Origin of the sequence: Promicromonospora sukumoe (assembly GCF_014137995.1) — a bacterium.
Taxonomy (GTDB): domain Bacteria; phylum Actinomycetota; class Actinomycetes; order Actinomycetales; family Cellulomonadaceae; genus Promicromonospora; species Promicromonospora sukumoe.
Genome location: NZ_JACGWV010000001.1, coordinates 3715843 through 3828222, shown reverse-complemented (window position 1 = coordinate 3828222; position 112380 = coordinate 3715843). Strand labels below are relative to the sequence as shown.

The window sequence follows — 112380 nt, the reverse complement described above, 5'->3', positions numbered from 1 at the left end:
CTGATGAAGGCCGTCTACGAGTTCCACCCGGACTTCGTGGGCTCGACGGTCTGGTGGGGAGACCCGGAGACCGACCACCAGCGCGCGACGCTGGAGGGCGGCGACGTCATGCCCGTGGGCAACGGCACGGTGCTGGTGGGCATGAGCGAGCGCACCTCGCGGCAGGCGATCACGCAGGTCGCCGCGGCCTTGTTCGCGGGCGGCGCGGCGCAGCAGGTGGTCGTCGCGGGCATGCCGAAGCTGCGCTCCGCGATGCACCTCGACACCGTCATGACGTTCGCCGACGTCGACACCGTGACCGTCTACCCGCGCATCGTGGAGGCGGTCCACGCGTTCGTGCTGCGCCCGGGGCGCGACGGCGAGGTCGCCGTGACGGACGAGGGCAGCACCCCGTTCCTCGACGTCGTCGGGCGCGAGACCGGGCTCGGCGAGCTGCGCGTGATCGAGACCGGCGGCGACGTCTACGAGTCCGAGCGCCAGCAGTGGGACAGCGGCAACAACGCCGTCGCGGTGGAGCCCGGCGTCGTGTACACCTATGACCGCAACACCACGACCAACGACCTGCTGCGCAAGGCCGGCGTCGAGGTGATCGAGATCAACGGCGCCGAGCTCGGGCGCGGCCGCGGCGGCGGGCACTGCATGACCTGCCCGATCATCCGCGAGCCCGCTTTCTGACCGGTTGGCTCGAACGGCCTCCCGGGTTCGCCCGGACCCTCGTGACCAGGCAGGATGTGGCCGGGCGGCATGTGGCCGGGCACGATACGGCCGGACCTGGTCTTTGACCATGGGGAGTTCAATCGTGGACGGGCCCCGTGCCTGGATATACGGTTCGGCTGCTGTATGCCGAGGTTGTTGACGGGTGCCGAAGAGGGAGTTGCGCATGGCCGGGCGGATTCTGGAGCTTGACGCGAAACAGTGGGCTGCCGTGACGGCCGAGGCGCGGGACGGCGGCGGGACCACCGCCGTGGGCACGGCCCTCGCCGAGCACCTCGGCGCGCCCGTGCGCGCGACCCTCGTCTCCACCTCCGGTTCGAGCGGCACCGTGACCCGGCTGACGATGGTCGGCGACAAGGTGCTCCTGGTCATCCAGGTGATCGCCGAGCGCGACGGCGAGACGTTCCTCGCGCCCGGCGCCGAGCTGCGGTTCGCCACGGTCGACGACCTGTGGCCCGCGCTGACCGCCGCGCTGCCGCCGTTCGAGGCGCTGCGGGCCCCGGCGTCGGCGGCCCGCGTGGCGCCGCAGGGGCAGCCGCAGACGGACGGCCCGGTGCTGGACCGCGCGGAGCTGGTGCGGCTGCTCGACGACGAGCAGGCGAACCTCCAGGTCAGCGTGGAGGCGTGGGGCACGTCCGCCGCGCCCCAGGTGGTCTGGCCCCGGCTCTGGTCCGTCGTCGACGGCAAGCTGCTGGACGTGCGGACCGACGACGGCGCGCTGGCGCCCGTCGAGCGGCCGGCCGGTTCGGTCGCCGCCGAGCTGCAGTGGGCCCTGGCCGGCGCCGTGGACGCCACCACGCCGTCGCCCGGCACTGACGGCACCACCGGCACCGAGGGTGAGGCCGGTCGGTGAGCGACACCATGCAGGGGCAGGACCCGGAGCAGGTACGGGCCCTCGCCCAGATGCTGGAGGACGGCGCGTCGCAGCTCGAGACCGTCAAGCAGATCACGTCCGTGGCGGTCTGGGGCTTCGACGGCGCGGGCCCCAACGTCGAGCAGATGCGCGGCGAGTGGGAGTCGCAGCACGCGCCCATGCTCGGCACCGTGGCCGAGTCGCTGACCACCTACGCGCAGCGGGCCAGGGCCAACGCCGACGCGCAGGACCAGACGTCGAGCACCTATGACGGCGCCGGCTTCCCCGGGGTCTCCACGCAGGGCTCCTCGAACAGCGGCGGGGACGACGACGGCGGCGTGCTCGACTGGCTGGGCGACCGGGCCGGCGACCTCTGGGACGCCGGCGGCGACGCCGTCGACTGGGTGGGCGACAAGGCCGGGGACGCCGCGGGCTGGCTCGGCGACCGCGCGACCGACCTCTGGAACGCGGGCGGCGACGCCGTCGGCTGGATCGGCGACAAGGGCTCCGACGCCCTCGGCTGGCTGGGCGACCGCGGCTCCGACGCGCTGGGCTGGCTCGGCGACCGCGCGAGCGCGATCGGCGGCGCGTTCGAGAACGTGGGCGACGCCGGACTGCAGCTCTGGGACGCGACGGGCGGAGCCATCCTGGACGGGGAGTGGCCGCGTACCACGGAGGTGATCGCGTCCCAGATCCGGCTCGCGGGCGCCGTGGTCGGTCTGGGCATCACGGCCGGCTCGTCCGGCATGCTCGACCCCAAGATCTTCGACGACGGCGACCCGTACGCCGACGCCCCGCGGCCGATCACGCAGGACGCCAAGGGACCGAACGGCGAACCGCCGCTGAGGGTGCCGTCGGACCTCGAGAACCTCACGCAGGGTGTGACCGACTCCTACGGCGCAGGGGACGGGAACGTCCGCGTCACCACGATCGACGGCCCGAACGGTCCCCGGGTGATCGTGAGCGTGCCCGGCACGGAGAGCTGGAACCCCTCGGCGGGCGACAACCCGATGGACCTCACCGGCAACCTCGTGACCGCGGGCGGCAGCCGGTCGACCATGAGCGCGGCGGTCGAGCTGGCGATGCAGAACGCCGACATCCCGCCCGGTGCGGAGGTCATGCTGGTCGGGCACTCGCAGGGCGGCATGACGGTGGCGGACCTGGCCTCCGACTCCGGCTTCGTCTCGCAGTACAACGTGACGAACGCCGTGACCTTCGGGTCGCCGATCGACAGCGCCCACATCGACCCCTCCGTGAGCGTCCTGGAGATGCAGCACCGGAGCGACGTCGTCCCCCGGCTGGACCTGGGGGACGCGCGGTTCAACCCGTTCTCGCCCAACCCGGTCCTGCCCGGCGGGCACAACGAGAGCGCCAACCACACGACCGTCACGATGGACAACCCGGGGTCCTGGTACGACGCCGGGGGCAACCACTCGCACGAGGCATACTCGGAAAGCATCAAGGGCAGCAGCGACCCGGGCCTGGCCGCGTACGAGCAGCAGCTCCGGGAGAGCGGATTCCTCACGAACGACCCGTCCAGCGTCACCGGACAGGACATCCACGTGGGCCGGAACAACTGACAGCAGGGGACGACGTGCGTACTTTTTGGACATTCCTGACGTCGACCGGTCTCGTGACCCTGGTCGTCCTGACTCTCGCGGCCTGCGGCACCGGTTCCGCACGCAAGTGCGAGGAGGCGCTGACCGCGGCCGCGACGTCCGTGCAGAACGTGGTCGGGGCCGAGTTCACCTGCAAGCGGTCCTTCGGCAACCCGAGCCAGAAGGGCTCGGTCACGATCGCGGGCAGCACGGAGACGGAGGTGTCCGCGGTCATGGAGGACGTGCTGCGGGCCTTCGCCGCTTCCCCCGACCTGGACGACGCCTCGGTGGTCTACGTGGACTTCGCCAACGAGGACGGGTCGATCTCGGTCATCGAACAGCTGGTCGGGTTCAACGGGACGCCGTCGATCGGCGACATCCGCGAGCACTACGGCATCACGCCGGGCTGACCCACCGCTGAACGAGCGAAACGCCGGTCGAGCGAAAACGCTGGTCGAGCTTGTCGAGACCCCGGGGTCTCGACAAGCTCGACCAGCGTTTTCGCTCGACCAGCGTTGTGCTGACCAGGTGGGTCAGCCGCGCAGCCAGACCGTCGTGTCCGACGGCAGCTCGCCCGAGGTGGCGTCGACCTCGCCCGAGGCGACCAGCACCTGCGACCCGGCGGGCAGCGGGAACACCGAGTCGCTCAGGTTGGCGACCACGACGACGTCCGCGATCCGGAAGGCGACGACGTCCGGGTGGTCGGCCAGGGAGTCGACCCAGGCCAGCGCGCCCGCGCCGAGGTTCTCGGCCCGGCGCAGCCCGAGCGCGGCGCGGTACATCTCGTAGGTCGAGCCCTTGACGCCGTACTGCTTGTCGGCGGCCAGCTCGGCGTAGACGTCCGGCTGCGGCAGCCAGGTCTTGCCCGTGGGGCCGAACCCGTTGCCCGGTGCGCCGCCGACCCACGGCAGCGGCACGCGGCAGCCGTCGCGGCCCGGCTCGGCGCCGTCCGTGCGGAAGAACGACGGGTCCTGGCGCACGTCGTCGGGCAGGGCGGTGTGGTCGGGCAGGCCGAGCTCCTCGCCCTGGTACATGTACGCGGAGCCGGGCAGGCCGAGCATGAGCAGGCTAGCGGCGCGGGCCCGGCGCAGGCCGAGCGCGGCGTCGGGCTGCGGGTCGTTCGCGCCGATGCCGTTGAGCTGGCGCCCGCCGATCTCCTCCAGGCCGAAGCGCGACGCGTGCCGCACGACGTCGTGGTTGGACAGCACCCAGGTGGTGGGCGCGCCCACGGCCTGCATGGTGCTCAGCGAGGCGTTGACCACGGTGCGCACGGTCGCGGCGTCCCACGGCGCGGTGAGGAACGAGAAGTTGAAGGCCTGGTGCATCTCGTCGGGGCGCACGTACCGGGCCAGCCGGCTCAGCGGCTCCACCCAGGCCTCGGCCACGAGGCAGCGGTCGCCGTCGTACTCGGCGAGCACCTTGTGCCAGGCGCGGTAGATGTCGTGCACGCCGTCCTGGTCGAACATCGGGCCGCGGTTGCCCGCGCCCGTGGAGCCGTCCTCGGGGGCGCCGGGGTCGGCCTCGGTGGCCTCCTCAACGGTGCCCTCGACCATCGCGACCTGGCCGTCCCAGTCGGGCAGGCCGGCGGCCTTGATCATGCCGTGCGCGACGTCGACGCGGAACCCGTCCACGCCCCGGTCGAGCCAGAACCGCAGCACGTCCTCGAACTCGGTGCGCACCTCGGGGTTGTCCCAGTTCAGGTCCGGCTGCGTGGAGTCGAACAGGTGCAGGTACCACTGCGGGCCCAGGGGACCGTCGTCCTCGCGAGGCGCGAGGCGCGTCCAGGCCGGGCCGCCGAAGATCGACTGCCAGTTGTTCGGCACCTCGTCGCCGGCCGGGCCGCGGCCGTCGCGGAACATGTACCGCTCGCGCTCGGCCGAGCCGGGGGCGGCGGCCAGCGCCTCCTGGAACCAGACGTGCTGGTCGGAGGAGTGGTTGGGCACCAGGTCGACGATGACCTTGAGGCCGCGCTCGTGGGCGCCGGCGAGCATCTCGTCGAAGTCGGCGAGCGTGCCGAACAGCGGGTCGATGTCGCGGTAGTCGGCCACGTCGTAGCCGGCGTCCTTCTGGGGCGAGCGGTAGAACGGGCTCAGCCACACGGCGTCGACGCCGAGCTGGGCCAGGTGGTCGAGCTTGGAGGTGACGCCCGGCAGGTCGCCGGTCCCGTCGCCGTCACCGTCCGCGAACGAGCGCGGGTAGACCTGGTAGATCACCGCGTCACGCCACCACTCGCCGTTGCCGGCGACGGTGTGGACGGGTGCTCCGGCGGTGAGGTCGGAGGTGGTGATCGGGGCAGTGCTTGTCACGTGTCGCGTCCTCGGGGGTCGGGAGAAAGGGGCTGTAACGCTTGCTGCAAGCGTACGGGAGGAATGGCCCCCGATCGGCCAGTGTGCTGCGTCAGACAGCCGTCAGGCGTCGTGGTGCGGCGCCGCCCCGGTCGAGCCGCGCACCACCAGCTCCGGCGTGAACAGCAGCTCCGAGCGCGGTGCGCGCTCCCCGTGGATCTCGGTGAGCAGGGCGCTGACGGCCGCGTGGGCCATGTCGGCGACCGGCTGGCGCACCGTCGTCAGCGGCGGGTCGGTGAACGCGACCAGGGGCGAGTCGTCGTAGCCGACGACGCTCACGTCGTCGGGCACGGACAGGCCGCGGGCGTGCGCCGCGCGCACGGCGCCGAGTGCCATCAGGTCGGAACCGCAGACGACGGCGGTGTGCCCGGCGTCGAACAGCTCGCCGGCCGCCGCCTGGCCGCCCTCCAGCGTGTAGAGCGTGAGGCTGACGTGCTTGCGGGCCTCCTCCTCGGTGGCCGCCAGGCCGTGCCGCAGGAGCTGGGCCACGAACGCCTCGATCTTGCGCTTGGCCGGTACGAACCGGTCCGGCCCGATGGCCATGCCGATGCTGCGGTGGCCCAGCGCCACCAGGTGCCGCACCGACAGCTCGATGCTGGCGCTGTCATCCGGCGACACGAACGGGGCGTCGATGCCCTCGGCATAGCCGTTGATCAGCACGATCGGCAGGCCGCGCCCGCGCAGCCGCTGGTAGCGCTCGGTCGAGGCGCGCGTGTCGGCGTGCTTGCCGGAGACGAACACGATGCCGTCCACGGCGTGGTCGATCAGCGTCTCGACGTACTCGTCCTCGGTGGTGCCGCCCGGCGACTGGGTGCACAGCAGCGGCGTGTAGCCGCGCGAGGCGAGCTGCGACTCGATGGCCTGCGCGAACGCGGGGAACACCGGGTTGGACAGCTCGGGGACCACCAGGCCGATGAGGCCGGCGGGCCGCGCGCGCAGCGCGGACGGCCGCTCGTAGCCGAGCACGTCGAGGGCGGCGAGCACCGCCTGGCGGGTCTCGCCGGCCACGCCGGGCTTGCCGTTGAGCACGCGCGACACGGTCGCGGTGGAGACCCCCGCCTGTTCGGCGAGGTCGGTCAGTCGGGTGCGCACGCCAGGCAGCCTAGGCGACATGCGGTTCCTTCGTCCTGGGTGTTTACCGGGTGTCGGATGCTGGCTTGCAAGCGATGCTGAAACTTTATCGCAACTTCTTGCACAATCGGCCGATGTGCCCGTACGGTTCGGGCATCGAAACCCAGGCCCGACGTCGGGCCGCGAACCATCGGGAGTGACGATGCGACGGAGCATCCTGACCGCCGCTGTCCTGACCACGACGCTGGCGCTGGCCGCCTGCGCGGGCGGCGCGGCGGAGCAAGCGGGCGGCGAGGAGTCGGCCGCACCGAACGGCGAGGGCGCGACCCTCACCGTGTGGGTCGACGAGACCCGCCAGGCCGCCGTGGAGGAGGCCGCTGTCGGCTTCGAGGAGACCACGGGCGCCGACGTCGAGGTGGTCCTGAAGAACTTCGAGGACATCCGCCCCGACTTCCTGGCGCAGGTGCCCACGGGCAAGGGCCCCGACATCACCGTCGGCGCGCACGACTGGCTGGGCGAGCTCACGACCAACGGCGTCGTGGCCCCGATCGAGCTCGGCGACACCGCCGGCGCCTTCGAGCCCGTCTCGGTCTCGGCGTTCACGCAGGACGGCCAGGTCTACGGCCTGCCCTACGCGGTGGAGAACATCGCGCTGATCCGTAACACGGAGCTCGCCCCGGAGGCCCCGGCCACCTGGGACGACGCCATCGCGGCCGGCAAGGACGCCGGCACCAAGTACCCGCTGCTGATCCAGACCTCCACCGAGGGTGACCCCTACACCTTCTATCCGCTGCAGACGTCGTTCGGCGCCCCGGTCTTCGAGCAGAACGAGGACGGCTCGTACAAGCCCGAGCTCGCTCTCGGCGGCGAGGGCGGCACCGCATTCGCGGAGTGGCTCGCGGAGCAGGGCGACGCCGGCAACCTGAGCACCGACGTCACCTACGACATCGCGCTGGCGGCCTTCGCCAAGGGCGAGTCGCCCTTCATCGTGGGCGGCCCGTGGATGCTGGAGTCGTTCGGCGACCTCGACCTGGCGATCGACCCGATCCCGAGCGCCGGCGGCGAGCCCGCCCAGCCGTTCGTGGGCGTGGCCGGCTTCTACGTGAGCGCGCAGAGCGAGAACGCGCTGCTCGCCAACGACTTCCTGGTCAACTACATGGCGACCCCCGAGGCGCAGCTCGCGCTGTACGAGGCGGGCGACCGCCCGCCGGCCCTCATCGAGGCCGCCGACACCGCCTCCGAGGACCCGATCACCGCGGGCTTCCGTGAGGTCGGCGCCGACGCCGTCCCGATGCCGTCGCTGCCCGAGATGGGTGCCGTGTGGGCGTACTGGGGCGTGACCGAGGCCGCGATCGTCTCCGGCAAGTCCGACCCGGCCAAGGCCTGGGACAAGATGGTCGACGACATCCAGGGCGAGATCGGTTGATGTACTCACCCGTGACCCGGGGCTCCGGCCGCACCGGCTGGAGCCCCGGGTTTCTCGTCAAGCTCGTCCTGATCGCCCTGGTCGACGCCCTCGGCGTGTACGCCGTGCTGGCCGCGTGGGGCGCGGAGTCCTGGGGCATCCTCGCCGCGATGGTGGCGCTGCTGATCGTCGCCAACTGGGCCTACTTCTCCAAGCGCGCGCTGCCGCTGAAGTACATCCTCCCCGGCCTGGCCTTCCTGCTCGTCTACCAGGTCTACGTGGTGGCCTACACCGGCTACGTCGCGTTCACCAACTACGGCGACGGGCACAACAGCACCAAGGAGCAGGCCATCGAGGCCCTGCTGGTGCAGAACGAGCGCCGCGTCGAGGGCTCGCCGTCCTCGCCCCTGACGGTCGTGTCCGACGGCGGCACGCTCGGCTTCGCCGTCGTCTCGCCCGACGGCGCGGTGCGGGCCGGGACGGCCGACCAGCCGCTGGAGCCCGTGGACGGCGCCTCCGTCGACGCCGGGCGGATCACCGCGCTGCCCGGGTACGACGTGCTGGAGTACGCCGCGGTCCTGGAGCGGCAGCAGGAGGTCACGAAGCTGCGCGTGCCCGTGTCCGACGACCCGAACGAGGGCTCGGTCCGCACGCAGGACGCCCGCACCGGTTACGTCTTCACGTCCACGCTGACCTACGACGAGGCGTCGGACACCATGACCGACACCGCCACGGGCGTGACGTACACGCCCAACGACGACGGCCAGTTCGAGGCCGCCGACGGCACCACCCTGCCCGTGGGCTGGCGCGTGCTGGTCGGGTTCGACAACTTCGTCACCGCGTTCGGCGACGAGCGGTACGCCGGTCCGTTCGGCAAGATCCTGGTGTGGACGTTCGCGTTCGCCGTGCTGTCGGTCGCGTCCACGTTCCTGCTCGGCCTGTTCCTGGCGATCGCGTTCAACGACGCGCGCCTGCGCGGCCGCCGGATCTACCGGACGCTCGTGATCCTGCCGTACGCGATCCCCGGGTTCCTCGCGGCCCTGCTGTGGTCGGGCATGCTGAACCGGTCCTACGGGTTCGTCAACGAGGTGCTGCTGGGCGGGGCGTCGATCCCGTGGCTCACCGACCCGGTGCTCGCCAAGCTGGCGGTGCTCGGCGTGAACCTGTGGCTCGGCTTCCCGTACATGTTCCTGATCTGCACGGGCGCGCTCCAGTCGCTGCCGACCGACGTGCTGGAGGCCGCGAAGATCGACGGCGCGGGCCGCTGGCGCACGTGGCGGTCCATCACGCTGCCGCTGCTGCTGGTCGCGACGGCGCCGCTGCTCATCTCGTCGTTCGCGTTCAACTTCAACAACTTCACGCTGATCTACATGCTCACGGGCGGCGGCCCGCGGTTCGACGACGCCTCGGTGCCGCTGGGGCACACCGACATCCTCATCTCGATGGTCTACTCGGTCTCCGGGCTCGACGGCACAGCGGCCAAGGACTACGGCCTGGCCAGCGCCCTGTCGATCGTCATCTTCGTGGTGGTCGCGACCATCTCCGCCCTCGCGTTCCGGCGCACCCGCTCGCTCGAGGAGATCGCCTGATGAGCCCGCGCACCGCACACGTCCCGCGCCGCCCCGGGCAGCGCGCCCGCTGGTTCTCCGAGATCGGCTGGCGGCACCTCGTCGGCGTCGTCGCCGTGGTCTACGCGGGCTTCCCGCTCGTCTACGTCGTCTCCGCCTCCCTGGCCGACGGCGGCACGCTGACCGGCTCGAACGACCTGTTCGCGTCGGTGTCGGGGGCCAACTACGCGGCGCTCGCCGACACGCGGTTCTGGACCTGGATGGCCAACACCCTGGTGGTGGCGGTCGCGACCGGCGTCGGCACCGTGCTCATGGGCGCCGCCGCGGCGTACGCCTTCTCGCGGTTCCGGTTCAGCGGGCGCCGGGTGGGGCTCACGGCCCTGCTGATCATCCAGATGTTCCCGCAGATGCTCGCCTTCGTGGCGATCTTCCTGCTGCTCATCTCGCTCGGCAACGTGGTGCCCGGCCTCGGCCTGGACTCCAAGCTCTCGCTGATCTGCGTGTACCTGGGCGGCGCGCTCGGCGTGAACACGTTCCTCATGTACGGGTTCTTCAACACCGTGCCGCGCGAGATCGACGAGGCCGCGAAGATCGACGGCGCCTCGCACGCCCAGATCTACTGGACCATCGTGCTGCGCCTGACCGCGCCGATCCTCGCCGTGGTGGGGCTGCTCAGCTTCATCAGCACGTTCGGCGAGTTCATCATCGCGCGGGTGCTGCTCCAGTCCGAGGACAACTGGACCCTCGCGGTGGGGCTCTACGGTTGGGTGTCGTCGCTGCAGGACGCCAACTGGGGCCTGTTCACGGCGGGCGCCGTCGTCTCGGCGGTGCCGGTGCTCGCGCTGTTCCTGTTCCTGCAGAAGTACATCGTGGGCGGGCTGACGGCGGGCTCCGTCAAGGGCTGAGCCCTCGCCTACGAGGCCGGTGTCACCAGGCGCCGGTGCAGGGCGATGGCGGACAGGTCGGTGAGCGAGGCGACCTGGTCCACCACCACGCGCAGGCGCGCGGCGTCGTCGGACGCCGCGCGCCAGTCCGCCGCGAGCGGCGGCTCCAGCTCGTCGGGTCCGCGGTCGGCCAGCACGCGCACCAGGTCGGTCAGGATCTCCCGCTCGCGCACGTAGCGGGGCTCCTGGCCGCGCGGCGCCATCACGTAGGCCACGGCGATGCCCTTGAGCGCGAGGATCTCGTGCTCGGTCTCGTCCGGCACCACGAGCCGGGCGGCGTACCGCGTCAGCGCGCCGTCGCCGTACTCGGCGCGCGTGGCGTCGATGGCCGCACCGATGAACCGGCCGATGAGCTGGCTCGTCATGTCCTTGAGCGAGGCCAGCGAGCCGCGGGAGCCGTCAAAGGCCCGCACCAGGTGGCCCTCGCCACGCAGGTACTCCTGCAGCCGGCCGATGGCGGAGTCGATCGCGTCGACCCGGTACCACTCGCCGTACCAGGACCGCACGTACTCGGCGACGCGCGCCCGCTCCTCGGGGTCCGCCATGAGGTCCAGGTCGATCCGGCCGGCCACCACGCCGTCCTCGACGTCGTGCACGGAGTAGCTGATGTCGTCGGCGAGGTCCATGACCTGCGCCTCCAGGCACTTCACGCCGTCGGGCGCGTCCTTGCGCAGCCACGTGAAGACGGGCACGTCGTCGGGGTAGACGCCGAACTTGCGGCTGGCCGTGCCGTCGGGCCGGGCAGGGCCCGCGCCGTAGGCCCAGGGGTACTTGACGCTCGCGTCGAGGCTGGCGCGCGTCAGGTTGAGGCCGGCGGGGACGCCGTCGAACCCGATCACCTTGGGCTCCAGGCGGGTCAGCAGGCGCAGGGTCTGGGCGTTGCCCTCGAAGCCGCCGATCGGCTCGGCGATCTCGGCCAGCGCCGTCTCGCCGTTGTGCCCGAAGGGCGGGTGCCCCAGGTCGTGCGTGAGGCAGGCGGTGTCGACGACGTCGGGGTCGCAGCCGAGCGAGCGGCCCATGCCGCGGCCCACCTGCGCCACCTCGAGGGAGTGCGTCAGGCGGGTGCGCACGAAGTCGTCGTGCCCCGCGCCGAGCACCTGGGTCTTGGCGCCGAGCCGGCGCAGCGCGGAGGAATGCACCACGCGCCCGCGGTCGCGCTCGAACGGGGTCCGGGCCTGCGACTTGGGCGGCTCTGTCACCCAGCGCTCGACGTCCTGCGCGCTGTACGACGGCGGGATGCTCTTCCCGGGGGCTTGCTCCACGCCCGCCACTCTAGTCACGCGGTCCGACATCCCGGAATCACGGGCGTCCCCGGCCCCCAGGGGCGGCCGTCGCCGGCGGAGGCAGGTGTCTGCCTCCGCCGCGCCGCGTCACTTGTTGTTGCTGTACCAGCTCAGGCCGCCGGGGAGGTTGATCGAGTGCTTCTTGGTCCTCGAGTTCCAGGTCCACGGACCGACCTTGAAGCTCATCGACGACAGGCCCTTCTGCGTGATGTTGAACTTGAGCGGCCCGAGCGACAGCCGCTTGCGATACCTGATTCCCATGGTGCCTTTGTTCCTCCCTGAGTCGGGCAAAGCGTACCGAACCGCGCTAGTCCGGCAAACCAAACCCAGGGCACGTGTCAGACCCACAGGTCCCTCGGGTGACCTGTACGTCTGACACGTCGTGCGCGCGTCAGTCGCGGGCGGACATCCAGGCGTCGCTGGCGCGCTGGACGTCGTCCGGGGTGACCGACTCGGCGACCGTCACGAAGTACCAGCGGTGGCCGAACGGGCAGCGCACCGCGGCCTGCCGGAAGCCCTCGAACCAGTCGGCCGGCTCGGCCAGGCTGCTCGCGCCCGCCCCGATCGCCCGCGCGTACGCGGCGTCGGTGTCCTCGACCGGGATCGTGAAGCTCGCGTGCGTGGGCCCGTCCGGCTCGGGCGCCACCGAGTCGGGCGGGAACGCGCCCGCGACCGTGAACGTGGACTCGCCCGCGGCGGACCGCAGGACCAGGTCGGAGTGGATGACGGCGTCGCCCGCGGTGATCACGTCGAGCGTCTCGGCGCCCAGCGCCGCCTCGTAGAACGCGATGGCGGCGCGGGCGTCGGCCACGGAGATGTTGGGGTGCAGTGCTGAGTTCCTCATGGACCGATGCTGGCGCGGCCCGGGTGTGCCAGTCTTGGAAGAATGCGACAGGTGTTCGACGGCGAGACCCCGGTGGCCCGGGCCGCGCGGGCCGCCCGGCCCGCTCCGGCTGCTCAGGCGAGCGCCCTGGAGAAGGGGCCCACGCTCGGCATCGTCGACCCCGTGGGCGCGCGCGACCGGTTCGCGCTGGCCCGCGTCGAGCCCGCGCCCGACCTCGCCGACCTCGTGGACTGGCACTGGGTCATCACCTGGGACCTGCCGCCCGGCACCGCGTTCACCCAGACCGTCATGCCGCACCCCGTGGGGCACGTCGTCGCCGAGGAGGAGGGCCTGCTCGCCTACGCCATGCCCGCCGGGCTCTTCCGGCGCACCCTGACCGGCGCGGGCGCCGTCGTCGGCACCAAGCTGCGCCCCGGCGGGTACCGCGCCCTGCTCGGCCGCGCCGACCCGGGCGAGCGCGGCGCCGTCGGGCCCTTTCTTGGCCCGACGGCGGCGCTCGCCAACGCGGAGGCCCTCGTCCAGGCGCGGGCCGGGGAGCCGGAGGCCGCCGTCCGGACCCTCACCCCGCTCCTGCGGGACGCCGCCGAACGGACCCGCACGCCGCGGTCCGCCGCGGCGCTCGCCGCGCTGGGGGAGGCCTTCGCCGTGATCGCCGACGCCGTGCCCGGCACCTCCGTCACGGCGCTCGCGGACCGGCTCGGCACCACGCCGCGGTCGCTCCAGCGGCTGTTCGCCGACTGGGTGGGCGTGAGCCCCAAGTGGGTGCTGCAGCGGCACCGGGTGCACGTGGCGGCCGAGCTGCTGGGCCGCGACCCGGGGCTGGACCTCGCGGGGCTGGCCGCCGCCGTCGGCTACTACGACCAGGCGCACTTCACGGGAGACTTCGTCCGCGCCGTCGGCGTGCCGCCGGGGGAGTACGCCCGGACGTGCGGCCGGGGTGTCGGACAGCGGGCATAGAATTCCGACGTGGCCGGGCTGATCAGACGCGAGGATGTGGACCAGGTCCGCGAGCGCGCGCGGATCGACGAGATCGTCTCGGCGCACGTGACGCTGAAGCCGGCCGGGGTGGGTGCGCTGGTGGGGCTGTGCCCCTTCCACGACGAGCGCAGCCCGAGCTTCAACGTGCGGCCCAGCGTGGGCCGGTACCACTGCTTCGGGTGCGGCGAGGGCGGCGACGTCATCGAGTTCGTCATGAAGATGGACGGGCTGAGCTTCACCGAGGCGATCGAGTACCTCGCGGGCAAGACCGGCGTGCAGCTGCGGTACGAGGAGGGCGGCAACGCCCGTCCGCGCGAGGAGCCGGGCAAGCGCCAGCGGCTCCTGGAGGCGCACCGCGTGGCCGCGGACTTCTACGCCGAGCAGCTCATGGGCCCCGACGCCACGGCGGCGCGCACGTTCCTCGCCGAGCGCAGCTTCGACCGGTCCGACGCCGAGCTGTTCGGCGTCGGGTTCGCGCCCAAGGGCTGGGACTCGCTGCAGCGCCATCTCCAGGGCCGGGGCTTCACGCAGGCGGAGCTCGTGGCCAGCGGCCTCATGTCGCAGGGCCAGCGCGGCATCTACGACCGGTTCCGCGGGCGGGTCATGTGGCCCATCCGGGACGTGACGGGCGCCGTGATCGGGTTCGGCGCGCGCCGCCTGTTCGAGGACGACCAGGGCCCCAAGTACCTGAACACCCCCGAGACCAGCCTCTACAAGAAGTCGCACGTCCTGTACGGGATCGACCTCGCCAAGCGCGACATCGCCAAGGGCAAGCGCGTGGTGGTGGTCGAGGGGTACACGGACGTCATGGCGGCGCACCTGTCGGGCGTGACGGCGGCGGTCGCGACCTGCGGCACGGCCTTCGGCGGCGACCACGCCAAGGTGGTGCGGCGCCTGCTCGGCGACACGACGGCGGGCGGCGGCATGCAGCTCGCCTCCGGCGGCACCGTGGGCGGCGAGATCATCTTCACGTTCGACGGCGACGCCGCCGGCCAGAAGGCCGCCGAGCGCGCGTACGGCGAGGACCAGCGGTTCTTCGCGCAGACGTACGTGGCCGTGGCCGACGACGGCATGGACCCCTGCGACCTGCGCATGGCCAAGGGGCCGGAGGCGGTGCGCGCGCTGGTCGACGGCCGCAAGCCGCTGTTCGCGTTCGTGATCCAGGCCAAGATCAAGCAGTTCGACCTGAACACGGTGGAGGGCCGGGTGTCCGCGGTGCGGGCCGCCGCGCCGGAGATCGTCGGCATCCGCGACCGCAGCCAGCGCGACGGGTACATGCGCCAGGTCGCGGGCTGGATCGGCACCGAGATCGACGAGGTGCGCCGCGAGGTGGCGCGCGCGGCGTCGACGCCGTCGCAGCGGAAGCCCTCCTCGTCCGACGGCGCGCGGCCGGCGTCCGGTGCCACGCCGGTGGCCGACGGCGGGCGTCCGGCGGGTGGCGCGGCGCGGCTGCCGGCTCCTGACCCGCGGGACCCCGTGGCCCGCGACGAGCGGCTCGCGCTCGTGGCGGTGCTCCAGTACCCGCAGCACGTGCCGGCCTCGTTCGACGAGCTGGGCGAGGACGCGTTCGCCGTCCCCGCGTGGCGCGCGGTGCACGCCGCGATCCGGGCCGCCGGGGGCGCGGCCGGGGGGCGTGAGCTGTCCGCGGCGCAGTGGGTCGCCGCCGTGCTGGAGCAGTCCCCCGAGTCGGTGGCGATCGTGGTCACGCAGCTCTCGGTCGCGTCCCTGCCCGAGGACCGGGAGGCCGCCGTCGCGGCGTTCGTCGAGGGCCTGGTGCGCCGTGTCATGGACCTGGGCCTCAAGCGCCGGATCGACGACGCCCGCAGCCGCCTCCAGCGCCTCGACCCCTCCGACGAGGGCGCCTACAACGCGGCGTTCGCCGACCTCCTGGCGATCGAGAGCGAGCGACGGGCGCTGCGCGAGAGCGCGTAAGGGCTGGGGCGCGGTGCTGGCCCCGGGGTCGGCACTCTCCTGGGTCCCTGATTCTGAGTTCGGCACTCTGTATGGAGATCGGTCCAACGCTGGACCGATCTCGATACAGAGTGCCGATCTGGCGGGTCCGGGCCAGGGGACTGCCGACCCGCAGACGGTCAGGCCGGCGTCGGCGTCGGGTGGTCCCTGCCCAGCAGGTCCGCGTCCAGGGATACCGCCGCGAGCTGGCCCGACGCCGCCGCCATGAGCACCGACGCCATCGGCCCCGGCATCGCCGCGGTGTGCGCCATGTCGCCGGCCGCGAACACGCCGGCCAGGCTGGTGCGGGCCATCGCGTCGACCTCGACGGCGCCCGACGGCAGCAGCGTCAGCCCGAGTTGCTCCGCGAACGGCGCCCGCTGACCGAACTCGGCGGCCACGAAGATGCCGCCCACTTCCTCGTCCGGCCCGTCCGCGAGAACGACGCGCGCGCCGTCGGCCGTGCGCACGAGCTCCTTGACGGGCTCGGGCCGCACGGGCACCCCGGCGTCGGCCAGGAGGGCGCGGGTGTCGGCGTCGAGGTCGCCGCCGTCGGCCAGGACGGTCAGGCGGCTGGCGATGCGCTCCAGCAGGAACGCGACCCGCGCCACGTGCGGCCCGTTGCCGAGCACCGCGACGGGCTTGCCGCTCAGCTCGTGCCCGTGGCAGTAGGGGCACACGGCCGCGACGGTGCCGAACAGCGGCTCCAGCCCGGGAATCGAGGGCAGGGTGTCCCGCAGCCCGGTCGCGAGCACGACGCCGCGCGTGCTCAGGTGCTCGCCGTCCACCTCGACGCGGAACCCGGCGCCGTCGGGCGCGACGGCGGTCGCGGAGCCCTCCCGGACCGTCACCGTCGCGTAGGCGGCGAGCTCGCTGCGGGCCACCGAGCGGAACTCGGCCGGGGCCCGGCCGTCGTTGGTCACCACGTTGTGCATGTGCTCGGCGGTGGCGTTGCGGTACTCGCCGGAGTCGAGCAGCAGCACGCGCCGGTGCATGCGGCCGAGCGTGAGGGCGGCCTGCAGGCCGGCGGGGCCGCCGCCGATCACGACGGCGTCGTAGGAGGTCAGAGGGGGTGTGGCGGACATGGCAGGGCTCCGTTTCCCGGGACGTCTTGCGGTACCACCCCAGGATGTGACTTCATGTTGACATGAAGTCAAGCGAGACCTGGTCGGTCGGCGAGACGGCCCGTCGGTTCGGGCTGGAGACCCACGTGCTGCGGTACTGGGAGGACGAGGACCTGCTGCGTCCGGCGCGCGACGGCGCCGGGCGGCGGCGCTACGGGCGCGACGACGTCGTGCGGGTGGGCGTCATCGTGCGCAGCAAGGCGGCGGGCATGAGCCTGGAGCAGGTGCGCGTCATGCTCGACGCCGGGGCGTACGACCGGCACCAGGTCCTGGAGGCGCACATCGCCGACCTGGACCGCCGGATGGCCGACATGGCGGCGTCCCGCGCGATGACGGAGCACGCGCTGCAGTGCCGCGCGCACGACATCGCGACCTGCCCCGGCTTCCGCAAGCACGTGCAGGACGTGCTCGACGGAGTCCGGGAGGGGTTCGCCGTCACGCCGACCGCGTAACCGTTACGCGGCCCGCGTCACCGTCACGCGGCCTGCGTGGCCTTCGGGTTGTCGCGGGGGAGCAGCAGCACCGTCACGATCATCACCGCGGCGCAGGCCACGACGCACCAGAAGACCAGGTGCATCGCGTTCGCGAGGCCGGCCCCCTCGGGCGTGCCGTCCGCGCCGACGACGGTCAGTGCGTTGACCACCGCGCCGAGCGCGGCGACGCCGACGGCCTGCCCGATCGACCGGGCGAACATGTTGGTCGCGGTCACGGCGCCGCGCTCGCCCCAGCCCACGCTGTGCTGGGCGGCGAGCAGGGTGGGCACGGCCACGAGGCCCATGCCGAGCCCGATGACGAACACGGCGGCGGAGATCTGCCACACGGCGGCGTCGGCGTCGAGCAGGAGGGTCATGAGCGCACCGGCCAGGACGACCACCGCACCGATGGTGCTGGTCCAGCGGAAGCCGATCGCCAGGTAGACCCGCCCCGACAGGGTGGCCGCGATGGGCCAGCCGAGCGTGAGTGCCGCCAGCGCGAACCCGGCCACCAGCGGCCCGACGCCGAGCACGCCCTGCGCGTAGATCGGGATGTAGGTGGACAGGCCGAGCGTGATGACGCCGACCATCAGCGACGCCGCCGTCGACGCGCCCACCACCCGGCGGCGCAGCAGCCGCAGGTCGAAGATCGGGTGCGCGTTGCGCCGCGCCGCCAGGCCGAACGCCACGAGCAGCGCCACCGCGGCGACGAAGATCGCGATGGACTGCGCGGAGGCCCAGCCCCAGGCGTGCCCGCCCTCCAGCAGGCCGAGCACCAGCAGCGTGCTGCCGCCGGTCAGCAGCACCGCGCCCAGGTAGTCGACGGGCTCGCGGGCGCCGTCGCGCTGCTTCTCGTGGAACTTGCGCCAGATCGCCAGCAGGGCGACGGCGCCGATCGGGATGTTGACCCAGAAGATCCAGCGCCAGCTCACGAACTGGCTGAACACGCCGCCCAGCGTCGGGCCGAGTACCGAGGAGATCGCCCACACGCTGGCCATGTAGCCCTGCGTCTTGGCGCGCTCGGCGAGCGTGTAGATGTCGCTGGTGATGGTCATCGACATCGGCAGGATCGCGCCGGCGCCCAGGCCCTGCAGCACCCGGAACCAGATCAGGGCCGGCATGCTCCAGGCCACGGCGCACAGGATCGAGCCGAGCACGAAGAGCGCGATGCCCACGAGGATGACGCGCTTGCGGCCGAACACGTCGGCCAGCCGCCCGTACAGCGGGACGGTCACCGCCTGCGCCAGCGTGTACGCGGAGAACAGCCACGGGACCTGCTCGAACGCGCCGAGCTCGCGCGCGATGGTGGTCGAGGCGGTGGCGAGGATCGTGGCGTCGAGCGCCACGAGCGCGGTGGCGAGCATGAGCGCGCCGAGGATCGGACCACGGTCGCCGCGCAGGCCGAGCCGCGTGTCGGGGGTGGCGGTGGACGTCGCGGTCATGCCTGGGGTTCCGGGGTGTGCTGCACGACACGTACAAGGTTGCCCGGGGCACCGCCTATTCCCGGCAGGCGGACGATTTATTCCCGGCGGTTGCCTGATTACCTGCGGCGGTTGCCGGGCCAGCCCTCCGGGAGGATGTCGCGCCCGCCGTCGGGCACGGAGTCGGCCAGGCGGCCGAGCGTGGCGAAGAACGCGTCGACGTCGTCCTCGCCGGGGCCGATCGCGCCGCGCAGCGTCCGGTCGAACTCGATCGCCTCCTTCTTGAGCCGGCGGAAGAGCGCCTCGCCCGCCTCGGTGACCTCGATGCGCTGCACCCGGCGGTTGTGCTCCTGGCGGCTGCGGACGATCAGGCCCTTGTCCTCCATGCCGCGCAGGTGGTGCGTGAGGGTGGCCTCCCGGATGCCGACGGCCTGCGCGAGCTCGCGCTGGGTGGCGGGCGTGCCCTGGTGCACGGCGAGCAGGATGTGCCAGACCTGCCAGGTGGCGCCCTGCTCGGAGAGGTGGGCGTCGAACGCCCGCATCACGCGGTGCACGGAGTGCCACATCGCGACCGCGACGGGGACGGCCCCCGGGTTCACCCCCTGTGCGGTGTCGCCTGGATCGCCGTCCGCCCGCCCGCTTGGTTGCATGGACGAAGGGTAGTTCGACCGTCACCGAAATGCGTTGACGCCTAATCCTTAGATGTCTAACGTTGGCGGTCCGGAAGCTCTGGCACCGACACGGAGGCTCGACGATGGCCACGCAGGAAACCCCCGGCACCACCGGCACCACCATCACGTCACCCGAGGCGCTCGACGATGCCCTCGCACCGCTCGCGGCCGTGCTCGGCGACCGCTTGCTCACCCCCTCCTCCGCCGGGTTCGCCGACGCCGCCGAGGTCTACCTGGGCGGCCCCGAACGCACGCCGGTGGCGGTCGCCCGGGTGCGGAACACCGACGAGATCGCGGCGGTGCTCGACGTCGCGCGACGGACCGGCCTGCCGCTCGGCGTCCGCGCCGGGGGCCACAACCTGGCCCGGCACGCCCTGGTCGACGGCGGGATCGTCGTCGACCTGCGCCTCATGGACGGGATCGAGATCGACACCGAGGCGGGCGTCGGACGCGCGCAGGGCGGGGCGCTCGCCGGTGCCTACGTCGCGGCGGCCGGCGAGCACGGCCTCGCCACCGGCTTCGGCGACACCGGCGGCGTCGGCCTGGCCGGCATCGCGCTCGGTGGCGGCATCGGCTACCTCAGCCGGGCGCACGGCCTCACCGTCGACAACGTGCTGGGCGCCGAGGTGGTCCTCGCGGACGGCCGGGTGGTCCGGGCCGACGCCGACGAGAACCCCGACCTCTACTGGGCCCTACGGGGCGGCGGCGGCAACTTCGGCGTCGTGACCCGGCTCGACCTGCGCCTGCGGGAGCTGCCCGTCGTCACGGGCGGCATGTTCGTCTGGCCCGCCGACCCGGGCGTCCTTGCCGGGGTGCTCGCGGCGTTCGCGCAGGCGCCCGCGGAGCTGTCGGGCATGGTCAACGTGATGGTCGCGCCGCCTCTGCCGATGCTGCCCGCCGAGGCGCACGGCAAGCCGGTCGTCATGGCGCTGGCCTGCTTCACCGGCTCGGCGGACCAGGCCGAGGCGGCGTACGCGCCGCTCCGCGCGCTCGGGCCCCTGCACGACAGCATCGCGGAGATCGCCTACCCCGAGATGTTCGCGGGCGGCGGCGGCCCCGAGAGCGGGCTGCCGGGCGACGCGCGGACCGGGTTCCTCGGCGCGGGCGCCTGGGCGCCCGACGAGGCGTGGGCCGCGGCGGCGATCAAGGCCGTGCTCGCGGCCCCACGGGGCGTCGCGGCGGTCAACCTGCGGCCCATGGGTGGTGCGATCGGCGACGTCGACGCCGCGGACACGGCCTTCGCGCACCGCGACGCGGCCTGGATGGTCACGGTGCAGGGCCTGGCGCAGGACCTCGACGGTGCGTCCGCGCTCGGCGAGTGGGTGTCCGCGGCGTCGGCCTCGCTCGGCGTCGCCGGACCCGGGTACGTGAACTTCATGGCGCGGGCCACGGAGCAGGACGTGCGCGACGCCTACCCCGGGGCCACGCTCGACCGCCTCCGCGAGGTCAAGCGAACCTACGACCCGGGCAACCTGTTCGCGTCCAACCACAACGTGAAGCCGTGAGACGTGTCAGACGCTCAGGTCCCCCGAGGGACCTGAGCGTCTGACACGTCAGGGGGTTACGGGACCGTGTAGCCCGCCGTGCGGAACATCTCGTACCACTCGGCGCGCGTCAGCGGCACGTCCGAGCCGAGCGCGGCGCCCGCGACCCGCTCCGGGTTGGTGGTGCCCAGCACGACCTGCATCTGCGCCGGGTGGCGCGTGATCCAGGCGGTGGCGATCGCGATGGCCGGCACGTCGTACTTCTTGGCGAGCCGGTCGATGACGGCGTTCAGCTCCGGGTAGTCCGGCGAGCCGAGGAACACGCCGTTGAAGAACCCGGCCTGGAACGGCGACCAGGCCTGCACGGTGATGTCGTGCAGGCGGCAGTAGTCCAGCGTGCCGGAGTCGCGGCTGATCGACTGGTCCAGGCCCTGCATGTTCGCGGCCACGCCCTGCGCCACCAGCGGCGCGTGCGTCACCGAGAGCTGGAGCTGGTTGGCGACGAGCGGCTGCGTCACGGACTTGCGCAGCAGCTCGATCTGGCCCGGCGTGTGGTTCGAGACGCCGAACGCCCGCACCTTGCCCGACGCCGACAGCTCGTCGAACGCGCGCGCCACCTCGTCCGGCTCCACGAGGGCGTCCGGGCGGTGCAGCAGCAGGATGTCGATGTAGTCGGTGCCGAGCGCGGCCAGCGAGCCCTCGACCGACTCGACGAGGTGCTCGTACGAGTAGTCGAAGTACGGCCCCTCGCGCACGATGCCGGCCTTGGTCTGGAGCACGATCTGCTCGCGCTCCGACGACGTGAGCTGCATGGCCTCGGCGAACCGGGTCTCGCAGCCGTGCAGGGCGGAGCCGTAGACGTCGGCGTGGTCGAAGAACGAGATGCCGGCGTCCCGGGCCGTCTTGACCAGGGTGCGCACCTCCTCGTCCGTCTTCTCCTGGATGCGCATGAGGCCCAGGACGACGTTCGGGACGGTGAGCTCCGTCCCGGGCAGGGTGAAGGTCTTCACGGGTTTCTCTCCTGTACTTAGGTGCTAGGGGTGGGCTCAGGCCGCCGACAGGCGGGCGACCTCGTCCGCGCTGAGGGTCAGCTCGGTGGCCTGGGCCGAGTCGGTGATGCTCTGCGGGCGCGAGGCCCCCGGGATGGGCACGACGACGGGCGCCAGCGCGAGCTCCCAGGCCAGCGTGACCCGGAACGGGGACACGCCGTGCGCGTCGGCGACCTCCTGGAACGCCGAGAAGTCGGCGCCCAGCTCGCCCGACCGGGCCAGCGAGATGCCGCCCAGCGGGCTCCACGGCAGGAACGCGATGCCGAGCTCGGCGCACAGCTCCAGCTCCGGCAGCGAGGACCGGAAGCGCGGCGAGAACTGGTTCTGCACCGACACGAGGCGGCCGCCGAGGATGTCGTTGGCCTGGCGGATCTGGTCCGGGTTCGCGTTCGAGATGCCGGCCAGCTCGATGACGCCCTCGTCGAGCAGGTCGCGGATCGCGCCCACGGAGTCGCCGTAGGGCACCTTCGGGTCCGGGCGGTGGAACTGGTAGAGGCCGATGGCGTCGACGCCGAGCCGCTTGGCCGAGGCCTTGACGGCCTCCTTGAGGTACTCGGGGCGACCGTCCTTGGTCCAGGACCCGTCCCCGGGGCGCAGGTGGCCGCCCTTGGTGGCGACCAGCACGCCGGAGGTGTCGGCGCCGTAGGTCCGGAGGGCCTCGGCGATGAGCTCCTCGTTGTGTCCCACCTCGTCGGCGAACTGGTGGTAGGCGTCGGCGGTGTCGATCAGGGTGACGCCGGCGTCGAGGGCGGCGTGGATCGTGGCGATCGAGCGCTCGCGGTCGGGCCGGCCCTCGATGGACATCGGCATGCCGCCGAGGCCGATCGCGGAGACGGAACGGCCGCCGATGGTACGGAGCTGCATTGTTTCTCCCTCGTGTCGCAACGGGTTCGAACCAGAGACTAGGAAGCCGTAACCTAGAAGTCCAACAACTCCCCATCATCATTCCTAGAACTGGTACTGCTTAATGGAACTGCGTCAGATGGAATACCTCGTGGCCCTGGCGGACGAACGCCAGTTCACCCGGGCTGCCGAGCTCACCGGCGTCTCCCAGTCCGGGCTGTCCGCCGCCATCCGTAACCTCGAGGTCGAGCTGGGCACCAAGCTGTTCACCAGGACCACCCGCCGGGTCGAGCCGACGGAGGCGGGCCTGGCGCTCCTGCCTTTCGCCCGCTCCATGCTCTCCTCTGCGACGGAAGCTCGCGATGCGGTGGTCCAGGTCTCCCGCGAGCTGGCCGGCACGCTGCGGGTCGGCTCGGAGCAGTGCCTCGGCGTCGTCGACGTCGCCACGCTGCTGGAACGCTTCCACCGGCGCTACCCGCGCGTGGAGATCGCGTTCCAGCAGGCCGGCTCGCACGAGCTCCTGGCCGGGGTGCGCGACGGCGAGCTCGACGCCGCCTTCGTCGCGACCGCCGACCACGTGGGCGTGCTGCCGCGCACCGTCCTGGGGCAGCAGCCGATGGTGTTCCTCTGCCCGGCGGACCACCCGTTCGCGTCGCGCGCCGCCGTCGACCGGGCCGACCTGGGCGGGGAGAGCTTCATCGACTTCCACCCGTCGTGGGCCGTGCGGCAGATGAACGACGACGCGTTCGCCGCGCGGGGCGTGCGCCGTCGGGTGCGGTTCACCGTCAACGACGTGCACACGCTGCTCGACCTGGTCGACCGCGGCCTCGGCGTCGCGCTGGTGCCGCGGCACGTCGCGGCCAAGCCGCAGGCGGCCCGCCTGGTCGCGCTCCCGGTCGCCGCCGACGGCTCCGCGGACTGGATCGTCTCGCTGGTCACGACCCCGGACCGCGCGGACAGCCCGGCCCCGCACCTCACGGAGCTCCTCACGGAGGCCCCCTCCTGCTGACCCCCCCCGCCCAACCCGGATCGTTGAGTGCTGGGTATTCGCCCTTTTCGAGGCTTCGAAAGGGCGAATACCCAGCACTCAACGAGGGGGTCAGCAGGAGGTGGTGAGGGAGAGCCAGTCGGCTCGGTCGTTGTAGCCGCCGTCGGCGGCGTCACCTACGCGGAGGGTCAGGTCGCGGATGTTCGTCACGTCCACCGTGAACGGGTGAGCCGTGCCGCGTTCTACCGTGCCGCTGGTCCAGAGGGTCTCTCCGTCGCCGACGACGTCGAACGTCGCCGTGCCGCCCTCCGGCCCGACCGTGCCGACGACGTCGTCGATGCCGACGCTCCCGGACAGCGCGGTGCACGCGCCGCCGAGGTAGTACCGCACGTGGGACGGGCTGGCGACGCCGATCCCGGTCTTGTGCACGATGCCGGCCACCGTCAGCGGCGAGCCGCCGCCCACGCTCTGGTCCACGGTGGGCGTCAGCCAGCCGCTCGACGCGCTCACCCACGGGTGCCCCGAGAGCACGACGTCGCTGCCCGACGGTGCCCCGGGCGCGACCGTCACGCGCGACGGCGGCGTCGTCAGCCGACCGGAACCCGAGGTGACGGACGCGGCGACGTCGTACCCGCCGGTGTCCGTCCCGGCCGGGACGGAGACCGTGAACGCGACGGTGGCCGAGCCGCCGGGCCGCACCACGCGGGGCGCCGGCCCCGACGCCGTAGCGGTCCAGCCCGAAGGCACCGTCAGCGCGACGCGCGGGTCCCGCACCGCCTTGCCGCCGTCGTTGTGCAGCGTCACCTCGGTGGTCAGCCGGTCGCCGGCCGCGGCGAGCAGGTCGGTGGTGGGCGTTACGGCGTCGGCCCCGACGGACGCGAAGGCGGGCGGCGACGCGACCAGGCGGGGCGCGCCGTCGTGCCGGGCGGGCGTCACCCGCAGCAGCGCGGCGCCGTGCGCCGGGACCGCCGCCCGGATCGTGCCCGAGGACTGCGTGCGGGCGTCCGTCCAGGTGTCCAGCACGGCGAACGACCGGCCGCGCAGGCCCAGGTCACGGGCGGTGGCGGCGACCTCGGCGGGCCGGTCGCCGCGGTTCAGGAGCGCGACGGCGACCGAGCCGTCCGCGAGCGGCTTGGCCCATGTCTCCGTGGTGCCGGCCGCGCCGACCCGCGTGCCCTGGAGGCCGAGCCGGTCCTGGTCGATCGCCAGCACGTCCTCGTCGAGCAGGATGTCCAGCGACTCCTGGCTCAGGGTGCGCGGGTCGCTGGAGATGACGAGCGGCGCGGCCGCAACCGTCCAGAGCGACATCTGCGTGCGGAACTCCTCCGTGGTCATGCCGAGCTCCGGGCCCAGGTAGTCCGGGTCGCTGAACCGCCCCGGCCCCGCGACCTCCGGGTGCCGGGCGTTCGCGTCGAAGTTGCGCAGCACGTCCTTGAACTGGATCTGCCCCACGAACCCGACGTCGGTGTACGTGCGCCACGACTCCGCGATGTCCGGAGCGTAGGTCCACGACCACGTGGACTGCTGCTCCTCGGGGTAGTCGCCCCAGTCCGGCGAGGTCACGGGGTTGCAGAGGTTGAAGATCATCTGCCGGCCGGAGCTGTTGTCCCGCAGCGCCTCCGCGAACGCGGTGAACGCCTCCTGCGGGTCCAGGTCGGCGGTGATGCCGCACAGGAAGTCGACCTTGACGGCGTCGTACCCCCACTCCGCGAAGGTGTCGGCGTCGGTCTGGTAGTGGCCGCCGCTGCCCAGGCCGCACGTGCCGGGGATGTACGGGCCGGCGTCCGTGTAGATGCCGGCGCGCAGGCCGCGGTCGTGGATCTCGTCGGCCAGCGCCGCCATGCCGTCGGGGAAACGCTCGGCGTCGCCCTGCAGGCGGCCGTCGTCGCCGCGCGGCACCTCGTCCTGCCAGCCGCCGTCGAGCCACACGATGTCGTATCCGGCGTCCGCGAGGCCGGACGAGACCAGGAAGTCGGCGACGTCCAGCACCTCGTCGGCGGTGAAGTCGCCGCCCAGGCCGTAGTACGTGTTCCAGCCCTGGTAGGGCGTGGGGCTGGGGCTGTCGGACGCCGGGGCGGGGGCGGGGGCGGGGCTGGCGGCACTGGCGGCGTCGGCGGGCGCTGGGCCGACGGCGGTCGTGGTCGGCGCCGCCGAGGCGCTCGCCGCCAGGCCGGTCGCGGCCAGTGCTGTCGTGAGCAGGGCGGCACTCGTCCTCGCCGCCCAGGTTCGTACGGTGAACATCCAGGGTCTCCTGACGTCGTCGTCGGCTCGGCCGGAGCCGAGGGGAGGGAACCCGCACAGCAAACCCCGGGCCCCTACCCGGACGGAATGCAGAGGACGACGCACCCGCCTGGACGATCCGACGCGAGGGCTGGCGGAGCCCCGCCGCGTGGTCGGCAGAATGTCAGGTGGTCGGCACCCCGGAATGCCGACCACCTGACATTCTGCCGACCGCCCGCATCGCCCGGCGGCAGCCGGGCCCGGGCCGCCCGGGAACTCAGCGCTCGTGGAGGTTTCGGCGGAAGTCCGTCGGGCTGCACGAGTGCACGCTGCGGAACTGCCGCGAGAAGTAGAACGGGTCCGGGTAGCCCACCGAGCGCGCGATGTCGGCGACGGGCAGCTCCGTGGTGATGAGCAGCTCGCACGCCCGCGCCATCCGCAGCCGCTTGACGTACTCGACCACGCCGCCGCCGGTCGCCGCCCGGAAGCGCGCCGAGAAGTGCGACGTGCTCAGCCCGAACCGGCGGGCGAGCGCCGCCACCTCGACGACGGCGTCCAGGTGCGTGCGCAGGTACTCCTGCGCGGCGCGCACTGGTTCGCCGCGGACCGGGCTGCCCGCGGCGGCGTCGGCCCCGATCTGCGCGAGCACCGACCACGCGGCGCCCGCGCAGCGCAGCAGGCTCGGGTAGGTCTCATCCGTCTCCAGCGCGTCGACGACGCGTTCCAGGTCGGCGACGACGCGCACCAGGTCGTGCACCTCGACGACGGCGACGTCGTCCGGCCCCGCGTGCCCGGCCAGGTGCTGCTCGAACTCGGTGGCGTCGTCACCCCGGACGTGCATCCACCAGATCGTCCATGGGTCGTCGTCGTCCGCCCAGTACTCGTGGGCCACGCCCGCGGGGATGACCAGGGCCTGAGCAGCGCCGATACGGTGCAGGCCGCCCGGCGTCCGGCACCAGCCGCGGCCCGCGGAGGACACGATGACGATGGTCCCCGCTGCGCCCTGCCTGCGCACCCGCCCGTGGTTCGTGGCGTGCGGAAAATAGCCCGCGTCGGTCACCATCAGGCGCGAGGTGGGGCCCGCCTGCGACGTCGCGCGGACCACGGTGGTCGGCAGCACCCGCAGGCGCTGCCCGGGGAAGCCGTCACGGATGCGCACCCCTGGAGGGTAGCGCCGTCCGCCCGGCCGCGTCAGGGGGTCGCCCCGGAACCAGGATCGTCGAATCGTCCAGGCAAGTTCGTCGATACGTCGCTTCCCGCGGTACCCGGGAGGTTCGTAGCGTCGGACCCATGCTCGATGTGGAGTCCGTGCTCGACCTTCCCGCCCGGCCCGACGACCTGGCCGGCCGGGCCGCGGCCGCCTGGGAGGCGCCGCTCACCCTGACCACCTACGAACCGCTGCCCCCCGACAGGTTCCCCGCGTACCTGGACCGGCGGGTCTACCAGGGTTCGTCCGGCCGCGTGTACCCGCTGCCGTTCCACCACCAGATCGCCGACGAGCCCCACCAGCGGGCCTGGCGCGCGGTGCACCTGGAGAACGAGTGGCTCCGGGTCGTGGTGCTGCCGGAGCTCGGCGGGCGCATCCACGTGGCCCGCGAGCGGGGCAGCGGCCGGGACTTCTTCTGGACCAACCCCGTGATCAAGCCCGCCCTCGTGGGCCTCGCCGGGCCGTGGATCGCGGGCGGCGTCGAGCTCAACTGGCCGCAGCACCACCGCCCGGCCACCTACCTGCCGGTCGACGTCGAGATCGAGGAGGAGCCCGACGGCGCCGTCGTCGTCTGGTGCTCCGACCACGACCCGTTCACCCGCATGAAGGGCATGCACGGCGTGCGGCTGCGCCCCGACAGCGCCGTGCTCGAGCTGACGGTGCGGCTCTACAACCGCAGCGAGCTGCCCCAGTCGTTCCTGTGGTGGGCCAACGTCGCGGCCAAGGTCGACGACGACTACCAGTCCTTCTTCCCGCACGACGTCACCTACGTGGCCGACCACGCCCGGCGCGCCATCACCGCGTTCCCGCACGCCGACCGGCCCTACTACGGCGTCGACTACCCGGCGCTCGCGGACCGGGGCGGCGACCGCCTCGACTGGTACCGCAACATCCCGGTGCCGACGTCGTACATGTGCCTGGCCAGCGACGAGGAGTTCTTCGGCGGGTACGACCACGCGGGCGGCCTCGGCTTCGTGCACGTCGCCGACCGCGCGCTGTCGCCCGGCAAGAAGCAGTGGACCTGGGGCAACGCCCCGTTCGGCCACGCCTGGGACGCCAACCTGGCCGACGACGGCTCCCATTACGTCGAGCTCATGGCCGGCGTCTTCACCGACAACCAGCCCGACTTCGCGCACCTCGCGCCCGGCGAGACCAAGGTCTTCTCCCAGTACTGGTACCCGTTCCGCGACGTCGGCCCGGTGGACCGGGCCACGCTCGACGCCGCGGTGCGGCTGGAGCGGTCGGGTTCGGGTGGCGTCGGCGATGGCGCTGCCGGGGCCGACGGCGCGGGGCCGACGACGGCGCGTGTCGGCGTCGTCGTGCCGCGGCCCCTGGACGATCTGACGATCACGCTGTCGGCCGACGGCGCGGTGCTGGCGACCGACGTCGTCGACGTCGACCCGACGCGCCCGGCCCTGCTGACGCACGAGGTCCCGGCCGGCACGGGCCCGCTGACGGTGACGGTCACCCACGGGGACCGGACCCTGGTGACCTGGACCGAGACCCCGGCCGACGCCGATCCCCTTCGAGACCTAAGTTTCTCCCCTTTGGAGAGCTCCAAAGACAAGAAACTTAGGTCTCAAAGGGGTGGGGGCATCGAGGGTGCGGCGGCCGACGTCGCCGGGGCGAGTGCGGCGGCCCGTGTCGCCGAGCCCGATCCTGCCGAGGAGCCGGCCGCGCCCGACGAGGTCGGCAGCGTCGAGGAGCTGGCGCTCATCGCCGCGCACCTCGACCTGTACCGGCACGCCACGCGCGCCCCGGAGCCGTACTGGCGCGCGGCGCTGGAGCGGGACCCGGGGCACGTCGACAGCCTGGTCGGCCTCGGCCGCCGGGCCTACGCCGCGGGCCGCCACGAGGAGGCCGCCGAGTACCTGGGCCGCGCCGTCGGGCGGCTGACCCGGCTGCACCGCAGCCCCCGCGACACGACGGCGGTCTACCTGCTCGGCCTGGTGCGCGAGGCGCTCGGCGACGACTCCGGCGCCTACACCGCCTACGCCCAGGCCGCCTGGTCGCGGGCCTGGCGGGCCGCCGCGGGCTACCGGATGGCGCGCCTCGACGCGCGCGCCGGCCGCTACGCCGCCGCCCTGGACCGGCTGGCCGACGTGCGCCGCACCGAGCCCGACCACCTCCAGGCCCTCGCGCTGAGCGTGGTCTGCCTCGGGCGGCTGCGCCGGCACGCCGACGCCGCCTCCACCCTCGCCGCCGCCCGCACCCTCGACCCGCTCGACGCCTGGCTGCGCCACCTGGACGGGCAGCCCGCGAGCGGTGACGCCCAGACCCTGCTCGACGTCGCGATCGAGCTGGCCGGCGTGGGCGAGCACGAGGCCGCGCTCGCCTGCCTCGACGAGGCGGAGGCCCGCGAGGACCACCGGCCCGCCGGGCAGACCGCCGTCCGGCCGCTGCTCGCGTACCACCGCGCGCACGTGCTGCGCCTCGCGGACCGTCCGGACGACGCCGCCGCGGAGCGGGCGCGGGCCCGCGGCCTGGACGCCACGTGGTGCTTCCCGGGCCGGCTCGCCGACGCCGCGGTGCTGAGCGAGGCGGCCGACACCGACCCCGACGACGCCCGCGCGAGGTCGCTCCTGGGCCACTGGACCTACGCGGCCGGACGGCGGGCCGACGCCCTGGCCTTGTGGCGGGCGGCCGTCCAGATCGACTCGTCCGACGCCGTGGCCTGGCGGAACATCGGCCTGGCCGCCGTCAACCACGAGCGCGACTTGGCCGCCGCGGCCGCCGCCTACGACCGGGCGTGCGCCGTCGCGCCCGACGACGCGCGGCTCCGGTACGAGCGTGACCAGCTCGCGGCGCTGACGGGGGTCGGACCGGGGGAGCGGCTCGCCGCGCTGCTCGGGACGGACCATGCACCTGCTGCCAGTCCGGGGGCGGATCTGGCAGGAAGTGCATGGTCGGCTGGCGGGGGTCTCGACAAGCTCGACCAGCGAGGGCCTGGGCTCGACCAGCGGGGCGGGCCTCTCGACCGCGACGACCTTGCCGTCGAGGCCCTGCACCTCATGGTCACCGAGGGTCGCGCGGACGAGGCGTTGGCGATCCTCGGCGGACGTCGCCTGCACCCGTGGGAGGGCGGCGAGGGCCAGGCGCTCCTGGCCTGGGACCGCGTGCAGGCCCACCGCGCCCTGGACGCGCTCGCGGAGGGCCGGGCCGCGGACGCCGTCGGGCACGTGCGCGCTGCCCTCGCCCCGCCGCCCAGCCTGGGGGAGGCGCGCCACCCCCTGGCGAGCACGGCGAACCTGCACCTGCTGCTCGGCGACGCGCTCGCCGCGGCCGGCGACCAAGCAGCCGTCGGCACCGAAGAAGCCGACGACGCCTGGCGCACCGCCGCGACCCAGCGCGGCGACTTCGTCGAGATGAGCACGCAGGAGCACGGCGAGCAGACCTTCTGGACGGTCCTCGCGCTGCGCCGCACCGGAGACACCGCGGCCGCGGACGACCTCACGGCATCGCTGCGCGCCTACCGCGACACGTACGCCGTCGAGGTGCCGCGCGTGGACTACTTCGCGACGTCGCTGCCCGACCTCCTGCTGTTCGAGGAGGACCCCCTGCGGGTGCGCGACCGGCGCGTCCTCGTGCTGGACGCCCAGCTCGCGCTGCTGGCGGGCGACGTCGCCACGGCGAAAACCATGCTGGGCCGGCCGGAGCTCGCGGCGTCGCGCCACGCGGCCGACCTGCGGCACGCCGTCGCCCGTCACGGCGAGGCGCTGCTGCGCGGCCCCGCCGCCGTCGTCGGGGAGGCTGTGGAACAGGCCCCGGGAATCTGACGGGCGCGGACCTACCCGCGCCCGTGATCTGAGTGGTACCAGGATGCGCCAACGAAGGCGCACGAAGGAGGAACAAAGATGTCCAAGCGAACCACGTCCGACAAGTGGGCACTGACTCGCCGCGAGCTCCTCGCGGGCGGTATGACGCTGGGTGCGGCGAGCCTGCTGGCCGCGTGCGTCGGGACGACGTCGGGCGGCAGCGGCGGTGGCGGGGGCGGCGCGAGCTCCGGCCTCGTCACCCTGCAGAACTCGATCCAGGACGCCGACCCGAAGGCTGCCCTGGAGGCGCTGGTCAAGGCCTACCCCGGCGGCGACGTCACGATGAACTCGGTGGCCACCGAGCAGTTCCGGGCGCAGCTCACGAACTACCTGCGCTCCGGCGACTCGCCCGAGGTGCTGAGCTGGTACGCCGGGTCCGTGGCCCGGTCCTACGCCGAGGAGGGGCTGCTGCTCGACGTGTCGCCCCTGTGGGAGGGCGACGGCGCGTGCGCCGGGTACTCCGACGCGCTGCGCAGCCTGTCCAGCGACGCGTCCGGCAACCAGATCTTCGTGCCGACCAGCTACTACTGGTGGAGCGTCTTCTACAAGAAGTCCGCGTTCGAGAAGTGGGGCGTGGAGCCGCCGACGTCGTGGGACGAGTTCCACGCGCTGTGCGAGAACCTCAGCGGCCAGGGCATCGTCCCGCTGACCAACGGCCTGTCGTCGACGCCGTGGATGGCGTCGGGCTGGTTCGACTACCTGGACCTGCGGATCAACGGCGCCCAGTACCACCGAGAGCTGCTGGCCGGGGAGCACGCCTTCAACGACCCCGAGGTGGTGGCCGTCATGGAGGAGTACAAGCGGCTCATCCCGTACTTCGACAAGAACGCCGCCTCCTACACCGCGCAGGACGCGGCCACGCCCGTGGCCCAGGACAAGTCGGCCATGTACCTCGTCGGGGCGTTCGTCTCCGGCTACTTCCCCGAGGACCAGCGCGACGACCTCGACTTCTTCTCCGTGCCCGTCATCAACGACTCGGTGCCGACGGCAGAGGAGGCCCCGACCGACGGCTTCTTCGCCGCGGCGCGCAGCGACAACCACCAGGGCGCGCTGGACCTGCTGAGCTACCTCGCCTCCGCCGAGTCGCAGCAGCAGTACATCGAGCAGTCCAAGTCCGCCAACCTGCCGACCTCGCCCGACGTCGACACCTCCGCGTTCAGCCCGCTCGTGCAGAAGGGCATCGAGCTGCTGAACAACACCGAGGAGATCACGCAGTTCTTCAACCGCGACTCCTCCGACGCCCTCCAGGCCACCGCCGACACCGCCCTCACCAAGTTCCTCGCCGAGCCCGACTCCATGAAGAGCATCCTCGACGAGTGGCAGAAGGCGGCCGAGGGGGTCTTCGCGTCGTGAGCGCGCAGCCGTCCACCACGACCCGCCGCCCCAACCGGTTCGCGCGCGTCCCGCTGCTCGTCTGGGTGTTCCTGCTGGTCCCGTTCGTGGTCGAGCTGTTCTGGGTGTTCTGGCCCGCGGCCAACTCGTTCTCGCTCGCCCTGACCCGCTGGGACGGGATCGGCCTGGCCGAGCCCGTGGGCCTGCAGAACTTCCGCGACCTGGCCGACGACCCGATCTTCCTGACCGCCCTGCGCAACAACGTGATCTGGGTGATCGGGTTCGGCGGCCTGTCCGTGGTGGGCGGCCTCGCCCTCGCGGTCACCCTGAACAAGCCCGGCCCGATGGTGAGCCTCTACCGCAGCGCCATCTACCTGCCGATGGTCGTCTCGCTCGCCGTCAGCGGCCTGTTCTGGCGCGTCATGTACGCGCCCGACGGGCCCATCAACGGCACCCTCGGCCTGCTCGGCCTGGAGCACCTGGAACGCCAGTGGCTCGCCGACCCCACCGTCGCCCTCGGGGCCGTGCTCATCGCCGCCGTCTGGCGCCAGGTCGGCTACATCATGGTGCTCTACCTGGCCGGTCTGAAGGGCACCGACGGCACGCTGGAGGAGGCCGCCGCCGTCGACGGCGCCAACGCGTGGCAGCGGTTCTGGCGCATCGTCATGCCGCAGCTCCGCGGCGTGAGCATGGTCGTCTTCGCCGTGACCGTCATCGACTCGCTGCGCACCTTCGACATCGTCTGGGCGATGACCCGCGGCGGGCCCTACAACGAGACCCAGCTCCTGAGCACCTACATGTTCCAGCAGGCGTTCACCACGGGGAACCTCGGCTACGCCTCCGCCATCGCCGTCGTCATCTTCGCCCTGGCGATCGGCTTCATCATCACCTACCTCGCCCGCCAGGCGCGGACGGAGGACTGACATGTCAGCACTCGCCCCACCCGCCGCCCCCGGCGTCCCGACGACGGCCGGCAGACGGCCCGCCGCCCGGCGCCGTCGGCCGCGCCCCGCCCGCTCACCGTGGCTGCACGTCGCGATGGTCCCCGTCACGCTGCTGTGGCTCAGCCCCATCGTGTTCGTGCTGTTCGTCGCGGTGCGCTCCTACGACGACATCGCCGGCCGCGGCCTCGGCGCCCTCCCGGCGTCGTTCAGCCTCGACGGCTTCACCACCGCCCTGACCGCGGGCGGCGTGCTGCGCTCCCTCGGCAACAGCGTCGTCGTCACCGTGTGCGCCGTGATCCTCTCCCTGGCGCTGTCGTCCTTCGCCGCCTACGCCCTGAGCCGGTTCGACATCCCCTTCCGCCGCACCATCCTGCTCACCATGCTCGCCGGCAACCTGCTGCCCCCGCAGATCCTGCTCGTGCCGGTCGCGTCCATCACCGAGGCCATCGGCATCGGCGACACGCTCACCGCGCTCGTCGTGGTCCAGGTCGGGTTCGGCATCGGCTTCTACACCTTCGTGCTGCACGGGTTCATGCGCGGCCTGCCGAACGAGGTCTTCGAGGCCGCGCGGCTCGACGGCGCCGGCCCCGGCGGCATCTTCTGGCGCATCGTGCTGCCCCTGTCGCGGCCGTCGCTGGCGGCGCTCGCGGCCCTGGCCACGACCTGGATCTTCAACGACCTGATCTGGGCGATGACGGTGCTGCGCACCGAGGCGAAGTTCCCGATCACCGCGGCCCTGCTCAACCTGCAGGGCGGGTTCTCCAGCGCGTGGAACGTGGTCGCGGCAGGCTCGCTGATCGCGGCCGTGCCGACGGCGATCGTGTTCTTCCTGTTCCAGAAGCAGTTCGTGTCCGGACTTCTCGTAGGAGCCAACAAGTGACCTGGACTCTCCCGACCCGGACGGGTCAGTACGTCGTCGGCCTCGCCCCGCGCGAGGCGGGGCTGGTAGCGATCGGCTGGGGACCTTCTGCCGGGGAGGCGGCGGCGCCCGTGGCGGCGACGTCGTCCTTCGAGGCGGACCTCGACCTGCTGCCGCTGGAGGCGACGGCTCTCGGCACGCGCAACGTGCACGGCGCCGAGCTCGTGGTCCGGCGTGCCGACGGCGTCCGTGGCGCGCGCCTCGCCCTCGCGGGCGAGGTCTCCGTGGCGCGGGACGACGGCGGCACGCACCTGGTCTGCCCGCTCGCCGACGACGTGCTCGGCCTCGGCGTGACCCTGCACCTGCGGACCCACCCGGACCACGACGTCGTGGAGAAGTGGGCCCGCCTGGAGAACCGTTCGGCGGAGCCGATCGAGGTGCTGCGCGGCTGGGGCGGGGCGTTCAACGTGCCTGCTCCTGGCGGGGCGCGCGTGGACCTGCTGGGCGGCGCGTGGTCGCGGGAGTTCACGCCTTTCCGCGCCTCGCTCGAGGCCGGCACGCTGAGCATCGGCAGCCGCCAGGGGATCACGTCGCACACGTATGCGCCGGTGGTGACTGTCGTTCCTGCCGGAACGGACGGGGCGGTCCGCTCCGCGCAAACGGACGGGGCGGTCCACTCGGGCGGAACGGACGGGGCGTTCCGTTCCGCCGGAACGGACGCACCCGTCCGGTTCGGCGTCGCGCTCGCCTGGAGCGGCTCGTGGCGGATGGCGCTCGACGCCGTCCCGTTCGCCGACCACATCCGCGTCTCCGCGGGGCCGGACGACGAGTCGGGCATCCTCACCCTCGCACCCGGCGACACCCTGACCACCCCGGTGCTCGCGGGCGTGCGGGTCGAGGGCGACGCCGACGACCTCGCCCACGCCTGGCACACCTACCAGGCGACGCTGGCCCGCACCCGCGGTCCCGAGCACCGGCCCGTGGTCTACAACTCCTGGTTCGCCACGACCTTCGACGTCCGCGTGGAGCACCAGCTCCGGCTCGCCGAGGCGGCCGCCGAGGTGGGCGCGGAGGTCTTCGTGGTCGACGACGGCTGGTTCCGCGGCCGCACGACCGACCGGGCCGCGCTGGGCGACTGGGAGGTCGACACCGACCGGATCCCGGGCGGGCTCGGGCCGCTCGCCGACGGCGTCAAGGCGCTCGGCATGCGCTTCGGCCTGTGGGTCGAGCCGGAGGCCGTGAGCCCCGACAGCGACCTGTACCGCGCGCACCCTGAGTGGGCGCACCACGTGGCCGGGCGCCCCCTGGAGACGCTGCGCCACCAGTACATGCTCAACCTCGGCCTGCCGGAGGTCGAGGAGTGGGTGCTCGGCACGCTGCGCCGGCTGCTCACCGACACCGACATCACGTACCTCAAGTGGGACATGAACCGCTCCATCGCCGACGGCGGGCGCACCGCCCCGGGCGGCGACGACTGGTCCTGGCGGCACACCCAGGCCTACTACCGGGTGCTCGACATGCTGCGCGCCGAGTTCCCGCAGGTCACCGTCGAGGGCTGCGCGGGCGGCGGCGGGCGCATCGACCACGCCGTCCTCGCCCGGACCGACGTCGTCTGGCCCAGCGACGAGACCGGGCCGCGCGACCGGCTGTCGATCCAGCACGGCTTCCTGGGCGTGCTGCCCGCGTGGACCATGAGCTCGTGGGTCACCGACCTGCCCGACCTGCTCGACCAGGAGAGCGCACCGGCGAGCCTGGAGTTCCGGTTCGTCGTCGCCATGGCGGGGGTGCTCGGCATCGGCTCGGACCTGCTGGCCTGGGACGACGCGACCCGGAAGCGGGCGGCGTCGTTCGTAGACCTGTACCGCTCGATCCGGCACGTGGTGCACACCGGGCGGACCCGGCGGCACGGGGACCCGGCCGACGCGGCGTGCGCGGTGCAGTACACCGGGGCCGACGCCGTCGTGGTGCTCGCCTGGCGGCGCGCCGACGCCGACCTCGCGCTGTACCTGCGCGACCTCGAACCGGACGCGCGGTACCGGGTGCGGGGCAGCGACGAGGTGCGGTCCGGCGCGGAGCTCGCTTCCGACGGGCTCCCGGTCGGCTGGACCTGGCAGGACTGCGACGTGCTGGTCCTGGACCGGGTGTGACCGGGCCGGGTGTGACCGGGCCTGCCGCGGCGTCGGGCACGCGGCGGCCGCTCAGGGTCCGGACGGACCCGGCCCTGGGCGGCCGCTGGACCTCGCTGGCGACGCCGGAGCGCGAGTGGCTCTGGCGTAACCCGCGGGTCCCGGCCGCCGCCAGGGCCAGGGTCAGGCCCGGCGACCCGTTCGTCGACGCCGGCGGCGGCGAGGAGTGCCTCCCCACGATCAACGGCCCGAGCGACCACGGCGAGGTCTGGTCCAGGCCCTGGGCGGTCGACGGCGACGACGTGGCTCACGTCCGGGCCGGGGACCTCACCCTGAGCCGTGGCCTCCGGGCCGACGACGGCACGGTCCGCGCCCGCTACACGATCGACGGCCCGCCCGGCGCCGGCCTGCTGCACGCGGTGCACCTGCTGCTCGACGTCGGCCCGGGGGCGCGGCTGGAGGTGCCCGGCCGGCCGGACACCCTCGTGGTCGAGTGGCCCGAGCCGGGCGCGATCACGCCCACCACCTGGCCCGACGGCGGGGGAGTGCCGCTCGACGTGCTCGGGCCCGACGACGGCACCGCCCGGTGCGCCGTCGTCGCGACCGACCGGCTCGACGTCGTGGACGGCGCCGACCGGCTCTCGCTGCGCTGGGGCGTGGAGGCGGGGTACGCCGCCCCGGTGTCGCTGGTCGTGTGGCGCAACCTCGGCGGCTGGCCCGACGACGGCCCGTACCGGTCGGTCGGCGTCGAGCCGATGCTCGGGGCCGAGACCAATCTCGACCGCGCCGCCCCCGACCGCAAGGCCCGGCTGGACGAGCGCGGGCGCCTGACCTGGCGGCTCACGGTGAGCGCATCCCATATCGCAAGGAATCTTCCACTGTAAGAATTTCGTCGCTAGCATCGTCGGCGGTTCACCGAAGAGCCGGGTTCACTGCCGAACGAGGGGGTCCCATGCCGACGACGACGCCGACATCCGTACAGCTCTACTCGATCCGAGACGCGATAGCCGACGACCTGGACGCCGCCGTGGCGCGCCTGGCCGAGATCGGGCTCCGACACGTGGAGCCCTACGCCTTCCACGAGCGCACCGACGACTACCTGCGGGCGTTCGCGGCCACGGGCCTGACCGCGCCGTCGGGCCACGCGCCCGTGCTCGCCGCCGAGACGCCCGAGGCGATCTTCGACGCCGCCGTCGCGCTCGGGATGGGCACCGTGATCGACCCGTTCCTGCCGGCCGAGGAGTGGCAGAGCGCCGACCAGGTGGCGCGGCTCGCGGAGCGGGCCAACGCGCTGGCCGTGCTCGCCGCCGAGCGCGGGCTGACGTTCGGGTACCACAACCACGCCTGGGAGCTGGGCACCCGCATCGACGGCCGGCACGCGCTGGAGGTGTTCGTCGACCACCTGACGCCCGAGGTGGTGCTGGAGGTCGACACGTACTGGGCGGCCGTCGGGGGAGCGGATGCCCCCGCACTGCTCACGGCCCTGGGCGACCGCGTGCGGCTGATCCATGTCAAGGACGGCACGCTCGACGGCGACATCGAGCGGCAGCAGCCCGCCGGCTCGGGCGAGGTGGACGTGCCCGCGATCCTCGCCGCCGCGCCGTCTGCGACGCGTGTGATCGAGTTCGACGCGTACGCCGGGGACGTGTTCGAGGGCATCGCGCAGTCGCTCGCCTGGCTGACGGAGCACGACCGATGAGCCGGCCGGGCGCGGCGGGCGTCGGCATCGTCGGGGCGGGCAACATCTCGACCCAGTACCTGGAGAACCTGACCCGGTTCGCCGACGTCGAGGTCCGGTTCGTCGCCGACCTCGACCTCGCGCGTGCCGCCGAGCGGGCCCAGGAGTACGGGGTGCCGGCGTCGGGCGGCGTGGACGAGCTGCTGGCCCGCGACGACATCGACGTGGTCGTGAACCTCACCGTCCCGGCGGTGCACGCCGAGGTCGGGCACCGCATCCTGGCCGCGGGCAAGCACGTGTGGAGCGAGAAGCCGCTCGCCCTCGACGCGGAGGCGGCGTCGGTCCTGCTGGCCGACGCCGAGGCGCGCGGCCTGCGCGTCGCCAGCGCCCCGGACACGGTGCTGGGCGCAGGCATCCAGACGGCGCTGCGGGCGATCGCGCGCGGCGACATCGGCGAGCCGCTGACGGCGACCACGATGTTCCACGTACCCGGACCCGAGTCGTGGCACCCGAGCCCCGACTTCCTGTTCGCGCTGGGCGGCGGCCCGCTGTTCGACATGGGCCCCTACTACGTGACCGCGCTCGTGCACGTCTTCGGCTCCGCGACGCGGGTCCAGGCCGTGGCCTCCACCTCGCGGCCCACCCGCACCATCGGCAGCGGACCCCGGGCGGGCGAGGTCTTCCCCGTCGAGGTGCCGACCCACTACGCCGCCCTCATCGAGTTCGGCGAGGGTCGCTCGGCACAGTCGACGTTCTCGTTCCAGCACGCGTTGCCCCGCGCCGGGTTCGTCGAGATCAACGGCACGGAGGGCACGATCGTGCTGCCCGACCCCAACGGCTTCGACGGCGCCTCGGCCCTGTGGACCTACGGCTCCGAGGAGCCGACGGCGCTGCCCGCCGAGGGGCCGGAGTTCGGGCGAGGCGCGGGCGTCGTCGACCTGGTGCGCTCGATCCGCGACGGCGGCACCGAGCGTGCGTCCGGCGCGGTGGCGGCGCACGTCCTGGACATCCTGCTAGGGGTGCGGGACGCCGCCGCGGCCGGACAGCCCGTCGAGATCAAGTCGGCGGTGTCACCGGTCGCGCCGCTGCCGGAGGGCTGGGACCCGGCGGAGGCGACGGGATAGGGGCTCGCTGCCTCGCCGGGCCGGTCTGCGGGCCGGTCCGGGAGGTATCGCCGGACCTCCTCGGCCGATCGTCGGACCTGTCCGGGAGGCGAGGTGTGCTCGGAAGGCACTGGGCTGATCTGCCCCGGAGGCGTCGTCGTGCCCGCGCGGGAGGCGAGGTGTACTCGGAGGGCACTGGCCGGGTGGGCTGAACTTCGTTCGGCTGTGACTCGGCTTTGCTGGCCCAGCCGGACAGTCCGGCCGGGCTGAACGACGTTCGCCTGTGACCCTGCTCCGTTGGCCCAGCCGGACAGTCCGGTCGGGCCGAATCCGGCGGGTCCAGGACGATCGGAATTCAGCCCACCCGGCCAGTGCCCTCCGAGTACACATTGCCTACCGGAGCGGATTTGCGACGGCTACCCGCGACCGTTTCGCGATGCCTCCCCGCGGCGGAATCGCGGCCAGAGTCTGTGGCGCGATCCTGCGCGACGGGGCTCCGCGGCCGCCGCCCTGACCGGTCACCCGACCGCGCCCCCAGGGGCATCCGGCTGAGCTTCCTGCTCCGTGCCAGCGGCCCGCGAGGCGTCCCGCTCGCCGTCCGAAACGGTCACCTGACCGCGCCCCCAGGGGCATCCGGCTGAGCTTCCGGCTCCGCGCCAGCAGCCCGCGAGGCGTCGCGCTCGCTGCCCGGCAGCAGTCGTTCCAGGAGCTCCAGCGACCGCCGCACATCGACGGCGTCGGGATCGAGCAACCACTGGAGCTGCAACCCGTCCGACGCGGCGGCGACGAGAGCGGCGGCGTCGGACGGGTCGATGTCGGCGGGGATCGCGCCCGAGGCCTGGCCTGCCCGGACGCGCTCGGCGAGGTCGGCGCGGACACCGCGGAACCGGGCCTGCACGAACTCGCGCGTCTCGGGGTGCTGCTGCGCCTGCAGCGCGTCCGTGGTGAGCGTCGCGTACAGCTCGACCAGGCCGGGGATCGACGCGTTGCGCTCGGCGCTGCGCTCCATCAGGGCGACCGCCGACACTTCGTCGGGCGCCCCCCGCTCGCCGCCGCGGGCCTCGTGCGCCCGGTAGACCTCGACGAGCAGCTCGTCGCGGTGGGCGAAGTAGTAGCGCAGCGCGGCGTGCGAGACGCCGATCGCCTCGCCGATCGCCCGCAGCGACGCGCCCACGCCGCGCTCGGCGAACACGGCGATGGCGCTCGCGAGGATCTGCGCGCGCCGCTCCGGGGCCTTCCGGTACGACCGTGCCTGGGCTCCCGCGTCGCCGTTCACCATGGGGGTCATCGTACGAACGCTCGCCCCGGATCGGCCGGGGACGAGCGGGTGGAATGCGGCGCCGGGTCCCGGGGTTGCCGCCCGTATGACTACCTTCGGCATCATCGGAGCAGGGAACATCGGCAGCCAGGTCGCCCGCGTGGCGATCGCGCAGGGCAACGAGGTGGTGATCGCCAACTCGCGCGGCCCCGAGACGCTCGCCGACCTCGTCGCGGAGCTCGGCCCCAAGGCCCGCGCCGCCACGGCCCAGGAGGCGGCCGAGGCCGCCGACGTCGCCGTCGTCTCGGTGCCGCTGAAGGTCTACCGCGACATCCCGGTGGAGCCGCTGGCGGGCAAGGTCGTGCTCGACACCAACAACTACTACTGGGAGCGCGACGGCCACATCGAGGCGCTGGACCGCGGCGAGGCCACGACGGCCGGCCTGCTCCAGGAGCACCTGCCGACGTCGAAGGTGGCCAAGGCGTTCAACCAGATCATGTCGGGCGCGATCACGACCGACGGGACGCCGTCGGGCACGCCGAACCGCCGCGCCCTGGCCACCGCGAGCGACTTCCCCGAGGCCGTCGAGCTCGTGACCCGGCTCTACGACGAGGCCGGCTTCGACACCGTGAGCGCCGGCCCGCTCAGCGAGTCGTGGCGCTTCGAGCGCGACCGCCCGGCCTACGTCTCCCGCCAGAACGCCCAGGAGCTCAAGGAGAACATGGGCAAGGCGCAGCGGGTCCTCTGACCCGGCCCCGATCCGGCTCGGCCGGCGCCGCCCGGGGGCGTCCGGGGCTCAGGCCCCGAACGCCTCCAGCGCGACCGGCTCCCACTCGCGCCAGGTGCGCAGCCGCTCGGCGTAGATCTGCTCGACGTCGGCGAGCGACCTGCCCATGAAGACGTGCAGCGGCGGCTGCTCGGCGTCGACGATCCGCAGCAGGGCGGCGCGGGTCGCGCGCGGGTCCCCGAGCTCGAACACGGGCGCCGTGGCGACCCGCGCCTCGGCGTAGTCCGGGTGCTCGGCGCTGGCGCGCAGCCCCGCGCCGAACCCCGTCGCGTACGGGCCGGGCTCGACGTTCGTGACGTGAATGCCGAACGGTGCGACCTCCTGCGCGAGGGCCTCCGACAGCCCCTCCACCGCCCACTTGGACGCGTGGTAGGCGCCGTACCCGGGGAAGGTGCGGACGCCGCCCTCGCTCGTGACCTGCAGGATCCTGCCCGACCCCTGAGCGCGCAGGACCGGCAGCACGGCCTGCGTGACCCAGACCGTGCCGAAGAAGTTGGTCTCCATCTGGTCGCGCAGCTCCTGCTCGCTGATCTCCTCGACCATGCCGGTCTGGCCGTAGCCGGCGTTGTTGACCACCACGTCGAGCCGCCCGAAGTGCTCGACGGCGCGGTCGACGGCGGCCTGGACGGCGGGCCGGTCGGTGACGTCCAGCGGAAGGGCCAGCACGGCGTCCGGGTACTTGCTGGTGAGCGGCTCCAGGGCGGTGACGTCGCGCGCGGTGGCGGCGACGTGGTCGCCGCGTTCGAGGGCGGCCTCGGCCCACTCGCGGCCGAGGCCCTTGGCTGCTCCGGTGATGAACCATGTGGTGTGCATGCCTCCATCGTGCGGCGGCGCCACCCATTCCACCAGCGACTCTTTGGCACACAAGACATGCGCTGACCGCATGGCTCATGATGGCCCCATGGCAGAGCTCACCGTCACCGCGCTGCGGGTCGTCCACGCCGTCGTCGGCACCGGGTCCTTCACCGCGACGGCCGACCTCCTCGGGTACACCCAGTCGGCGGTCTCCCGCCAGGTCGCGGCGGCCGAGTCGGCGGCGGGCGTCCCGCTGTTCGTGCGCGGCGCGCGCGGCGTGGCGCCGACGCCGGCCGGAACGCTGGTCGCGCGCCGGGCGGCGGTGGTCCTCGCCGAGCTGGACGCCGTCGGCAAGGACCTCGCCGGGCTGGACGACGTCCTCGGGGGCCGGGTGGTGCTGGGCGCGTTCCCGACGGCGACGTGGGTCCTCGCGCCCCGCGCCGTCGCCGTCGTGCGGGACCGGCACCCAGGCCTGACGGTCGACCTGCACGAGGCGTCGACCCCCACCCAGCTCCGCCAGCTCCGGGCGGGACGCATCGACGTCGCCGTCATCGGCATGGGCGCCGACCTGCCCGCGTACGACCTGGACGGGCTGCGGAGGGACCACGTCGCGGACGGCCGGTCCCTCGTCGCGGTCCCGGAGAACCACCGGTTCGCGGGCCGGGACCCGGTCCCTGTCGCGGAGCTGGCGGGGGAGGAGTGGCTGGTCGGCAAGGGCCTGCGCGGCGACCCGCAGTTCGGGGCGTGGCCCACGCTGCCGGCGCCGAAGGTCGTCGGCGCGGTGCGGGAGTGGAACGCCCGCCTGGGCCTGGTCGCGGCCGGGCTGGGCATCACGACGGTGCCCGAGCTCGTCGTCCCCGCGCTCCCGGCCGGCGTGGTGACGGTCCGCGTCGACGACCCGGCCTGGCTCGGCCGCGCGGCGGTCGCCGTCACGCGCCCGGACCGCCCGGCGGGCGTGGACGCGGTGGTGGGCGCGCTCCGGGAGGTCGCGCGCGAGCTCGGCTAGTCTCGCCGCATGCCCAGCGCCCCCGACGACCCCTGGTCCGACGTCGCCGACGACTGGGGCCGGTACTGGGGCGCCTTCGCGCGGCCGGTGTGGGCGCCGCTCCTCGACGCGGCCGGGATCGGGCCGGGCAGCCGGGTGCTCGACGTCGGCTGCGGCAGCGGTGAGCTGCTCGAACACCTCCAGGACCAGGGTGCCCGGCCCAGCGGCGTCGACCCCGCCGCCCGCATGGTCGAGCTCGCCCGGGCGCGTGCCGCCGGCGCGGACGTGCGCGTCGGCGAGATCGAGGACCTCCCGTTCGACGACGGCGCCTTCGACGCCGTGCTCGCCGTGAACGCGTTCCAGTTCGCGCACGACCCGGACGACGCCCTCGCCGAAGCCGCCCGCGTGCTGGCGCCGGACGGCGTCGTCGGCCTGGCCGGGTGGGCCGAACGCAGCCGCAACGATCTGGACGCGATCAACGTGGCGCTCGCGGAGGCCGACGAGGAGGAGCCGCCCGAGGACGGCCCGCTGCGCCTGCCGGGCGGGCTCGCCGACGTGCTGCGCGAGGCGGGCTGGACGGTCCTGGACAGCGGCGTCACGCCCGTGGTGTGGACCGCCCGCGGCGACACCGACCTGGTGCGCGGCATCCTGTTCGGCGAGGGCGACGCGACGGTCGCGGACCTCGCGCCCGTGGTCGTCGAGGCCGCCGCACCCTTCCGCCGGCCCGACGGCGGCTATCGGCTCGCGAACGCCTTCCGCTGGGCGGTGGCGCGGCGCGCCTGACCGGCGTCTGTAGGGTGGGCCCACGTGAGCACGTCGACGGAGCCGAACCAGCCCATCCTGCGCGTCCCGGGCGTCCGGGCGCTGGTGTGGATGTCGCTCTTCGGCTTCGCCGGGTACGCGCTCCTGCTGCCGACGGCGCCCCTGTGGGCCACCCGCGGCGGCGCCGACGAGGGCGGCGCGGGTCTGGTCAACGCCGTCCTCATGCTCGCCACCGTCGCCTTTCAGACGACCGTGCCCTGGGCGCTGCGCCGGCTGGGCTGGCGCGCCACGCTGGTCGCCGGGGTGCTGCTGCTCGGCCTGCCGTCGCTGGCGTTCCTGCTCACCGACCAGCTCGGCTGGATCCTCGTCGCCTCCGCCGTCCGCGGCGCCGGGTTCGCGGTGGTCACGGTGTGCGGCGCGACGGCGATCGCCGAGCTGGTCGACGCCTCCCGGCGCGGCCGGGCGATCGGCGTCTACGGCCTCGCCGTGGCCGCGCCCCAGGTGTTCCTCACGCCCAGCGCCGCCTGGGTCGCGGAGGCGGTCGACTTCCGGGTCGTGTTCGTCCTGGGCACGCTGCCGGCGCTCGCCGTGCCCTTCGCGCTCGCCCTCGGGCGGCGGCTCGACGACGTCGCGGGCGCGCCGGTGCCGGACTCCGCCGTCGCGCACCCGGGCCGGGGCCGGATGCTGCTCGCGCTGGCGCTGCCCTCCCTCGTGCTGCTCGCCGTCACGACGCCCGGGGGCGCGCTGCTCACGTTCGCGCCGCAGCTCGGGTACGGCGCGCTCGTCGCCATGGCCGGGCTGTTCGGTCTGACGGTCGCCGCGGCCCTGTCCCGCTGGCTCGTCGGCGGCCTGGCCGCCCGGTACGGGCCGCGCCGGTTCGTCCCGCCGCTGCTGGCGCTCTGCGCGGCGGGGCTCGTGCTGTGCGGCTGGTCGCTGACGGATTCCGGCCCCGGCGCGGCGGGACTGATCGCGGGCATGACCGTCGTCGGCGTCTCCTACGGCAGCCTGCAGAACCTCACCCTGGTCACCGCGTTCGCGGCCGTGCCCGACCGGGAGCGCAGCGTCGCCAGCGCCGTCTGGAACATCGGCTTCGACACCGGCACGGGGCTCGGCTCGCTCGTGGTCGGCTTCATCGCCGCCGGCACGAGCTTCACCGTCGGCCTGCTGACGACCGCCGCGCTGTGCGTCGTCGTCGCGCTGATCGCCCTGGTGGGCGGGAGCCGGCGGACCGCCTCGGTGTGAGGCCCGGCGCGCCAGGGTGAGGACCAGGGTCGCACCCTGGTTCGCGCGCGACCCGGGCGTCCGAGGGTGGCGGGATGATCGACTCAAGAATGCCCGGCGACGTCGGCCCGGATGTCGGACCCGGAGACGACGGACCTGGGGACATCGGACCCGGGGACGCGGCCGGGCGCCCGATCGGCCGCCGGATCGTGCTGGCGATGCTCGGCCTGGGCGCCGCGGGCGTCGCCGTCGGGCCCGCGGTGCGGGACGGCGTGCGGGCCGCCCTGTCCCGGGACGCGCCCGCGGCGGTGCCGGACGACCGGGGCTTCCGCTACTTCAGTGTCGTCGGCTCCGTGCCGCGCCAGGACGCGACGACGTACCGCCTCACCGTCGGCGGGCTCGTCGACCGCCCCGGCACGTACACGCTCGACCAGCTCGCGGTGCTGCCGCAGACCACGGTCGTGCACGACGCCGTCTGCACCGACGGCTGGCAGGTCGACGACGTGCCGTTCACCGGCGTGCTGCTGCGCGACCTGCTCGACGCCGCCGGGGTGCGGGACGAGGGCGCCGCCGTCCGGTTCACCTGCTTCGACGGCGCGTACTCGGAGAGCCTCACGCTGGAGCAGGCCCGCCGGTCGGACGTCGTGGTCGCGCTGCGGATGTTCGACGAGCCCGTGCCGCACGACAGCGGCGGCCCGGTGCGGCTCTTCGTCGCGCCGATGTACTTCTACAAGTCGGCCAAGTGGCTCTCCGGCATCGAGGTCACCAGCCAGGTCCAGCAGGGCTACTGGGAGGACTACGGGTATCCCGTGGACGGGTGGCTGCCCGGCGAGGAGCCGGTCAGTGCCTGAGCGCGTGCTCCGCTTCAGCCCCGCCGAACGGGCGGTCCACCGGGCGACGGGGCTGCTGTTCCTGGTCTGCCTGCTCACGGCGCTCGCGCTCTACGTGGCGCCCGTCGCGCAGCTCGTCGGACGGCGGCCCCTGGTCCAGACCGTGCACGAGTGGGCCGGGCTCCTGCTGCCCGTGCCGGTGCTGCTCGGCCTGTGGTCGGGACCGTTCCGGGCCGACCTGCGCCGCTTCGACCGGTTTACTGACCACGACCGGCGGTGGCTCGCGAGCCTGCGCTCGTCCGACCCCCGGCGCGGCCGGTTCGCGGGGAAGTTCAACGCCGGCCAGAAGCTCTGGGCCGTGTTCTTCGCCGGTGCCGTCCTGGTCATGCTCGGCACCGGGCTGCTGCTGTGGTTCACGTTCCCGCTCGGGTTCGTGCCGCAGGCCGGCGTCGTGCTGGTGCACGACGCCGGCGCCTACGCCCTCGTGGCCGTCGTCGCAGGCCACGTCATGAAAGCGGTCGCCGACCCGGAGGCCCGGCGCGGCATGCGCACCGGGTCCGTCCGGCGGTCGTGGGCGGCGCGGGAGCACGCCCTCTGGCTGGGTCAGAAGCCGAAGTCCCCGATGCCGCCGCCCCCGTACTCCGGTGGCTCCTCGTCGCCTTCGGCGCCCCATGCGTCCCAGGCCGCCGACGACGCCGCGTAGCCGGCCACCGTCGCCAGGATCGCGGCGCTGACGGCGCTGCTCAGGGCGGCCCCGGGCGCGTCCGTGCCGAGCACCTGGGCGAGCGCGCCCCGCCGTCGGCCCTCGATCCGGGCCGCCGCCCGGCCGAGGGCGGCGGGGGACGGGTCGGCGGGGCGGTCGGCGGGGTCGGGTGTGGTTGTTGTTCCGGCTGTGCCGGTCGTGCCGGTCGTGCCGGCGGAGAGCCGCGCGAACGCGGCCTCCCGCTCGGCCGGCGTCAGCCGCTCGAAGGCGGCGACGTGCACCTGCTCGATCGTCCCCGGCGGCGCGGACCGCAGCAGCTGCTCGGAGCGGTCGAGCGCACCGGCGTCGTCGGACCTGCTCATCGCGTGCCCCCTTCGGGGGTGTCGGAGGGCTCGCCGGCGGAGCCGCCGACGGGGACGATCTTGTACCCCTGCTCGGCGAGGTCGCGCGTCATGTGCTCGGCGTACCACTCGGGCCAGGCCTCGTCGTAGACGCCGCCCAGGTCCTTCTCCTCGTGCACGCCGTGCGCGGTGGCGGCCTTCTTGAGCAGGTCGAGCAGGATCTCGTTCGACCGCGGGTCCGGTGCGGTGCTCATCGGCCCGGGAGACGGTCGACGATCTGCTGGAGCACCCACTCGTTGCCGTCCGAGTCGGCGAACGAGGCGAACGACGCGTAGCTGTCGTGCTCGGGGTGCGGCCCCGGGACGCGGTTCGCGGTGCCGGCCCAGTGGAAGACGCCGTCCTGGTCGTGCCAGATCTCGCTGACGTCGGCGCCGTGCTCCACGAGCTCGGCGCGTGCCGCGGCGAGGTCCGTCACCACGAGGTGCAGGCCGCGCACCGAGCCGGGTGCGGCGTCGCTGAGGTGCTCGCCGAAGATGATCGACGCCGCGGAGCCGGGCGGCGTGAGCTGGACGACGCGCAGGCCGCGCTCGGTGGCGAAGTCGGCGTCGAGCCGCCAGCCGAGACCCGCGTAGAAGTCCTTGGCGCGGTCCACGTCGGAGACGGGCAGGACGACGACCTCGAGCTTGAGTTCCATGTTCTTTCTCCGGTTCTGGGGTGGTGCTGGATGGGTACTGCTGGGGTGCGTGCTGCTGGTGTGCGTGCTGCTGGTGTGCGTGCCGGCGGAGGGGTTACCTGGCCTGCAGCGGGCCCGCGAACGACTTGCTCAGGGACGCGGGGCCGACGAGGGGGAGCAGAGCGGCGAGCAGCTTGCGCTGGAAGGTCTGGGGGCGGCGCGTCAGCTCGACGTCGATGCGGCTGCCGTCCCCGTCGGGGGAGACCTGGAAGACCCAGCCACCGCCGGGTCCGAACACCTTCGAGTCCAGTGTGGTGATGTCGACGCGGCCGCGCTCGTCGTCCCACTCGTAGCGGGCCCGCTCCCAGGCGGCGGCGGTGCCCTCGGTCACCTCGGCCCAGCTGTCGCCCTGCGCGTGGACCGTCAGGTGGTCGGCGTCGATCGTGGGCCAGGCCTCGGCGCGGGCGGGGCTGAAGTCGGTCAGCACCCGCATCGCGGCGGAGGGGGCGAGGGTCGAGTCGAGGTGAAAGCGGACGGCGGTCATGGTCAGGCTCCTCAGGTTGTGTAACCAGTTTGAGTGGTTACTGCGATGACAGGAACTGTGGCACAGGTTGCGTAACCCGTCAAACTGGTTACGTGGACTTGTGCGTCACTCGGTCACCGTTCAGAATGGTTACGTGAACCACGCCTTCCCCTGCGGGACGCTCGCGCTCGACTTCCTCGGCACGCTGCGCGCCCGCCGCAACCCGGTCCCCGCGGAGAAGCTCGGCACGCCCGGGCTCCTCGACGACTGGTTCGTCGAGTCGGGGATGTTCGACGCCGCCCCCCACGCCGACGAGGCCGACCTCGCGGCGGCGCTGGAGCTGCGCGAGTCGCTCTACGCGCTCGTCGAGGACCGGCTCGGCGGCCGCGCGGCATTGGCGGCCGCCGCCGAGGCCACGGAGGCCGGCGCGCGCGCCGGGTCGGCTGCTCCCGCCGCACTCGCGGCGCCGGTGGGGTCTGCGGTGTCGGCTGGGGCGGCCGGGGCGGGGGCGCCGGCCGCGCTCGCGGCGGCCGTAGCCGTCCTGAACCGGCACGCCGCGTCGCCGCCCGTCGTCGTGCAGCTCGATGTTGCCGGGGCTGCCGGGGCTGCCGGGGCTGCCGGGGCTGCCGGGGTTGCCGGGGCTGCCGAGGCGGACGGTGCTGGTGCCGGTGTCGGCAGGGCGGGCGGTCCTGGTGTCCTCGGTTCCGCGGTGACCCGCCGCAGCGGCACCGCCGCGCAGGGGCTCGCGGCAGTGGCTCGCGAGGCCGTCGAGATCCTGGGCGGCCCCGACGCCGCCCTGCTGCGCGAGTGCGGCCGCCCCGAGTGCACGCAGGTCTACCTCGACCGCTCCCGCGGACACCGCCGCGAGTGGTGCGCCATGCGCACCTGCGGCAACCGGGTCAAGGTCTCGGCCTACCGCTCCCGCCACCGCACGACCCCGACGTCGACCCCGACACCCCACGCCTGACCCCGCCGCGCCGACCCGCTTCAGATGTGCGCTTCTACCCAGTCGTTGGGCCCGAAACGAGCGTGATTCCGGGCGTAATGACGGGGTAGAAGCGCACCTTCGATTCCGGGCCGCCGCGGCCCCGCGCCCGCCCGTTCCGCCACTCTGTGCTCGACCGCTCCGCACCTCCGTGCGCCGGCATCGGCTGCTCTGGACACCAGCTCCCGCCGCCCCCACGGGTCTGCTCCGGATGTGCGCTTCTACCCAGTCATTGGGCCCGAAACGAGCGTGATTCCGGGCGTAATGACGGGGTAGAAGCGCACGTTCGATTCGGGGCTGCCGCGGTCAGGTGCCCCGCCCGTTTCGCACCTCTGTGCTCGACCGCTCCGCGCCTCCGTGCTCCCGCGCCCGTAGCTCCGTGCTCCCGCCGACGATGTGCGCTTCTGCCCAGTCATTGGGCCGGGAACTGACCGTGTTTTCGGGCCCAATGACTGGGTAGAAGCGCACATCTTGACGTGGCCGACCAGCACAACTCGACGCGGCCGACCCGCACATCCCGGCCCGGCCGACCCGCACATCCCGCACATCCCGCCCCGCCCACCCCGGCCCCGGCCGGCCCCCGCCGCCCCGCTGCTTGACGCCCCCTCCGCCCCGGTGCAACACTGCTGCCCATCACCAGGAAACGTTTCCAGTTCGCCACGGCGACAAACTGGAAACGTTTCCAAAACGGGTAGGACCTCACGACGAAGTGGAGTGACAATGTCGTCATCACGCGCCACCCTCATCCAGGTGGCCGAGCGCGCCGGGGTGTCGCTCGCGTCGACCTCGCGGGCGCTGCACGGCACGGGCGCGAGCAAGAAGATGGTGGACCGCGTCCGCGCCGCCGCCGCCGAGCTCGGCTACAGCCCGGACGCGATCGGCCGGTCGCTGCGCCTGAAGCGGACCTTCCAGGTCGCGTTCGCCGTCGCCGACATCGGCAACCCGGTCTACGTCGAGATGCTCACCGCGATCCACGAGGTGCTCGCGCCGCACGGCTACCGCGTGGTCGTCATGTCCACAGGCCCCACGGTCGCCTCCACGACCGACCTGGTCCGCAGCCTGAGCAGCGGCTTCGTCGACGGCCTGATCGTCAGCCCGCTGCGCACCGACGACGCGCTCGTCGAGGCCATCCGCCAGGCGCCCGTGCCCGTCGTCGTGATCGGCCGGTCGCTGGAGCAGCAGGGCATCGACTCCGTCTCCACGGACTCGGCCGCGGGCCTCGGCCAGGCGGTCGCCCACCTCGTGGAGATCGGCCGCCGTCGGCTCGGGTTCGTCAACGGCCCGCTCGACACCACCCCCGGCGCCGCCCGGCAGCGCGGTTTCGACGCCGCCACGAGCGCGCCCGGGTTCGCCGGCGACCACGCGGAGACCGAGCGCGCCGAGGACTTCACCGTCGCCGCCGGGCTCGCCGCCGCGCGCCGGCTGCTGTCCCGCAGGCCGGCGGCCGGGCCGTTCGACGCCGTCGTCGCCGCCAACGACCTGCTCGCCATCGGCGTGATCCGGGCCGCCCGGGAGCTGGGGCTCTCGGTGCCCGGCACGCTCGCCGTCACCGGGATGGACGACACGGAGATCGGCCGCGTCTTCCAGCCGAGCCTGACGAGCGTGTCGCTCGGCTCGGCCGAGCGCGGCACCGCCGCCGCGCGTCTCGTGCTGGACCGGGTCGACGACGTCGCCGAGCCCGCCCGGCAGATCGCCATCGGGCCGCGCCTGTTCGTGCGCGAGTCCACCAGCCAGGAAGAGAGTGCCCGATGACCGTCCTCGCCTCGCCCCGGCCGCCGTCGCCCCGGCCCGGCCGCCGTCGTGGCCCGACCGGCATGGACCGCGCCCGGCGCCGCGAGGCCGCCGCGCTGGTGATGCCGTCGCTGCTGCCCATCCTCGTGCTGTCCGTCGCGCCGCTGCTGATGGGCGTGCTGCTGGCCTTCACCGACGCGGAGCTCGTGCGGCGGCCCGACTACCAGTTCGTCGGTGTCGACAACTTCGTGCGGCTGGCCGGCAACTCGTTCTTCTGGGAGTCGTTCCGCATCGGCATGGTGTGGGCGGTCTCGGTGACGCTGCTGCAGCTCGTCGCGGCCCTGGGCCTCGCGCTGCTGCTCAACTCCGGGCTGCGATTCCAGGGCCTGACGCGGGTGCTGGCACTGATCCCGTGGGCGATGCCGCCCGTCGTCGTGGCGATCATGTGGAAGATGATCTACTCGCCCAACGCGGGGCCGCTCAACGCGTTCCTGGGCTCGGTGGGCCTGCCGGACGACATCAACTGGCTCGCCGACTTCTCGACCGCGCTGCCCGCCGTCATCGTCGTCGGCGTCTGGGTGGGCATGCCCCAGACCACGGTGACGCTGCTCGCGGGGCTGCAGCAGATCCCGGCCGAGCTGCACGAGGCCGCCGCGATGGACGGCGCCGGGGCCTGGCGAAGGTTCTGGGCCGTCACCCTGCCGAGCCTGCGGCCGATCGTCACGTCGATCACGTCGCTCAACTTCATCTGGAACTTCAACTCGTTCTCCCTGGTCTACGTGCTGACCGAGGGCGGGCCCGGCGGCCGCACCATGCTGCCGATGCTGTTCACCTACCTCGAGGCGTTCAAGAACCGGAACATCGGCTATGCCGCCGCGATGGGCGTCGTGCTCGTCGTCGTGGTGGTCCTCCTCCTGGCGCTGTACCTGCGCTCGCAGTTCCGCGAAGACCGCACCGAGAAGAAGGGCTGAGCCGATGCGCACCCTCGTCCGCCCCGCCCAGTACGTGGCGCTGGCCTGTTACATCCTGTTCCTGGGGTTCCCGCTGCTGTGGCTGCTCTCGGCGTCGGTCAAGTCGTCCGGCGAGCTCAACTCGCTGGTCGTGAACCTGCTGCCGCAGGAGTGGCACTGGGAGAACTACGCCGAGGCCCTGGCCCGGCAGGGTCTGGTGCACTCCGCGGCCAACAGCGCGATCGTCGCGCTCGCGTCCACCGCGCTCGTCATCCTCATCGCCCTCCCGGCGTCGTACGTGCTGGCGCGGCTCAAGGGCGCGATCCGTACGGCCGGTGTCGGCTGGATCCTGGTGAGCCAGGTGTTCCCCGTGATCCTGGTGATCCTGCCGCTGTTCCTCATCCTGCGGACCATCGGCCTGACGGACAGCCTGGTGGGGCTCACGCTCGTGCACACGACGTACACGCTGCCGTTCGCGCTGTGGATGCTGCAGGGCTACGTCGCCGCGATCCCGGTCGAGCTCGAGGAGGCCGGCGCGATGGACGGCGGCAGCCGCCTGACGGTGCTGCGCCGGATCGTCGTCCCGCTGCTCGCGCCCGGCGTCGTCGCCACCGCGATGTTCAGCTTCGTCTCCTCCTGGAACGAGTTCTTCTTCGCGCTCGTGCTGCTCCAGTCGCCCGAGAACTACACCCTGCCCATCACGCTGTCGACGTTCATCGGCGGCGAGGGCAAGGTCGCGCTCGGCCCCCTCGCGGCGGGCTCCGTGCTCGCCGCGATCCCCAGCATCGTCTTCTTCTCGATCATGCAGAAGAAGCTCACCGGCGGCCTCATGGCCGGGGCGGTCAAGGGATGACCAGCCCCCACGGCCACACCAGCACCACCTATCCGAAAGGCAGACCCATGAAGTCCCGTGGAGTGTTCATCGCCGCATGCCTCACGACCAGCACCCTCCTGCTCGCCGCCTGCGGCAGCGCCGACGCCGGTGACGACGGCCCGGTCACGCTGAAGTTCCAGGCGCTGTCCGACCAGCCGGCCGCCATCGCGGCGACCGAGTCGATCGTCGAGGACTGGAACACCGCCAATCCCGACGTGCAGGTCGAGATCGTCCCTGCCGGCTGGGACGGCGTCTACGACAAGCTGATCACCCAGTTCAACGGCGGCGCCGCGCCCGACGTCATCCACTACGAGGCGGCGAGCATCGTCTCGTTCGCCCGCGACGGCTACCTCGCGGACCTCACCGACCTCATGTCGGAGGAGCGCCGCGCGGACATCCCCGAGGGCATCCTCGACTCCGTCACGGTCGACGACCAGGTGATCGCCTACCCGACCGAGCTGCAGTCCTACGTGGTGTTCGCCAACCGCACCCTCCTGGAGGACGCCGGGGTCGAGATCCCGACCGGGGACACCATGACCTGGGACGAGCTGCGCGAGATCGCGCAGGCCACCACCGAGGGCGACGTCTACGGCCTCGGCTGGGGCCTGTCCAGCCCGACGGCGGCGTTCATGTCGCTGGCCCCCGGCTTCGGCGGCTCCTACATCACCGGCACGGGCGAGGACGCCGACGTGACGGTCGGCGAGGGCGAGATGGCCCTGCCCGAGCTGGTGCACGCCATGGCCTACGACGACGAGTCGATCCTGCCGGTCACCCTGACGCAGTCGGGCTCGGAGGCCATCGCCTCCTTCTACGCCGGGCAGACGGCGATGACCGTGCAGGGCTCCTACCAGGCCGCGAACATCGCCAAGGACGCGCCGAAGGACCTCGACTGGGTGGCGCTGCCCCCGCTGGCCGGCCCCGAGGGCCCGCAGCAGGCCGCCAACCCGCAGACGCTCTCGGTCAACATCGACTCCGAGCACGTCGAGGAGTCGGCCGAGTTCATCGAGTTCTTCACGCAGACGGAGCACCTCGCCGCCCTGAACGAGGCGGACGCCCTGATCCCGGCGACGACGTCGGCCCAGGAGGCCCTGACGGAGAAGCTCGGCGACGAGAACGGCTGGAGCACGATCCTGGCGTCCGGCCAGAACTTCACGGCCGCGCCCTACCTCTTCGCCGACTCCTACGCCCAGTGGAAGGACACCGTGGCGACGCCCGCCTACCAGCGCTACCTGGCGCAGGAGACGGACGAGACCGAGCTCGCCGACCAGCTCACGAGCGGCTGGGACGAGATCACGCAGTAAGAGGTCACGCAGCACGACCGACGCGAGCGACGACTGACGCGAGCGACGCAGGAACGACGAGGGAGAGTAGCCGTGAGCTGGTTAGAGGACCGGTCGGTGGCCGTGATCACCGGTGCCGCAGTGGGGGACGCCCTCGGTGGAGCGACCGAGGGCTGGACACCGGAGCAGATCGAGGAGCGGCACGGGGGCCGCGTGCGCGGCGTCGTCGGGCCCTGGTACCCCAACTGGCGCGACGCGCGCCCCATCGCCCCGTACCACAAGGGCGACGGGCACATCACGGACGACACCCTCATGACCAGGGCGCTCGTGGAGGTGTACGCCAAGCGGCGTGCGCACCTGGACGCCTACGCCATGGCGGAGGACCTGGTGCCGCTGATGATCGGGGAGCCCCGCTGGATCCCCGAGCTCGAGTCGACGGCGCTGCTGCTCCAGCGGGTGTTCCTCGCCGAGAAGTGGATCGTGGCCCGGCTGCACTACGGGCACGTGGACCCGCGCGAGGCGGGCGTCGGCAACGTCGTCAACTGCGGGGCAGCGATGTACGTGGCGCCCGTCGGGCTGGTGAACGCGGGCGACCCCCGCGCCGCCTACGCCGAGGCGATCGACCTCACGGGCGCCCACCAGTCCAGCTACGGCCGCGAGGCGGCCGGGGTCTTCGCGGCGATGGTCGCGGCCTCGGTCGCCCCGGGCGCCACGCTGGACGACGTCGTGGCCGCCGCGCTGGACGTGGCCCACGACGGGACGGCGGCCGCGCTCCGGGCCGTCGTCGACGCCCTGTCCGGCTGGCCGGAGGCGCCCGCGACCGACGACGAGGAGCGCAAGCTCGCCCGTCTCGTCCGGGAGGTGGTGGCCCCGTACGACTCCGTCGGCCCCGAGTACCGGCAGATGTCGATGGACGCCCGCCGGCCCTCGCGGACCAAGTCGATCGAGGAGCTGCCGGTGGCGCTCGGGCTGCTGCTCGGGCACCGCGGCGACTTCCGCGGCGCGGTGCTGGCCGCCGTGAACTACGGGCGCGACGCCGACTCGATCGCCGTCATGGCGGGCGCCGTTGCCGCGGGCCTCGGTGGCAGCGGCGTGGTGCCCACCGACTGGCTCGACCAGATCGAGACGGCCAGCAAGATGGACGTCCGGGAGACCGGACGGCTCATGGCGGACGCCGCGGGCGACATCCTGCGGGCCGACCGCGAGCGGGCGCTGGCCCGGCTGACGTCGCTCGACGCCGTCGGGGCGGGTGAGCCCGCGTGAGGCTGACCTGGGCCCAGCCCGAGGACCTGCTGGCGCACGAGCTCGTGCAGTCGGCGGCCGAGGGCAAGGACGTGGCCGACGTCCGCGACCGATGGGTCGCGGCGGGCGGGGACCCGACGCCGGCCGTGAGCGGGGCGGGGCCCGTCCCGGCGCCGCCGGCCCTCCGTTCCCTGGCGCGCGATCTGCTGGACGAGCTGGACGCCCGGCCGGGGGCTTCGACCCCGGAGACCTGGGACGACGTCGAGGCCCTGCTCCCGCCCGCCCCGTCGCTGCCGGTTCGCCCGGCCGGAGGGGACGCCGCGTACGCGGCCCGGGTGCACGGCGCCTGGACCGGCCGCGCCGCGGGCTGCTTGCTCGGCAAGCCCGTCGAGAAGATCCCGCGCGCCGGCATCGAGGAGATCCTGCGGTCGACCGGCCGGTGGCCGCTGGACCGCTGGTTCACCGCCGTCGGCCTGCCCGACGACGTCGCCGAACGCTGGCCCTGGAACCGCCGCTCGGCCCCGACGTCGCTGGAGGAGAACATCTCCGGCATGCCCGAGGACGACGACCTCAACTACCCGATCCTGGCACTCGCGCTCCTGGAGCGGCACGGTCGCAGCTTCACCACCGACGACGTCGCGCAGCTCTGGCTGGACAACCTGCCCGCTGGGCGCACCTTCACCGCCGAGCGCGCGGCCTACCGCAACATCCTCGACGCGGTGCCCGTGCCCGAGACGGCCACGCACCACAACCCGTTCCGCGAGTGGATCGGCGCGCTGATCCGCACCGACCTGCTCGGCTGGGTCTCGCCCGGCGACGTGCGCGGGGCAGCCCGCCTGGCCTGGGCCGACGCCCGGCTCAGCCACACCCGCGACGGTGTGTTCGGGGCGATGTGGGCGGCGGGGCTGGCGTCCGCCGCGGTGGTCGCCTCCGACGTCGAGCAGGTGCTCGACGCCGCGGACGCCGTCGTCCCGCCCGGGAGCGGGCTGGCCGCCGCCGTGGCGCTCGGCCGGTCCCTGGGCCGCGAGTGCGACGGGAGCGAGGCCGGCGTGCGGGCCGGGCTGGACCGCATCCACGCCGAGTACGGGCACCTGCACTGGGTGCACACCCTCAACAACGCCGCCGTCATCGCGTTCGCGCTGGCGACGGGCCGGGGCGCGTTCGGGCCGAGCGTCTCGATCGCCGTCACGGCGGGCTGGGACACGGACTCCGCGGCGGCGACGGTGGGCGGCGTCGTCGGGGCCCTTGCGCCCGAGCGGATCGGCGAACGCTGGACCGCGCCCCTGGACGGGCTCATCGCGACGTCGCTGCCCGGCGGGGAGCAGCGCATCGACGACCTGGCGCGGCGGACCGTCGCGCTGGCACAGCCGGCCGGGGGTGCCGCATGAGCGGGACCGTCGTGGTGGTCGGGTCGGCGAACGTCGACCTCGTGGTCGACGTTCCGCGGCATCCCGCGGGCGGCGAGACCATCCTGGGCGGCGACCTGCGCCGCACACCGGGCGGCAAGGGCGCCAACCAGGCCGTCGCCGCGGCGCGCGCCGGGGGAGCGACGACCACGTTCGTCGGCGCCTTGGGCCGCGACGAGTCCGGGGAGCTGCTGCTCGCCTCGCTCGACGGCGCTGGCGTGCGGACCGACACGGTCGAGCGCGTCGACGCCCCCACGGGCACCGCTCTCATCACCGTCTCGCCCGACGGCGAGAACGCCATCGTCGTGGCGCCCGGCGCCAACTCGCGGGTACGGGTCGGCGCGGCGCAGGCCCGCCGCATCGCCGCCGCCGACGTCGTGCTCGCGCAGCTCGAGATCCCGCTCAGCACCGTGACCGCCGCCGCCCGGGAACGCCGGGAGGGCGCGCTGTTCGTGCTCAACGCGGCGCCGTCGCGCGACCTGCCCGAGGCGCTGTGGGAGCAGGTGGACGTGCTGGTGGTCAACGAGCACGAGGCGGGGGACCTGGCGGGTTCCGGTGTCGAGGCTGGCGCGCCCGAGGCGCTCGCGGCCGCCCTGCTGGAGCGGGTGCCCGCGGTGGTCGTGACGCTGGGCGCCGTCGGCAGCCTGGTCGCCCGCCGGGGCCTGGAGCCGGTCCGGGTCCCGGCCGCCGAGGTCGCGGTAGTTGACACAACGGGCGCAGGTGACACGTACTGCGGCGTCCTCGCGGCGGCCCTCGCCCGCTCCGGGATCGCGGGCCTTGCGGCAGCCGCCCGGCTGGCCGGCGCCGCCGGAGCCCTCGCCGTCACGCGGCCGGGCGCGCAGGACGCCGTGCCCGACGCCGCCGACGTCGTCGCGCTGGCCGAGCACCTGCTCGTCGAGAAGAACTAGAAAGGCATCATGAGCTACACGTTCGACCCCCTCGTCCCGCGGCCGATCGACCGGCCGACCGAGGTCGCCGTCGGCCCCCTGACCACGGAGGCGAGCGAGGCGCTGGACCAGGCCAAGATCTTCTCCGGGCCGGCCGACCCGGCCGACCGTCCCGCCTGGCGCGAGACGCTGCGGGCCTGGCGGTCCGACGCCCGGGAGCGGCACGGCTACACGGGCGCCGCGTATGAGCGGCCCGAGGCGGCGTGGGCCGCCGGGTGCAGCACGGTGGCGCAGGTCTGGCTCTGGGACGAGCTGCTCTACTCGTTCGCGGAGGGCCGCTTCACGCCGGAGGTGTTCCTGGCCGACGCCGAGGAGCGGTTCGGCGGGCTCGACGCCGTCGTGCTGTGGCACGCCTACCCGGTGATCGGGCTGGACGACCGCAACCAGTGGGACTACTACCGGGACGTGCCCGGCCTGGCCGCGCTCGTGGCGACGTTCCACGAGGCCGGCATGCACGTCTTCGTCGACTACAACCCGTGGGACGTCGGCACGCGCCGGGGCGCGGACGACCTCACGGAGCTCGCCGCCGTGGTGGGCGAGCTGGGGGCGGACGGCGTCTTCCTGGACACGCTGAAGAAGGCCGAGCCGGAGCTCGTCGCGCGGCTGGAGGCGGCGCGGCCGGGGATCGTGCTGGAGGGCGAGTCCAAGCTGCCGGTCGAGCGCATCGAGGACCACTCCTCGTCGTGGGCGCAGTTCTTCGCCGACTCCCCGGTGCCGGGCGTGCTGCGGGCGCACTGGTACGAGCGGCGGCACATGCAGCACCACGTGCGGCGCTGGCACCGCGACCACACCGAGGAGCTGCAGTCCGCGTGGCTGAACGGCGTGGGCGTGATGGTGTGGGAGGTCGTGTTCGGGGTGTGGGTCGGGTGGTCGCGCCGGGACGCGGCGACCGTGCGCCGCCTCGTGACCGTGCAGCGCGCGGCCCGTGACCTGCTGCTCGACGGCGAGTGGACGCCGCTGGCGCCGCTTGCTCCGGAGGCTGAGGCTGCCGGGGTGTACGCGTCGGCGTGGGAGCTCGACGGCGTGACCCTGTGGACGCTCGTGAACCGGGGCGGGGCGGACTACGCGGGGGAGGTGCTGGACGACGGCACGGAAGCCGTCGTCCCGGCCCGCGGGATCGCGGCGCTGCTCGACGTCGGGCCTGACGCCGAGGAGCCCGCCTGGCTGCCGGGCCTCCGCGACGTGCTGCGGGACCTGCCGCACGACGCCGACGCCCGGTTCCCGCACCGGATCGCGCGTCGGGTCGGCGTGTCAGACGCACAGGTCACTCCCGTGACCTACACGTCTGACACGTCTGAGCCGTCTGACAGGTCGGAGCTGGGGTCGGACGCCGTCGTCGTGCCCGCGGGCGACTACGTGCTCACCGTGCGCTACCGCGCGCGGGAGACCGGGATGTACCAGGGCGCGCCGTACGTGGACGAGTGGAAGCCGCTGCCGCCGCGCCTGCACGACGCGCGCACCCTGCAGCGCGACGGCGTGCTTACGACGCCGGTCGCGGTCGCGGAGCGCGAGGTGACGAACGCGCAGTTCGCGGCGTTCCTGGAGGCGACCGGTTACGCGCCGGCGCAGCCGCACCGGTTCCTGGCGCACTGGTCCGACGGCCGTCCGGCCGCGGGCACCGAGGACGAGCCGGTCACCTTCGTGGACCTCGACGACGCCCGCGCGTACTGCGCGTGGCGCGGCGGGCGGCTGCCCATGGAGGACGAGTGGCAGCTCGCGGGGGAGGCCGCGCCGTCGCACTTCGGGGTGGAGCGGCCCGGCGTCGGCGTGTGGAGCTGGACCGAGAGCGAGCACAGCGACGGCCGCACGCGGTTCGTCATGCTCAAGGGCGGCAGCGACTACCGCGCGCCCGACTCCGACTGGTACGTCGAGGGCGGGCGGCACGCGCCGGACTACTCGGTGAAGCTGCTGCTCCCGGGGCTCGGGCTCGCGCGCGGTGCGACCGTCGGGTTCCGTTGTGCGTGGGAGGTGTCGGCATGAGTGTGTCGCGCGAGCCCGACGGCGGCGCCCTGGCCGGCTTGCGCGTCGTGGACGCGTCGACCCTGTTCGCGGGGCCGATGGCGGCGATGCACCTGGGCGACCTGGGCGCCTCCGTCGTGAAGGTCGAGCACCCCGAGCGGCCGGACCCGTCGCGCACCCACGGGGCCGCGAAGGACGGCGTCAACCTCTGGTGGAAGACGCTGGGCCGCAACAAGCGCACGGTCACGGCCAACCTGGGTTCCGACGGCGGGCGGGAGGTGTTCCTCGCGCTGGCGGAGCGGGCCGACGTCGTCATCGAGAACTTCCGGCCCGGCACGCTCGAACGCTGGGGGCTGGGCTACGAGGAGCTGTCGGCGCGCAACCCGGGGCTCGTGCTGGCGCGCGTCTCCGGCTTCGGCCAGACGGGTCCGTACCGCACGCGGCCCGGGTTCGGCACGCTCGCCGAGGCGATGAGCGGGTTCGCGGCGATGACCGGCGAGCCCGACGGTCCGCCCACGCTGCCGCCCTTCGGCCTGGCCGACGGCGTCGCCTCGCTCGCCACGGCGTTCGCGATCATGACGGCGCTCTCGGTGCGCGAGCGGACAGGGCGCGGGCAGGTCGTGGACACCGCGATCGTCGAGCCGATCCTGGCGATGCTCGGGCCGCAGATCACCCGCTGGGACCAGCTCGGGACCGTGCAGGCCCGCACCGGGAACCGGTCGAGCAACAACGCGCCGCGCAACACCTACCGCACGAGCGACGGGCACTGGGTGGCCGTGTCGACGTCGGCCCAGTCGATCGCGGAGCGCGTGATGCGCCTGGTGGGGCGGCCGGAGCTCGTGGACGAGCCGTGGTTCGCGCGCGGCGTGGACCGGGCACGGCACGCCGACGAGCTCGACGAGGCGGTCGGGGGCTGGATCGCTCGTCGGACGCGGGCGGAAGTAGTGGCAGCGTTCGAGGAGGCCCAGGCGGCGGTGGCCCCCGTGTACGACGCGCGGGACATCGTGGCGGACCCGCAGTTCCAGGCGCTCGGGACGATCCACGAGATCGAGGACCCCGAGCTCGGTCCGATGCTGATGCAGGGGCCGCTGTTCCGGCTCTCCGAGAACGACGGCGTCATCCAGTTCACCGGGCGGCCGCACGGCGCGGACACCGACGAGGTGCTGGGGGAGCTGGGGTTCTCCGCGGAGCGCGTGGCGGAGCTGCGGGGGGAGGGGGCGGTATGAGTGGTTCTGCCGGGGGCGGGGTCGCGCCGGGCGGCGGCGCGCCGCTGACCTTCCTCTACGTGCCCGCCGACCGCCCCGACCGGGTGGCCAAGGCGCTCGCCTCGCCCGCCGACGTCGTGCTGGTCGACCTGGAGGACGCCGTCGCGCCGTCGCGCAAGGAGGAGGCGCGGGCCAACGCCGGCCGGCTGCTCGCCGATGTCGCGAGGCGCGCCGTCCAGGTGCGGATCAACCACCGCGACGCTCCCTGGCACGCCGACGACGTCGCGGCGCTCGGCTTGTTGCCCCGCGCGGTCGGCGTGCGGGTGCCCAAGGTGGAGTCGGCTGCGGAGGTCGTCGCGCTCGCGAACGCGCTGCCGGGCCGGGAGCTGCACCTGCTCGTCGAGTCGGCGCTCGGCGTCGAGCGGGCCTTCGAGCTGGCGACGGCGTCCCCGCAGGTCGCGTCGATCGGCCTGGGGGAGGCGGACCTGCGCTCCGACCTGCGGCTCGACGGCGACGACGGGCTGCTCTGGTCGCGCAGCCGAATCGTGGTCGCGGCGCGGGCGGCGGGGCTGCGGCCCCCGGTGATGTCGGCCTACACGAACGTGCGGGACCTGAACGGGCTCGCGGCGTCGTGCCTGGTGGGGCGCGGGCTGGGATTCTCGGGCCGGACGGCGATCCACCCCGGGCAGCTCGACACGATCCGGGCGGCGTTCCTGCCCTCGGCCGCCGAGGTCGCCGCCGCGCGGGAGGTACTGGAGCGGGTGGCCGGTGCCGCGACGGCGGGTGTCGGGGCGGTGGCGCTGGAGGACGGGACGTTCCTCGACGTCGCAATGGTGGAACGGGCGCGCTGGGTCGTGAACCTCGGCGGACACGGCTGACCCCCTCTCCTTTGAGACCTAAGTTTCTTCGCTTTGACGCGCGTCAAAGCGAAGAAACTTAGGTCTCAAAGGAGAGGGGGGCACCCGCCTGACTAGGCGGCGATCCCCGGCGCCACCGCGTACGCGATCACGGTGATCGAGTTGTTGAACGCGTGCACCACGACACCCGGCCACACCGAGTCGCTGCGCCGGCGGAGCTCCGCCGTGATGACCCCGACGACCAGCGCCGCGGGGAGCACCACGTTGATGCCGTGCAGCAGCGCGAAGATCACCGCGCTGCCGACCGTCGCGATCACCGGCCCGTACCGGAGCAGGCCGGTGGTGACGACGCCGCGGAACAGGAACTCCTCGCCGATCGGCGTGAGCACCACGAGCCCGATCGCCGTCACGATCAGCAGCCAGATCCCGCCGCTCGCGCCCGCGGCGTAGCCGGCCTGGGTGTCGGTCGGCACGTCGGTCAGCCACATGAACAGCGGGACCAGCACACCCTTGGCGAGCAGGGCGACCGCACCACCCGCCACGCCGATCCACAGCCAGCGGGCCGTGGTCCGCCGGATGCCGAACGCCGGCAGGGGCCGACGTCGCACCAGCATCGCCGCGCCGAACCCGGCGAGCCCCGCGATGCCGGAGAGACAGGCCAGGAAGGCGCCCCCGCCCGCCCCTGTCAGGTCGATCTGGTCGCTGAGCAGGATCGGGAACGCGAATCCGACCACGGCCATCGCCGCGATGCCGACCACGATCTCGAGCCAGCCCGGCTGATCCGTCCTGGTTCTGGTGTTCATCGCACCAGTACAGGGTGTGCCCCAGGGGCACGGTCAAACCGCAGCTCTCATGGAACCAGGACGATCCTGCCGAACACGGTGCCCGCGTCCATCTCCCGGTGCGCGTCGGCCGCCCGGTCCAGCGGCAGCACGTCGTGCACGACGGCGTGCAGGTCGCCCCGCGCCGCGTCGGCGAACTGTGTCGCCCGCACGGCCGCCAGGGCCGGCCTCGGCACGGTGTCCAGGCTGAACGTCGCCAAAGAGCGGGACTGCTGGAACGCGCCGCCGAGGAGCCGCGCCCCGGAGTCCGCCGGCGGCATCCCCGCGATCGCGCCCACCACGACCAGGCGCCCGTTCGGCGCGAGCCGGTCGATGAAGTCAGGGGTGCCGGGCCCGCCCACGATGTCGACGATCACGTCGTAGGCCGCCGGCGCGTCCGGGGCGCCGCCGCCGGAGCGGTCGAGCACGTGGGTCGCGCCCAGCTCGCGCAGGCGCTCGCCCCGTTCCGCCGACGACGTCGTCACCGCCACCGCGCTCGCCCCGCCCCGCACCGCGAGCTCGACGGCCGCGATCCCGATGCTCCCCGCCGCGCCACGCACCAGCACGGACTCCCCGGGCGCGAGGTGCACGTGGGCGAGCGCGAAGTGGGCGACGGGTGCCGAGCTCCCGAGCGTCACCGCGTCCACCGGGGACAGGTCCTCGGGCAGCGGGACGACGTCGTCCAAGCGGGCGACCGCCTGCTCGACGTACCCGCCGCCGACGCCGGTGAAGGCCCAGACCCGGCGGCCCACCCATGACCCGTCGACGTCGGCGCCGACCGCCGTCACCGTGCCGGCGACCTCGCTGCCCGGGACCAGCCCGGGCTCGAAGCCCCATCCGCCCAGCGTCCCGCGGCGGATCACGGCGTCGACCCCGCCGACGCCGATCGCCTCGGTCCGGATCACGACCTGGCCCGGGCCCGGGTCCGGCGCGGGGGCATAGCCCACCGTCATGCCGCTCGGGTCGCCGAACCGCTCGATCGTCACTGCTCGCATCATTCGTCTCCGTCGTGCTCGGTCCACGTCGTGCTGCGTCAGCACGACGTCGCGACGCTAACGGACGCCCCCGTCCACTTCGGGAAAGTGAGAGCGGCGGCCGACCGATTGCCTCAGATGCGCCGCCCGGGGCGGCTCGTGGCGCCTCCGAGCGCCCGGTACGCCCGGAGCGCCGGACACGCCCGGGATGCGAGCGGACCCGCCCCGCTGCACGGTGGGAGTGGCCGGAGCGGCGGCCCGCCACCGGCCTCTTCGAGGAAGGAGCGCGACATGGTCCAGACAGTCGCCGATGTCATGACACCGGCGCCGACCACGATCGGGATGTCCGAGACGTTCCAGGCCGCCGCACGGGCGATGGCCGCGCACGACGTCGGCGCCCTGGTGGTCCGGGCCGGACCCACCGTGATCGGCATCGTCACCGACCGTGACCTGGTGGTCCGCGGCCTGGCCGAAGGGCTCGGCCTCGAGGCGATGGTCGGCGAGGTCGCGAGCGAGGACCTCGTTACGATCGGCCCGGAGGTCCCCGTGGAGGCGGCCGCCGAGGTGATGCGCAACGCCGCCGTCCGGCGTGTCCCCGTGGTCGACGGCGACGTCGCGGTCGGCATCGTCTCGATCGGCGACCTCGCGGTGGAGCGAGACCCGACGTCGGCCCTCGCCGACATCTCCGGCGCGGAACCGAACGACTGAGCCCGGGCGGTCAGGACCGCCCGTAGTGCGTCACGAAGTCCTCGACGGCGCACGCCGCCGCGCCCCGGGCCCAGTCGACGAACCGGAGCGGGCGCAGCTCGATGGCGGCCCGCGCGGCCGACCCGAAGGCCCGCTGCTCGAACGCGCTGCGCACGTGCGGGTCCATGACGTCGTAGTCCTGCTCGTCGTCGGCCGTGTCGCTGGGGCTGCTCCCGATCGCCTCGCCCGTGATCACGATGTGCTCGGCCCCCACCAGGTTGGCGATGGTGGCGATGCCCGTCCCGACGGCGCGGCCTGCCTCGGCGAGCACCCGGACGGCGTCGGGCTGGCCCGAGCGGGCGAGCTCCGCGACGTCGCCGATGCCCAGACCCTTGAACCCGGCCTGGCCCATCCGCTCCAGGATGCCGGCCGAGCCCGCGATCGCCTCGACGCAGCCCCGGTTGCCGCAGTGGCACAGCGGGCCCTCGGGGTCGACGAGCACGTGGCCCACCTCGCCGGCCACGCCGAAGCCGCCGTGCACCACCTGCCCGTTCACGAGCAGCGCGCACCCGATGCCGGTGCCCACCGTGACGAGCGCCAGCGACGAGATGCCGCGGCCCACGCCATACCAGCGCTCGCCGGTGAGCAGGGCGCGGACGTCGTTCTCGACGGTCGTCGCGAGCCCCGTGCGCCGGGCGACCTCCGTGCCGAGCGGCACGTCCCGCCAGCCCAGGAAGGGTGAGTAGCCCACGTGTCCCGTGGCGGCGTCGACGTCGCCCGAGACGGCCAGGCCCACGCTCCCGACCTCGGGCCGACCCGTCCGCAGCCGGTCCACCAGCCCCACGATCAGGTCGGTGATCGCCTCCGGGCCGTGGCCGCCCACCGGCACCGTGGCCTCGTCCAGCACCCGGCAGCGCAGGTCGCAGACCACGCCGAAGAGCTCGTCGGCGGTGACCTTCACGCCGATCACCTGGTGCGCCCCCGCCTGCACGGTCACCATCGTCGCCGGCCGCCCGAGCGCGCCGTCGGTGGACGCCCGGTCACCGGTCTCCAGCAGGAGTCCCGCCTCCAGCAGCGGACGCACCGCGCGGGTGATCGCGCCCGGCGTCAGGCCGGTGTCGCGGGCCAGAGCGGTGCGGGAGGCGTCGCCGCTGCGCACGAGCTGCTGGAAGACGCGCGTACCCGCCGGGCTGAGCGCCGGTGCGGCTGATGTCGCGGACATGTCACGACTCTATCGGCGTCACTTAATTGACAGCAACAAAAAAAGACGCTTGAGTGTCCGCAGCCAGCAACGACGCCGGAGGAGCCGTGATGTCAGACAAGCCCGCACCCGACCAGGTCCGGCGAGCCACGCGGTCGTGGCTCGCGATCGGCCTGGCACTCACCGTCGTGGCTACGGCCGGGGTCGCGCCCGTCGCCACGGCCGCCGACGCCGGTACGACCGCCACCACCGCCGAAGCCCCAGCCCCACCCGGCGCAGCCTCCATCGAGGCCGAGGCCACCCAGGTCGTCCTCGACGGCGCGAGCCGCAACGGCTGCTCCGCCTGCTCGGGCGGCGGCAAGGTCGGCAGCATCGACCCGTCGGCCACGGTCGACGTCCCCGGCGTGATCGCCCCCGAGGACGGCACCTACGAGGTGACGCTGCACTACCTGAGCGGCGACGACTCCCGCGCCCTGACGGTCGCGCCCGACGGCGGCGACACCGTCACGGTGCCGGTCGCCTCCACGGGCGGCTGGGACCGCGTCGGGACCACCACCGTGGACCTGCCGCTGCGCGCGGGCGAGAACAGCCTGACGTTCAGCGCCCCCGACGGCGCCCTGGGCCCCGACCTCGACCGGGTCGACGTCGCCGGAGCGACCGCCAAGGACTGGACCCTCACGGACCCGGACGCGGCCGACCCGGTGCCGGTCGACCCGACCCGCGCCACGCCGGGCGGCCAGCGCGCGCTGATCCGCGGCGGCGACGTCGTCATCGACTACTCCTTGCGCAGCGGCACCGCAGACGCCCGCTGGGGCGGCCGCGAGGCCGTGACCGGCTTCTACAGCGGGGTGCGCCTGGGCGGGCGGTTCCTCACCACCAAGGCGTACGACGGCGCCTGCCGGCTCACCGGTCGCACGACCGTCACCTGCGCCAAGCGCGGCCTGCCCACGCTCCGCCAGGAGTTCGCGTTCGACGGCGACCGTTCGTTCTCGGTGCGGCTCGACGTGACGGGCACCGACGGCCCGGTCACCACCTCGATGATGGTGCCGGTCATGACCGACCGGCGCGGCTCGGTGGACCTGGGGCGCACGGGCGACAACCGCATGGTGCTCGTGCCCTTCGACAACGACCACTGGGTCCGCTACGAGACGCCGGAGATCCGGGACGTGACGCCCGCGCGGCGCAGCTTCGAGGTCACCGCCTTCATCGACGACGCCTCGCGCCGCGGCCTCGTCGTCGGCTCCCTGGACCGCGACACCTGGAAGTCGGGCGTCGTGGCCGACGGCAACGACCGCGGCGGGCTGGACCGGCTGCAGGCCGCCGCCGGCCTGACCGACTGGAGCTACGACTACGGCGACGGGATGAACAAGTACCAGTTCAACCGCGAGCTCAAGCCGCACGCCGAGGTCAGCGGCACGACGGTGCGCTCCCCGCGGATGTTCGTGGGTCTGTACCCGGACTGGCGCGAGGGCATGGAGACCTTCGGCAAGGCCGCCGCGCAGGCCGCGAAGTCCCGCACCTGGGACGAGGGCACGCCCTTCGGCTTCAACAGCTGGGGCGGCCTCGGCGCCCGCGGCGGCGACGCCGACGTCATGGACGAGGTCTCGCAGTTCCTCGCCGAGGAGACGCCCGGGTTCCGCAACACTCAGTCCGCGAAGGGCGCGTACGTGGGCGTCGACTCCTACTGGGACAAGATGCTCGCGCCCGAGTACGCCTTCGAGGACCCGGACACCTCCTGGGCCGAGCTCGAGCGGTACGTCGCCGACGTGAAGGCGCGCGGCCAGGAGCCGGCGCTGTACTTCCAGCCGTTCGCCAACTTCTGGCGCGAGGGCCTGGACGAGCGCATCGGCGGCACCAAGCTCTGCGACACCTGCGAGAACCAGACCTACCGCGAGATGGCGCTCAAGGTGAACGGCGTGCCCGTCAACATCGACGGCGCCTGGGCTCTGGACCCGACCAACCCCGGCGTGCAGAACCGCGCCCGGATCGCCCTGGGCAAGTTCCGCGAGCTGGGCGTCCGCTACGTGAAGCTCGACTTCCTGACCCACGGCTACGTCGAGGCCGACGACTGGTACGACGACGACGTCCGGACCGGCCAGCAGGCCTTCCGCCAGGGCATGGCGCAGGTGATCGACGTCGCGGGCGAGGACATGTTCGTCGACCTGGCGATCTCGCCGCTGTTCGCCTCGGAGTTCGCGCACGCCCGCCGCATCTCCTGCGACGTGCACGGCGCCCTGAACAACTGGCACCCCGAGCAGCCCGACCGCTACCAGAAGAGCACCGAGTACCTGCTCAACTCCCTGACCTACGGCTGGTGGCTCGACGAGGTCTACGCGTTCAACGACGGCGACCACGTCCAGTTCGGCAACTACGAGTACGACGGCGACGCCAACGCGTACCTGCTGGACGACCCGTACCCGAGCATCTGGCCCGAGGGGCAGAATCGGGCGCGCGTCACCTCGGCCGCCATCACGGGGATCTACCAGGTCAGCGAGGACCTCACCGCCACGGGCCACCCCGTCATCAAGCAGCGGGCCCGCGACCTGCTGCAGAACCCGGGCATCAACCACCTCGCCGAGATCGGGCGGTCGTTCGCCCCGGTGCAGGCCGGCCCGGACGCCTTCACGGCGTCGGACACGTTCGTGCTGCACGACGGCGGGACCACCTACCTGGCGCTGTTCAACTACGGCCCGACGCCGCGCACGGCGGACCTCCCGCTGCGGGACCTCGGTCTGGGCGGCGGTCGGTACGACGTCACCGAGCTGTGGACCGGCCAGGAGAGCCGGGCCGCGGGCAAGCTCCGCGCCGTCGTCCCGGGCGAGGACGTGCGCGTCTACCAGATCGAGGCGGGCCGGTGACCGCCACCGCCACCCCCGCCGTCAAGGCGACCACCGCGACCGCCGTCGCGCGCCGGCCTCGCACCCAGCTCTGGCCCGCGCTCGGGATGATTGCCCCCGCGGCCCTCGGGTTCCTGGTCTTCTACCTCTACCCGACGCTGCGCGGCGCCTACCTGTCGCTCACCGAGTACAACGTGCTGGGCAGCCCCGTCTTCGTGGGCCTGCGCAACTACGTCGACATGGCGCAGGACGAGGTCTTCTGGAACGCGATCCGCGTGACGCTCCTGTACGTGGTGCTGAACATCGGGTTCCAGACGGTGCTCGCCGTCGGGCTCGCGGTGCTCATGCACCGGCTGACCAAGTCGGTGCTGATCCGCGGCAGCCTGCTGCTCCCGTACCTGATCGCCAACGTCGTCGTCGCCCTGCTCTGGTACTGGATGCTCGACTACAACATCGGCATCGTCAACGCGGTGATCGACGCCGTCGGGCTGCCCAAGGTGGCCTTCTTCGGCGACGAGGCGTGGACGGTCGCGACCATCGCCGGCGTCAACACCTGGCGGCACCTCGGCTACACCGCGCTGCTGGTGTTCGCGGGCCTGCAGATGATCCCGGCCAGCATCTACGAGGCGGCCGCCGTCGACGGCGCGGGGGAGTGGCGCACCTTCTGGCGCATCACCCTGCCGCTGCTGCGGCCCGTGCTCGTCCTCGTGCTGGTCATCACCGTCACCGGCGCCTTCCAGGTGTTCGACACGGTGGCCGTGACCACGGCCGGCGGGCCCGGCAACGCGTCGCGCGTGCTCCAGCTCTACATCTACGAGCAGGCGTTCGCCCGCGGCCACTTCGGCTACGCGTCGGCGATGTCCGTGGTCCTCTTCCTCATCCTCGCCGGGGCGGCGTTCGCGCAGATGCGACTGCTGCGCGCCGGCGAGTCCGACCTGTCCTGATGGGAGCGCACATGCGTACACGGATCACCTGGGGCCGGGTGCTGGCCTGGGTCGTGCTGTGGTTCTTCGTCCTGGCCACCGTGCTGCCGTTCTACTGGATGCTGCGCACGGCCCTGTCGGACAACCACGCGCTCGCCGCCCAGTCCTTCTCGCTGCTGCCCGCCGACCTCACGTTCGGCCCGTTCGAGCGGGTGCTCGGCCTCGCCACCCCGGAGGAGGCGATGGCGGAGGGCGGCTCGGGCGCCTCGCTGAGCTTCTGGCTCTACCTGCGCAACTCGCTCGTGGTCGCCACGGCCGTGACGGTGGGCCAGGTGCTGTTCTCGTCGATGGCCGCCTACGCCTTCTCGCGGCTGACCTGGCCGGGCCGCGACGTCTGGTTCGGCGTGTTCCTCGGGGCGCTCCTGGTGCCGCCGATCTTCACGGCGCTGCCGAACTTCCTGACGATCAAGTCGCTGGGCCTGCTGAACACGCTGCCCGGGATCATGCTGCCGAGCCTGTTCATGACCCCGTTCGCGATCTTCTTCATGCGGCAGTTCTTCCTGGGCATCCCGAAGGAGATCGACGAGGCGGCGATGATCGACGGCGCCCAGCCGTGGCGCATCTTCTTCCGGATCATCCTGCCGATCTCCGCGGCGCCGGTCACGACGCTCGGCATCCTCACCTTCATCAACACCTGGAACGACTACTTCTGGCCCCTTCTGGTGGGTCAGACGGAGGAGTCCAAGGTGCTCACCGTCGCGCTCGGCGTCTTCCGGTCGCAGACGCCGCAGGGCGCTCCCGACTGGGCCGGGCTCATGGCCGCGTCCCTCGTCGCGGCCCTGCCCATCGTGATCCTCTACGCCGTCTTCGGGCGCCGGGTCATCAACTCCATCGGTTTCTCCGGCATCAAGTAGCCGGGACAGAAAGGAACACCATGAAGCGAAAGATGCTCGCGGGCGCCGCCGCCCTCGCATCGCTGTCCCTGGCCGCCTGCGCGGGCGGCTCGGGCGGCGCCGAGGCGGAGGGCCAGATCGACTACTGGCTGTGGGACTCGAACCAGCAGCCCGCCTACCAGCAGTGCGCCGACGCCTTCCACGAGGCGAACCCCGACCTGACGGTCAAGATCACGCAGCGCGGCTGGGACGACTACTGGTCGGCGCTGACCACCGCGTTCTCGTCGGGCACCGGGCCGGACGTGTTCACCGACCACGTGTCCAAGTACCCCGAGTTCGTCGCGAACGGGCAGCTCCTGGCCCTGGACGAGCACATCGCCGACGTCGACCTCGACCAGTACTCGCCCGGCCTCGCCGACCTGTGGGTCGCGCAGGACGGCAAGCGCTACGGCCTGCCGAAGGACTGGGACACCGTCGCCATCTTCTACAACCAGGAGATGGTCGCCGACGCCGGGCTGTCCGACAAGGACATGCAGGACCTCGCCTGGAACCCCGACGACGGCGGCACCTACGAGGAGACGATCGCGCGCCTGACCGTCGACGCGAACGGGGTGCGGGGTGACGAGCCGGGCTTCGACAAGGAGAACGTCGCCGTCTACGGCCTCGGCATCCCCGGCGCCGGGTACGAGAACGGCCAGACCGAGTGGAGCATGTACACCGCCACCACGGGCTGGACCCACACGGACGAGAACCCCTGGGGCACGCACTACAACTACGACGACCCGCGCTTCCAGGACACCATCGCCTGGTGGTACTCCCTGATCGAGAAGGGCTACGCGCCGCCGCTGGAGACCACGATCGGCGCCTCGGTGAACGACAACTTCGGCGCGGGCAAGTCCGCCATCAACATCAGCGGCGACTGGATGCTCTCCACGTACTTCGGGTACGACGGCGTCGACGTCGGGCTGGCGCCCACGCCCACCGGACCGAACGGGCAGCGCGCGAGCATGTTCAACGGGCTGGCCGACTCCGTCTGGGCCGGCACGGACAACCCCGAGGGCGCGGCCAAGTGGGTCGCGTTCCTCGGCTCGACCGACTGCCAGGACCTCGTCGGCGCGGCCGGCGTCGTCTTCCCGGCCATCACGAGCTCCGCCGAGCTCGCCACGAAGGCGTTCGCCGAGAAGGGGATCGACGTCTCGCCGTTCACCACCCACGTCGAGGACGGCACCACGTTCCTCTTCCCGGTGACCGACCACGCCTCCGACGTGCACGCGATCATGACCCCCGCGATGGACGAGGTGCTGGGCGGCAAGGCCGACGTCGGCTCGCTGACGGAGGCGAACGACCAGGTCAACGCCCTCTTCGACTGACCCGGCCCGGCTGGCCGTTACCGGCTGACGCCGACCCGGCTGACGCCGACCCGGCTGACGCTTCTCTCCTTTGAGACCTAAGTTTCTTCGCTTTGGGCCGCTCCAAAGCGAAGAAACTTAGGTCTCAAAGGAGAGGGGTCAATCAAGCCCTCGCGATCCGGCGGCCCTGGAGGACCGGCGACAGGAACATGACCAGCAGCCCCGCGATCGGCACCACCAGCAGGCCCGTCCGCAGGCCCGCCGAGTCGGCGACCAGGCCCACCAGCGGCGGCGAGAACAGGAACCCGAGCCGCAGCAGCCAGGACACGATCGTCAGGCCCGTGCCGGGCCGCAGGCCGGGCAGCTCGTCGGCCTCGTGCATCGCGGCCGGGATGAGCGTCGCGCTGCCGAAGCCCGCGGCGGCGAACCCGGCGATCGTGCCCGGCACCGAGGGCCACGCCAGCGCCAGGCCCATGCCGAGCGCGATGATCACGCCGCCGGCGCAGGCGACGGTGCGCTGGCCGAACCGGTCGACCAGGCGGTCGCCGAGCAGCCGGCCCACGGTCTGGGCGCCGACGAGCGACACGTACGCGGTCGCGGCCAGCGCCGCCGGGGCGCCGAGGCCCGCCGAGAGGTAGAGGGTCGCCCACGAGCTGCCGGCGTCCTCAACGAGGGCGCCGCCGATGCCGATCAGCACCAGCGCCGTGGCGATCGCCAGGGTGCGCGCGCTCAGACGCGGGGCACGCAGGCCCGCGGCCCGGGAGGCGGGCGCCGCGTCGTCACCGGCCGCGGCGTCGTCGGCCGTCTCGTCGTCGCGCCCCGGGAGCAGGAACCGCAGGGACACGACCGCCACGGTGGCGAAGATCGCCAGCGAGATACCCAGGTGCACGTCGAGCGGCAGGCCGAGCGCGATGGCGCCCGCGGCCATGGACCCGCCCAGCACGGCGCCGATGGACCACACCGCGTGGAAGCCGTTGATGATGGACCGCCCGTACCGGCGCTGCACGCGCAGCCCGTGGGTGTTCTGCCCGACGTCGGTGATCGAGTCGGACGCGCCGCCCAGGAACAGCGCGGCCACGAGCAGCGCGAACGTCGGAGAGAGCCCCGCGGCCAGGGTGCCGAGCCCGGTCAGCACCGTGCCGATGACGGCGACGCGCCCCGAGCCGAACCGGCGCACCATCCAGCCCGCCGCCAGCCCGGAGACGATCGCGCCCGTCGGGAACGCGGCGATGGCCAGGCCGTAGGACGCGTTGTCGAGGTCGAGCGCGGACTTGATCTCCGGCAGACGCGGCACCAGGTTGGCGTACAGGGCGCCGTTGGTCAGGAACAGCGCGCCGACGGCGGCGCGGGCGCGCCGGAGGGCGAGCGGCGGACGGGCGTCCGGGGAGAGCGACATGCGCACGAGCGTACCCGCGTTACGTACGGTCGTACACATCGCCCGCTACGCTGTGCCCATGGCTCACGACTACTTCGCCGGCGACCCCCGCACCCACCACGAGCGCATGCTCGCCGGCGACCTCTACATCGGCGGGCAGGACCCCGAGAGCGTCCGGCTCGCCCAGCGCGGCCTGGCGCTCGCGGACGCCTACCACCGCGCCGTGGTGGCCGACGACGACGGCGCCCGCGCGATCCTGGACGACCTGCTCGGCACGCTGGGCGAGGACGCCTTCCTCAAGCCGCCGCTGTTCGTCGACTACGGCGGGAACATCCACGTCGGCCCGCGCACCTTCGCCAACTACAACCTCATGGCGCTCGACGTCGCGACGATCACCATCGGCGCCGACTGCCAGATCGGCCCGAACGTGCAGCTCCTGACGCCGACCCACCCCGTGGAGCCGACGCCGCGCCGCGACAAGCTGGAGGCCGCGCTGCCCATCACGATCGGCGACAACGTCTGGCTCGGCGGCGGCGTCATCGTCTGCCCGGGCGTGACCATCGGCGACAACACCGTGGTCGGCGCGGGCGCGGTCGTCACCCGCGACCTGCCGGCGAACGTCGTCGCCGTGGGCAACCCCGCCCGCGTGGTCCGCGACATCACCGAGGGCTGACCGTGACCGGGCGCCGGCACGACCCCGACCGCAGGGACCGGATCATCGACGTCTGCCTCGACCTGATCGCCGAGGTGGGCGTGGCCGGCATCTCGCACCGCAAGGTGGCCGCGGCCGCCGACGTGCCGCTCGGCTCCATGACGTACCACTTCGCCGGCATGGACGAGCTGCTGCGCGAGGCGTTCGGGCGGTTCGCACGGGCCGGTAGCGACGGGTTCGAGCGGCGGATGAGCGCGGCGACCGACCTGGACAGCGCCCGGGCGGCCGTCGTCGCGATCATCACGGAGGACGTCTTCGGCACCCAGCGCGACCTGGTGCTCACCCACGAGCTCTACACCCTCGCGTCCCGCGAGCCCGCCTACCGCGAGCTGACCAACGCGTGGATGGCGCGGTCCCGGGCCGCCCTGGAACGGCACTTCGACCCGGTCACGGCGCGGATGCTGGACGCCCTCATCGAGGGGCTGACGATCCATCGCGCCCTGGACACCGAGGCGCCGAAGGCCGAGACGGTCACCGAGGCTGTGCGGCGCATCACGACGCCGGGGTAGGTCGGAACATCTGCCGCCTCGGGCTGTTGTTGCTGGTGTGAGCGACATCCTGAGGCGTGCGACCGTTGTGGTGATCGGGGCCGGGCAGGCCGGGCTCTCGGCCGCGTACCACCTCCAGCGCCGCGGCTTCGTGAGCGCCGTCGACCAGCCGGAGGCGGAGCGCACCTACGTGGTGCTGGACGCCAACCCGGCGCCCGGCGGCGCCTGGCAGCACCGCTGGGAGTCGCTCCGGATGGCCACGGTCAACGGGATCTTCGACCTGCCGGGCCTGGCCCTGCCCGCCGTCGACGACGCCGAACCCAGCAGGCTGGCCGTCCCGCGCTACTTCGCGGGCTTCGAGCAGGCCTTCGGCTTCCCGATCCTGCGCCCGGTCCGGGTGGTCGCCGTCCGCCGGGCCGACGACGAGCCCGACGGCGACCTCGTCGTCACGACCGACCACGGCTCGTGGACCACGGGCGCCGTCATCAACGCGACCGGGACCTGGACCAACCCCGTGCTGCCGCGCTACCCGGGCCAGGATACGTTCCGCGGCCGGCAGCTCCACACCCGCGACTACGTGCGCTCCGAGGACTTCGCCGGGCAGCGCGTCGCCGTCGTCGGCGGAGGAATCTCCGCGCTCCAGCTCCTGGAGGAGATCTCGCGCGTCGCGACCACCCGCTGGTACACGCGGCGCGAGCCCGTCTTCCACGACGAGTTCCGCAGCGAGACCCTGGGTCGCGAGACCATCGTCAAGGTCATGGCCGACGTCGCCGCGGGGCGGCCCACCGGCAGCGTCGTGTCCTACACGGGGCTGGTCTGGACGCCTTATGCCTTGGCCGCCAAGGAGCGCGGCGCCCTGGAGCGGCGTCCGATGTTCACCGCGATCGAGCCCGACGGCGTGCGCGAGGCCGACGGGAGCCTGACGCCGCTCGACGCGATCCTCTGGGCCACCGGCTTCAAGGCGGACCTGGCGCACCTGGGCCCGCTGGGCCTGCGCAACGACCTGGGCGGCATCACGATGGACGGCACCCAGGTGGCGGGCGAGCCCCGGGTGCACCTCATCGGGTTCGGGCCGTCGCAGTCCACGGTCGGCGCCAACCGCGCCGGCCGCGAGGCGGTCACGGCGCTGGTCCGGCGGCTCCCGGCCGCGCTACCAGCTCGATCAGCAGGATGAGCACCACGGCCCCGGCGGCGATCCCGACGACGAGGGCCGGCGTCGGGCTGCCGGCGAGCAGCAGCACCAGGGCCGCGAGCGCGATGACGGCGATCCGCGCGACGTTGCGGTAGCGGGCGAGCCACAGGCCGACCGGGCCGGTGGAGACGCCCCGGCCCTCGGCCCAGTCCCGGACGCGGCCCATGCCCGTGCCGATCCCGGAGCGCAGCCCGCGCGCCGACGCGCTCGACCCGCCGAGGTAGGCGGCCAGCGCGACGACGAGGCCGAGCACCCCGACCGTGCGCAGCGTGACCCGCAGGAACGAGACGAGCTGGTCGAAGACGACCTCGGCGGCGTCGAGCCGCAGCACCTTGCCGTTGAGCGCGTCGAGGTACAGCCCGCGCGCGATCGCGAGCCCGATCCCCAGGACCACCATCGCGGCGGCCAGCGCGAGTCCGGCGACGACCAGGGTGCGCGTGTGGTGCACCGCGACGACGACGCCGGCGGCCAGCAGCACCAGCACGATCCACGGCAGCCAGGTGCCCAGCGCCACGATCTGGGCGTACCGGTTCTGGATCTGCACGAGCTGGCTGGACTGCATCACGGTGAACGACGCGTTGATCGACGGCAGGTTTCCCGCGATCGTCAGCCCCCGGTCCACGAGGCGCTGCTTGAGGATGTCGACCAGCCCGCCGAGCTGGATGGTGAGCGCGCCGTTCTGGCTGATCTGGGCGACGTCGCCCCCGTTGCCCTGCATGACCTGTACGAGCTGCTCGTGCCCCACCCGGTTGGCCTGGTCCCAGGCGGACTCGAACTGGTCGCTCTCCACCACGCGGTCCGCGGCGTTGCGGACGAACGACTCGACGCCGCTGGTCAGGGGGCCTTCCAGCGCGGTGATCGCCCGGGCGGCCCGCGGGGCGACGCCGCGCGCGTCGAGCCCCTGCTGGACGTCGGTGAGGATCGCCCCGACGTCGATCTTGTCCATGACGGCGGTGGTCAGCCGCCCGGCCACCGCCTGCTGCACCACCGGGTCCTGGGCCAGGGGCGCCACGGTGGCGACGTAGCGGTCGGTGTCGGTGAGGGTGCGCTCGGCCCAGGCGGCGACCACGCCGACCGGGGCGAGCAGCGCGCCGAGCAGGATCAGGACGACGGCGGTCGCGCTCCGGGCCCGATGGTGCTCCTGGGTCGGCGCGGCCGTGGCCGGGCCGGCGCCGGTGGTCCCGGCCAGCCGCTCCCGGAGCTCGGCGTTCTCACGCTCCAGGGCGGCCAGCCGGGCGGCTGCGTCGGGTGGCTCGGCGGCGTCGTTCACGGTACCTACCTCAGACCAGGGCCTTCGACTTCAGCCGCTCGAACTCCGCCGACGAGATGGTGCCCGCGTCGAGGAGCGCCTTGGCGCTGGCGATCTGGTCGGCCGGGGACGGGCCGGACGCGACGTCACGGATGTAGGTCTCGGTGTCCCGGCGTGCCTGCTCCATCCCGGCGACGTGCCGTTCCGCCATGCCCCGGCCGCGGGCGATGAGGTAGACGAGCGCGGTGATGACCGGGAGGAAGATGAGGAAGATGATCCACAGCGCCTTCCACCAGCCGGAGAGCTCGTGGTCGCGGAAGAGGTCTCCGATGATCTGGAACAGCACCATGAGGTACGCCACGAAGAAGAAGCTGTAGACGATCAGCCAGAAGAAGTCCCAGAAATCCATGACTCGCCCCGTTCTCGACGGCCGTCCGATCGCTCGGAGCGCACCGGAGGTAGAGCCCGAGCGCAATTTCAAGGTAACCGCGCGGATCGGGAACGGCGGGCGGACCAGGGAAGGTTCACCCGAATCGGGTGAGCGGCGCGGCCTAGCTGTTCGCGAGGCCTGCGACCAGGTTGATCAGCAGCGCCACGATCACGGTGCCGAACAGGTAGGCCAGCAGCGCGTGCACCTGCGCGATCCGGCGCATCTCGGAGGAGCCGAGGTCGGTGTCGGACACGGCGAAGCTCATCCCGACGGTGACCGCCAGATAGGTGAAGTCGGTGTACCGGGGCGGCGCCGTCTGGTGGAAGTCGATCCCGCCCGCGGGCGCCGTGTAGTAGGCGCGGGCGTAGTGCAGCGCGAACACCGTGTGCACGCAGGCCCAGGAGACCACCACGGAGGTGAGGACGGCGGCCGTGGTGACGGTGCCGTCGGCCCGCACGCCGCCCACGAGCACGACGACGACCCCGCCCAGGCTCGCCACGGCGGCGAGCAGCACGATCCCGTGCGCTGTCCCCCGGGTGGGCTCCTCGCGGACGGCGTGCTCGCTGGTCGCGCGCGGGCCCATCGGCACGATCACCAGCGCGGTCCAGACGACGAACACGAGCCCGGCGCCGGCCCACCCGCCGAGCACCGCGGCCGCCACGGAGTTCCACGCCAGCAGCCAGCCCAGGAGGCCGCCGGCCAGCAGGGACACGATGATCCGCACACCGTGCGGGCCGTCCAGCACCCTGCTCAGGCGCCGCATGCTCTGGGTCATGGACCCAGTGTGTGCGAAGATCGGGGCAGAGCCCACAGGGGTTCCCGGACGAGGGTTGCCGTACCCGGTGTGCGACAAGACGGCATCTGAGGAGCACACCATGTCCTGGATCGTCCTTGTCGTCTCCGGCCTCCTGGAGGCCGTCTGGGCCACCGCGCTGAGCCGCTCGGAAGGCTTCAGCAACGTCGGCCCGAGCATCGTCTTCGGCGTCGCCCTCGTCGCCAGCATGGGCGGCCTCGCGTTCGCCCTGCGCGAGCTGCCCGTCGGGACCGCCTACGCGGTCTGGGTCGGCATCGGCGCGGCGACCACCGTCGTCTGGGCCATGGCCACCGGCGCCGAGCCGGTCTCCGTGGTCCGCGTGCTGCTGATCGTGGGCCTGATCGGCTGCGTCATCGGGCTCAAGCTGACGCACTGAGTGAACAGGCCCACCGGGCACGACGGGCGGCGGCCCCTTGGGGGACCGCCGCCCGTCGTTCAGGCCGCTCGGGTCAGCCGGTGACGCAGCGGTAGCCGGCGCCGTCGGCCGGGTCGCCCTCGTAGCGGGTCACCAGCGGGTAGCGGCACACCTCACGCGTGACGGTCCGGCCGTCGCGCTCGGTGACGACGGCGGGCAGCGTCGCCGGGGCCTTCCCCTTCTCGACCCAGTCCACCAGGGTGTCCAGCGGGTCCGTGCCGATGCCGCAGTGGTTCACGCCAGGCGGCAGGAACAGGCGGTAGAAGGAGTCGACCCGGGCGTTGCCGCCCATGGCCTTGGTGACGCGCTCGCGGTAGTCGACGGTGCCCTGGGTGGGCACGAGCTCGTCCGCCTGGCCGTGCCAGCTCAGCAGCTTGCCGCCGGAGCGGGCGAACGCGGACAGGTCCGGGTCGTCGCTGCCGATGACGGGGTGGAACTCGCGCTGCGACGTCGCGAACAGCTTCTCGAACTGCCGGTAGGTCAGGTGGGCGGTGTCGAGCTGCGGGTCCTTGGCGACGAAGTACCGGACCCACTGGTCGGCCACCAGGAACGGCTGGCCGGGCGTGGCGAGCCAGTTGAACGCGGCGCCCTTGTTCGGCCCGTACCAGAGCGGGTGCCCCGACCGGCTGACCGGGCCCTGCCAGATCTTGCGGACGGCGTCCGCGAGGTCGGCCGAGATCGTGTAGGTCGCGCCGTCGCAGTCCACCTGGGTGCCGACCAGCTCGCGCGGGTCCCACGTGCAGTCCTGCGGGTCGTCGATGATGCCGTCCCGCACACCGTCGATGGTGTCGCAGGCGTCGACCGCGGCCGTGTTGAAGGCCTCCAGCTCGCACGGCGCGGGGGCGACGTCCTCCTCGTCGAACACGACCTGCGGCCACAGCGTCGCCACGGCGAACCGGTCCCAGCTCACCGCGGGCGCGCCGGCCAGGATGCCCTGGAAGTCCTGCGGGTACTCCTGCGCCGCCACGTACCCCTGGCGGCCGCCCGTGGAGCAGCCGTTCCAGTAGGAGTAGGTGGCCTTGGTCCCGTAGAAAGCCTTGGTCACGGACTTGCCGACCACCGCGAGGTCGTGCACCGACCGGGACGCGAAGTTCTCCAGGAGGGGCCCGTTGACCCGCCCGTCCGACGTCAGCGCCCAGCCGCTGACGTCGGCCGCGGACTGGCCGATCCCCGCGTCGGTGGCCGCGGCGGCGTACCCGTCCTTCACGGCCGCGACCAGGGTGGCGCCCAGGTCGCCGGCCAGGTACGCGCTGCCGCCGGTGGCCTGGAAGCGGCCCGACCAGTCGGCCCGGTCCTGCGGCAGCGAGACCTTGACGGTCTCGTGGTCGCCGGCCCGGCCGTGCGTGAGGGTCACCGTGATGTCGCACCGGGCGGGCACGTCGGGGATGGGGGCGGGCGTCTGGAGCGGCGGCGTCGCCTCGGGGAACGTGACGGTGCCGGCGGGGTACCCCTGGGCGGTCACGGACTCGACCGTGGCGCCGCGCGGCGCGGAGACGGTCACGGGCGCGCACACCGACGGCGCGGGGCGGGCGCCGTCGGCGGGCCCGCTCGCGGGTGCCGCGAGCGGCAGCAGCCCGGCCGACGCCGAGAGCGCCGCCGTGATCAGGATGGCTAGCTTGTTCATGCTGCACACCCTGGCCCGGCGGCCGCCGGGACCGCCCCAGGGAGACACCCTGGTGTGCACACCAGGGATGTCCCCGGGCGCGACGGACCGCCCGCCGGGGCGAGGGTGAGGCCCATGGACAGAAGGACATTCGTCAGGACCGCCGGACTGCTCGCCACCGCGGCAACCGGCGCCGCCGCCCTGCCCGCGGAGGCGGCCGCGGCCGTGTCGCCCGCGGCCGCCGCTCCCGCTGCTCCGGCCGCAACCCGGCCCGCGCCGTCGTTCCCCGTGATCAAGCAGGTCCGCGCCGGGGAGCTCGACGTCGGCTACGCGGAGCTCGGGCCCGTCCACGGCGCCCCCGTGGTGCTGCTGCACGGCTGGCCGTACGACATCCACAGCTACGCCGAGGTGGCGCCGCTGCTCGCCGCCCGCGGGTACCGCGTGATCGTGCCGTACCTGCGGGGCCACGGCAGCACCACGTTCCTGTCGCCGGACACCTTCCGCAACGCGCAGCAGGTCGTCGTCGCCCGCGACGTCGTGGCGCTGCTCGACGCGCTCCGCATCGAGCGGGCCGTGCTGGCGGGCTACGACTGGGGCTCACGCACCGCCGACATCGTCGCGGCCCTGTGGCCCGAGCGCGTCAAGGCGCTCGTCTCGGTGACGGGCTACCTCATCACCAATCGCGCGGCCAACCAGGCACCCATCGACCCCGGCCGCGAGTGGGCCTGGTGGTACCAGTACTACTTCGCCACCGAGCGCGGACGCCTCGGCCTCCAGGACGAGCACTACCGCAAGGAGCTGGCCCGCGTGGTCTGGACGTTCAGCTCGCCCACCTGGCGGTTCGACGACGCCACCTTCGACCGGACGGCGGCCGCGTTCACCAACCCGGACTACGCCGCGATCGTGCTGCACAACTACCGCTGGCGGCTCGGCCTGGCCGACGGCGACCCCCGGTTCGACGACGTCGAGGCCCGGCTGGCCGCGGGGCCGAGGATCGCGGTGCCGACAGTGACGATCGACGGCGAGCGAGACCCCTTCACGCCGCCCGGCGAGGGCGCGGGCTACCGCGACATGTTCACCGGGCCCTACGACCACCGGACGTTCCGCGGCGTCGGCCACAACGTGCCACAGGAGGCGCCCGCCGCCTTCGCGCGCGCGGTGGTCGACGCGGACCGGCTCTGACCTGCCGTCCCGGGCGGGGGCGGCGCACGGGGTAGCCTCCGCGGGGAGGTTCGTGTGCGGAGCGAGACGGCGGGAACGGTGCTGCGCGGCCGACGGCGCGAGACGGACGCGCTCGACGAGCTGCTGCGCGAGGTCCGGGCCGGGCACAGCCGGGTGCTGGTGCTCCGGGGAGAGGCCGGCATCGGCAAGACGGCGCTTCTGGACCACCTGTCCGCGGGGGCCGGGACCGCCCGGGTGGTCCGCGTCGTCGGCGTCGAGCCGGAGTCCGAGATCGCCTACTCGGCGCTGCAGCAGCTCTGCGCGCCGCTCCTGGGCCACCTCGACGGGCTCCCCGCACCGCAGCGCGACACCCTCGCCACCGCCTTCGGGCTGGGCTCCGGCGAGCCGCCCGAGGCACTGCTGGTCGGCCTGGCGGTGCTCGGGCTGTTCGCCGAGGCCGCGGCGGAGCGGCCGCTGGTGTGCCTCGTGGACGACCTGCAGTGGGTGGACCGGATGTCCGAGGTGATCCTGACCTTCGTCGCCCGCCGCCTGCAGGCCGAGTCGGTCGCCCTGGTCCTCGCCCTGCGTAGCCCCGGCGACGAGCGGTTCCTCCCGGGCCTGCCCGAGCTGCGGGTCGACGGGCTCCCGGCGGCCGACGCCGGCGACCTGCTCGACACGGTGCTGCCGGGACCCGTCGACGCCCACGTCCGGGAGCGCATCCTCGCCGAGACGCGCGGCAACCCGCTCGCGCTCCGGGAGCTGCCCCGGGGCCTCACGCCGGCGGAGCTCTCCTTCGGGTTCGGCGCCCCGGCCGCGGCGCCCGTCGCGGACCGGGTCGAGGACGGCTTCCGGCGCCGGCTCGCGGCGCTCCCCGCGGACACCCGCACGCTCCTGCTCGCCGCCGCCGTCGAGCCGGTCGGCGATGTGCCGCTGCTGTGGCGCGCGCTGGACCGGCTCGGCGTCGGGCCGGACGCCGCGGCGGCAGCCGAGGCCGCGGGGCTGCTCCGGATCGGCACCCGGGTGCGGTTCCAGCACCCGCTGGTGCGTTCGGCCTGCTGGCGCTCGGCCAGCCCCGACGAGCTGCGCGCCGTCCACCGCGCGCTCGCGAAGGTGAACGACCCCGGCCAGGACCCCGACCGCCACGCGTGGCACCGCGCCCACGCGACGCCCGGCCCGGACGACGACGTCGCCGGCGAGCTGGAGCGCACCGCCGGCCGGGCCCTCGCGCGAGGCGGGCGCTCCGCCGCGGCGTCGTTCCTGGAGCGGGCAGCGGAGCTGACCCAGGACCCCAAGCTGCGGGCCGCGCGGGTGCTGGCCGCCGCCCGCGCCCGGTTCGCCTCCGGCGCCCCGGAGGCGGTGCCCGCCCTGCTTTCGGCCGCGGAGCTCGGCCCGCTCGACCCGCTGCAGCGTGCCGGGGTGGAGCGGCTCCGCGCCCAGGCGGCGTTCGCGCTCGACCGCGGCCGGGGTGCCGTGGCCCCGCTGCTGGAGGCCGCACGCCGGCTCGACGGGCTGGACCCCGCCGCGGCCCGCGAGACGTACCTCTGGGCGCTCGGCGCGGCGATGCACGCGGGCCGGCTCGGCGACGACGACCTGCACCGCGCGGCCGACGCCGCCCGGCACGCGGTGCCGGCCCACCATGCCGAGCCGGCCCAGGACGCCGTCGGCCTGTTCCTCACCGGGCTGACCGTGCGGGCCACGGCCGGCTACGGGCCCGCCGTCCCGCACCTGCGTCGGGCGCTCGCCGCACTGACCGACGACGACGCGCCGCTCCTGTGGCTGTCCGCGCCGGTGGCGCACGAGCTGTGGGACGACGCCGCGTGGCACCGGCTCACCGAGCGGGCGCTCGCCTCGGCCCGGCTGGCCGGTGCGCGGTCCCAGCTCCCCACGGCCCTCACCTTCCGGGCGGGTGCCCTGGTGGCGGAGGCGCGGTTCGCCGAGGCGGGCGACCTGCTGCGGGAGGCCGAGGCGTTCGCGCAGCCCCTGCACCCGTCGGCCGCGCTCACCCTGGCCGCGCACCGGGGCGTCGAGGAGCACGCGGCGCGGCTGGTCGAGGCGACCGTCCGCGAGGCCGAGGCCCGCGGCGAGGGCCGCTGGCTCGGGCTGGCGGGCTACGCCGAGGCCGTGCTGCACAACGGGCTCGGCCGGTACCCGGCGGCCCTGGAAGCCGCACGGCGCGCGGCCGCGTACGACGACCTCGCCCTGACCGGCTGGACGCTCGGCGAGCTGGTCGAGGCGGCCGCGCGCTGCGGGGACGCCGCCGCGGCCGGCGAGGCGCGCGAGCGGCTGGCCGAACGCACGGCCGCGGCCGGGACGAGCTGGGCGCTGGGCACCCAGGCGCTGGCCGACGCGCTCGCGGGCCCAGCCGCCGCGGCCGAGGACCGCTACCGCGAGGCGGTCGAGCTGCTGGGCGGTACCCGGCTGGTGCTCCAGACGGCGCGGGCCCGGCTGCTGTACGGCGAGTGGCTGCGCCGCGAGAACCGGCGCGGCGCCGCGCGCGACCACCTGCGCGCCGCGCACGAGGTGTTCGCCGCGGCGGGCGCGGAGGGCTTCGCCGGGCGCGCCGGCCGGGAGCTGGCGGCCACGGGCGAGACGGTGCGCCGGCGCACCGCCGGGGCGGCGGACACGCTCACCGCCCAGGAGGCGCAGATCGCGCGCCTCGCGGTGGCCGGCCGGACCAACCCGGAGATCGGCGCTGAGCTGTTCCTCAGCCCGCGCACCGTCGAGTGGCACCTGCGCAAGGTGTTCGGCAAGCTCGGCATCGCCTCGCGGCGCGAGCTGGCCGGGGCGCTGCGGGAGCGCTGAGCCTGCGGCTCAGGGAGCGGGCACAGCGGGGGCAGCGGGCGCCGTCACGTGGTGCCGCCCGAGGGGCAGCATGAGCGGCCTGCCCGACGTCGGGTCCGTGATCACCTGGCTCTCCAGCCCGAACACCGCGCGCACGGTGTCGGTGGTGAGCACGTCGCCGGGCTCGCCGGCGGCGTGCACGCGCCCGTCGGCGAGCGCGACGAGATGGTCGGCGTAGCGGGCGGCGAGGTTGAGGTCGTGCAGCACCATGACGATGGTGGTGCCGCGCGCCCGGTTGAGGTCGGTGAGCAGGTCGAGCACCTCGACCTGGTGGCTGACGTCGAGGAACGTCGTGGGCTCGTCCAGCAGCAGCACGTCGGTCTGCTGGGCGAGCGCCATGGCGATCCAGACGCGCTGGCGCTGCCCGCCGGACAGCTCGTCGACGGCGCGCTCCGTGAGGTCCAGGGTCTGGGTGGCCTCCAGCGCCGCGGCGACGGCCTCGTCGTCCTCCCGGCTCCACCGCGACAGGGCGCGCTGGTGCGGGTTGCGGCCGCGCCCGACCAGGTCGCCGACCGTGATGCCCTCGGGGGCGATGGGCGACTGCGGGAGCAGGCCGAGCGTGCGGGCGAGCTCCTTGGCGGGGGTGCGGTGCACCTGCTTGCCGTCGAGCAGCACCTGGCCCTCGCGTGGCGTGAGCAGGCGCGACATGGCGCGCAGCAGCGTCGACTTGCCGCAGGCGTTCGCGCCGACGATCGCGGTGATGCGCCCGGGCGGGACGGCGAGGTCGAACCCGGAGATGACCGTGCGGTCCTTGTAGCCGAGGGACAGGCCGGTGGCCTGGAGGGTGTGGGCCGCGGTCACAGCGAGCCTCCGGTGCGGTTGGTGCGGATGATGAGGTAGATCAGGTACGGCGCGCCGAGCGCTCCCGTCACGACGCCCACGGGGTAGCGGGTGCCGAACGCGAACTGGCCGGCGAGGTCGGCCACCAGGACGAGCAGCGCCCCGACGAGGGCGGCGGGGACCAGGGGCGAGCCGTGGGGCCCGGTGATGCGGGCGGCGATCGGCCCGGCGAGGAACGCGACGAACGCGATGGGCCCGGTCGCGGCGGTCGCGAACGCGATGAGGCCGACGGCGGCCACGACCAGGACGATGCGGGTGCGCTCGACGCGCACCCCGAGGGCGGAGGCGGCGTCGTCCCCGAGCTGGAGGCCCGCGAGGTTGCGGGCCTGACCCACCAGCGCGGGCCCGAGCACGGCGAGCGCGATCACGACGGGCACGACGTCGTCCCACGCGGCGCCGTTCAGGCTGCCGGTGAGCCACCGCATCGCCTCCTGCAGCTCCCACTGGGGCGCCTTGCTGAGCACGTAGGAGGTGACGCTGTCGAGCATCGCGGCCACGCCGATGCCGATCAGGATGAGCCGGGTGCCCGCGACGCCGCCGCGGTAGGACAGCACGTAGATCAGGACGGCGACACCCAGACCTGCGGCGACGGCGAACACGGAGACCTGCGCGCCGCCCAGACCCAGCAGGACGATCGCGAAGGCCGCCGCGGCGCTCGCGCCGGAGCTGATCCCGATGATGTCGGGGCTGGCCAGCGGGTTGCGCAGCATGGTCTGGAAGGTGACGCCGCCCAGCCCGAAGCAGATGCCGGCCAGCGCGGCGAGCACGGCGCGGGGCAGCCGCAGCCGGCCGACGGTGAACGAGGCGCCGGGCACGTCCTGGCCCAGGATGACGCCCACGACGTCGGCGGGCGCGTAGAAGGTGCGGCCGACCATGAGGGTCACGGCCAGCAGCACCACGACGAGCGTGGCGAGCAGGGCGATCACGAGGCGGCGTCGTCGGCCGCGCCGGATACGGGAGGCGGCGACCCGCTCCACGGCGGTGGGCGTGCCGGACGGGACGGTGCTGGTCGGGGCCGGGCCCGACGGCGGGGTGAGCGTGCCGGTCATAGCTCCCGGACCTTCTGGCGGCGGACGATCGAGATGAAGAACGGGGCGCCGACGAGCGCGGTGATGATGCCCACCTCGAGCTCGTCGGGGCGCGCGACGATGCGGCCGAGCACGTCGGCCGCGGTGAGCAGGGCGGCGCCCGACAGCGCGGAGAACGGCAGTAGCCAGCGGTGGTCGACGCCGACGAGCAGCCGGCACACGTGCGGCACGACGAGCCCGACGAACGCGATGGGCCCGGCGATCGCGGTGGCGGCCCCGCACAGCAGGACAGCGCCGAGGGAGGCCAGGCCGCGCGCGAGCGCGACGTGCTCCCCGAGGCCGGTCGCGAGCTCGTCGCCGAGGGCCAGCGCGTTCAGCGTGCGGGCCGCGACCAGGCAGATCAGGGTCCCGGCCACGAGGAACGGCGCCATCTGGGCGATGCTGTCGAAGCTCGCGCCGCCGACGCCGCCGATCTGCCAGGACCGGACGTTGCCGGCGATGTCCCCGCGGGGCAGCACGACGGCGCTGATGAACGAGGCGAACGCGGCCGACGTCGCGGCGCCGGCCAGGGCCAGCTTGAGCGGCGTCGCGCCCCCGCGGCCGAGCGATCCGACCACGTAGACGAACGTGGCGGTGACGGCCGCGCCGAGCACCGCCGTCCAGATGAAGGCGGTCGCGGTCCACATCCCGAACCACGCGATGCCGACCACGACGGCCAGCGAGGCGCCCATGTTCACGCCGAGGATGCCGGGGTCGGCGAGCGGGTTGCGGGTCACGCCCTGCATGACGGCGCCCGCCAGGCCGAGGGCGGCGCCCACGAGCAGCGCGAGCACGGTGCGCGGGATGCGCTTGGTGACGGCGGCCTGGCCGAGCCCGTCGGAGGACCCGCCCAGGGCCGCCACGATGTCTGCCCACGAGACGTCGCGGGAGCCGATGGCGAGCGAGGCCGCGCACAGCAGGACCAGCACGGCGGCCACGGCCAGCAGCCACAGGAGCCGGACACGCGCCGGGCGCCGCACGACGGCGACGCCCGGCCCGCTCACGGGAGGTGCAGTGGTCACTCGGACTTGGCGGCGGCGCCGGCCAGCAGGTCGGCGTAGTCCTCCAGGACCCACGGGATCGCCAGCGGGGTCGGGTTCGCGGCGGTGCCCGCCGGGCCCTCGCCGTCCAGGAAGACGACGGCGTCGTTGGCGACGGCCGGCATCTGCGACAGCAGCGGGTCGGCCTTCAGTGTGTCCACGAGCTCCTGGTCGCCGTAGGTGACGATCAGGTCGACGTCGTCGAACAGGTCCACCTGCTCGGCGCTCACGCTGCCGGAGAACTCGCCGGCGGCCGAGGCCTCGACGACGGCTTCCGGGGTGGCCAGGCCGAGGTCCTCGAAGAAGGCGGCCCGGGTGTCGTTGGCCGTGTAGAAGTTGACCGTGCTCAGGTCGGCGGTGTCGACGTGCGTCACGAACATCGCGTTCTTGCCCTCGAGCTCGGGGTGCCCGCCGACGGTGTCGTCGATCTGCTGCTCGATGCTCGCCACGAGCTCCTCGCCCTCCGCGGCCATGCCGAGGCCCTGGCTGTTGTAGAGGATGACGTCGCGCCACGACGTGGCCCACGGCGCCTCCGGGTAGGCGACGACCGGGGCGATCTCGCTGAGCGTGTCGTAGTCCTCCTGGGTCAGGCCGGAGTAGCCGGCGAGGATGACGTCGGGCTCGGTGTCGGCGACGGCCTCGAAGTCGATGCCGTCGGTCTCGTCGAACAGCACGGGCGGCTCGGCGCCCAGCTCGTCGAGCTCCTCCTCGACCCAGGGGAGCAGGCCGTTGCCGTCGTCGTCGCCGAAGTTCGCGGCGGCCATGCCGACCGGCACGACGCCCAGCGCGAGCGGGACCTCGTGGTTGGCCCAGGCGACCGTGGCGACGCGCTCCGGCTTCGCCTCGATGGTGGTGGTGCCGAGGGCGTGCTCGATCACGACCGGGTAGTCGCCCGACGACGCGGCGGTGCTCTCCCCGTCGGTGGCCTCGGGGGAGGTGCCGCCGCAGGCGGACAGGCCGAAGGCCACCGATCCGGCCGCGATCAGGGCAAGAAGACGACGTGGGCGCATGTGCAGGTAGCTCGCTCTCAAGTGCAGGGGACCTCGGAGCACCCGTGACTGGGTCACGAGTTAGGAGAGGTTTACCTAACATCCTACGAACTGCCGGTCTTCTGACGCAATCGAGTGATACGGACGGCAGATGTAGCGATCGGGACACGCGTTTGGGGCGCGTGCAGGCGCGGGTGCGGACTCAGGCCGGGCGGTACCGGGCCGGCGTCGTTCCCGTCGTCCGGCGGAACGCGGCGCCGAAGGCGCTCGCGGAGCGGTAGCCGACCTGCTCGGCGACCTGCTCGACGGCGATGCCCTGTGCGAGCAGGAGGATCGCGCGCTGCGCCCGCAGGACCGCCTGCCAGCGGGCGAAGCTCAGCCCGGTCTCGGCCCGGAACGCCCGCGTGATCGTGCGGGGGCTGACGTCCAGGAGCACCGCCCAGTCCGTCAGGCCGCGCTGGTCGGCGGGGTCCTCGGTCAGGGCCGTCGCGATGGGGCGCAGCAGGTCGCCGCGCGGCCGCTGCACGAACAGCTCGTGCGGCGACGGCGCCAGGACGTCGAGCACCATCTGCTCGGTCAGCGTGCGCGACGCCGTGGGCAGGGCGCCGTCGTCGAGCCGGTCGAGCAGCAGGGCCAGCAGCGGCGTGATCTCGACGGCCACCGGCTCCTGCGCCAGCGGGGGAGCGGCGTGCAGGCCGAACTGCGCCGCCCGGTACCAGGTGCCCGCGGGCATGCGGCCGGAGTGCACCACCCCGGCCGGCACCCACAGGCCCACCAGCGGGGTGATCGTCCAGGTGCGGCTGCCCGTCGTCGCGCTGGACGCCCCGCGCAGGTTCCACAGCAGCTCGTGCGTCGGGTGGGAGTGCTCCTCCCAGACGGTGTCGCGCGAGACGAGCTCGTCCATGCCCTGGATGACGTACGGGACGTCGACGGCGCCCGCGGCGAACGTCGGCAGGGACCGGCTGTCGTGCATGTGAGCCAGCGTAATCGGAGTGCCTGGGCGAGAATCGTTGGGGTGATCGGCCATGACATCTGGTCGCCGACCCGCTTCGCGCGCAACGGCGACGTCGCCCTCGCCTACGACCGGTTCGGCACCGGCCGCGGCACACCCCTGCTCCTGCTGATGGGCCTGGCCATGTCCCGGTTCTGGTGGCCGGACGGCTTCTGTCGCGCGCTGGCCGACGAGGGCTTCGACGTGGTCCGGTTCGACCAGCGCGACACCGGGGAGTCCACCCGGTTCGGCACGAGCGAGCGGCGCGTCTCGTGGACGTCGCTGTTCGGCGGGGGCTCCGTGCCCTACACGGCCGAGGACGTGGTGGACGACGCCGCCGCCGTGCTCGACGCCGTCGGCTGGGACCGCGCGGTGGCGCTGGGGCACTCCCAGGGCGGCGTCGTGGCGCAGCGGTTCGCCCTGCGGTACCCGGACCGGACCCTCGGGCTCGTCACGTGCGACGCCCCGCCCAGCGACGCCGTGGGCCTGGGCGCGCTGCGGCACCTGCGGTACGGGATGGTCGCGCGGCGCGCCACCGCTCGGTATCCCCGGAGCCGGGAGGGCGACGTCGCGTCCGCGCTCGCCGTCGCCCGGGCCATGGCGTCGTCGGCGTACCCCGTCGACGAGGCGGTGGCCCGTGCCCGGATCGAGCGCGGCCTCGACTGCGGCCCGCGCGACATGCGCGCCATGGGCCGGCAGCTCCGCGCGTCGTGGCACGGGCCCCGGCTGCGCGAGGTGCGCACCCCGACGCTCGTCGTCCACGGCGCGGAGGACCCCCTGGTGCGGACGACGGCGGCCCGCGCCACGGCACGCGCGGTCCCCGGCGCCCGGCTCCTGGTGCTCGACGACGTCGGGCACGACCTGCCGCCCGTCGTCTGGCCCACGCTGGCGCGACAGGTCCGGGGCCTCGTCCCGGCCTGACCCCACGCCCGCGCGCGCAGCACCGCTCCGGACCGTCTCGCCTCAGCGACCGCCTGGCACGGGGATCCACGTGTGCCAGGGCGTGACCCGGTCGATGTGCACGACGGCGTCGAACGCCCGCCGGGCGTCCACGAGCTGCAGCTCGGCGCCGTTGTGCGTGCCGCGCGTCGCGTCCAGGGCCGCGGCGGCCGCGCCGTCGGCCGTGCGCAGGTCCACGAAGTACGAGCCGAGCCCGGGCGCGGCGAGCGCGGCGTCGAGGCTCCCCGGGTCCAGCGCGCCGAGGTCCTGGGTGAACGGGGTGGAGTGCCCCGGGGCGTCGTCGGGCCCCGGGCGGTGCAGCCAGGCCGTGCCGCCGCCGAACGTGGTGCCGAGCACCACGAGGTCGTCCCCGAGCCGGTCCGCGAGCTCGCGCCCCATCGTCGTCATCGGCTGGGGCACGAACGGCGGCGCGTGGAACGGGGTGCGCTGCACGTGGCCGTTCGCCGCGGCGACCACCACGCGGGGTTCGCGCTCCAGCACCCACTCGACCGTGTCCGCCATGGTCACGTCGCGCACGTTGCCCGGCGGGTAGGCGCGCGTCGCGCCCGCGGGCATCGCGGCGAGGAACGCGTCCGTCTGCCGGGCCACCCGCGCGGCGTGCACGGCGAACGCCACCTCTTCCGGGTCCGCCCCGGCCTCCAGGTAGTCGACCCGGCGGGCCCGCACCCGCTCCGCGAGCTCGCCGACCAGCGCCGTCAGTGCCGCCCGCTCGGCGGCCGGCAGCGCGATGTACGCGTGCAGCGCGGGCGCCGCCTGTGCGATCCCGGACCGGTCCGCCGGCAGGTAGCCGAACAGCGGCAGCAGGTCCGCGAGCACGTGCGCCGCGTACCCCGGGTCGACGTCGGCCAGGAAGGCCTCCACCACCTCGACCGCCGGCCGGGCGCTCGCGGCCGAGTCCGGCACGTCCGCCCCGTAGAACCGCACGCCGCCGTCCGTGCGCAGCCAGGCCAGCAGGTCGAGCATCTCCTGGCACCGGCCCATGCTGTAGGTCACGCCCTGCTCCAGGACCTCACGGACCGGCCGCGCACTGCGGCCGGCGACCCACTCGTCCACGAGCCGGCCCTCCGGGAAACCCGACTCCATCACGTACGCCGTGAACCCGTGCCGCGCCAGGAACCGCAGGACCCGGTGCCGCACCAGATACGTCTCGTGGAGGCGGTGCATCGACTCGCCGACCGCCACGACCCGCGCGTCACCCACGATCTCCAGCAGCGGCAGCAGGTCGGTGTCGTCGTCGGCGTCCGGGTCCAGGGTCGCCAGGCGGCGCGCGTTCGCGCGCAGCCAGGCGGTCAGGTCGTCGCTCACTCCCGGAACGTAGCCCCTGCCCGACGGCGGACGGCGCCGTGTGCGCTCACGGCGCAACGCGGGTCCTTAAAACCTCGGTGCCCCGGGAGTACCCGGGATACGGTGCGAGGGCGACAACCAGGGGGAACCACGTGAAGATCACACCGGAGACGCTGCTGCGCGGGTCGCGCGGGCGCCGGTTCCTGCTGGAGTACGCGCGCCGCTCCGAGGCGCTGGCGGCGGGCACCGACCGGCCGGAGAGGCCGTTCTCCGTGGCCGCGATGCTGGCCGGCTACGATCTCGACCCGGGCCGCGGGCGCTCGGTCGTGCTGGTGAGCACCGGGGACCGCGACGTGGAGCCGCACGACGCCACGCCCGGGTCGGTCGCCGCCCTGCTGGGCGAGTTGCCCCTCGCCGAGCTCGACCCGGAGACCTCGCTGCGTACCCTCGCCGACACGGTGACGGTCGCCCGCTACTGGCAGGAGCCCGACGGCGAGGACGTGCTCGCCGCCCTTCCCGTGGTGCGCGCCGCCCTGGAGCGCGTCGCGGTGCACGTGGCCGGGTCTGCCGCCGTCGGCTGGTGGACCGAGCCCCTCGCGGCGGGCGACCAGCACGCGGTCACCTGGAACACCGACCAGGAGCCCGCCCCGATGGGCGCGGCGGACCGGCTCGCGCTCTGGAGCGCGGAGGTCCGGGCCGAGGAGCGGAGCGCGCTCAAGGACCGGCCCGACGACCCCACGGCGTCCTGGAGCGGCACCTGGTGGTCCGCCCCGCCGTCGGACCTGACGCACACCGCGCGCAGCCTCGGCCCGCACGGGCCGACGGGACTGTGGCTCGTGGAGGACGACATGGGGTGGGAGCGGGCCATGACCCGCCGCGTCGGCGTCCCCGCGGACGCCCGGGTCTACGAGGTGGACGGCCCCGAGGCCTGGGCCGCCCTGTGCCGCGAGTTCCCGCTGGAGGTGACCGCCCAGAAGCGGCACGACTGGTACCGCACCACCAGCCGCGTAGGGCGCTGGGTGCTGCCCGACTGGGCGGCGGTCGCCACCCGGTACGACGCCGTCCACCTCACCGTCGGCGCCTACCTCGCCGCGGCCGGCACGGCGATCCCCGTCGGCGACGACACCGCGAGCGTCATCGCCGGCTGGAACCCCGACCAGACCTTCTGGTTCGTCGACACGGTCCGGCCCGGGCCGGACGCGACGGCCTGGGTGCTCGACGACGAGGACTGGGTGCCAGGTCCGGGCGCCTCCGGGGCGAGCCGGCGTGACTCCGTGAACGGGTAGAGGCGCTCCCCGCGCGCGGAATTCACCCGGCGCATAGCGTTTCCGGGTGACCGACGTGTGGACGTGGCCCGCCCGGATAGGCGTGCTCCTCGGAACGGGCCTGTTCCTCGCCCTGCTCATCCCGATCCTCGTGATCCAGGTGCGCCGGTACGGCGCCACCAGCCCGGCCCGGCTGCTCGGCGCGGCGGCGCTCGCCGTCTACGGCACCGCGCTCGTGGCGTACACGCTGCTCCCGCTGCCCTCGGGGGACCTGGCAACCTGGTGCGCGAGCTACGGGTACGACGGCGCACAGCTGCGGCCCCTGCAGATCGTCGCCGACATCCGCGAGCGCACCGCCGGGCTGTCCCTGGGCGCCACGCTGCGGGACATCTCGGTGCTCCAGGGCGTGTTCAACGTGGTGCTGTTCGTGCCGTGGGGCATCCTCGTGCGCCGGTACCTGGGCTGGGGGCTGTTCGCGTCGGCGGCGTCGGCGCTGGGAGCGTCGCTGCTGATCGAGGTCACGCAGCTCACCGGCATCTTCGGGCTGATCCCGTGCTCGTACCGGCTCGCCGACGTCGACGACCTGCTGACCAACACGCTCGGCGGGGTCCTGGGTGCGCTCGTGGCACCGTGGGTGCTGCGCTGGATGCCGGGCGCCCGCACGCTGGCGGCAAGCCGGGGCACGCCGCGGCCCGTGACGCTGTGGCGCCGCCTGTTCGGCATGGCCGTGGACTACCTCGCCTACACCGCTCTGGCCGGCGTGCTCGCCCTGACGATCGGCCTGGGCTACTACCTGCTGACGGGCCGCGCGGCCGCCGACTCCCTGGCGGTGTGGCTGGGCACGAGCGGCCTGGCGTGGGTGCTCGTGTTCGTGCTGCCGCTGGTCACGGGCTCGGGGGAGTCGCTCGGGCAGCGCACGGTGTGGCTCGCGGTCGTCCCGGCGGACGGCGACGGTGACGGTGACGCCGGCCGCGACGGTCACGCCGGCGGCGACGGCCGGGCGCGGCTCGCGCCGTCGGCCCGGCTGCGCCGCGGGCTCGCGGGCGGCGCCCTGTGGGGCCTGCTCCAGGCGCTGTCCGACGCCGCGACGATGTTCGACGTCGGCGCGCTCGCCCCCGCGCAGGGGCTCGCGACGACGGTGGCGACCGTGCTGGTGCTCGCCGTCCTGTTCACGCGAGACCGGCGGGGCCTGTCCGGGAAGGTGGCCCCGTACCGGCTGGTCGACGCGCGGACGCTCGCGCCCGCCGTTAGCCCAGCCGGCCCGCCCCGTCAGGCCCGCGCGCGGAGGTCCCGGCCGAGCAGGTGACGCAGCGCCGGCTCCAGGGTCGGGTGCCGGAACCGGTGGCCCACCGCGAGCAGCGCGGCGGGGGAGACCCGCTGGCTGGCCTGGGCGAGCTCGTCGGCGCCCTCCTGGCCGAGCAGCAGCTTCGGCCCCAGGCTCGGCACCGGGAGGATCGCCGGGCGGCGCAGCACCGCCGCGAGCGTCGCGGTGTAGGCGGCGTTGCGCACCGGCGTGGGAGCCACGGCGTTGACCGGGCCGGACAGCCGGGTGTCGTACAGCGCGCGGTGGTAGGCGTCGACCAGGTCGTCGATGCCGATCCAGGACTGCCACATCCGCCCGTCGCCGAGCCGGCCGCCCAGCCCGGCCGCGAACAGCGGGTGGAAGATCTGCAGCGTGCCGCCGCGGGGCGACTGCACCAGGCCGGTGCGCACGTTGACCACGCGCAGGCCCGCGGTGTCGGCGGGTGCGGTCGCCTGCTCCCAGTCGTGGACGACGTCGGCGAGGAAACCCTCGCCGCGCGCGCTGGTCTCGGTGAGCACCTCGTCGCCCCGGTCGGCACCGTAGAACCCGATCGCGGACGCGCTGACGAACACCCGCGGGCCGTCGGCGGTGCGGGCGGCCAGCTCGGCGAGCGCCGTCGTCGGGCCGATGCGGGAGTCGCGGATGGCGGCCCGGTGCGCGTCGGTGAACCGGCCCGCGATCGAGGCGCCGGCCAGGTGGACCACGGCGTCGACGCCCTCCAGCAGGTCCTCGGCCGGGCGCCGCGGGTCCCAGCGGCGTTCGTCGGGGCCGTGCGGGGCGCCGCGCACGAGCCGGACCACGCGGTGCCCGGCCGTGGTCAGGAAGGGCGCCAGGGCGCTGCCGACCAGGCCGCGGCTGCCGGTGATCGCGACGACCATCGGCCGGTCGCCGCCGTTGCGGGCCGTGGCCTGCGCCGCGAGGTCCATCCCGAGCTGGCGGTGCCGGTAGGCGAACATGGACCGCAGCAGGGCCCCGGGCACCGGGGTGTCGACGGTGTCGGTGATGCGGGTGCGGTCGCCGTCGGCGTGGAACTCGTGGGTGTGCCGCCACGGCACCACCCAGCGCAGGGGAGCGGAGACCAGCTCGTCGACGAACCGCTCCGGCGGCTCGTACCCGGTGTGCCGGGCGACCCACCGCAGGCCGAGGGGCAGCCGTAGCACGGCCTCACCGCCGTCGAGCGACGACGCCTCCCGGACCACCGTCAGGGGCGACCACGGCGGGGTGAGCCGCATGATCGCGCCGGGTCGCTCGTGCCACGCGAACACCTCGGACCTCGGGTGTCCCACCACGCTCGTGCTGGTCAGTGCCATGGTTCCTCACTACAGGTAGTCGGCCGCACTCGCGATGAGGAGGATCGTCACGACGGCGCCGGCCGCGTAGTTGACCCAGAGGAAGTGGCGCCAGCCGCCGTTCGCCCGGGCGGAGTCCGCGTCGCTCACGTTCGCGTACGGCGCGGCCAGCACGAGGTAGGGGACGGCGAGCAGCCCCAGGAGGCCGGTGGGCCAGCCGGTGGTCGCCACGAGCACGCCCGCGACGACCCACGCGCCCAGCGCGAGCCGCACGGTGGTGGCCGCGCCGAACGCCGTCGCGATGGACGAGATGCGGCCCTCGCGGTCGGGCACCACGTCCTGGACGGCGCCGAACGCGTGGCTGGCCATGCCCCACAGCAGGAACGCGCCGAGCACGGCGAACGTCTGCGGCGTCGGGCTCGCCTGCGCGAGCGCGAGCCCGTAGACCGCCGGGCTCACGAAGTGCACGCTGGACGTCAGGGAGTCCAGCACGGGCACCTCCTTGAACCGGAACGGCGGCGCGGAGTACGCGACCAGCGCGAAGAGGCTGACCGCGAGCACCAGCCACGACATCGGCGGGCCGAGCACGACCAGCGCCACGACGAACGGCACGCAGGTCACCACGGAGGCGATCAGGATCGGGCGGTGCCGCCGCGGCGAGAGCATCGCGCCCTCGACGCCGCCCTTGCGGGGGTTGGCGAGGTCGGACGCGTAGTCGAAGACGTCGTTGATCCCGTAGAGCGCCAGGTTGTACGGCACCAGGAAGAACAGGGTGCCCAGCACGAGGGCGACGTCGACCGTCCCGGTCGTCAGCAGGTACGCCGCCGCGAACGGGTACGCGGTGTTGATCCAGCTCAGGGGGCGCGACGCACGCGCCAGGTCAGCGAGCACGACGACTCCCGAACAGGGTCCAGAGGGCGGGCAGGAGGATGACGCCGGCGAGCGGGTAGGCGAAGTCCTCGACGGGCGCGAGCCCGACCCTCAGGCCGGAGATGTGCGCGTCGGAGTAGGCGAACAGCCCGCTGGCGATCATCACGTTGTCGAACACGGCCGTCAGCACGAACAGCGCGACGGCGGCCAGGACGAGCGCACGCCACGGGGCGGGCCGCTCGTCCGCCGTCGTCGGCGTGCGGCGGGCCGCGACGCGGAGTGCGACGGCGGCGGCCGCCACGGCGATCACGAGGAAGACCAGCGTGAGCAGCAGGTAGGTCATCGTGCGGCCTCCTGCCGGGCCAGCAGCCGCTGCGCCCCGAGGACGAGCACCATGGTGAGCTCGCAGAGGAACGCCAGGAAGACGATCTCCTCCACCGGCAGCTCCGGGGCGAGCATGAGCCCCGTCATGTACGGGCCCGCGCCGTGGAAGAAGACGCCCAGGCCGATGCCCGCGAGGTCCCACGCGAGGAAGAACGCGGTGCCGGCGACGAGCACGGCCGCCGCCCGACGCGGCTCGGCCCAGAGGAACAGCTTGAACCGGAGGTCCACGGTGAGTACGCCCGCGGCCGAGACCAGCAGCACGGCGAGGTAGGCGAAGCTCACGGCACCTCCCGCAGCGGCCCGGCGCTGGTGTCGCCCCGCAGCCGCTTGAGCACCAGCTCCGCGCTGATCAGGCACATGGGCAGGCCGATCCCCGGGATCGTCGTCGCCCCCGCGTACAGCAGGCGGGAGACGCGCGAGGAGGCGTTGGACCCGCGGAACATCGCGCTCTGCCGCAGCGTGTGGCCGGGCCCGAGGGCGCCGCCGCGCCAGGCGCCGAGGTCCCGCTCGAAGTCGGCGGGCCCGATCGTGCGCCGCACGACGACGCGCTCCGCAAGGTCCGGGGTGTCGGTCCACTTGGCGATCTGCTCGATCGCGTCGTCCACGATGCGCTCGACGCCGGGGTCGCCGGCGCCGTCGATCCCGCCCGCCCCGATCGACGTGTCGGCCGGCACCGGGACGAGCACGAACAGGTTCTCGTGCCCGGGCGGCGCGACGGCGTCCGTGGCGCTCGGCTTGCACACGTACAGCGACGCCGGGGACGGCACGGACGGCTTCTTGCCGTAGATCGCGTCGAAGCCCTCCTGCCAGTCCTCGGCGAACAGGAGCGAGTGGTGGGCCAGGTTCGGCACCTCGCCGCGCACGCCCAGCAGGGCGAGCACGGCGCCGGGGCCGGGGTCGCGGCGCTTCCACCAGCCGTCGCCGTGGCTGCGGTGCTCGCGGCCCAGCAGCTCGTGCTCGGTGACGCGCAGGTCCGCCGTCGACACGACGACGTCGGCGGGCAGGTGGCGGGTGATGCCGTCCGGGCCGACGACCTCGACGCCGGTCGCGGCGCCGTCGGTCACCGTGATCCGGCGGACCTTGTGCCCCGTGAGCAGGTTGGCGCCCTGTCGTTGGGCGACGCGCGCGACGGCGTCGATCACGGCGCCGAACCCGCCGCGCGGGTAGAGCACGCCCTGGGTCACGTCGAGGTGGCTCATCAGGTGGTACATGCTGGGCGCCGCGCTCGGCGACGTCCCGAGGAAGACCGCGGGGTAGCCCAGGACGCGGCGCACCCGGTCGTTCGTGGTGTGCCGGGAGATGAAGTGGTCCAGCGACTCCCCGAGCAGGCGCAGCAGCCGCGGGGCGCGCCGCACGACGTCGGGCGCGAGCAGCGGCGCCGGCGAGGCGAACGTGGCGTACAGGAACCGCTCGGTCGCGATCCGGTACGTCTCCGCCGCCGAGTCCAGGTACGCGCGAAGCCTCGGGGCCGACTCCGGGTCGAGCGCCAGCAGCGCCTCGCGGGCGCCGTCGGCGGGCAGGTCGAAGGGCTCGGTGTCGCCCTCGAAGAACACCCGGTAGGACGGGTCCAGGCGGATCAGGTCCAGCTCGTCGGCCGCGCTCGTGCCGAGCAGGTTGAAGAAGTGCTCGAAGACCTCGGGCATGAGGTACCAGGAGGGGCCGGTGTCGAACGTGAAGCCGTCGCGGTGCCAGCGCCCCGCGCGTCCGCCCAGCTCGTACCGGGCCTCCAGCAGGGTGACCGACGCGCCGTCCCGGGCCAGCAGGGCAGCGGTCGCGAGGCCCGAGATACCGCCGCCCACCACGATCACGCGCCGTCCGTCGCCGCTCATGCCGCCCATCGCTTGCCGGTCTGGGCGCCCGCGAGAGTCACGACGACGATGCGCATCTTGGTGGTGGCCGGCACCGACACGCGCCGCGCGTGCAGGTGCTCGGCGGGGGTGTTCCGCAGGCGGTCGTTGAGCTCCGAGAACAGGCCCGCGGCCAGCGCCGTCGCCCGCCGCGGCCCGACGGGCAGCAGCGGGAGCACGGCGCGCGCGGCGGCCAGGTCGTCGTCGATGTCGGCGACGACGGCGGCCTTGCGGGCCTCGTCGAGCCGCTCCGGCCCGGTGCCCGGGAAGTAGGTGCGGCCCAGGCGGTCCTGGTCGTCGCCCAGGTCCCGCAGGAAGTTGATCTTCTGGAACGCCGCGCCGAGCCGGCGGGCGCCCTCCTCCAGCCGGGCCCGGACGCCGTCCGGCACGTGCCGCCCGTCCAGGAACGCGCGCAGGCACATCAGGCCCACCACCTCGGCGGAACCGTGCACGTACTCGCGGTACTGCTCGTCGTCCAGGGCCACGACCGGGTCCAGGTCGCGGCGCATCGAGGCGAAGAAGGGTCGCACCAACGTCTCGTCGATGCCGACCGCGCGCGCCGTCGTGCCGAACGCGTGCACCACCATGTTGGTGCTGAACCCGCGGCGCAGCGTCAGGTACGTCTCCTCCTCCAGCGCGTCCAGGGCCGCGCGCCGCTCGGCGTGCGCGAGCCCGGCCTCCTGCGCCGGGCCGTCGACGATCTCGTCGGCCACGCGCACCAGCGCGTAGATGTCCTCGACCATGCCGCGCACCGTCGGCGGCAGCAGCCGCGTGGCCAGGCTGAACGAGGTCGAGTAGGCGCCGATCACCTGGGCCGCGGCGGCATGGGCCGTCCGCGAGTACAGGGCCAGCGAGGACGACGGGATCACGACTCACGCTCCGCGAGCTTGTCGGCCAGACCGGTCAGCTCCTGCTTCAGGACGACGGGCAGCGCCGTGCGGGCGATCATCGCGACCGCCGCGCTGCGCTTGGCGGCGACCAGCTCCGCGACGGCCGACCGCGCGCCGCTGGAGACCAGCGCGGCACGCAGCTCCTCGGCGTCGGCCTCCGTCAGGTCGGGGTGGCCCCACAGGTGCCGCACCGCCGTCCAGTCCGGGTGGCCCTCCGCGCACGCGACCAGCAGGGTCCGCTTGCCCTCCCGCAGGTCCCCGGTCGCGCTCTTGCCCGTCACGACCGGGTCGCCGAACACGCCGAGCAGGTCGTCGCGCACCTGGTAGAGCATGCCCAGGGCGATGCCGACCTGCTCCAGCTCGGCCGAGGCCTGCGGGCCGGCACCAGCCAGGGCGCCGCCGGCCCGCAGGGGTCCGGCAAAGGAGTAGCTGCCCGTCTTGTTCGCCATCATCCGCAGCAGCCGCTCCGGGGTGGCCGGGGCCGTGCCCAGGCCGAACGCGACGTCGTCGTGCTCACCCGCCGCGGCACGGAACAGGCTGTCCTCGATGATGTCCGTCAGCTCCGCGCGGCCCGCCGATCCGATCCGGGCGACCAGGGCGTACGCCGAGCTCAGCAGCAGGTCACCGCCGAGGATGCTCGACGCGGTGCCCCAGGCGCTCGCCGACTCGGGGGACAGGTCGCCCTGGGTCGCGTCGCTCGCGAACTCGGCCGCCAGGTTGGGCCGGCCGCGCCGGGTCAGGTCGCGGTCGAGCACGTCGTCGTGCAGCAGGAGCGCCGTGTGCACCAGCTCGAAGGCCGCCGCCGCGACGGCGGCGTCCTGGGGGTGCGGGCCGCCGAACGCGGCGTGCGCGTCGAGCAGGAGCTGGGGGCGCAGGCGCTTGCCGCCCTCGCTGGACCGGGTCAGCCGGCGCCACAGCAGGCCGTAGTGCTCGGCCAGCGGGGTGGCGCGGCGCACGCGGTCGGCGAAGAAGTCGGCCAGGACGACGTCCACCGCGTCGTGGGTCAGGATCTCGGTCATGGCCAGGTCACGTCGTCTCTGGCGGACCGGGCCGCGAGCGCGGCGTAGAGCGGCATCTCGTCGGCCTGCTCCACGAACCACGGGGAGAACGCCCACGGCGCGTAGCGCAGGGCCTGGCCCAGCGCGTTGCCGTCGGCCCACCGGGCCTCCATGGCCTCGTACGGGTTGACGATCGGCTCGTCCTTGGTGACGGCCACGTACACGGGGCACACCTCGTTCTCCACGATCCCGCTGGCGTCGACGGCGCGGTACCGGAAGTTCGGCAGCTCCAGGCGGAGCTGGCGCAGGGTGAGGCCGAGCTCGTCGCGGGCGCGGCGCATGACGGCCTCCTCGCTGGGCTCGTCCGGCTGGGGGTGCCCGCAGAACGCGTTGGTCCACACCCCCGGCCAGGTCGTCTTGTGCAGGGAACGGCGCGTGACCAGCACCTGGCCCGCGGGGTTCAGCACGTGGCACGAGAACGCCAGGTGCAGCGGCGTGTGCTCGGAGTGCACGGCGCTCTTGAGCTCCGATCCGACGGGCGCCCCGTCGTCGTCGAGCAGGACCACTCTCTCGGTCGTCACGATCGCCCCTCTGTGAGTTTTGCTAGCCTGGCTATATTCAAGCACAGGAAGCGGTTTTCGCCACAGCCGATTACGGACAGATCGCACGGGCTCTTGAGAGTTCGGAGCCGTCGATGTTGTGGATCGAGGCTCCCATCGAGGTGGGCCGGAGTCGACCGGTGGGGTGTGGTTTTTTCTTCTGTCTCCATATGGCGGGCTGACCTGGGGTGATGGTGGCGGGGATACTGGCGCCGTGGAGACGTCGCAGGGCTGGGAGTTCATCACCGCGGTGTTCGATGGTGGGCCGTTGCTGATCGATGGCGTCGACGTCTGGGGCGTCGGCTGGGAGGCCCTTCCCGCCGGGTCCGTGGTCGTCGATGACCCGGTGCATCCCGGCACGCAGCGCAGGGCGCACGCCTATCGGCTCGCAGGCGTGGAGCCTGTCGTGTTGTTCGCGGCCGGGGAGTTCTCGAACGGGGTGTGGGGGTTCTACGAGCCCACCGATCGGATGCGGCGGTTCCTGCTGAGCCGGTTGGAGTGAGCGCGGCTTCCACTATGCTCCCGGCAATGCCCGCGCGTAGCGCAGAGGCCGTCGCACCGCCTGCACAGCGGATCACGCCGGTTCGAATCCGGCCGCCGGGCAGGTCGGCCCTCGTAGCGCAGAGGCAGACGCGCCTGTTTCGCAAACAGGAGCACGCCGGTTCGAATCCGGCCGGGGCCACGTGAGCATCCAGACGGACTCGTCGTCGGCGGAGACGGGTCGGCCCGACGACACGACGCTGCTCGATGAGGTCGTCGCGCGGTTGCGGACGCTGCCCGTCGACGACCCCGCGCGGCTCCGGGCCGAACGTGTCGCCGAATCCTTCGCTCGCGACGGGCGGGTCCAACGGCGTCGCGCGCGCCGGGACGAGGGCCGCAGCGCTGATCGCCTCGCGCTCGCGGCCACCGCGACCGGCGCTGCGGACCGGCGACAGGATGCCCCGCTCGACACGCAGTCCGGCGCGACGACCGTCCTGAGCCGATCGCGGCGCTGCTACGCGTGCAAGGAGCCCTACCGCGAGCTCGACGAGTTCTACCACCAGCTGTGCCCGTCCTGCGCACGGCTGAACCGGGAGCGTCGAGACGCCCGGACCGACCTGCGCGGACGGCGCGCGTTGGTCACGGGAGGCCGGGTCAAGATCGGGTTCCAGCTCGCACTGATGATGCTGCGCGACGGCGCGGAGGTGCTGGTCACGACCCGGTTCCCCGCGGACACCCTGCGCCGCTTCCGCGCGGTCCACGGCAGCGGCGGCTGGCTGGACCGGCTCACGGTGGTCGCCGTCGACCTGCGGGACCCGCGCCAGGTCCTGGCGATGTGCGACGAGGTCCGCCACGGCCGGCCGCTCGACATCCTGGTGAACAACGCCGCCCAGACGCTGCGCCGGCCGCCCGGTTCGTACGCCGCCCTCGTCGTCGGCGAGCAGGAGGGAGTGCCGGGCAGGGTCCTTCGAGCACCCGGATTCAGCACCGCGGCGGCCGTCGACACGAGTCCCGGCGCACAGCTGACAGCGCTCGGGGCAAGAGACGCCGGGGGAGCCGCGCTCGTCGCGGCCGGTGCGCCGTCGTCGGGCACGGTGGACGAGGCCGGCCTGCTACCGGACCTGGCCCCGACGAACTCGTGGACCGCGAGCCTGGGCGACCTGGACCCGGCCGAGGTGCTGGAGGTACAGCTGGTGAACGCGGTGGCGCCCGCGCTGCTGTGCGACCGTCTGCTCCCGTCCCTGCTCGCCGCGCCGTTCGAGCGCCGGTATGTCGTCAACGTGACGGCGGTGGAGGGGCGGTTCGCGGTGCGGAACAAGACCGACCGGCACCCGCACACGAACATGGCCAAGGCCGCGCTGAACATGCTGACCAGAACTTCCGGTCCCGGCCTGGCGGAGAAGGGCATCTACATGACGGCGGTCGACACCGGCTGGATCACCGACGAGAACCCGCTGCCCACTCGCGACCGGCTCGCCGACCGGGGCTTCCGCACACCACTCGACGTGATCGACGGCGCCGCGCGCGTCTACGACCCGATCGTGCGCGGCGAGGCCGGGGAGCTGCTCGCCGGAGTGTTCCTCAAGGACTACAAGGAGGCGTCATGGTGACTCGCCCAGAGGTCGCACCCGCGGGGAAGCGGTCCGCCGCGGACCTCGAGCCACTGCTGACCTGGTTGCGCACCGGTGAGCCGGTGCGGCAACGAACGGACTTCCCGGCGGGGACCGCCCTGCCGGACGGCCGGCTGGACCTGTGCAGGCAGTCGCTCGGGCCCGACGGCGGCGCGCGCGTGGCGCAGGAGCTGCGTCCGGGGGTCGTACGGCACGCGCTGCTCGGGACCGACGGCCTCGGTGACTCGGGAGCGGTCGCGGTGGCCGACGGCGTGAGCCGCGCGGGTGTCGAGACGCTCTACCTGGGGTGCAACGGCATCACCGCCGGCGGGGCGTGCTCGATCGCGGAACGGCTCGCGGGCTCCCCGCACGCCGTGCGCAGCGTCTGGCTCAAGCGGAACCCGCTCGGCAGGGACGCCGGCCGCTCCGGAGCGGCCCTGGTCGAGGCGGCGCGCGACCTGCGCACCCTTGACCTGGTCCAGACCGCTCTCGACGGTCCGGGGACGGCGGTCCTGGCGGACGCCCTGATCGCCGCCTCGGCGAGCGGGCGAGGGGTGATCCGTGCCTATGTGGGCGGCAACGAGCTCGGTCCTGACGGCGCGGCCTCGTTCGCGCGCGTGGTGGCCGCGGGCGCGCTGGGCGAGTTGTACGTCTCGGCGGCCGGGCTGGGCGACGACGGCGCCCGGGCTCTCGCCGAGGCATTGACCGCCGCACCGTACGGCGCGCTCACCCGGCTGTCCGTGGCCAGCAACGGCATCGGACCGGGCGGGGCAGCAGTGCTCACGGCCGCCGCGGTGGACGCCGGGGTCGAGGTGCTGGACCTCGGCCGGGTCCGCGCTGCCGGGGTGCTAAGCGCATCCGACAACCGGGTCGACGGCGAGGCGGCGGACGTGATCGCCGCTGCCTTGTCGGGCGGGCCGCACCGGCTCGGGCACCTGGTGCTCTCGCACACCGGCATCCGCAGTCGCGAGGCGCTCCGGCTGGTCGCTGGTGCGGAGCGGGCCGTTACCGCGACTCGGTTCTCGCTCGGCAAGGGCATCGCCACGACGGTCCGCCGTCGACTCGACGCGCTAGCAGGATCGTTGCCGATGATGCCGCTGGTGCCTGACGACGTCGCCGCCATCCGGAGCGTCTACCGGACCCGGGCGGTCTGACGCTTGCTCGGGGCACCGCTGTTCCGGGCCCGGCGTAGGGTGCCGCGATGGACATGACCCTGGTGCGCCGAGGCCCGGTCGACGACGCCGCGCTCTCGGCCCTGCACGCTCGTGCGTTCGAGAGTCCTCCGGGGGCAGTGACACCGTGGTCCGCGCGGCTGGAGCGGCACAGCCTGACCTGGATCACGGCCGCTGATCCCGCAGGGAACCTGGTGGGGTTCGTCAATGTGATCGGTGACGGCGGGGTACACGCGGTGCTGCTGGACACGGTCGTCGAGCCCGGACACCAGGGGCAGGGGATCGGGCGTGCGCTGGTCGCGGAGGCTGCCGCGGCTGCGCGTGACCTGGGGTGCGAGTGGCTGCACGTCGACTTCGAGGCCGACCGGGCGGGCTTCTACCTGGAGTGCTGCGGCTTTCGGACGACGGCGGCCGGGCTGATGCGACTGACGGACGCCGCGGTCAGCGCGTGAACTCGTGGTTGTCCCAGTCGTAGGGCTGAGGCCAAGGCAGGTCGGGGTGCGGAACCTTCGAGGGCTCGAGGCGTAGCTGGAGCGAGTGCCACCGCAGATCGACGACTCTGAACTCGGCCTGGGTCCCGGGAACGGGCCATGACGCCCTGTTGTGGTGGAACCACAGAGCGTCGACGAAGCCGTGGACAGGGGAATGCCCGATGTCGACGTAGGTACCTGTGGCACCAGGCGGCCAGGGGTTGGTTCCGAACGTTCCCTGAACGAGCGACCCGTAGGGGAACGGGCCTGTCGTCGTGCGTTCGAAGCGCCGCTGGTTCTCGGCTGCCTGGAACACGTGGTCGAACTCGTCGACCTCGACCGGGATCGCGGATGGAGGGGTACCCACTACACCTTCTGCGAGTACGCCGTAGACGGCCTCGTAAAGCTGAACGCCAAGGAGCCCTGCCCGGTCTCTTGAGTCGAGTAACCGGTCCTGGCGTGCTGCCACGATCGGCTCGCCGCTACGCAGGACCACGTGTCTGGACGCGTATCCCTCGTCGTCGAGCTCGAACCAGTGCCACTCGTCCTCGTCGGCCCAGTAGGCGCGAAATCGTCGCAGCACGCAGCAGACTGTAGCGTCGGCGTGGCTGTGCAGCTGCGGTTTCTGGCTCTTCCCGTCGACCAGCCGAGGACTCTGTCGTGAACCCCGACTCGATCCCGAACCTCGCCTGTGATCTCATCTCTCGCGGTGTTGACGTCGTGGGCCAGATCGCGGTCGACGCGCGCGAGGCTCGCGCGCTGGTGCAGGTGTCGCCTGACGCCACGCCGGTGGAGTTCGTCGTCGACCTCCAGGGGCTGGAGCGCTTCATCGCATCGGCTCGCGACAGCGCGCGCGACGTCTTCCCCGATGTCGACCCGGTCGAGGGTGGGCTGCGGCTTGTCTCCGAGCACCTGTGGGAGGAGATCGGGTCTGCTGACGCGAAGGTCCTCGCCATGGGCGTCGATCGTGACGGTCATACGTGGCGCCGCACCGAGGCTGCGCCCCGAGCCCCAGCGCACCCGCAGACGACTATCGCTGGACTACGGACCGAGGCGGTTTCAAGTCCGTGTAGGGCACGTCGGGCGTCCCTCACATCTGCAGCCAAGCGAGAGAGGCCCCGAACACCCAGGTCATCCGGGTGTTCGGGGCCTCCGAGATGCTCCCGCAGTCGGACTTCAACCAGCGACCGACAAGGACCGCACCTGGGTTCACGCTCGCTGCCGGGCGCGAACGCCTTCACGGTCCGCGCCGGTTGCCAGGCTCGCCGACCGTGCGGTGCGGGGCCAGGTCCAGGCGTATCGCAGGATGAGGGCGAGAACGATCAGTTCCAGTACGACGCCGAGGCCGTAGAAGTACAGCCAGAACCCGCCCGCCACGTTGAAGACCGTGACGGGGACGTAGAGCGCGGCCACAACGAGGTTAGCGATGCGGCTCGCGCGGGCGGGCAGCGTCATCGACAGCACGACCATGAAGATCGGGACGGCCATGAGGGTCAGCGCCGTCGTCGAGAAGGTCTGGGAGAGGTCGAACTCGTAGACCCGGCCGGCGAGGATGTCCTTGACGATGCCAGGCGTGAAGAAGCCAAGAATGTCCACGTAGGCGTACAGGAACATGAAGCTGGTCCACGCCGCGGCGAGCTTTGCTCGCACCGGGATGCGCGGGTCTTCCAGCGTGGTGGTGGGCTGCGATGTGCTCATGGTGGGCTCCGTTGTCGTGGTGAGGATCGATAGGTCCACGCTCGCTGAGTGCAACGGCTCGCACACCGGCCCGGAGGCCGGAGTTCACCTGGCCGATGGAAGGGCCTCCATCTCATGCTTTCGGCCGGTACGCCGGGGCACACCGATCCCTAGGCTGGAGCCGTGGTCACCTTCCGGCGCTCCGTCTGGCACGAGCCGCGGCCTGCTGACGCCCGACCCGTCGGTCGGCTCGACTGGCTGCTGGCGGGCGTGTTCGCGGCCGCCGCCCTGGTCGAGGGCATCGTTCGGCCGGGGCTGGCCTGGCGGCCCGTGGTGACGGTGCTCGCCCTGGCGCTGGTGCCCGCACTGCTCTGGCGGCGGAGTCGCCCCCTCCTGGCCGTTCTGGTCGGGTGGGGCGTCGCCGGGGTGCTCTCGGTCCTGCAGCTGACGGCGCACGCCGGGGACCTCGGCCTCTACTCCATGATCGCCGTCCTGATCCTGCTCTACGCCCTGGTGCGGTGGGGCTCGGGACGGGAGATCGTCCTGGGGACGGCGTTCGTGGCGGTCATCGTCGTGCTCGGGATGTACGCCACCTCCGCGGGCTGGACCGACGTCTTCGGCGGGAGCGTCCTCCTGCTGCTGGTCGTCGCCCTCGCGGTGGTGTTCCGCTACCGCGCGGCCCTCTCGCATCGTCAGCAGCGCGAGATCCGTAACCAGGAGCGGGTGGCGCTGGCGCGCGAGCTGCACGACACCGTGGCCCACCATGTCTCGGCCATCGCGGTGCAGGCGCAGGCCGGTGGCGTGGTCGCCGGTGTCCAGCCCGAGAAGGCTGCCGAGGTCCTGGCCGCGATCGAGTCCGAGGCCTCGCGAACCCTGGCGGAGATGAGATCCATGGTGCGGGTGCTGCGTGAGGAGGAAGCCGTCGCCTACTCACCGCAGCTCGGTGTCGCGGACCTGCCTGCTCTGGCGCGCGCCGACACCAATCCCACCGTCGAGGTCACGCTGAACGGCTCGTTGACCCGGCTGGCACCACCCGTGGACACCGCGCTCTACCGGCTCGCGCAGGAGTCACTGACTAACGCCGTACGTCACGCCCGGAGCGCGACCCGCGTCGGGATCGACGTCCGCCGGGAGGGCGACATCGTCAGGCTGCGGGTCAGCGACGACGGGCAGGCCGAGCCCGGGCCGGTCCCGGAGCCCGGGTTCGGCCTGCTGGGCATGGCCGAACGCGCCCAGCTCCTCGGCGGATCGTTCTCCGCGGGGCCCAGGCCCGAGGGCGGCTGGACGGTCGAGGCCGTGCTGCCAGTGGAGGTGTCGGCATGAGCATCCGTGTCGTCGTGGCCGACGACCAGGACCTCGTCCGGACCGGGCTGGTGATGATCCTCGGCGCGCAACCCGACGTCGAGGTCGTGGGGGAGGCAGCGGACGGGCTCGCAGCGCTCGACCTGGCGACCCGGCTGCGTCCCGACGTCCTCCTCGTCGACATCCGGATGCCCGGGATCGACGGCGTCGAGGTGACGCGGCGCCTGGCCGGGCAGGACGTGGCGGACCCGATGGCGGTCGTCGTGATCACCACCTTCGACCTCGACGAGTACGTCCTCGGCGCCCTACGCGCCGGCGCTCGCGGCTTCCTGCTCAAGGACGCCGGGCCGGAGCTCCTCGTCCAGGCCATCCACGCGGCGGCCGACGGGGACGCGCTGATCGCCCCCAACGTGACCCGCCGGCTGCTGGCGTCCTTCGCCGACCAGGCACCGGCGGCACCGGTCCAGCCCATCGACCCGCTCACCGAGCGTGAGGAGGAGGTGCTCGCGCTCGTGGCACGGGGCCGAACCAACGCCGAGATCGGCGCCGTGCTCTTCGTCGGCCTGAGCACGGTCAAGACCCACGTCGCGTCGTTGATGACCAAGCTCGGCGCCCGCAACCGCGTCGAGGTCGCGATGTGGGCGTACGACACCAGACGTGTGCGGGCGGATCAGCCGACACGCAGGCGTTCTGACCAAGGCTGACCGGGAAAACGGCGAGGCCCCGAATCCCCACGTCAAGAAGGGATTCAGGACCTCGTTCTGGCTCCCGCGGTTGGACTTGAACCAACGACCGTCCGATTAACAGTCGGATGCTCTGCCAGCTGAGCTACGCGGGATCGCTAGCGCCCGTCCCGTGACCGGGTGGGCGACCGGTGAAAACTCTAACAGGTTCCAGCGGGTAGTCCCGACTCATATCCGGACTCCGCCACAGCGTCGTCGATCACACCCGATCGGCCCCGCACGGAAGTCAGGGTCTACCCAGCGATTGCGCCCGGAAACACGGGGAGTTTCGGGCGTAATCGCTGGCTAGACCATGACATCCTCACCGTCCCACCATCCCCATCCCCGCCTCGTTGTACCGGTCCCCCTGCACCCCGACCCGGCCAGCGAGCGAGTTCAGGTCGGCAACCTCATCAGCCGACAGCGCCACCGAAGCAGCTCCGATGTTCTCCGCGACCCGCTCGATGCGCCGCGTGCCCGGGATCGGCACGATCCACGGCTGCTGCGCCAGCAGCCACGCGAGCGCCACCTGCCCCGGCGTCGCGCCCTTCGCGCCGGCCAAACCCCGCACCTGGTCCACGAGCACCTGATTCGCGTCGCGGTTGGCGGCAGTGAACCGTGGGATCGAGGCCCGCATGTCGTCGGCGGTGAACGACGTCGACGCGTCGACCGCCCCCGTCAGGAACCCGCGCCCGAGCGGGCTGAACGGCACGAACCCGATGCCGAGCTCCGCGAGCGTGGGCAGCACCTCCGGCTCGGGGTCGCGGGTCCACAGCGAGTACTCGCTCTGCACCGCGGTGACCGGGTGCACCGCGTGCGCCCGCCGGATCGTGGCCGGGCTCGCCTCCGACAGGCCGAAGTGGCGCACCTTCCCGGCGTCCACCAGCTCCTTGACGGCGCCGGCCACGTCCTCGATCGGCACGTCGGGGTCCACACGGTGCTGGTAGAACAGGTCGATCACGTCGGTCCGCAGCCGCCGCAGCGACGCGTCGGCCACGGCGCGGATGTGCTCGGGCCGGCTGTCCAGGCCCACGTTCACGCCGTCCTCCAGCCGCCAGCCGAACTTGGTGGCGATCACCACCTGGTCGCGCACCGGCTCCAGCGCCTCGCCGACCAGCTCCTCGTTGACGTACGGCCCGTAGACCTCGGCCGTGTCGATCAGCGTGACGCCGCGGTCCACGGCGCCCCGCAGCACGCCGATCATCTCCTCGCGCGTGCCCGGGTTGGGGCCGTAGCCCTGGGACATCCCCATGGCGCCGAGGCCGACCGCCGAGACTTCCAGACCCTGGCCGAGCGTTCGGGTGTGCATCGTGACAGTCTCCTTCGCAGTGGGTTCCGGCCTCACGCTAGCCCCGCCCCGCGGCGCCGAGGAGGGTCTGTCGTTACCGGTGTCAGCGGGGACTCCCGGGCGCGGCGCGCGTGTTGCACCGTGAGGGGACCGGTCGTGCCAGGCGGTCGGCACAGGCGGCGTCGGTAGGCGCCCGGAAGGAGCACCGATGAGCTGGACCGAGCAGGAGCTGAAGCAGGTCGACGGCACCGACGAGCTGCACGTCTCGTCCTACCGCCCGGACGGCACGCTGCGCCCGTTCGTGACGATCTGGACGGCCCGCCTGGGCGACGACGTCTACGTCCGCTCGGCGTACGGCCCCGACAACGGCTGGTTCCGTCGCGCCAAGGAGTCGGGCACGGGCCGGGTCCGGGTGGGCGGCGTCGAGCGCGACGTCCGCTTCGAGGTCCCCGACGACGTCGTCCACGCGCCCCTGGACGACGCCTATCGCGCCAAGTACGGCAGGTACGACAAGCAGATCGTCGCCACCGTCGTGGGCCCGGCGCTCGTGGGCGCCACCCTGCGCGCCGTCCCCCAGGACTGAGGCGCGCGGCCGGTAGAAAACTAGGCCGGCAACCCCGCCGCGCTCCGCACCCGTGCCTCGGCGGCGTCGAGCGCCCGCGCGGCCTCCGGGTCCGACAGGTCGACGCCGCGCCCGCCGATCACCTGGGAGAACAGCTCGCCGTCGGCCCGACGGCGGACGGCGACGCGGGCGGACCGCCCGCCCGACAGCTTGACCGGCTCCGCGAGCACCACCGACCACTGCACCCGCTCGCGCAGCACCTGCGGCAGCACGTTGCGCCGGCCGTCGAGGGTGAGCGGCGTCGGCTCCTCGCCGTCGACCCAGTGCACCCGGATCACGTTGGAGTCGGTGTCGTAGGTCGCCCGGTCCACGTCGGCCCACTCCCGGTGCACGACGACGGACGGCGCGCCCCTGCTCTCCGCGTCCCCCTGGCCGCCGGCGGCCTCGGGCGCGGAGATCAGCAGCAGCTCGGCGCGCGTCGCGAACGCCCACGCCTCGCCCGCGGACGTGACCAGCGGGGCCTGGGCCAGCACGGCGTCGGTGCGGTGCGAGCGGACGGCGCGGCGGACCGCCTTCTGCGGGCGGCGCCCGAACCAGGAACGTAACCCCATGAGGCCCAGGCTAGTGGCCCCGGCCGCACCGGTCGGCCAGGGTGCCGGGCGAAGTCGGCAGTCGGCACCGAGATCGGTCCATCGATGGACCGATCTCGGTGCCAGGTGCCGATCTCGAAGCGAAGGGCCGACCTCAGGCCGACCGCACCCGGTCTGTCCGCCAGTACGCGCAGAAGTCGACGCGCGACTTCGGCACCCCGGCCTCCAGGCAGTGCGCCCGCGCCGCCAGCGTGAACGACGCCTCGCCCACCACGTACACGTAGGCCCCAGGGTCGACCCGGGTCGCCCGCAGCGCGTCGAGGGCGCTCGCCCCGGCGGGCCGGCCGCCGTCGCGCACCACCCAGCGGACGTCGGCGGCGGGCAGCGCGCGCCGGTCCGCCGCGTGCGGCACCTCCAGCAGGTACGTCACCTCGCGGTCGCCGAGCGCGTGCGCGATGCCCTCGACGCCGGGCAGGCCGGACTCGTCGGCGATCACCAGGACGGGCCCGTCGTGCTCGTCGGCGTTGAAGATGCGGCCCTGGTCGAGCAGCCCGACGAGCTCGCCGGTGCGACACCGCTGCGCCCACCTCGCCCCGGCGCCGTCCACCTGGCCGGCCGCGTCCCGGTGTACGACGAAGTCGACGTCGAGCTGCCAGCGGTCGCCCGCCCGCCGCGCCTCGCGCACCGTGTAGTTGCGCACGGCGGGGCGGATCGCGTCCGGCATCGCGAGCAGGCGCGCGTACCAGCCGTCGGCCGCGCCGAACGGCAGGTGCAGCGGCTGTCCGACGTCGGCGAAGAAGAGCCGGAACCAGTGGTCGTGGCCGAAAGGCTCGAACTCGTCCTCGAAGCCGTCCCCGGTGCTCTGCAGCGTGACCCGCCGGAACCCGGGCGAGACGGCGTGGCTGCCGACGACCTCGAAGGTGCGCACGGACGCGGCGGCTGGCTTCAGCGGCCGGGTCGAGGTGAGCGTCGTCATCAGCTCAGCGCGTCCTCGATCAGCGGCGTGAGCTCGTCCAGCGCGTAGAGCTGCGCGGCGGGCGTGCCGAGCGAGTACGCGGCGGAGAGGTCGTCGCCGATGACGACGGCGCGGCCGTCGGCGACCGCCGGGATCTGCTTCCAGCCGGCGTCGTCGGTGATCTCCTTGGCGTCGATCCAGATGGGGAACGCGACGATCAGGTCGGAGTCCAGCAGGTCGAGCTGCTCCTCGGAGATGCGCACGCTCCAGCCGTTCTCCTCGACGGGCAGGTCGGTGATGGTGGGGCTGGCCTCGAAGCCGAGCCGCTCCATGAAAAGCGAGCGCCCGTCGTTGACGTAGGCGCCCCAGCCCTCGCTGGTGCGGGTGGCGGCGGTGAAGGTGGTGCCGGCCCACTCGGGGTGGTCGGCGGCGGCCTGCTCGAACGCCTCGTCGACGCCGCCGAGCAGCGCGTCGCCCTCCTCGGGCACGCCCAGGGCCTGGGCGATCATCGTCACCTGCACGTCGTAGTCCGTGTGGTACGAGTCGCCGCCCTCGGGGACGCCGACGGTGGGGGCGATGGACGAGAGCCGGTCGTAGCGCTCCTGGTCGCCGGAGGAGTGGGTGTCGAGGATGAGGTCGGGCTCAAGCGCGGCGACCGCCTCGTACGACAGCTCCAGGGTGCCGAGGATCTCGGGCGCCTCGTCGTAGCCCTCCGACCAGGGGCCGACGCCGTCGCCGCCGAAGGCGAGCCAGTCGGACGCCCCGACCGGCTGCACGCCGAGCTCGAGCGCGACCTCGGCGTCGCCCCAGCCGAGCGCGACCACGCGCTCGGGCTGCTCGTCGATCGTCACCGGCTCGAACTTGGTCTCCACCGTGACGGGGAAGGCCCCGCCGGCGGCCGCGGAGCCCTCCGCGGACGGCGGGGCCGTCTCGGCGGAGCACGCGGCGAGCGCGAGGACGGGGACCACCAGGGTGGCGGCGAGCAGGCGAGGGGGACGCATCGGGTGGAGCTCTCTTCCGTGGGAAGGCAGGCGTAAGGGATGGGCGCGGTGCTTGACCAGCGCCTCGATTAGGTTAGCCTAACCTCCGTTATGCCCAACTCATCGGTCCAGCACCCCGTCGCGACCCGCTACCTCGCCCTCGGTGCCGGCACCGTGGCGCTGCTCGTCGTGATCGTCGCCAGCCTCGCGATCGGCAGCAGACCCGTCGCACCCGACGTCGTCGTCGCGGCCCTGCTCGGCCAGGACGTCCCCGCCGGGGACCGGCACGCGGTCGTCGAGCTGCGCGTCCCGCGCACCGTGATCGGCTGCGCGGTCGGCATCGCCCTCGGCGTCGCCGGCGCGCTCATCCAGGCCGTCACCCGCAACCCGCTCGCCGACCCCGGCATCCTCGGCGTCACGGCCGGCTCGTCGTTCTTCGTCGCGCTCGGCATCGTGTTCCTCGGGTTCAGCAGCCCCGAGCAGTACGTGTGGCTGGCCCTGGCCGGGCGCTCGTCGCGACGGTCGCGGTCGCGCTGGTCGGCGGCTCCGGCACCGCGCGCGTCGACCCCGTCCGGCTCACCCTGGCCGGCGTCGCGCTCACCGCCGTGCTCGCCGGCATCGTCTCCGGCCTGCGCATCGCGGAGCCGCGCACGTTCAACGCCCTGCTGACCTGGGAGACCGGCTCGCTCGTGGACCGCGGCTGGCAGGTCGCCACCCCGGTGCTGCCCTTCCTCGCGATCGGGCTCGTCACGGCGCTGCTGCTCGGCGGCTCCCTGAACGCCCTCGC

Annotated in this window: 104 protein-coding genes, 3 tRNA genes, 1 pseudogene and 1 riboswitch (2 of these 109 cut by a window edge); of the genes and pseudogenes, 61 read left to right on the top strand and 47 right to left on the bottom strand. The window is 73.5% G+C overall.

What is annotated here, in order from left to right; all coding sequences use genetic code 11:
- From FHX71_RS16990 to FHX71_RS16975, 4 genes are all read left to right on the top strand, one after another.
- Positions 1–675, top strand: partial view of an arginine deiminase gene (locus FHX71_RS16990; RefSeq protein ID WP_182618308.1) — the 3' portion only. It extends 588 nt beyond the left edge of the window; 675 of the gene's 1263 nt are visible here — the last part of the coding sequence; the start codon falls outside the window, past its left edge; the stop codon is at positions 673–675.
- 205 nt (positions 676–880) lie between these two features.
- Positions 881–1567, top strand: a complete 687-nt coding sequence (locus FHX71_RS16985) for a hypothetical protein (protein ID WP_182618307.1) — start codon at positions 881–883, stop codon at positions 1565–1567.
- Entirely contained in the window at positions 1564–3147 is a 1584-nt protein-coding gene (locus FHX71_RS16980) for an alpha/beta hydrolase family protein (protein ID WP_182618306.1), read from the top strand. Before FHX71_RS16985 ends, FHX71_RS16980 begins: the two co-directional genes overlap by 4 nt.
- A 14-nt stretch (positions 3148–3161) precedes the next feature.
- Positions 3162–3575: a hypothetical protein gene (locus FHX71_RS16975; protein WP_182618305.1), complete on the top strand. Its 414-nt coding sequence runs from the start codon at positions 3162–3164 to the stop codon at positions 3573–3575.
- 123 nt (positions 3576–3698) lie between these two features.
- On the opposite strand, the gene FHX71_RS16970 is transcribed toward FHX71_RS16975, so the two are convergent.
- A complete protein-coding gene (locus tag FHX71_RS16970) occupies positions 3699–5471 on the bottom strand; it encodes a glycoside hydrolase family 13 protein (protein ID WP_182618304.1) in 1773 nt (590 codons plus the stop codon).
- Positions 5472–5573: 102 nt separating this feature from the next.
- Positions 5574–6623, bottom strand: a complete 1050-nt coding sequence (locus tag FHX71_RS16965) for a LacI family DNA-binding transcriptional regulator (RefSeq protein ID WP_182618303.1) — start codon at positions 6621–6623, stop codon at positions 5574–5576.
- Between the two features lie 160 nt (positions 6624–6783).
- Here FHX71_RS16965 and FHX71_RS16960 point away from each other — a divergent pair, with 160 nt between their 5' ends.
- From FHX71_RS16960 to FHX71_RS16950, 3 genes are read left to right on the top strand one after another with little or no spacing between them, the layout of a single operon-like run.
- A complete protein-coding gene (locus tag FHX71_RS16960) occupies positions 6784–8007 on the top strand; it encodes a sugar ABC transporter substrate-binding protein (protein WP_182618302.1) in 1224 nt (407 codons plus the stop codon).
- On the top strand, positions 8007–9575 hold the full coding sequence (locus tag FHX71_RS16955) for an ABC transporter permease subunit (protein ID WP_182618300.1): 1569 nt from the start codon (positions 8007–8009) through the stop codon (positions 9573–9575). Before FHX71_RS16960 ends, FHX71_RS16955 begins: the two co-directional genes overlap by 1 nt.
- Positions 9575–10459, top strand: a complete 885-nt coding sequence (locus FHX71_RS16950) for a sugar ABC transporter permease (protein WP_182618297.1) — start codon at positions 9575–9577, stop codon at positions 10457–10459. Before FHX71_RS16955 ends, FHX71_RS16950 begins: the two co-directional genes overlap by 1 nt.
- An 8-nt stretch (positions 10460–10467) precedes the next feature.
- Here FHX71_RS16950 and FHX71_RS16945 read toward each other — a convergent pair whose 3' ends face one another.
- From FHX71_RS16945 to FHX71_RS16935, 3 genes are all read right to left on the bottom strand, one after another.
- Positions 10468–11769, bottom strand: coding sequence for a deoxyguanosinetriphosphate triphosphohydrolase (locus FHX71_RS16945; RefSeq protein WP_182618778.1), 1302 nt, complete (start codon positions 11767–11769; stop codon positions 10468–10470).
- 99 nt (positions 11770–11868) lie between these two features.
- Complete coding sequence (locus FHX71_RS16940) at positions 11869–12042, bottom strand: DUF4236 domain-containing protein (protein WP_182618295.1); 174 nt, start codon at positions 12040–12042, stop codon at positions 11869–11871.
- Positions 12043–12172: 130 nt separating this feature from the next.
- Positions 12173–12625: a VOC family protein gene (locus FHX71_RS16935; RefSeq protein ID WP_182618293.1), complete on the bottom strand. Its 453-nt coding sequence runs from the start codon at positions 12623–12625 to the stop codon at positions 12173–12175.
- 42 nt (positions 12626–12667) lie between these two features.
- On the opposite strand from FHX71_RS16935, the gene FHX71_RS16930 reads away from it, so the two are divergent.
- Both FHX71_RS16930 and dnaG read left to right on the top strand, forming a co-directional pair.
- On the top strand, positions 12668–13582 hold the full coding sequence (locus FHX71_RS16930) for an AraC family transcriptional regulator (RefSeq protein ID WP_182618291.1): 915 nt from the start codon (positions 12668–12670) through the stop codon (positions 13580–13582).
- Between the two features lie 9 nt (positions 13583–13591).
- Positions 13592–15535, top strand: a complete 1944-nt coding sequence (gene dnaG / locus FHX71_RS16925; protein ID WP_182618289.1) for a DNA primase — start codon at positions 13592–13594, stop codon at positions 15533–15535.
- 158 nt (positions 15536–15693) lie between these two features.
- On the opposite strand, the gene FHX71_RS16920 is transcribed toward dnaG, so the two are convergent.
- On the bottom strand, positions 15694–16638 hold the full coding sequence (locus tag FHX71_RS16920; RefSeq protein WP_182618286.1) for an NAD(P)/FAD-dependent oxidoreductase: 945 nt from the start codon (positions 16636–16638) through the stop codon (positions 15694–15696).
- 62 nt (positions 16639–16700) lie between these two features.
- Here FHX71_RS16920 and FHX71_RS16915 point away from each other — a divergent pair, with 62 nt between their 5' ends.
- Positions 16701–17129 carry a helix-turn-helix domain-containing protein gene (locus tag FHX71_RS16915; RefSeq protein WP_020014006.1) on the top strand — a complete coding sequence of 143 codons (429 nt, stop codon included), beginning with the start codon at positions 16701–16703 and terminating at the stop codon, positions 17127–17129.
- Positions 17130–17152: 23 nt separating this feature from the next.
- On the opposite strand, the gene FHX71_RS16910 is transcribed toward FHX71_RS16915, so the two are convergent.
- A complete protein-coding gene (locus FHX71_RS16910) occupies positions 17153–18592 on the bottom strand; it encodes an MDR family MFS transporter (protein ID WP_182618284.1) in 1440 nt (479 codons plus the stop codon).
- Positions 18593–18690: 98 nt separating this feature from the next.
- Positions 18691–19221 carry a MarR family winged helix-turn-helix transcriptional regulator gene (locus FHX71_RS16905; RefSeq protein ID WP_220489711.1) on the bottom strand — a complete coding sequence of 177 codons (531 nt, stop codon included), beginning with the start codon at positions 19219–19221 and terminating at the stop codon, positions 18691–18693.
- A gap of 104 nt (positions 19222–19325) precedes the next feature.
- Between FHX71_RS16905 and FHX71_RS16900 the strand changes: the two genes are divergently transcribed.
- Positions 19326–20747 carry an FAD-binding oxidoreductase gene (locus FHX71_RS16900; RefSeq protein WP_182618282.1) on the top strand — a complete coding sequence of 474 codons (1422 nt, stop codon included), beginning with the start codon at positions 19326–19328 and terminating at the stop codon, positions 20745–20747.
- 56 nt (positions 20748–20803) lie between these two features.
- On the opposite strand, the gene FHX71_RS16895 is transcribed toward FHX71_RS16900, so the two are convergent.
- Both FHX71_RS16895 and FHX71_RS16890 read right to left on the bottom strand, forming a co-directional pair.
- Entirely contained in the window at positions 20804–21736 is a 933-nt protein-coding gene (locus FHX71_RS16895) for an aldo/keto reductase (protein WP_182618280.1), read from the bottom strand.
- Positions 21737–21772: 36 nt separating this feature from the next.
- Positions 21773–22639, bottom strand: a complete 867-nt coding sequence (locus FHX71_RS16890; protein ID WP_182618279.1) for an aldo/keto reductase — start codon at positions 22637–22639, stop codon at positions 21773–21775.
- Positions 22640–22757: 118 nt separating this feature from the next.
- On the opposite strand from FHX71_RS16890, the gene FHX71_RS16885 reads away from it, so the two are divergent.
- Entirely contained in the window at positions 22758–23627 is an 870-nt protein-coding gene (locus tag FHX71_RS16885) for a LysR family transcriptional regulator (RefSeq protein ID WP_182618277.1), read from the top strand.
- Between the two features lie 90 nt (positions 23628–23717).
- On the opposite strand, the gene FHX71_RS16880 is transcribed toward FHX71_RS16885, so the two are convergent.
- Both FHX71_RS16880 and FHX71_RS16875 read right to left on the bottom strand, forming a co-directional pair.
- Entirely contained in the window at positions 23718–25847 is a 2130-nt protein-coding gene (locus tag FHX71_RS16880; RefSeq protein ID WP_182618274.1) for an NPCBM/NEW2 domain-containing protein, read from the bottom strand.
- A gap of 256 nt (positions 25848–26103) precedes the next feature.
- Positions 26104–26985: a helix-turn-helix domain-containing protein gene (locus tag FHX71_RS16875; RefSeq protein ID WP_312877075.1), complete on the bottom strand. Its 882-nt coding sequence runs from the start codon at positions 26983–26985 to the stop codon at positions 26104–26106.
- Positions 26986–27116: 131 nt separating this feature from the next.
- On the opposite strand from FHX71_RS16875, the gene FHX71_RS16870 reads away from it, so the two are divergent.
- From FHX71_RS16870 to FHX71_RS16835, 8 genes are all read left to right on the top strand, one after another.
- Complete coding sequence (locus FHX71_RS16870) at positions 27117–30809, top strand: DUF5107 domain-containing protein (protein WP_220489710.1); 3693 nt, start codon at positions 27117–27119, stop codon at positions 30807–30809.
- Between the two features lie 78 nt (positions 30810–30887).
- On the top strand, positions 30888–32201 hold the full coding sequence (locus tag FHX71_RS16865) for an ABC transporter substrate-binding protein (RefSeq protein WP_246402608.1): 1314 nt from the start codon (positions 30888–30890) through the stop codon (positions 32199–32201).
- Positions 32198–33103: a carbohydrate ABC transporter permease gene (locus FHX71_RS16860; protein WP_182618272.1), complete on the top strand. Its 906-nt coding sequence runs from the start codon at positions 32198–32200 to the stop codon at positions 33101–33103. Before FHX71_RS16865 ends, FHX71_RS16860 begins: the two co-directional genes overlap by 4 nt.
- A gap of 1 nt (position 33104) precedes the next feature.
- Positions 33105–34004, top strand: a complete 900-nt coding sequence (locus FHX71_RS16855; RefSeq protein WP_182618271.1) for a carbohydrate ABC transporter permease — start codon at positions 33105–33107, stop codon at positions 34002–34004.
- Positions 34001–36130 carry an alpha-galactosidase gene (locus FHX71_RS16850; RefSeq protein ID WP_182618269.1) on the top strand — a complete coding sequence of 710 codons (2130 nt, stop codon included), beginning with the start codon at positions 34001–34003 and terminating at the stop codon, positions 36128–36130. The genes FHX71_RS16855 and FHX71_RS16850 overlap by 4 nt, the downstream gene beginning before the upstream one ends.
- Before the next feature lie 11 nt (positions 36131–36141).
- The gene (locus FHX71_RS16845) at positions 36142–36993 is read left to right on the top strand and encodes a hypothetical protein (protein ID WP_182618267.1); all 852 of its coding nucleotides are present in this window, start codon (positions 36142–36144) and stop codon (positions 36991–36993) included.
- Between the two features lie 68 nt (positions 36994–37061).
- Complete coding sequence (locus tag FHX71_RS16840; RefSeq protein ID WP_182618265.1) at positions 37062–37808, top strand: sugar phosphate isomerase/epimerase family protein; 747 nt, start codon at positions 37062–37064, stop codon at positions 37806–37808.
- Positions 37805–38911 (top strand): Gfo/Idh/MocA family protein, encoded by a 1107-nt coding sequence (locus FHX71_RS16835; protein ID WP_182618263.1) that lies wholly within the window; start codon positions 37805–37807, stop codon positions 38909–38911. Before FHX71_RS16840 ends, FHX71_RS16835 begins: the two co-directional genes overlap by 4 nt.
- A gap of 586 nt (positions 38912–39497) precedes the next feature.
- On the opposite strand, the gene FHX71_RS16830 is transcribed toward FHX71_RS16835, so the two are convergent.
- Positions 39498–40169, bottom strand: coding sequence for a TetR/AcrR family transcriptional regulator (locus FHX71_RS16830; RefSeq protein WP_246402607.1), 672 nt, complete (start codon positions 40167–40169; stop codon positions 39498–39500).
- Positions 40170–40254: 85 nt separating this feature from the next.
- Here FHX71_RS16830 and FHX71_RS16825 point away from each other — a divergent pair, with 85 nt between their 5' ends.
- The gene (locus FHX71_RS16825; RefSeq protein ID WP_182618261.1) at positions 40255–40896 is read left to right on the top strand and encodes an NADPH-dependent F420 reductase; all 642 of its coding nucleotides are present in this window, start codon (positions 40255–40257) and stop codon (positions 40894–40896) included.
- Between the two features lie 48 nt (positions 40897–40944).
- Here the strand turns inward: FHX71_RS16825 and FHX71_RS16820 are convergent, their stop codons facing one another.
- Positions 40945–41748, bottom strand: coding sequence for an SDR family NAD(P)-dependent oxidoreductase (locus tag FHX71_RS16820; protein WP_182618259.1), 804 nt, complete (start codon positions 41746–41748; stop codon positions 40945–40947).
- An 88-nt stretch (positions 41749–41836) separates the two neighbouring features.
- Here FHX71_RS16820 and FHX71_RS16815 point away from each other — a divergent pair, with 88 nt between their 5' ends.
- From FHX71_RS16815 to FHX71_RS16795, 5 genes are all read left to right on the top strand, one after another.
- Entirely contained in the window at positions 41837–42736 is a 900-nt protein-coding gene (locus FHX71_RS16815) for a LysR family transcriptional regulator (RefSeq protein ID WP_182618257.1), read from the top strand.
- Between the two features lie 9 nt (positions 42737–42745).
- On the top strand, positions 42746–43498 hold the full coding sequence (locus FHX71_RS16810) for a class I SAM-dependent methyltransferase (RefSeq protein WP_182618254.1): 753 nt from the start codon (positions 42746–42748) through the stop codon (positions 43496–43498).
- 24 nt (positions 43499–43522) lie between these two features.
- Positions 43523–44719 carry an MFS transporter gene (locus FHX71_RS16805; RefSeq protein WP_312877073.1) on the top strand — a complete coding sequence of 399 codons (1197 nt, stop codon included), beginning with the start codon at positions 43523–43525 and terminating at the stop codon, positions 44717–44719.
- Between the two features lie 74 nt (positions 44720–44793).
- The gene (locus tag FHX71_RS16800) at positions 44794–45549 is read left to right on the top strand and encodes a molybdopterin-dependent oxidoreductase (protein WP_246402605.1); all 756 of its coding nucleotides are present in this window, start codon (positions 44794–44796) and stop codon (positions 45547–45549) included.
- Positions 45542–46231: a cytochrome b/b6 domain-containing protein gene (locus FHX71_RS16795; RefSeq protein ID WP_182618252.1), complete on the top strand. Its 690-nt coding sequence runs from the start codon at positions 45542–45544 to the stop codon at positions 46229–46231. Before FHX71_RS16800 ends, FHX71_RS16795 begins: the two co-directional genes overlap by 8 nt.
- Here the strand turns inward: FHX71_RS16795 and FHX71_RS16790 are convergent.
- The 4 genes from FHX71_RS16790 to FHX71_RS16775 all read right to left on the bottom strand — a co-directional run bounded on the left by FHX71_RS16790 (position 46132) and on the right by FHX71_RS16775 (position 47789).
- Positions 46132–46593, bottom strand: a complete 462-nt coding sequence (locus FHX71_RS16790) for a hypothetical protein (protein WP_182618250.1) — start codon at positions 46591–46593, stop codon at positions 46132–46134. The two genes, FHX71_RS16795 and FHX71_RS16790, sit on opposite strands and share 100 nt — an antisense overlap.
- Positions 46590–46826 carry a hypothetical protein gene (locus tag FHX71_RS16785; RefSeq protein WP_182618248.1) on the bottom strand — a complete coding sequence of 79 codons (237 nt, stop codon included), beginning with the start codon at positions 46824–46826 and terminating at the stop codon, positions 46590–46592. The genes FHX71_RS16790 and FHX71_RS16785 overlap by 4 nt, the downstream gene beginning before the upstream one ends.
- Positions 46823–47266 (bottom strand): VOC family protein, encoded by a 444-nt coding sequence (locus FHX71_RS16780; protein ID WP_182618246.1) that lies wholly within the window; start codon positions 47264–47266, stop codon positions 46823–46825. The genes FHX71_RS16785 and FHX71_RS16780 overlap by 4 nt, the downstream gene beginning before the upstream one ends.
- Before the next feature lie 94 nt (positions 47267–47360).
- Positions 47361–47789, bottom strand: coding sequence for a hypothetical protein (locus FHX71_RS16775; protein ID WP_182618244.1), 429 nt, complete (start codon positions 47787–47789; stop codon positions 47361–47363).
- 133 nt (positions 47790–47922) lie between these two features.
- Between FHX71_RS16775 and FHX71_RS16770 the strand changes: the two genes are divergently transcribed.
- The 11 genes from FHX71_RS16770 (at position 47923) to FHX71_RS16720 (ending at position 61225) form a co-directional block, all read left to right on the top strand.
- Positions 47923–48735 (top strand): CGNR zinc finger domain-containing protein, encoded by an 813-nt coding sequence (locus tag FHX71_RS16770; protein ID WP_182618242.1) that lies wholly within the window; start codon positions 47923–47925, stop codon positions 48733–48735.
- A 738-nt stretch (positions 48736–49473) separates the two neighbouring features.
- Positions 49474–50505 carry a LacI family DNA-binding transcriptional regulator gene (locus FHX71_RS16765; RefSeq protein ID WP_182618240.1) on the top strand — a complete coding sequence of 344 codons (1032 nt, stop codon included), beginning with the start codon at positions 49474–49476 and terminating at the stop codon, positions 50503–50505.
- Complete coding sequence (locus tag FHX71_RS16760) at positions 50502–51455, top strand: carbohydrate ABC transporter permease (protein WP_182618238.1); 954 nt, start codon at positions 50502–50504, stop codon at positions 51453–51455. Before FHX71_RS16765 ends, FHX71_RS16760 begins: the two co-directional genes overlap by 4 nt.
- A 4-nt stretch (positions 51456–51459) precedes the next feature.
- Positions 51460–52287: a carbohydrate ABC transporter permease gene (locus FHX71_RS16755; protein ID WP_182618236.1), complete on the top strand. Its 828-nt coding sequence runs from the start codon at positions 51460–51462 to the stop codon at positions 52285–52287.
- Positions 52288–52334: 47 nt separating this feature from the next.
- A complete protein-coding gene (locus tag FHX71_RS16750) occupies positions 52335–53609 on the top strand; it encodes an ABC transporter substrate-binding protein (protein ID WP_182618234.1) in 1275 nt (424 codons plus the stop codon).
- A gap of 72 nt (positions 53610–53681) precedes the next feature.
- Positions 53682–54851: an ADP-ribosylglycohydrolase family protein gene (locus FHX71_RS16745; RefSeq protein ID WP_182618232.1), complete on the top strand. Its 1170-nt coding sequence runs from the start codon at positions 53682–53684 to the stop codon at positions 54849–54851.
- Positions 54848–56218 (top strand): ADP-ribosylglycohydrolase family protein, encoded by a 1371-nt coding sequence (locus FHX71_RS16740; RefSeq protein ID WP_182618230.1) that lies wholly within the window; start codon positions 54848–54850, stop codon positions 56216–56218. The genes FHX71_RS16745 and FHX71_RS16740 overlap by 4 nt, the downstream gene beginning before the upstream one ends.
- Entirely contained in the window at positions 56215–57144 is a 930-nt protein-coding gene (locus FHX71_RS16735; RefSeq protein ID WP_182618228.1) for a ribokinase, read from the top strand. The genes FHX71_RS16740 and FHX71_RS16735 overlap by 4 nt, the downstream gene beginning before the upstream one ends.
- A gap of 9 nt (positions 57145–57153) precedes the next feature.
- A complete protein-coding gene (locus tag FHX71_RS16730; RefSeq protein WP_182618226.1) occupies positions 57154–59163 on the top strand; it encodes an SUMF1/EgtB/PvdO family nonheme iron enzyme in 2010 nt (669 codons plus the stop codon).
- The gene (locus tag FHX71_RS16725; protein ID WP_182618213.1) at positions 59160–60368 is read left to right on the top strand and encodes a CaiB/BaiF CoA transferase family protein; all 1209 of its coding nucleotides are present in this window, start codon (positions 59160–59162) and stop codon (positions 60366–60368) included. The genes FHX71_RS16730 and FHX71_RS16725 overlap by 4 nt, the downstream gene beginning before the upstream one ends.
- Positions 60365–61225 carry an HpcH/HpaI aldolase/citrate lyase family protein gene (locus FHX71_RS16720; RefSeq protein WP_182618211.1) on the top strand — a complete coding sequence of 287 codons (861 nt, stop codon included), beginning with the start codon at positions 60365–60367 and terminating at the stop codon, positions 61223–61225. Before FHX71_RS16725 ends, FHX71_RS16720 begins: the two co-directional genes overlap by 4 nt.
- A gap of 92 nt (positions 61226–61317) precedes the next feature.
- On the opposite strand, the gene FHX71_RS16715 is transcribed toward FHX71_RS16720, so the two are convergent.
- Together FHX71_RS16715 and FHX71_RS16710 are read right to left on the bottom strand one after the other, a co-directional pair.
- Positions 61318–62007: a CPBP family intramembrane glutamic endopeptidase gene (locus FHX71_RS16715; protein ID WP_182618208.1), complete on the bottom strand. Its 690-nt coding sequence runs from the start codon at positions 62005–62007 to the stop codon at positions 61318–61320.
- Between the two features lie 47 nt (positions 62008–62054).
- On the bottom strand, positions 62055–63020 hold the full coding sequence (locus FHX71_RS16710; RefSeq protein WP_182618206.1) for a zinc-dependent alcohol dehydrogenase family protein: 966 nt from the start codon (positions 63018–63020) through the stop codon (positions 62055–62057).
- A 270-nt stretch (positions 63021–63290) separates the two neighbouring features.
- On the opposite strand from FHX71_RS16710, the gene FHX71_RS16705 reads away from it, so the two are divergent.
- Positions 63291–63707 carry a CBS domain-containing protein gene (locus FHX71_RS16705; protein WP_182618204.1) on the top strand — a complete coding sequence of 139 codons (417 nt, stop codon included), beginning with the start codon at positions 63291–63293 and terminating at the stop codon, positions 63705–63707.
- A 10-nt stretch (positions 63708–63717) separates the two neighbouring features.
- Here the strand turns inward: FHX71_RS16705 and FHX71_RS16700 are convergent, their stop codons facing one another.
- Entirely contained in the window at positions 63718–64908 is a 1191-nt protein-coding gene (locus FHX71_RS16700; protein ID WP_182618202.1) for an ROK family transcriptional regulator, read from the bottom strand.
- 89 nt (positions 64909–64997) lie between these two features.
- Between FHX71_RS16700 and FHX71_RS16695 the strand changes: the two genes are divergently transcribed.
- The 4 genes from FHX71_RS16695 to FHX71_RS16680 are packed head-to-tail and all read left to right on the top strand — an operon-like array spanning position 64998 to position 70910.
- Positions 64998–67745 (top strand): hypothetical protein, encoded by a 2748-nt coding sequence (locus tag FHX71_RS16695; protein ID WP_182618200.1) that lies wholly within the window; start codon positions 64998–65000, stop codon positions 67743–67745.
- Positions 67742–68668, top strand: coding sequence for a carbohydrate ABC transporter permease (locus FHX71_RS16690; RefSeq protein WP_376770135.1), 927 nt, complete (start codon positions 67742–67744; stop codon positions 68666–68668). The genes FHX71_RS16695 and FHX71_RS16690 overlap by 4 nt, the downstream gene beginning before the upstream one ends.
- Before the next feature lie 11 nt (positions 68669–68679).
- Entirely contained in the window at positions 68680–69561 is an 882-nt protein-coding gene (locus tag FHX71_RS16685; protein ID WP_182618198.1) for a carbohydrate ABC transporter permease, read from the top strand.
- Between the two features lie 20 nt (positions 69562–69581).
- Positions 69582–70910: an ABC transporter substrate-binding protein gene (locus tag FHX71_RS16680; protein ID WP_182618196.1), complete on the top strand. Its 1329-nt coding sequence runs from the start codon at positions 69582–69584 to the stop codon at positions 70908–70910.
- A gap of 142 nt (positions 70911–71052) precedes the next feature.
- On the opposite strand, the gene FHX71_RS16675 is transcribed toward FHX71_RS16680, so the two are convergent.
- Complete coding sequence (locus FHX71_RS16675) at positions 71053–72285, bottom strand: MFS transporter (RefSeq protein WP_182618194.1); 1233 nt, start codon at positions 72283–72285, stop codon at positions 71053–71055.
- Positions 72286–72343: 58 nt separating this feature from the next.
- Here FHX71_RS16675 and FHX71_RS16670 point away from each other — a divergent pair, with 58 nt between their 5' ends.
- Genes FHX71_RS16670 through FHX71_RS16660 form a run of 3 tightly spaced genes read left to right on the top strand, consistent with a single transcriptional unit; the run spans position 72344 to position 74638 of the window.
- Positions 72344–72937 (top strand): sugar O-acetyltransferase, encoded by a 594-nt coding sequence (locus tag FHX71_RS16670; RefSeq protein ID WP_182618192.1) that lies wholly within the window; start codon positions 72344–72346, stop codon positions 72935–72937.
- A 2-nt stretch (positions 72938–72939) separates the two neighbouring features.
- On the top strand, positions 72940–73485 hold the full coding sequence (locus FHX71_RS16665; RefSeq protein ID WP_182618190.1) for a TetR/AcrR family transcriptional regulator: 546 nt from the start codon (positions 72940–72942) through the stop codon (positions 73483–73485).
- 37 nt (positions 73486–73522) lie between these two features.
- Positions 73523–74638, top strand: coding sequence for an NAD(P)-binding domain-containing protein (locus FHX71_RS16660; protein WP_182618187.1), 1116 nt, complete (start codon positions 73523–73525; stop codon positions 74636–74638).
- On the opposite strand, the gene FHX71_RS16655 is transcribed toward FHX71_RS16660, so the two are convergent.
- The 3 genes from FHX71_RS16655 to FHX71_RS16645 form a co-directional block, all read right to left on the bottom strand.
- Entirely contained in the window at positions 74583–75926 is a 1344-nt protein-coding gene (locus FHX71_RS16655) for a hypothetical protein (RefSeq protein ID WP_182618185.1), read from the bottom strand. The two genes, FHX71_RS16660 and FHX71_RS16655, sit on opposite strands and share 56 nt — an antisense overlap.
- Before the next feature lie 10 nt (positions 75927–75936).
- Positions 75937–76314 carry an SHOCT domain-containing protein gene (locus FHX71_RS16650; RefSeq protein WP_182618183.1) on the bottom strand — a complete coding sequence of 126 codons (378 nt, stop codon included), beginning with the start codon at positions 76312–76314 and terminating at the stop codon, positions 75937–75939.
- Between the two features lie 142 nt (positions 76315–76456).
- The gene (locus FHX71_RS16645) at positions 76457–77110 is read right to left on the bottom strand and encodes a DUF1345 domain-containing protein (RefSeq protein WP_182618181.1); all 654 of its coding nucleotides are present in this window, start codon (positions 77108–77110) and stop codon (positions 76457–76459) included.
- Positions 77111–77135: 25 nt separating this feature from the next.
- A riboswitch (guanidine-III (ykkC-III) riboswitch) is annotated at positions 77136–77199 on the top strand.
- An 11-nt stretch (positions 77200–77210) separates the two neighbouring features.
- Between FHX71_RS16645 and FHX71_RS16640 the strand changes: the two genes are divergently transcribed.
- A complete protein-coding gene (locus tag FHX71_RS16640; RefSeq protein ID WP_182618178.1) occupies positions 77211–77525 on the top strand; it encodes a DMT family transporter in 315 nt (104 codons plus the stop codon).
- 73 nt (positions 77526–77598) lie between these two features.
- Here FHX71_RS16640 and FHX71_RS16635 read toward each other — a convergent pair whose 3' ends face one another.
- Entirely contained in the window at positions 77599–79188 is a 1590-nt protein-coding gene (locus FHX71_RS16635; protein ID WP_220489708.1) for a tannase/feruloyl esterase family alpha/beta hydrolase, read from the bottom strand.
- Between the two features lie 114 nt (positions 79189–79302).
- On the opposite strand from FHX71_RS16635, the gene FHX71_RS16630 reads away from it, so the two are divergent.
- Together FHX71_RS16630 and FHX71_RS16625 are read left to right on the top strand one after the other, a co-directional pair.
- The gene (locus FHX71_RS16630; RefSeq protein WP_182618176.1) at positions 79303–80349 is read left to right on the top strand and encodes an alpha/beta fold hydrolase; all 1047 of its coding nucleotides are present in this window, start codon (positions 79303–79305) and stop codon (positions 80347–80349) included.
- Between the two features lie 54 nt (positions 80350–80403).
- Complete coding sequence (locus FHX71_RS16625) at positions 80404–83130, top strand: helix-turn-helix transcriptional regulator (protein WP_182618174.1); 2727 nt, start codon at positions 80404–80406, stop codon at positions 83128–83130.
- A gap of 9 nt (positions 83131–83139) precedes the next feature.
- Here the strand turns inward: FHX71_RS16625 and FHX71_RS16620 are convergent, their stop codons facing one another.
- The 5 genes from FHX71_RS16620 to FHX71_RS16605 form a co-directional block, all read right to left on the bottom strand.
- The gene (locus tag FHX71_RS16620; RefSeq protein ID WP_182618172.1) at positions 83140–83970 is read right to left on the bottom strand and encodes an ABC transporter ATP-binding protein; all 831 of its coding nucleotides are present in this window, start codon (positions 83968–83970) and stop codon (positions 83140–83142) included.
- Positions 83967–85058: a FecCD family ABC transporter permease gene (locus FHX71_RS16615; protein ID WP_182618170.1), complete on the bottom strand. Its 1092-nt coding sequence runs from the start codon at positions 85056–85058 to the stop codon at positions 83967–83969. Before FHX71_RS16615 ends, FHX71_RS16620 begins: the two co-directional genes overlap by 4 nt.
- The gene (locus FHX71_RS28850; RefSeq protein ID WP_312877072.1) at positions 85055–86098 is read right to left on the bottom strand and encodes a FecCD family ABC transporter permease; all 1044 of its coding nucleotides are present in this window, start codon (positions 86096–86098) and stop codon (positions 85055–85057) included. Before FHX71_RS28850 ends, FHX71_RS16615 begins: the two co-directional genes overlap by 4 nt.
- Positions 86095–87126 carry an iron-siderophore ABC transporter substrate-binding protein gene (locus FHX71_RS28845; protein WP_220490157.1) on the bottom strand — a complete coding sequence of 344 codons (1032 nt, stop codon included), beginning with the start codon at positions 87124–87126 and terminating at the stop codon, positions 86095–86097. Before FHX71_RS28845 ends, FHX71_RS28850 begins: the two co-directional genes overlap by 4 nt.
- Positions 87127–87307: 181 nt before the next feature.
- Positions 87308–88078: a helix-turn-helix transcriptional regulator gene (locus FHX71_RS16605; RefSeq protein ID WP_182618168.1), complete on the bottom strand. Its 771-nt coding sequence runs from the start codon at positions 88076–88078 to the stop codon at positions 87308–87310.
- 42 nt (positions 88079–88120) lie between these two features.
- Here FHX71_RS16605 and FHX71_RS16600 point away from each other — a divergent pair, with 42 nt between their 5' ends.
- Complete coding sequence (locus tag FHX71_RS16600) at positions 88121–89017, top strand: alpha/beta fold hydrolase (RefSeq protein WP_312877070.1); 897 nt, start codon at positions 88121–88123, stop codon at positions 89015–89017.
- A 42-nt stretch (positions 89018–89059) separates the two neighbouring features.
- Here FHX71_RS16600 and FHX71_RS16595 read toward each other — a convergent pair whose 3' ends face one another.
- The gene (locus FHX71_RS16595; RefSeq protein WP_182618166.1) at positions 89060–90361 is read right to left on the bottom strand and encodes an erythromycin esterase family protein; all 1302 of its coding nucleotides are present in this window, start codon (positions 90359–90361) and stop codon (positions 89060–89062) included.
- 131 nt (positions 90362–90492) lie between these two features.
- Here FHX71_RS16595 and FHX71_RS16590 point away from each other — a divergent pair, with 131 nt between their 5' ends.
- Both FHX71_RS16590 and FHX71_RS16585 read left to right on the top strand, forming a co-directional pair.
- Positions 90493–91626 (top strand): hypothetical protein, encoded by a 1134-nt coding sequence (locus tag FHX71_RS16590; RefSeq protein ID WP_220489707.1) that lies wholly within the window; start codon positions 90493–90495, stop codon positions 91624–91626.
- Between the two features lie 46 nt (positions 91627–91672).
- Positions 91673–92911: a VanZ family protein gene (locus tag FHX71_RS16585; protein ID WP_182618164.1), complete on the top strand. Its 1239-nt coding sequence runs from the start codon at positions 91673–91675 to the stop codon at positions 92909–92911.
- On the opposite strand, the gene FHX71_RS16580 is transcribed toward FHX71_RS16585, so the two are convergent.
- Genes FHX71_RS16580 through idi form a run of 8 tightly spaced genes read right to left on the bottom strand, consistent with a single transcriptional unit; the run spans position 92875 to position 99770 of the window.
- Positions 92875–94218 carry a TIGR01777 family oxidoreductase gene (locus tag FHX71_RS16580; RefSeq protein ID WP_182618162.1) on the bottom strand — a complete coding sequence of 448 codons (1344 nt, stop codon included), beginning with the start codon at positions 94216–94218 and terminating at the stop codon, positions 92875–92877. The two genes, FHX71_RS16585 and FHX71_RS16580, sit on opposite strands and share 37 nt — an antisense overlap.
- A gap of 9 nt (positions 94219–94227) precedes the next feature.
- Complete coding sequence (locus FHX71_RS16575) at positions 94228–95088, bottom strand: prenyltransferase (protein ID WP_182618159.1); 861 nt, start codon at positions 95086–95088, stop codon at positions 94228–94230.
- Positions 95078–95410: a lycopene cyclase domain-containing protein gene (locus tag FHX71_RS16570; protein WP_182618157.1), complete on the bottom strand. Its 333-nt coding sequence runs from the start codon at positions 95408–95410 to the stop codon at positions 95078–95080. The genes FHX71_RS16575 and FHX71_RS16570 overlap by 11 nt, the downstream gene beginning before the upstream one ends.
- Complete coding sequence (locus FHX71_RS16565) at positions 95407–95733, bottom strand: lycopene cyclase domain-containing protein (RefSeq protein WP_182618155.1); 327 nt, start codon at positions 95731–95733, stop codon at positions 95407–95409. The genes FHX71_RS16570 and FHX71_RS16565 overlap by 4 nt, the downstream gene beginning before the upstream one ends.
- Positions 95730–97289 carry a phytoene desaturase family protein gene (gene crtI / locus FHX71_RS16560; RefSeq protein WP_182618153.1) on the bottom strand — a complete coding sequence of 520 codons (1560 nt, stop codon included), beginning with the start codon at positions 97287–97289 and terminating at the stop codon, positions 95730–95732. Before crtI ends, FHX71_RS16565 begins: the two co-directional genes overlap by 4 nt.
- A complete protein-coding gene (locus FHX71_RS16555; protein WP_182618151.1) occupies positions 97277–98167 on the bottom strand; it encodes a phytoene/squalene synthase family protein in 891 nt (296 codons plus the stop codon). The genes crtI and FHX71_RS16555 overlap by 13 nt, the downstream gene beginning before the upstream one ends.
- Entirely contained in the window at positions 98164–99207 is a 1044-nt protein-coding gene (locus tag FHX71_RS16550; RefSeq protein ID WP_182618149.1) for a polyprenyl synthetase family protein, read from the bottom strand. Before FHX71_RS16550 ends, FHX71_RS16555 begins: the two co-directional genes overlap by 4 nt.
- On the bottom strand, positions 99204–99770 hold the full coding sequence (gene idi, locus FHX71_RS16545) for an isopentenyl-diphosphate Delta-isomerase (RefSeq protein WP_182618766.1): 567 nt from the start codon (positions 99768–99770) through the stop codon (positions 99204–99206). Before idi ends, FHX71_RS16550 begins: the two co-directional genes overlap by 4 nt.
- Before the next feature lie 229 nt (positions 99771–99999).
- Between idi and FHX71_RS16540 the strand changes: the two genes are divergently transcribed.
- The 6 genes from FHX71_RS16540 (at position 100000) to FHX71_RS16515 (ending at position 103499) form a co-directional block, all read left to right on the top strand.
- A complete protein-coding gene (locus FHX71_RS16540; RefSeq protein ID WP_182618147.1) occupies positions 100000–100287 on the top strand; it encodes a hypothetical protein in 288 nt (95 codons plus the stop codon).
- Between the two features lie 28 nt (positions 100288–100315).
- Positions 100316–100389, top strand: a tRNA-Cys gene (locus FHX71_RS16535).
- 4 nt (positions 100390–100393) lie between these two features.
- A tRNA-Ala gene (locus tag FHX71_RS16530) sits at positions 100394–100467 on the top strand.
- Between the two features lies 1 nt (position 100468).
- Positions 100469–101875: an SDR family NAD(P)-dependent oxidoreductase gene (locus tag FHX71_RS16525; RefSeq protein WP_312877069.1), complete on the top strand. Its 1407-nt coding sequence runs from the start codon at positions 100469–100471 to the stop codon at positions 101873–101875.
- Complete coding sequence (locus tag FHX71_RS16520; protein ID WP_182618144.1) at positions 101869–103029, top strand: leucine-rich repeat domain-containing protein; 1161 nt, start codon at positions 101869–101871, stop codon at positions 103027–103029. The genes FHX71_RS16525 and FHX71_RS16520 overlap by 7 nt, the downstream gene beginning before the upstream one ends.
- A 47-nt stretch (positions 103030–103076) precedes the next feature.
- Positions 103077–103499 (top strand): GNAT family N-acetyltransferase, encoded by a 423-nt coding sequence (locus FHX71_RS16515; RefSeq protein WP_182618128.1) that lies wholly within the window; start codon positions 103077–103079, stop codon positions 103497–103499.
- Here the strand turns inward: FHX71_RS16515 and FHX71_RS16510 are convergent.
- Positions 103489–104100 carry a hypothetical protein gene (locus tag FHX71_RS16510; protein ID WP_182618132.1) on the bottom strand — a complete coding sequence of 204 codons (612 nt, stop codon included), beginning with the start codon at positions 104098–104100 and terminating at the stop codon, positions 103489–103491. The two genes, FHX71_RS16515 and FHX71_RS16510, sit on opposite strands and share 11 nt — an antisense overlap.
- Before the next feature lie 626 nt (positions 104101–104726).
- A complete protein-coding gene (locus FHX71_RS16505) occupies positions 104727–105215 on the bottom strand; it encodes a DUF6326 family protein (RefSeq protein ID WP_182618126.1) in 489 nt (162 codons plus the stop codon).
- 162 nt (positions 105216–105377) lie between these two features.
- Between FHX71_RS16505 and FHX71_RS16500 the strand changes: the two genes are divergently transcribed.
- Both FHX71_RS16500 and FHX71_RS16495 read left to right on the top strand, forming a co-directional pair.
- On the top strand, positions 105378–106517 hold the full coding sequence (locus tag FHX71_RS16500; RefSeq protein ID WP_182618124.1) for a sensor histidine kinase: 1140 nt from the start codon (positions 105378–105380) through the stop codon (positions 106515–106517).
- Positions 106514–107200 carry a response regulator gene (locus tag FHX71_RS16495; protein WP_182618121.1) on the top strand — a complete coding sequence of 229 codons (687 nt, stop codon included), beginning with the start codon at positions 106514–106516 and terminating at the stop codon, positions 107198–107200. Before FHX71_RS16500 ends, FHX71_RS16495 begins: the two co-directional genes overlap by 4 nt.
- Before the next feature lie 58 nt (positions 107201–107258).
- Here the strand turns inward: FHX71_RS16495 and FHX71_RS16490 are convergent.
- Both FHX71_RS16490 and FHX71_RS16485 read right to left on the bottom strand, forming a co-directional pair.
- Positions 107259–107334, bottom strand: a tRNA-Asn gene (locus tag FHX71_RS16490).
- Positions 107335–107540: 206 nt separating this feature from the next.
- Positions 107541–108527, bottom strand: a complete 987-nt coding sequence (locus FHX71_RS16485) for an aldo/keto reductase (protein ID WP_182618119.1) — start codon at positions 108525–108527, stop codon at positions 107541–107543.
- Positions 108528–108714: 187 nt separating this feature from the next.
- On the opposite strand from FHX71_RS16485, the gene FHX71_RS16480 reads away from it, so the two are divergent.
- Positions 108715–109089 carry a DUF2255 family protein gene (locus tag FHX71_RS16480; protein WP_182618118.1) on the top strand — a complete coding sequence of 125 codons (375 nt, stop codon included), beginning with the start codon at positions 108715–108717 and terminating at the stop codon, positions 109087–109089.
- A gap of 20 nt (positions 109090–109109) precedes the next feature.
- Here the strand turns inward: FHX71_RS16480 and FHX71_RS16475 are convergent, their stop codons facing one another.
- From FHX71_RS16475 to FHX71_RS16465, 3 genes are all read right to left on the bottom strand, one after another.
- Positions 109110–109679, bottom strand: coding sequence for a hypothetical protein (locus tag FHX71_RS16475; protein ID WP_182618115.1), 570 nt, complete (start codon positions 109677–109679; stop codon positions 109110–109112).
- Positions 109680–109812: 133 nt separating this feature from the next.
- Positions 109813–110634 carry a siderophore-interacting protein gene (locus FHX71_RS16470; RefSeq protein ID WP_182618113.1) on the bottom strand — a complete coding sequence of 274 codons (822 nt, stop codon included), beginning with the start codon at positions 110632–110634 and terminating at the stop codon, positions 109813–109815.
- A complete protein-coding gene (locus tag FHX71_RS16465; protein WP_182618111.1) occupies positions 110634–111614 on the bottom strand; it encodes an iron-siderophore ABC transporter substrate-binding protein in 981 nt (326 codons plus the stop codon). The genes FHX71_RS16470 and FHX71_RS16465 overlap by 1 nt, the downstream gene beginning before the upstream one ends.
- Positions 111615–111704: 90 nt before the next feature.
- Between FHX71_RS16465 and FHX71_RS16460 the strand changes: the two are divergent.
- Positions 111705–112380: pseudogene (locus FHX71_RS16460) on the top strand (FecCD family ABC transporter permease) (it continues 346 nt past the right edge of the window).

Bases quoted from the DNA above. Each gene is read 5' to 3' on its own strand.
- FHX71_RS16940 (WP_182618295.1), bottom strand. From the start codon at position 12,042: ATGGGAATCAGGTATCGCAAGCGGCTGTCGCTCGGGCCGCTCAAGTTC.
- FHX71_RS16570 (WP_182618157.1), bottom strand. From the start codon at position 95,410: ATGACCTACCTGCTGCTCACGCTGGTCTTCCTCGTGATCGCCGTGGCG.
- FHX71_RS16905 (WP_220489711.1), bottom strand. From the start codon at position 19,221: ATGCAACCAAGCGGGCGGGCGGACGGCGATCCAGGCGACACCGCACAG.
- FHX71_RS16825 (WP_182618261.1), top strand. From the start codon at position 40,255: ATGACTACCTTCGGCATCATCGGAGCAGGGAACATCGGCAGCCAGGTC.
- FHX71_RS16885 (WP_182618277.1), top strand. From the start codon at position 22,758: ATGGAATACCTCGTGGCCCTGGCGGACGAACGCCAGTTCACCCGGGCT.
- FHX71_RS16790 (WP_182618250.1), bottom strand. From the start codon at position 46,593: ATGAGCAGGTCCGACGACGCCGGTGCGCTCGACCGCTCCGAGCAGCTG.
- FHX71_RS16935 (WP_182618293.1), bottom strand. From the start codon at position 12,625: ATGAGGAACTCAGCACTGCACCCCAACATCTCCGTGGCCGACGCCCGC.
- FHX71_RS16700 (WP_182618202.1), bottom strand. From the start codon at position 64,908: ATGTCCGCGACATCAGCCGCACCGGCGCTCAGCCCGGCGGGTACGCGC.
- FHX71_RS16915 (WP_020014006.1), top strand. From the start codon at position 16,701: ATGAAGTCAAGCGAGACCTGGTCGGTCGGCGAGACGGCCCGTCGGTTC.
- FHX71_RS16675 (WP_182618194.1), bottom strand. From the start codon at position 72,285: ATGTCGCTCTCCCCGGACGCCCGTCCGCCGCTCGCCCTCCGGCGCGCC.
- FHX71_RS16630 (WP_182618176.1), top strand. From the start codon at position 79,303: ATGGACAGAAGGACATTCGTCAGGACCGCCGGACTGCTCGCCACCGCG.
- FHX71_RS28845 (WP_220490157.1), bottom strand. From the start codon at position 87,126: ATGCGCCCACGTCGTCTTCTTGCCCTGATCGCGGCCGGATCGGTGGCC.
- FHX71_RS16605 (WP_182618168.1), bottom strand. From the start codon at position 88,078: ATGCACGACAGCCGGTCCCTGCCGACGTTCGCCGCGGGCGCCGTCGAC.
- FHX71_RS16475 (WP_182618115.1), bottom strand. From the start codon at position 109,679: ATGGGGTTACGTTCCTGGTTCGGGCGCCGCCCGCAGAAGGCGGTCCGC.
- FHX71_RS16680 (WP_182618196.1), top strand. From the start codon at position 69,582: ATGAAGCGAAAGATGCTCGCGGGCGCCGCCGCCCTCGCATCGCTGTCC.
- FHX71_RS16960 (WP_182618302.1), top strand. From the start codon at position 6,784: ATGCGACGGAGCATCCTGACCGCCGCTGTCCTGACCACGACGCTGGCG.
- FHX71_RS16580 (WP_182618162.1), bottom strand. From the start codon at position 94,218: ATGGCACTGACCAGCACGAGCGTGGTGGGACACCCGAGGTCCGAGGTG.
- FHX71_RS16760 (WP_182618238.1), top strand. From the start codon at position 50,502: ATGACCGTCCTCGCCTCGCCCCGGCCGCCGTCGCCCCGGCCCGGCCGC.
- FHX71_RS16955 (WP_182618300.1), top strand. From the start codon at position 8,007: ATGTACTCACCCGTGACCCGGGGCTCCGGCCGCACCGGCTGGAGCCCC.
- FHX71_RS16705 (WP_182618204.1), top strand. From the start codon at position 63,291: ATGGTCCAGACAGTCGCCGATGTCATGACACCGGCGCCGACCACGATC.
- FHX71_RS16900 (WP_182618282.1), top strand. From the start codon at position 19,326: ATGGCCACGCAGGAAACCCCCGGCACCACCGGCACCACCATCACGTCA.
- FHX71_RS16950 (WP_182618297.1), top strand. From the start codon at position 9,575: ATGAGCCCGCGCACCGCACACGTCCCGCGCCGCCCCGGGCAGCGCGCC.
- FHX71_RS16985 (WP_182618307.1), top strand. From the start codon at position 881: ATGGCCGGGCGGATTCTGGAGCTTGACGCGAAACAGTGGGCTGCCGTG.
- FHX71_RS16710 (WP_182618206.1), bottom strand. From the start codon at position 63,020: ATGCGAGCAGTGACGATCGAGCGGTTCGGCGACCCGAGCGGCATGACG.
- FHX71_RS16775 (WP_182618244.1), bottom strand. From the start codon at position 47,789: ATGACCGCCGTCCGCTTTCACCTCGACTCGACCCTCGCCCCCTCCGCC.
- FHX71_RS16735 (WP_182618228.1), top strand. From the start codon at position 56,215: ATGAGCGGGACCGTCGTGGTGGTCGGGTCGGCGAACGTCGACCTCGTG.
- FHX71_RS16480 (WP_182618118.1), top strand. From the start codon at position 108,715: ATGAGCTGGACCGAGCAGGAGCTGAAGCAGGTCGACGGCACCGACGAG.
- FHX71_RS16870 (WP_220489710.1), top strand. From the start codon at position 27,117: ATGCTCGATGTGGAGTCCGTGCTCGACCTTCCCGCCCGGCCCGACGAC.
- FHX71_RS16670 (WP_182618192.1), top strand. From the start codon at position 72,344: ATGGCTCACGACTACTTCGCCGGCGACCCCCGCACCCACCACGAGCGC.
- FHX71_RS16785 (WP_182618248.1), bottom strand. From the start codon at position 46,826: ATGAGCACCGCACCGGACCCGCGGTCGAACGAGATCCTGCTCGACCTG.
- FHX71_RS16695 (WP_182618200.1), top strand. From the start codon at position 64,998: ATGTCAGACAAGCCCGCACCCGACCAGGTCCGGCGAGCCACGCGGTCG.
- FHX71_RS16720 (WP_182618211.1), top strand. From the start codon at position 60,365: ATGAGTGGTTCTGCCGGGGGCGGGGTCGCGCCGGGCGGCGGCGCGCCG.
- FHX71_RS16765 (WP_182618240.1), top strand. From the start codon at position 49,474: ATGTCGTCATCACGCGCCACCCTCATCCAGGTGGCCGAGCGCGCCGGG.
- FHX71_RS16650 (WP_182618183.1), bottom strand. From the start codon at position 76,314: ATGGATTTCTGGGACTTCTTCTGGCTGATCGTCTACAGCTTCTTCTTC.
- FHX71_RS16855 (WP_182618271.1), top strand. From the start codon at position 33,105: ATGTCAGCACTCGCCCCACCCGCCGCCCCCGGCGTCCCGACGACGGCC.
- FHX71_RS16840 (WP_182618265.1), top strand. From the start codon at position 37,062: ATGCCGACGACGACGCCGACATCCGTACAGCTCTACTCGATCCGAGAC.
- FHX71_RS16495 (WP_182618121.1), top strand. From the start codon at position 106,514: ATGAGCATCCGTGTCGTCGTGGCCGACGACCAGGACCTCGTCCGGACC.
- FHX71_RS16810 (WP_182618254.1), top strand. From the start codon at position 42,746: ATGCCCAGCGCCCCCGACGACCCCTGGTCCGACGTCGCCGACGACTGG.
- FHX71_RS16830 (WP_246402607.1), bottom strand. From the start codon at position 40,169: ATGGTGAACGGCGACGCGGGAGCCCAGGCACGGTCGTACCGGAAGGCC.
- FHX71_RS16615 (WP_182618170.1), bottom strand. From the start codon at position 85,058: ATGACCGGCACGCTCACCCCGCCGTCGGGCCCGGCCCCGACCAGCACC.
- FHX71_RS16800 (WP_246402605.1), top strand. From the start codon at position 44,794: ATGATCGACTCAAGAATGCCCGGCGACGTCGGCCCGGATGTCGGACCC.
- FHX71_RS16820 (WP_182618259.1), bottom strand. From the start codon at position 41,748: ATGCACACCACATGGTTCATCACCGGAGCAGCCAAGGGCCTCGGCCGC.
- FHX71_RS16920 (WP_182618286.1), bottom strand. From the start codon at position 16,638: ATGTCCGCCACACCCCCTCTGACCTCCTACGACGCCGTCGTGATCGGC.
- FHX71_RS16930 (WP_182618291.1), top strand. From the start codon at position 12,668: ATGCGACAGGTGTTCGACGGCGAGACCCCGGTGGCCCGGGCCGCGCGG.
- FHX71_RS16515 (WP_182618128.1), top strand. From the start codon at position 103,077: ATGGACATGACCCTGGTGCGCCGAGGCCCGGTCGACGACGCCGCGCTC.
- FHX71_RS16715 (WP_182618208.1), bottom strand. From the start codon at position 62,007: ATGAACACCAGAACCAGGACGGATCAGCCGGGCTGGCTCGAGATCGTG.
- FHX71_RS16755 (WP_182618236.1), top strand. From the start codon at position 51,460: ATGCGCACCCTCGTCCGCCCCGCCCAGTACGTGGCGCTGGCCTGTTAC.
- FHX71_RS16685 (WP_182618198.1), top strand. From the start codon at position 68,680: ATGCGTACACGGATCACCTGGGGCCGGGTGCTGGCCTGGGTCGTGCTG.
- FHX71_RS16645 (WP_182618181.1), bottom strand. From the start codon at position 77,110: ATGACCCAGAGCATGCGGCGCCTGAGCAGGGTGCTGGACGGCCCGCAC.
- FHX71_RS16890 (WP_182618279.1), bottom strand. From the start codon at position 22,639: ATGCAGCTCCGTACCATCGGCGGCCGTTCCGTCTCCGCGATCGGCCTC.
- FHX71_RS16865 (WP_246402608.1), top strand. From the start codon at position 30,888: ATGTCCAAGCGAACCACGTCCGACAAGTGGGCACTGACTCGCCGCGAG.
- FHX71_RS16640 (WP_182618178.1), top strand. From the start codon at position 77,211: ATGTCCTGGATCGTCCTTGTCGTCTCCGGCCTCCTGGAGGCCGTCTGG.
- FHX71_RS16835 (WP_182618263.1), top strand. From the start codon at position 37,805: ATGAGCCGGCCGGGCGCGGCGGGCGTCGGCATCGTCGGGGCGGGCAAC.
- FHX71_RS16635 (WP_220489708.1), bottom strand. From the start codon at position 79,188: ATGAACAAGCTAGCCATCCTGATCACGGCGGCGCTCTCGGCGTCGGCC.
- FHX71_RS16815 (WP_182618257.1), top strand. From the start codon at position 41,837: ATGGCAGAGCTCACCGTCACCGCGCTGCGGGTCGTCCACGCCGTCGTC.
- FHX71_RS16780 (WP_182618246.1), bottom strand. From the start codon at position 47,266: ATGGAACTCAAGCTCGAGGTCGTCGTCCTGCCCGTCTCCGACGTGGAC.
- FHX71_RS16880 (WP_182618274.1), bottom strand. From the start codon at position 25,847: ATGTTCACCGTACGAACCTGGGCGGCGAGGACGAGTGCCGCCCTGCTC.
- FHX71_RS16910 (WP_182618284.1), bottom strand. From the start codon at position 18,592: ATGACCGCGACGTCCACCGCCACCCCCGACACGCGGCTCGGCCTGCGC.
- FHX71_RS16520 (WP_182618144.1), top strand. From the start codon at position 101,869: ATGGTGACTCGCCCAGAGGTCGCACCCGCGGGGAAGCGGTCCGCCGCG.
- FHX71_RS16550 (WP_182618149.1), bottom strand. From the start codon at position 99,207: ATGACCGAGATCCTGACCCACGACGCGGTGGACGTCGTCCTGGCCGAC.
- FHX71_RS16730 (WP_182618226.1), top strand. From the start codon at position 57,154: ATGAGCTACACGTTCGACCCCCTCGTCCCGCGGCCGATCGACCGGCCG.
- FHX71_RS16505 (WP_182618126.1), bottom strand. From the start codon at position 105,215: ATGAGCACATCGCAGCCCACCACCACGCTGGAAGACCCGCGCATCCCG.
- FHX71_RS16725 (WP_182618213.1), top strand. From the start codon at position 59,160: ATGAGTGTGTCGCGCGAGCCCGACGGCGGCGCCCTGGCCGGCTTGCGC.
- FHX71_RS16750 (WP_182618234.1), top strand. From the start codon at position 52,335: ATGAAGTCCCGTGGAGTGTTCATCGCCGCATGCCTCACGACCAGCACC.
- crtI (WP_182618153.1), bottom strand. From the start codon at position 97,289: ATGGGCGGCATGAGCGGCGACGGACGGCGCGTGATCGTGGTGGGCGGC.
- FHX71_RS16470 (WP_182618113.1), bottom strand. From the start codon at position 110,634: ATGACGACGCTCACCTCGACCCGGCCGCTGAAGCCAGCCGCCGCGTCC.
- FHX71_RS16485 (WP_182618119.1), bottom strand. From the start codon at position 108,527: ATGCACACCCGAACGCTCGGCCAGGGTCTGGAAGTCTCGGCGGTCGGC.
- FHX71_RS16465 (WP_182618111.1), bottom strand. From the start codon at position 111,614: ATGCGTCCCCCTCGCCTGCTCGCCGCCACCCTGGTGGTCCCCGTCCTC.
- FHX71_RS16965 (WP_182618303.1), bottom strand. From the start codon at position 6,623: ATGTCGCCTAGGCTGCCTGGCGTGCGCACCCGACTGACCGACCTCGCC.